Raw genomic sequence first — 113840 nt, 5'->3', positions numbered from 1 at the left:
GGACCAGTGCCGCGAGGGTGCCGGCGGCGGCAAGCACACGATGACGCACCGCAAGCACAAGAAGTAAGCATCTGGGGGCGGGCGCATGCGCTCGCCCCTTCCACCGTCAGACCGGGACGATACGCGTGCCGATGCGTTCGGCTTCGCCTGCGTCGTGAGTCACCATCAGGATCGGCAGCCGCGTGACATCGCGGATATGCTCGATCGCGACGAGGATCTCCTCGCGGCGACCCCGATCGAGCGACGACAGCGGCTCGTCCAGCAGCAGAAACGCCGGATCGCTCAGCAACGCTCGGCCGATCGCGACACGCCGCGCTTCTCCGCCCGACAAGGTACGCGGCCAGCGATCGAGCAGATCGTCGAGGCCGAGAAAGCCGATCGCATCGAGAGCAAGTCCGCCGCCAGACGCGCCGTACCGCAGATTATCGCGCACACGCAGATGCGGAAACAGGCGCGGCTCTTGGAACACATAGCCGACCCGCCGCCGTTCGGGCGGAACATCGACCCCCGTCGCGGAATCGAACAGCGCTGCGCCGCAGACCCGGACATGCCCCGCATCGGGCCGCAACAGCCCTGCGATCATGTTGAGCACGCTCGTCTTGCCCGCGCCCGAAGGCCCGAACAGCACGGTCGCGCCCGTTTCTGCGGCGAGCGTGAAGTCGATCCGCGTCTCGCCGAGGCGCTTCACGACATGAACGTCAAACGCCACCCTGCCCCCTTCCCGTACGGCGCACGAGCAGTTCGGACGCCACCAGCGCCGCCAGCGACAGCGCTACCGACATCGCCGACAGCCGCCAAACCAGAGCATCGCCGTCCGGCTGCTGGAGCGCGCTGTAGATGGCAAGCGGCAGGGTCTGCGTCTCGCCCGGCACGTTCGACACGAACGTAATCGTCGCGCCGAACTCGCCGAGCCCGCGCGCGAAACCAAGCACCAGCGCAGCGAGCACGCCAGGCAGGCTGAGCGGCAGGGTTATGGTCCGGAACACCCGCCAGCGCCCTGCGCCGAGCGTACGCGCGGCATTTTCGAGCCTGTTGTCGATCGCCTCGATCGACAGCCGCATCGCGCGCACCATCAGCGGCAGCGCCATCACGCCTGCCGCAATCGCCGCGCCGGTCCAGCGGAACAGCACGGTCACGCCGAACCAGCGCATCAGCGACACGCCGAGCGGTCCGGCGGGCGCGAACAGGATCAGCAGCACCCAGCCCGTCACCACCGGCGGCACCACCAACGGCAGGTGGATGATGGCATCGACCAGCACCTTGCCCGGAAACGTCACGCGCGCGAGCAGCCATGCGAGCGCGAAGGCGAGCGGCAACGTCACCGCAATGGCGACAAGACCGACGCGAAGCGAAAGCGCGACGATCTGCCATTCGGTCACGGTCAGCATTCTGCGGCCGCCCTATTCCGGCGGTTCGTGCTGAGCGAAGTCGAAGTGCATGCCGACAGCACCGAAGCCGCCGCATGTCGTTCGACTCCGCCCAGGACGAACCGATGAGGGCGCGCTCGCCCCGGCGCGCTCACTTGGCCGAAAAGCCGTAACGCACGAAGATCGCCTTGCCCACGCCGCTCAGCAGGAAGCGGCGGAAACCCTCACCCTCGGCGTTGCCCGACGCAGCCAATCGCGCGAGCGGATAGGTGATCGGCGGGTGCGTGTTCTCCGGGAACACGCCGGCGACGCGCACCTTCGCCGAAGCCCGCGCGTCGGTCGCATAGACGATGCCGAACGGTGCGGCGCCACGTTCGACCAGCGCGAGCGTCGCACGCACGTTCTCGGCCGAAACGATATGCGGCCGCACCACCGCCAGCACGCCAAGCCTCGTCAGAGCCTCGCGCCCGTACTTGCCCGCCGGCACCGACGGATCGGCCATCGCCAGCGGCCCGGCGGAGAGGAACCGCGCCAGCCGCACGCCGCCCGCTGGCGCGCGCACCGTGCTGCCGGCGGCGGCGACGATCACCAGCCGGTTGCCGAGAAAGGTCGAGCGCGTTGCGGGCGCGATAAGGTGTTTCGCGGCAACCTCATCCATCCAGTCCTCGTCCGCCGACACGAACAGGTCGGCACGCGCGCCCGCTTCGATCTGCCGGGCCAGTGCGGAGGAGCCCGCGAAGGAAATCACCGGTCGGGGATGCCCCTTTGCCGCCCAGGCATCGGCGGCGGCGTTCATCGATTCCTGCAAGCTCGCCGCCGCAAGCACCAGCGGCGGCGCGGGCGGCGCAGCGATGGCGGCGCTCGCGGTGAGCAGCAGCAGGGCGGCGAGGAGACGGTTCAGCATATCCGCCGATATACAGCCTCAGTACCGCAAGGCTACATATTGACGCGCCCCGTCCGCGCCAGCTTGCCCCAGCCGACCTTCGGCCCGCGCAACGCCTGGGTGATCGCCTTCAACACGACGTAATACATCACCTGTCGGTAGCCGATCCGCTGCGGGATCAGCAGCCACAGCAACTTCCAGTTCTCGCGCCGCTCGAGCGCGAAGGCGATCGTCGCGGCCAGCACGTCGATCGCGGTGAACACCAGCCAGTAGATCAGCATCGTATAAACGTCGTGCTGGGTCTGCGCCCAGCCGTGCGCGCGCACCGCGATATAGGTCATCACGAAGCTGACGATCAGCGCGAGATCGATGATCGGCGAGATCGCCGCCAGCACGATCTGGAACAGGATCGCCTGCGGCAACCCCACGCGCGCGAGGCCCGCCGGCTTGCCGCGCGCGATGATGATGCCATGCTTCCACAGGCATTGCAGCGTGCCGTACGCCCAGCGGAAGCGCTGCTTGGCGAGGCCCTTGAAGCTTTCGGGGCTCTCGGTCCAGGCGACGGCGTACTGGTCATAATGCACTTTCCAGCCGGCGCGCTGGATCGCGATGGTGAGATCCTGATCCTCGGCAAGCGTGTCGTCCGGATAGCCGCCGACGCTGCGGATCGCCTCCAGCCGCCACGCACCGACCGCGCCGGGCACCACCGTCATCGCCTCAAGCCGCGCGAGCGCGCGCCGTTCGAGATTCTGCGCAGTGATATATTCGAGCGCCTGCCAGCGCGTGATGAGGTTCACCCGGTTGCCGACCTTGGCGTTGCCTGCCACCGCGCCAAGTGCGGGATCGACGAACCAGCGCGCCAGCCGCGCGATCGTGGTCGGCTCGAACTGGGTATCGGCGTCGAGCGCGATGACGATCTCGCCGGTCGCGAGCGCGAGGCCCTGGTTGAGCGCGCGCGCCTTGCCGCCGTTCTCCAGCGTGAGCAGCCGGACGCGCGGTTCGTCGGCGAAGACAGTGCGGACGATCTCGCTGGTGCGGTCGCTCGATCCGTCGTCGATGACGATCACCTCGAGCCGCACGTCGATGCTGGCGAGCACGGTGCGCACGGAGCGCTCGATCACTGCCTCCTCGTTGAAGGCCGGGATCATCACCGTCACGAACCGCGCGGGGTCGATCGCGGGGAACACCGTCCGCCCCTCGCGTCGCGCCTGGATCAGCGCGAGTGCGGAGAGCGTCAGCGCGCGCGCGATGCCGATCGTGATCGCGAAGAAGAACAGCCAGCCGAGCGCGACGACGATCGAGCCGAGCGCGGTGAACACGAACAGATCGGCCGACGACGCGAGCCGGTCGCTCGCCGAGATCGGAGGCATTGCGACGTTGCGCGGGATACCCGCGAGCGTCGACACCGGCACGAAGCGGATGCCCTTGGCGCGGAGCTGCTGGATGATGATCGGCAGCGCCTCCACTGTCTGTTGGCGATTGCCGCCGCCGTCGTGGAGCAAAATGACGTTGTGGCTGCACGACGCATCCGATTGCGCGTTACAGGCGGGCGGCGGGTACACCTCGCTCACCACCTTGTCGATGATCGGCTGCACGCCCGGCCGCTTCCAGTCGTCGGGATCGACATGCAGTCCAACCGAGATATAGCCGCGGTTCTGCGCCTGGAGCGCCGGCTCGATTTCGTCGGCGGTGGTCGGCTCGGCGTCCCCGAAATAGGGCGCGCGGAACAACCGCAGCGATCGCCCGGTGAACGCCTGGAACAGCCGCTGCGTGGTGTTGAGCTGGAACGCCGTCTCAGTGTCGGTCGACCCCGCCATATTGGGATGCGTGTAGCTGTGGCTGCCGACCTCATGGCCTTCGCGCACCATCCGTTCGAGGAGGCTACGCTGGGTCAGCGCATTCTCGCCGATCACGAAGAACGTGGCAGGGACGTGATTGGCCTTGAGGATGTCGAGGATCTTGGGCGTCCACGTCGGATCGGGCCCGTCGTCGAAGGTCAGCGCGACCTCGCCCGGTTTGTAGCCGGTGCGCTGCACCACATAAGGCGACGGCAGTCGTGTGAAATCGACTCGATCGATCAGCCCGTTGGCGGGGTTGAGCGTCGCATTGCGTTGCCCGGTGACAGGCACGCCGGCGATCTTGAGGATTTCGCCGTTGCCGTCGATATCGACATCGGTGCCGACCGGAATGGCGTTCATCGCCTGTGGCCCGGGCAGCACACGATGCGACCGCCCGAAGACCGACCACAGCCCCGGGTCTTCCGAACCCAGCCGCCACAGTGCGACCGCGCCGAGCTTCGCGCGATTGAGGAAGCGGATCTGGTTATAGGCCGAGGGCGCGTCGAGCAGCCACAGGACGTGGCGGACATTGCCTTCCTGATAGGCGAAACCGGTATTGCCGCTCGCCTTGTCGAACACGGGCGTCGCGCCCGATTCACGCGCAGCCTCCCACGCTTCGTCGATCGCCACCGGATCGCCACCGGCCGCGCTGTCGCTGTGCCAGTCGTAGCCGTAATTGCCGATCGCAACGACGATCTTGCCGCGCGGCACGCCGTTCGCGGCCTGCGCGACCGCACGCTCGAACCAGCTTTGCGAGGCGATCGGACCGGGCGGGCTGCTCAGTTCGTGTTCGTCATACGCCATCAGGAAGACGCGATCGACGACGCTCGCGAACGCCTTCACGTCCCAACTGTCCTCGCCGACCGGCACCGCGATCGCCACCACCCAGCCGCGCTTGGCGAAGCGCGCCTTGGCTTCGCGCAGGAACGCACGGTAATCGGGCAATGCCTTGCGCGGGAGTTCCTCGAAATCGAAGAACGCGCCGCCGGCCTGGTTCGCCACGAGCCACGGCTCCAGTTTGTCGAGCAGAGCGCGCCGCTGCACGGGATCGTGCAGCAGCGCGGCCATGCCCGTGCCATCCCATTCGCCCTGCTGCGCGTTCTGGATCATCGGCAGCAGCAGCGGGCGACGCTGCGCGCGATTGAGGATTTCCTTGCCGGCGGTGTCGCGAAACACGGTGATATGGTGGTTGGCGCCCGTGACGCTTACCCAGCCGGGGATCAGCCAGTCGAGATCGTTGATATGCCGACGCAGCGACGAGGCGCTCGACGGATCCCACGGCACATGGAAGGCGATCGCGAGCGGCGCGTCATCGCCCGGCTGCACGCCGCGCGCGGGCGCACCAGTCAACAGGCGCGCATAATCGAGCAATTGGCGGCGGGTGCGTTTGAGCAACGGCTCATGCGGCGGCGGCAGGCGCACCAGCGCGGGGTGCTCGGCATCGACCGGCAGCAGCGGCGCAGGCGGCACCACGCCGATCGACAGACCGAGCGCGACCAGCGAGAGGATGACGAGCACGATGAAGGCACCGATCGCAAAGGCGAACCGCCGCCGCCGGCGCCCCGACGCATCGAAGAAGATCGGCGCGTTGGACATAGACCCTGAAATTCTCCCGTTACGGTCCCACCCTTATCAGCGCGATTGCCGCCCCGGAAGCCGCCACCGCGATGACAAAGCGTTCATCCGGGATCGTGCGTAGCCGCCGCCCCCGGGCGCCTTGTGCCGTGAACCGGCTCCTCGATTTTCCGCGATTTAGCGCTTGATCGAGTCAGGTCATCCCGCTAGAGGCGCCCTCCTGCAATGTGTCGGGGCGTGGCGCAGTCTGGTAGCGCACTGGTCTCGGGGTCCAGGGGTCGTAGGTTCGAATCCTATCGCCCCGACCATTGCAGCATCTTTCCCCGAAACGCCTCGAACATCTTCGGACGCTATCGCGCTGGCCGTGCCGCTTCGGCATGAGTGTGTCGCGCGGACAAGGCACGGCGTCGACGCCCGCCGGACCGGCGAGCGCGAGACGGATGCCCGGACCGGTCAGCCCTTCTTGGCGGCGAGCGCCTTCACCGCCGCCATCGTGCCGGAAACATGACCCTCGGGGCTCGGCTCCGACAAGACGTAGGCGATGGTGCCGTCCTTCGCGATCACGAACGAGGTGCGGTTCGACCAGCCGGTCTTCTGCGGCAGCGTCACGTCATAACCGGCGATCGTGGCAGGCGTCGCCACGCCGACCGGGAACTTGTTGCGGCACTCCTGTACCGAAAATTCCTTGATGCGATCGACGTTGCCCGCGGTCAGCCCGATCAGCGTCGCGCCCTGCTTCTTATATTCGTCAGCAGCCTCGGCGAACTCATGCGCCTCGATCGTGCAGCCCGAAGTGAAGGCGGCGGGGAAGAAGTACAGCACGACCGGCCCCTTCTTCAGCGCGCTTTGCAACGTGAAGGTGAAGTTCTTGCCGCCGACCGCGGCCTGCGTGGTGAACAGCGGCGCCTTGGCGCCGACCGCGAGTGCGGCATGTGCGGGCGCCGCGAGCGCGAGCGAACCGGCGGCGAAGGCAGCGAGGAACTTCAGCATGGATCGTCTCCTAATCGAACATGCGGTCTCTACGCCTTCGGTCGTTCCGCCGCCAGCACGATCGGGGCCGGCGGCGGTGACACATGCTTACTGCGTCGGACCGAGCTTGGTGTTGAGTACCCAGCCGACATTGTCGTTCTCGTCGGCGACTTCCCACCACAGCCCGTTCTTGTTGCCGGTCGGATAGACGATCGAGCCGGGCGGGAGCGTGCGGATCGTCTTGCCGCTAGCCGCGGCGGTGGCGTGCATCGCGACCGGCGCGAGCGCACTAAACGTCTTGGCCGGAGTCGCCTGCGCGGTGCCTGCGTCGCCGGGATTGACGAGGCCGAGGCCATTCACCAGCTTCGCATACGCCTGGATGAACGCCAGCGTGACGATGCGGCCGATATCGGTGTTGTCATAGCCGCCGCCGACCGCGCCGACGCCGCCGCCGAAGAAGCCGACCCCGCCGCCCGCGCCAAAGCTCAGGCTGTTCTTTGCGGCATAGCCGTCCTCGGTGGCGATCGTCTCGGTCGTGCGCACGTTGGTGATGGAGAGAACGGTGTTCGCCTCCATCTTCTTGCTGCCGATGCCGCCGACCAGCGCGCCGAAGCGACCGCCAACCAGACCGCCGAGGCCGGCACCGATGCCGCTGCCGCCCGAATTGCTGTTCGCCGCCTGCACTTCGGCCTGAAGCACATAGTCAGCCGCCTTGATCTGGCCGACGCCGACGTTGGCGCCGCGCTGATGGCCGAGATCGCCACCGATGTCGCGCTCGCGCTGCGCGGCCTGGAGCCCGCTGCCACGATCGACCAGGTTGAAACAGCCCGAACGCTGCACCAGCACCTTGAGCAGCTTCTGCGGCGGCGCCAGACTATATTGCGTCCAGCCGCGCGGATCATCGCCATCGACGATCGAAATGGTGCCGAGCTTCTTATAGCAGTGCGGCACGTCGTTCATCGTCGCGTCCTGCGTCTTCTGGGTGCCCGAAGGCCGAGCCAGACGCTGCGCGGATGCGGTGGCAGGCGCCAGCGCCAACCCGACCATCATCGCCGCCGAAATCACATTCCGCATGAAAACCCCCGTCTTGTGCGATCCACGCCGATGCTTCGGCTGCGGATGCCGTAAAGATAACTGCGACCCCGACGATGACGCGCGTATCATTTTGCACTCACGCTTGCGAGTCTGTTGATCGCCACGCTTTGGCTTATCGGCCAAGCAATGCTATCGGCGCTCCCTAAACCCGCTTCACAGAATGGCCGACGTGACCACTCCACTCGAAAAGATCCGCAATTTCAGCATCATAGCCCATATCGATCATGGGAAGTCGACGCTTGCCGACCGGTTGATCCAACAGACCGGGGGCCTCAGCGATCGCGAGATGTCCGAGCAGGTGCTCGACAATATGGATATCGAGAAGGAGCGCGGCATCACCATCAAGGCGCAGACGGTGCGCCTCGCCTACAAGGCGCAGGACGGCGAGACCTATACGCTCAACCTGATGGACACGCCGGGCCATGTCGACTTCGCCTATGAGGTGAGCCGCAGCCTCGCCGCGTGCGAGGGCGCGCTGCTGGTGGTGGATGCGGCGCAGGGGGTGGAGGCGCAGACGCTCGCCAACGTGTACCAGTCGATCGAGCATGACCATGAGATCGTGCCCGTCATCAACAAGATCGACCTGCCCGCCGCCGATGCCGAGAAGGTGAAGGCCGAGATCGAGGAGGTGATCGGCCTCGACGCCTCCCAAGCGGTGCTCACCTCGGCCAAATCGGGCATCGGCATTGCAGACGTGCTGGAAGCGGTGGTCACGCGCATTCCGCCGCCAAAGGGGGACGCCTCCGCGCCCTTGAAGGCGATGCTGGTCGATAGCTGGTACGACCCGTATCTCGGCGTCGTCATCCTGATCCGCGTGATCGACGGGGTTCTGAAAAAAGGCCAGAACGTCAAGTTCATGCAGGCCGGCACCGAGCATCTCGTCGACCGGGTCGGCTGCTTCCGCCCCAAGATCGAGCAATTGCAGGACCTCGGGCCGGGCGAGATCGGCTTCATCACCGCGCAGATCAAGGACGTTGCGCAGGCGCGCGTCGGCGATACGCTGACCGATGTGAAGCGCCCTGCCCTCGAACCGCTGGCGGGCTTCAAGGAAGTGCAGCCGGTGGTGTTCTGCGGACTGTTCCCGGTCGATGCCGCCGATTTCGAGAAACTGCGCGAATCGATCTCCAAGCTGCGGCTGAACGATGCGAGCTTCTCGTTCGAGATGGAAACCTCGGCAGCGCTGGGCTTCGGCTTCCGCTGCGGGTTCCTTGGGCTGCTGCACCTGGAAATTATCCAGGAGCGGCTGACGCGCGAATACGACCTCGACCTCATCACCACCGCGCCTTCCGTGGTGTACGAGATCGAGCTGACCCATGGTGGCGGGCAGATCGAACTGCACAACCCCGCCGACATGCCCGACCCCAACAAGATCGAGAGCATTTCCGAGCCGTGGATCCTCGCGACGATCTACGTGCCCGACGAATATCTCGGCTCGATCCTGAAACTGTGTCAGGACCGGCGCGGCATTCAGAAGGACCTCACCTATGTCGGCGGGCGCGCGCAGGCGACGTATGAACTGCCACTCAACGAAGTGGTGTTCGATTTCTACGATCGGCTGAAATCGCTGTCGAAGGGCTATGCCAGCTTCGACTACAGCCAGATCGGCTACCGCGACGGCGATCTCGTCAAGATGGGCATCCTCGTCAACGAGGAGCCGGTCGACGCGCTGAGCATGATCGTCCACCGCTCGACCGCCGAGGTGCGCGGGCGCGGCATGGTCGAGCGGCTGAAGGAATTGATCCCGCGCCACATGTTCAAGATCCCGATTCAGGCGGCGATCGGCGGCAAGGTGATCGCGCGCGAGACGATCAGCGCGATGCGCAAGGACGTGACCGCGAAATGCTATGGCGGCGACGCGACGCGCAAGCGCAAGCTGCTCGACAAGCAGAAGAAGGGCAAGGCGCGGATGCGGGAGTACGGCTCGGTTTCGATCCCGCAGGAAGCCTTCATCGCCGCCCTGAGAATGGGCGACGAGAATTAGGAAGCGCGTCAGGCTAAGCGCAGCTTAGCCTTGGATCGAAACCGAGCCCGGCCGGCGGCGCGAAAGCGCCGTCCGACGACGCGGCTTTGCCGCGGCGGCACCATTTTCCCGCGCATAACTTACCGGCGCGTTATTGAAGCTTTGAGCTAGGAAGCGACCTTGTTATGGCTGGGGCATGACAACACTTCATCCAGTTCTGCCTGATCGCTATGAGACCCTAAAGCGCAAAGCATCCGATGAACTAGAAACTATTGTCGTTCCTGTCGCCAGCGCGCTCAACATGATTGACGACATCTATGCGCGTATGCGCTCCGCCGGGCGCGGCGGTTTCTTAGTTCTTCGCGGACAATCCGGCGCAGGCAAATCGACATTCCTACACACGCTCCCGTTTTTTCGAGATGATGTGCAGGTACGCTCTGTCGCTGGTGCGCAGGATATAAAAACGTACTTTTCGGACGCGCAACTAGTGGGTGCTGGATTAAGTATATATGTACTTGAAGAACGAGAAGCTTTACGCTCTTATACTGATCGAGAGTTAGAAGATTGGCTTCATACAATTAATGGTTTCATTCGCTCAGAGAATGGCGAAGGATCTTTAGTAGTTTGGCCGTGCAACACAGATGAACTGCGCGATCGCGTTGTTGCACTTGCAGCAAGGATTGGTGGCGAATCGCTTCTTGGTATTACAGGCCAAACGCCTGAGTTCTTAGGCCCAGAAAAAAGTCAATACATCGAGATCGCAGAGCGAACTCTTTCGACGTTGAACCAAGGTTCCGGTCTAGCGGATTTAGGTCTGACAAGTGATGACGTGTCGGAGTTCGCGTCTTTGTCGTCGACAATAGGCGGATTTATGACCCGTCTTAGCTCTACGATCACTGAGCGCAGCAAAAATGTCCAAAAACTGGTAGGAAAGGAACAGTGCAGGCTTTGGATTGTAGTCGCTGCTGGCAATGATCCCGAAGGCGAGGTCAGCGGTCTAACAAGAGGAAAATCTGCGTCGATTGACACGGAGCGCCTTATGACTTCAACGGGCGCCAACATCGTAGCTGAGTTAAAAAAATATCCGGACAAAATTGGCTGCTTGGCAGTGTTCTTGATGCACGTATTCTACATCTTCCGGTCTTGGCTGCTTCCGAGATTATGCGCTCGTTTGGTAGCGCTCATTTGAAAGCTCGGATGAGAAATCTAGGTCTTGTAACAAATGGCGATGAAGCGAAAGCTATCAATCGTTTGAAGGGGACCGAGCTGGGCTCTATTTTTCAGGACAAATCGCAAGGAACATTAACGCGAGGCAAAAAATTAGGCTCCTCCAGTGTTGAGACATTTAAGAAAATCGCAGAAATTGCTTCTGTTAACGATGTTCTACTTAATGAAGCAGTTGCTAAAGCGATGTTGGCTGCAGGCTTAATCGATTCTTTCGAGCTTGAGAAAGATTTTGGCATCGGCCTTACTCGCAGAACGGATATCCTGGCAACAAAGGGTAGTAACTTAATACGTATTGAGGTGATGTGGCGGGCTAAGACTGGCCGCGCCGATATCGCTAATTATACCCTCACTAAGCTTTCAAATTACGGAAAGGCCATCGGCTATCTTTCGTGAGTGCGAGACACATCTGAATGGCTTAAAGTTACCCACACCACCCCCGCCACCCCTCCTCCGTCGCCGCCGCCTCCCACATCGCCTGCGCCTCCGCCATCTTACGGCGTGCTTCATCCTGCGCCGCGTAGCGCTCGCGCATCGTCGGCCCGCCCGGCACCGCCACACCTCGCGCACCCAGCGCATCGACCGACGGCCGCAGCAACGCCCCCTCCCGCGCCCACGCCGCGTCGCGCGCCTCGGCGATCAGGCGGGCGAGTTCACCAACGTGCGGCTCTGCGGTCTCGACCGGCTCGAACGCCTGATCCCACAGCGCCAGCACCCGCTCGCCGGCACCGCCAGCGCAAAGCATAAGTTCGATGCAGGTCATCTGGCGCAGCGTGAAGTCGGCGGCGATCACTTCTCCCGCAAGCCGCGCGCGGCGTTCGGCGGCGGCCTTGTTCCGGTAGGTGTCGAGCAGCAGGGCGAGCGCGGTAAGCCGCGCGGTCTTGTCGGCTTCCGCGATCGCCTCGGCATCCTCGGCAGCCTCGCGCGCGGCCTTGCAGACCGGGCAGTTCTCCGCCGCCTCGCGCTCGATCGTCTCGCGGCTGCGCGTGCCGTGGGCGAGGCCGGGGCCGCCGTAGCGATCGGCGAGGTGGTGGCGCAGGATGAACATCAGCAGCCGGTCGTTGTATTTGCGCTTCTCGCCGACCTGCTCGCCGCGCCAGAACACGGGATCGGCGACGCCTTCGGTCGCGCGGTCGATGGCGATATCGGTGAGGCGCTGCACGCCGTGGTCGAGCGCGGCGTTCCAGGCGGCGCGGAAGCTGTCCGCGCCGGGCTGGCGGCGCAGGTAATAGGCGCCCTCCTGGCTCATGTTGACGCGCTTGCAGGCAGCTTTCACCGATCCGAGTTCGGCGAGCGCTTCGATGAAGGCGCGCTGGCGCTCGGGCGTCCAGCCGTCATAGCGGGGTTTGCGGGGGACAGGCTCGAAGTCGAGCACGGGGCGCTGCGTGGGGACGAGGTTCTGCATGGGCGCGCCACGTAACCTATATGGTTCGTGTAGGACAGCCCGATAGTCGACCGCCAAGGTGCGCGGGCGCGGCATGGTCGAGCGGCTGGAGGAACCGATCCCGCGCCACTCGGGCTGAGCGCCCAACGCAGCTTAGCCGAGGACCAGCGCCGGCCCGCGCGGCGACGCACCAGCACTGTCCGAAGACGCGGCGTGGCCGCGGCGTGGATGCCTCAGCCGATCATCCCGTCGTTCGCGCCCTTGGCGAGCATCCGCCCGATCGCATCGAACAGCGAATCCATCGCGACCGGCTTGAACAGCACCTCGTCCGCACCCGCCGCGAGGCAGCGCTCCCGCAGGTCGATCGCGGTATCGGCGGTGAGCACGATCACCGGCAGGTCGGCCTTGGCATCCTTGCGCGCGCGGATATGTTCGAGCGCGGTCAGCCCGTCCATTCCGGGCATGCGCAGATCGAGCAGGACGATGTTGAAGTCATGTTCGTCGATCAGGGCGAGGCCGATCTCGCCGCTTTCCGCCCCGGTCATCGTCGCACCCGCCACGTCGAGCATATCGTTGACGACCCGCCGGTTCATCGGATCGTCTTCGATAAACAGGATCTTCATGGCCGGGTGCCGGCTTGAAGGTTCGAGTGGGGTCGATCAGCCGTCATGCTACTCACTATCGGATCATGCCGCCTGCGTTACAAGCGCGGGTTCGTGCCCGTTACGCCGGATTTCACCGTACATCAAATCGGCCAGCCGCGCACCGGCAATCGGCTTTGCGACGACCCGGTCAAGCCCGGCTTCCTCCGCCTGCCTATAGACACCCGCGTCGGGGGCAGACCATAACAAAGTGCTCGCCGCGCCCGCCGTCGACGCCGCACGGCCGATCTCGACGAGCGCCGCTGCCGGATCTTCAGCGGCCTTGATCGTGGCATCGTCGATCAGCACATGCGCCACCCCGCCCTCGGCGAGCCGCAGGGCGGCTTCGGCCGCAGTGGCCGCGAAGCCGACCTCGCCCGCGCGCGGGGCGAGTACGGTGCGCAGCATCGCCCGCGTGATCGGGTTGCGGTCGACGATCAGCAGCCCACTGGCGAGCGGGCGCGCCGCCTCCTCCGCCGGTGCCTCGGCACGGATCAGCGGCAGCTCGATCGTGAAGGTCGAGCCCGCGCCGGCAACGCTCGACACGACGACATCGCCGCCCATCGCGCGGGCGAGGTTGCGGCAGATCGACAGCCCCAGTCCGGTGCCCCCAAAGCGCCGCGTCGTGCCGGCATCGACCTGACGGAACGATTCGAAGATCAGCTCGAACTTGTCGGCGGGAATACCGATGCCGCTGTCGCGGATTGCGATCCGTACGCGCTCGCTACCGCCGTCGCGCACGGTCGCCACCGCGAGCCCGATCGTGCCGCGTTCGGTGAACTTGATCGCGTTCGACAGCAGGTTGAACACGATCTGGCGCAGCCGCGTCGCATCGCCCTCGATGCCGCGCGGCGCGTCGGCCAGATCGAGCGCGAACGTCAGGCCCTTGGCCCGCGCCTGCTCCTGCCACATACGGCACACATCGCGCAGCATCTCGGTGAGGTCGAACGGCGCCTGTTCGATCGAGAGGTTGCCCGTCTCCATCTTCGCGACATCGAGGATGTCGTCGACCAGCGCCCGCATCGTCACGCCCGCGCTGTGGACGATGCCGATCCGGTCGCGCAGCGTCTCGCCCAGCTTCGCGTCCGCCAGCATCACCTGCGTCATGCCGAGGATGCCGTTGAGCGGGGTGCGGATCTCGTGGCTGGTGGTGGCGAGGAACTCGGTCTTGGCGGCGAGCGCCTTGGCGAGCGCGTCGTTGGTCGCGGCGAGATCGACGTTGGCGGCGCGCACGTCGTTGCGGCTGCGGCGGATCACGATCAGGCTGGTGGCGAGCAAGGCGACGATGACGAGCGTGACGATCGCCACGCCTGCGAAGATCAGCCGCTGCGTCGCCGCGCGTGCGTGCTCGAAGGCGTTGGTGCGTGCCAGTTCCTCGTTGCGCAGCTTGGCGATACGCAGTTCCTGATTGGCAAAGTCGAACCGCGCCGCGGCGAGCGCGGTGTTGGTCGATGCGGCCAGCGTCGAAGCCTTGTCGTCCAGGCGCTTGAGCGCTTCGAGGTGGGCGAGCGCATTCTTCTCGTCGCCGACGCGCTTGAAGGCGAGGTAGGCGGTCTCGTGCGCCTCGCGATCCGAGAGGGTCGGGTGCGAAGGGTCGACTTCGGCGAACGCGCGCGTGATGAGCGACGCGGCACGCGGCGCATCGCCGTGCTGAAGCGCGGCCTGTGCGGCGAGCGCCCAGAACTGGCCCACCGCCGCGGCGGCTGCGGGCTGGCTGCGATAGCCGAAGCCCTGCGCGATCGAGCGATCGGCGGCGTCCAGCTTGCCGGCGCGTAGCTGACTGCGCGCGATGTTGCTGAGCACGCGCGCCTCGAGTTCGGGGCTATGCAGCGTCTTGGCAAGCGTCAACGCTTCCCGGAATTGCTGCTCGGCCTCACGAAACCGGCCGAGTTCCTTCAAGGCGTTACCGCGATTGTCGAAAATCGTCAGCAGCAACTGCGGATCGGCACGGTACACATCGCGCGCCTGATCGTTATAGCGCAGCGCGTTCCGGTAATCTCCTGCCTCCAGATACAGCAACGCGATGCTGAGCAAGGCGATCGCACGGCTGCGCGTCTCGCCGATATCGCGGAACAGATTGTGCGCCTGCTGATAATCGGCGAGCGCTGCGGCCACCTGCGCAGTCGCGGCATGCAGCCCGCCGCGCGACAGCAGGATATCGCCGGTCAGCTTGGTAGCAGGCCCGGCCGCACGCGCGGACGCGAACGCCTCGTCGATCAGCGGCCTGGCTTTCTGGACGTTCCCCAGCCGAAGATAGGCTTCACCTTGCAGCCATTGCGCGGTCGCCGTGCCGATCGCGCGGCGATTGCCGGACAAACTGCCGGCGGCTCGCTCCGCGATCTGCGCCTTTTCGATTGCCTGCACCGCGTTGACCAGCATCGCCGCCTTGGCGTCCGCCACGCGCGCATCGAACTGATCGGCCGCGTCGGTGGCGTGCGCCGCCGCGCCGAGCAGCAGCCCGAACGTCAGCAACAGCCCGCACAGAAGCCGCCGACCGGTAGCGTGGAGAGTGACGATGCTCATCGTCCGCGATGTGCCACACGCATCGTTAACGCGCGGCTAAACCGATCACGTCAGCCGCCGCGCCAGAAGCTCGCCGGGCGCTTGAACATGGATTCGCGCCCGTCACCACCAAGCTTGAGGTTGTCGTCGGTCAGGAACTGGCGGAACGCGTCGATCGAGATCGGGCGGCTGAGCAGATAGCCCTGCACCATGTCGCACCCCATCACCGTCAGCAAAGCAAGCGCGGCCTGCGTCTCGACGCCCTCGGCGGTGACTTCCATGTCCAGCGCATGCGCCAGGTCGATCGTCGAGCGCACGATCAGCGGATCGCGGTTGCTGCTGGTGAGCTGGAGGATGAACATCTTGTCGATCTTCAACTCACGCGCGGGCAATTGCTTGAGATAGGCGAGCGAGGACAGGCCAGCGCCGTAATCGTCGATCGCGATCGTGATGCCGACCTCGTCGAACTTGCGCAGATTGGCGATCGCGCTCTGCGGATCGCGGATCACCGCCGTTTCGGTGATCTCGAAGCCGATCTGGCTGCCGCCCTCGCGCACCTTGCGGCAGGCGGTGGCGACGAAATCCGCATCGCCGAGCAATTGCCCGGAGATGTTGATGAAGATCGTCAGATCGCGCCCCTCGTCGCGCAGCGTGTGTTGATCGGCGATGACCTGATCGAGCGTCCACAAGGTCAGCGCGCCGATCTGGCGCGCTTCCTCGGCGACGGTGATGAAGTCGCCGGGCAGGATCAGGCCGCGTCGCGGATGCTGCCAGCGCACCAGCGCCTCGGCGCTCGAAATCTCCTGGCGGCGGACATGGACCTTGGGCTGATATTGCAGGAACATCTCGCCATTGGCGATCGCTGCGGGCAATTCACGGATCAGCGAGAGCCGGTCGAATGCCGGGGTGCCGGCGGAGAGATCGCGCAGCACTAGCCGGAACTCGGCACGGGCCTGTTCGAGCGCACCCTCCGCTTCCTCAACCAGTCGCACGTCTTCGGTGCTGCCGACCGGCGCGGCGGCGGCCGCGAGCGTGATCTCCATGCGGTGCCGTTCGCCATCGAGATCGAACGGCGCTTCGAACGCTGAACGGAGCGTCTCGATCGCCGCAGCCGCGCTGGCGAGATCAGCCGCGCCAAGCTCCAGCTCGGCGATCGAGCGGCCTGCCGGTGAGCCGCTCAGGCCCGGTACGCAGCCGACCGCGCGATCGATCATGTCGATCACGAGGCGATCCGCGCACAGCCGCCCAAGATGGCGGCGAAGCCCGGCGAAGTTCGCGATCTCGGCGAACGCAACCACGCGCCAGCCATTTACGACATGGCGCAGATCACGATCATCTTTACCGCTGCGTTGATGCTCCTGTCCCAAAACGGAACGGGCGGGAAGCCCCAGGAACGGCACCTCCGCACGCACGCGGGCGAACGAGTCTCGCCGCCCGCCTGAGAAATCCTGGGTTTGGAGAGCGCGAGCCATGCTTGCCGGCATAGGCGCGAGCTTTGAACGAAGCGTTAAACCAAGCCTCCGAATCCGCGCAAAACCCTGAAATCCGATTGCAAAATGGTTAAACCTGCATTAAGAAACTCGTGCACACACAGAGGTGCATAGGGAGAAAGCAATGCTTCGTTTCATTCTTTCGCTGATCTACAGCGACAACATCCGTCCTTGGTAACAGCTTAGCCCAGTCCGGTGCGACGTCGCATAAAAGCGCCTCTTTCGAGGCACTTGGCGAAGCACCGGGCTGGATCTTGACGTCACGGCGCAGCGCGCGAGACCAGATGTCCGCCCCGCCGGTCTTCTTGCCGATCCTGAAGACTGAAGCTGCGAGCGCCTGAACAGTCGGCAGCGCGCTGCATCGGCAAATCCGCAAATTACGTAATCGTACGGAGTTCGTCCGACACGCCGCATCCGTCTGGCCCGCCCCGCATCGCCGGCCACACTATCCTTATATCACCGCAACGCGTCGGCGAGCCGCGCCATGAATGCGGCACCACGTTCGAACTGCGCGACCTCGAGATATTCGTTGGGCTGGTGCGCCTGTTCGATCGAACCCGGTCCGCAGATGATCGTCGAGAACCCCGCCTCCTGGAACTGCCCCGCCTCCGCTGCGTAGGAAACCACGCGCGGTGCGCCGTTGTCGCCCGCCAGCCGCCGCGCCAGCGCCTCGGCCGGGCTGTCGGGCTGGAGCGCAAACGACGGCGTCAGCGAGCGCCGCACGATCTCCACCCCCGCATCGGCGAAGCCGGCGCGGATCGCCGCGTCCTCCGCCGCGCACAACGCCTCGAACGGCGCGATGATCGCCTGCGGGTCGAGCCCGGCCGGGGTGCGCAGATCGAACACGAACACACATTCGCGCGCGAGGATATTGACGGCGGTGCCGCCGTTGATGAGCCCGATCGTCAACGTCGCATGCGGCGGATGATAGGGGGAATGCGGATCGGCGCTGCACTCCAGTTGCGCGGCGATCTCGGCGAGCGCGCTCATCAATTTCACCGCGACCATGTTGGCCGAGACGCCAAGGTGCGTCAGGCTCGAATGCGCCTCATGCCCGCGCACGGTGACGACCCAGCTGGCGATGCCCTTGTGGCCACCCACCACCTCCATGTTGGTCGGTTCACCGACGATCACCGCGAGCGGCGACGGGAGGTCGCGCACCAGTTCGCGGATCATCGACGGCGCGCCGAGGCAGCCGACCTCCTCGTCGTAGGAGAAGGCGAGATGCAGCGGCAGCGCCGAATTGCCACGCGCCACCTCGGGCACGATCGCCAGCGCGAGCGCGAGGAAGCCCTTCATGTCGCAGGTGCCGCGCCCGAACATACGGTCGCCGCGCCGGGTGAGCGCGAACGGATCGGTCGCCCAGGCCTGCCCGTCGACCGGCACGACATCGGTATGCCCCGACAGCACGACGCCCCCGGCCACCGCCGGGCCGATCGTCGCATAGAGGTTGGCCTTGCTGCCATCGTCGTTGGCGACGCGGTGCGAGGCGATGCCGTGGCCCCCGAGGAAATCCTCGACATAGCCGATCAGCGCAAGGTTCGAATCGCGCGACGTGGTGTCGAACGCGATCAGCCGTTCGAGATGCGCGAGCGCGGCGGCGGCGATGTGCGAGGAGTCCATGGCCAAGCACCTTACCGGCTGTTCGAGGCAGGTCAAAACCCCCCGCTCGCCCCCCCTTCCCGTCACGTCATGCCAGCGCAAGCCGGTATCTCCCGGTGGCGGCCACAGCGCCTCAACCGGAGAGACCCCAGCGTGCGCTGGGGTGACGGAGCGGTTTACGGCATCGCTGGCGACGTCTCGTCCCAGCCGCCGCCGATCGCCTTGAACAGCGATGCGGTATCCACCCGCAACTGCATGTCGCTGGCGGCGACCTGCTCGCGCGCCGACTGGACGTTGACCTGTGCGCCCAGCAACTCGTCCTGCGCGACGAAACCAGTGCGATACCGCGCCTCGATCGAGCGCGCGGTGCTCTCCTGATCCTTCACCGCGCGTTTCAGCGCCGCGTTGCGTCGATGCTCGGCGTCGAGCCGGGCGAGCGGATCCTCGACGTCACGCAAGGCGCCGAGCACGGTCGCCTTGTACTGCGAATAGGCTTCCTCGGCCTGTTCCTTGCGGATCGCCACGGTCGCCTTGCGGCGGCCCCAGTCGAGCAGCGGGAAGTTGACCGAGCCGCTCGCCGTCGCCTGCAAACTATCCTTGCTGAACAGATTGCCGAGCCCGGTAGACAGCAGTTCGCCCAGCCCGGTAAGCTGGATTTTCGGATACAGATCGGCGACCGCGACGCCGATATCCGCGGTCGCGGCGGCGAGGTTGCGTTCAGCCGCACGGATATCGGGTCGGCGCCGCAGCAGGTCGGCGGGCAGCCCGGCGGGCACGCCCGGCAGGCCGAGCGGTGCCGCGGGCGCGGCGGTCAGCTCCGCGTCGAGCGTCTCGGGCGCCTCGCCGACGAGGATGCCGAGCGCATGAACCCGCACCCGCACGTCCGCCTTGAGCGGTTCGAGCCGCGCCTGAAGCGCGGTCAGCGTGCCGCGCTGGCGCGTCACGTCGCTCTGCGGCACCAGCCCGGCCTTGGCGATGTGGCCCGAGATCGCCAGCGCACGTTGCTCGCGCGCGATCTCGTCGGTGATGATGGCGATCTGGTTCTGATCGAGCCGCAGCGAGAAATACGCCTGCGCGACTTCGGCGGCGAGCGTCACCGCCGCGTCACGCTGGTTCCACACCGCCGCGCTGGTGCGCGCGACCGCGCCCTCGACCTGCCGACGACCACCGCCGAAGATGTCGATTTCCCAGCTCGCGTCGAAGCCGAGCGCATAGGTGGTGATGCCGCTGCCCGGCAGCGCGATCCCCCCGCTCGACCCGCTGCTACCGCCCGACGATCCGCCCGAGAACAATTGCGTGATCTGCGAGATGCCGCTGTTCTTGCTGAGTTCGATATGGGTGGCATTGCCCATCGCGTCGACAGTCGGCTTGCCCACGCCGCGTGCCGCCACTTCGGACAGCCGCGCCTGTCGCACGCGCGAAGCGGCGATCGCCATGTCCGGGCTGCCCTTCAGCGCGCGCTCGACCAGCCCGTCGAGCTGCGGATCGCCGAACGCGGTCCACCATTTCGCCGGGTCGATGTTGGCGCCGGGCATCTGCGCCTGCGGTTCGCCGAAGGTGGCGGGCACCGGCAAATCGCGCGCGTGATAATTGGGGCCGACCGTGCAGGCGCTCGCCAGCAGCATTGCCGCCAGCGCGCCGAAAATCCGAGTCCGGGTCAATGCGCCATCCCTCCGCCGCCGCCGCCCGACTTGCTGGGCTTCATCAGAAACACCGCCGGCGAGACGATCAGCACGATCACCATCAGCGCGCGGAACACGTCGAGGAACGCCAGCATCGACGCCTGCCGCTGCACCTGACTGTAGAGCAAGGCGAGCGGCGTGGTCGTATCGCCGACGCTGCCGACCGCGCCCTGCGCCTTGGCGAGCCATTCCGAATAGTTGAAGTTCAACGGGTTGAGCCCCTGCACCAGTTCCGTCTGATGACGCTGCATCGCGTTCGAAAGCATCGACTGCGAACTCGAGATGCCGATCGTGCCGCCAAGATTGCGCGCGACGTTGAGCAGGCTCGACGCCTGCGCGGTCTTGTTCTGCGGCAGGCCCGCATAGGCGACCGCGCTCAGCGGCACGAACAGGAACGGCAGGAACATCGACTGATACAGCCGCGCCAGCGCCGCATCGAAGAAGCTGATGTCGGCGTTGAGATGCGACATGTTCCACAGCGCGAAGGCCTGCCCGAGAATGGCGGGGAACAGCAGCATCCGCACATCCACGACACCGCTCAGCCGCCCCGCGATCGGCACCATCACCAGCGTCATGAAGCCGCCCGCGGTCAGCGCCAGCCCGGCATCGAACGAGGTATAGCCGATCACCTGCTGCAGCATCTGCGGGATGAGCTGCGTGGTGCTGAACAGGATCATGCCGGTCAGCCCCATCACCAGCAAAGTCGCCGCGAAGTTGCGGTTCTTGAGCAGCTTGAGGTCGACCACCGGCTCGTCGGTGTGGGTTTCCCACAGCACCAGCCCGATCAGCGATACGCCCGCCAAGACGGCCGTGGTGACGATGAAGCTACTCGAGAACCAGTCCTCACGCTCACCGCGATCGAGCGTTACCTCCAGGAAGCCGAGCCCGAGCGCGACCAGCAGCACGCCGATATAGTCGATGCGGATACCGCGCTTGATGAGCTTCTCGCGGTCCTGCTTGATCGTGTCCGGCTCATCGACGAACAGGTTGACGAGGAACAGGGAGGCGATGCCGATCGGCACGTTGATGAGGAACACCCAGTGCCACGACCACGTCTCGGTGATGTAGCCGCCGATCGTCGGCCCGAGCACCGGCCCCACCACCACCACGATCGCGAAAGCGGCGAACGCCATGCCGCGCTGCGCGGGCGGAAACGTATCGGCGAGCATCGACTGTTCGACCGGAGCGAGCCCGCCGCCGCCGATGCCCTGAAACACGCGCGCGATCACCAGTGTCGAGAGGTTCGGCGACAGCCCGCACATCAGCGAGGAAATGGTGAACAGCGCGATCGAGATGAGGAAATAGCGCTTGCGGCCGATCACGTCGGACAGCCAGCCGCTGATCGGGATGACGATCGCGTTGGCGACGAGGTAGCTGGTCAGCACCCAGGTCGCCTGATCGCTCGAGATCGACAGGCCGCCGGCGATGTGATCGAGCGACACGTTGGCGATCGACGTATCGAGCACCTCCATGAAGGTCGGGATGCTGATGAGCGCCACGATCATCCACGGGTTGTACGATCCCGCCGCCGATCGGGTGGGATCCCACCCGTCGGCGCGTTTCGCGGGGGCGTCGGCCACGTTCAGCGCACCTTGACGGTGGGGACGACCGACATGCCGGGACCGATCGGATATTTGCGCGGGTTGGGCGCATCCTTGCCGTTCTGGTCGAACTCGATGCGGACCGGCACGCGCTGCACCACCTTGACGTAATTGCCGGTCGCATTCTGCGGCGGCAACAGCGCGAACGCCTGCCCCGCCCCGCGCTGGACCGAGTCGACATGGCCGTGGAACTTGATGTCGGGATAGGCATCGACCTTGATCTCGACCGGCTGGCCGATCTTCATGTCGCGAAGCTGCGTTTCCTTGAAGTTCGCCGTGATCCAAACGTGATCGGGCACGATCGCCATCAACTGCGTACCCGGCCCCACGTAGGAGCCGAGGTTGACCTGACGGTTGACCACCTGCCCCGCCACCGGCGCGGTAAGGCGCAGATAACCGATCGTGACGTTCGCCTGTTTCACCTGCGCCTGCCGCGCGGCGATCACCGCTTGCGAAGCGGCGACCTGACGCCGCGCAACCTCGACCTGCGCCTGCGCGCTGGTGATCTCGCGGCGCGCGGCGGCGGCGTTGGCGGCGGCGGAACGCGCGGTCGCACGCGCCTGATCGAGCTGCTGCCCAGCGACCGCCTGCGGGTCGATACGCTGGAGCTGTTCGTAACGGGCGAGATCCTGCGCCGCCTTCTGCGCATCGGCGAGCGGCCCGCGCGCCTGTTCCTCGGCCTTCGCGGCAGCAGCCTGTGCGGCGACGACCTGCGCGCGCGATTGCTCCGCCTGCGCCTGCGCCTGGCTGACGTTCGCCTGTGCTTCCGCGAGCGACGCCTCGGGGCCGTTGGGCTGGATCACCGCGAGCAGGCGACCGGGCTCGACATGGCGATTGTCGAGATCGGCGACCTGGATCAGCGTGCCCGCGACGTTGGGGGCGATGCGGACGATATGCGCATCGACGAACGCGTCGTCGGTCGATTCATACTGCCGCGCATCGAGGAAGTAGAACACGCCGACGATCGCGATGACGGCGACGACTGCGATGACGATGAACCAGAACAGCGGCCGCTGAACGAGCGAGGGCTTCTTCGGCGCGTCATCGCCGTCGTCCTGCGCATCCTTGTCGTCGCGCTTGCCTGAGGATTTCGCGTCGCCCCCCTGCTGGTCGCGACGATCGTCCTTGCGGTCCTCGTGGTCGTCCGATCCGCCGGTGTCCGGGGCCTGATCTTCGGTCATGCGGTCTCCTGGCGGTCGGCACTCAGCCGGTCGAGCAAAGCGTCCGTGCTGAGGGAAATGAGATGCGTCAGCTCCTCGGCGAAGGAGCCGTCGATGGTGGGCTCGCCCGCGATCCGCAGCAACGTGCCGCGGGAGGAGCGGAGCGAGAAAACCTGCGCGGCCATCAGGAAGGTCGCGATCCGCGCGCGTTCGCCGACAGGTACGCCGGTCGCGACGGACACCAGCGCGGCGAGATCTTCGAGCACCTGTCCCATCACCGTATCGTACAATCGGTCGAACGCCGCGCCGGGCCGGAGATGTTCGCGCATGATGAACATGGAGACGGCGGCCGATTTCTCGCCCATCATCCGCCCGGCGATCGCGGCAAGGATGCGATGGATCTTCGCACGCGCCGCCACCGGATCGCCGAGCGCGGCGGTGTCGTCACGGTCTAGCAGGGGCAGCATCTCGCGCGCCATCTGGTCGGCGACGTGATCGGCAACCGCGAGGTACAGCCCCTCCTTGCTGCCGTAATGATAGGTGATCGACGACATCGCCGTGCCTGCCGCACTGGCGATGCCGCGCGTGCTCGCGCCGTCGAGACCCTTCTCGCCGAATTCGCGAATCGCACTGTCGAGGAGACGTTCCTGAACCACCGCGCCGGCTCTAGTTCGTTCGAACGAACCGAGCAACGTCTTTGTGCAGTGCGGGAGCGTTTTGCTAAACGAGACCCGAACCAAACGGTTCCTTATCTCGTAAACTAATCTTCACGCGGCTCCGGGTTGGAAAACAGCATGTCCGTGGCGACCCGCCCGAACCGGAGCGCAACCATGTCGGCAAGGTAGTTCTGCCGCACGCGCCATGGCCGACGATTGCCCTGCTTCGGGAATTTGGCCGCCGCACGTGTGACGTAACCGGAGGTGAAATCCACGAACGGCAGCGGCGTGAGCGGCGTTTCACCCGGCTGCGGCGTGACCTGACGCATGCCGCGCCGCCGCATGGCGTTGAGTAGGCGGCAGACATAGCCGCTGACGAGATCGGCCTTCAGCGTCCAGGAGGCGTTGGTATAGCCGAACACCAGCGCGAGGTTCGGCACGCCGCTGAACATGAGCCCCCTGTAGCTGTAGCGCGTCGCCAGATCGACCGCCGCGCCATCCACGCTGAGCTCCATGCCGCCGAGCAGCAGGATTTCCAGCCCGGTTGCGGTGACGATGATGTCCGCGGGCAGTTCGGCACCGGACGCGAGCGCCACCCCGTGCGGCGTGAAGGCGGCGACCTCGTCGGTAACGACATCGGCCTTGCCCGCGCGGATCGCCGCGAACAGATCGCCGTCGGGGACGAGACACATGCGCTGGTCCCACGGGGCGTAGCGCGGCGTGAAATGCGTCGCGACGTCATAATCCGCACCCAGTCGGTGCTGCGCCATTGCAGCGATCCGCTCGCGCGTCTTGACGGGCTGCCACCGCGCCAGATTGTAGAACGCCATCTGCACCAGAATGCTGCGCGCGCGGATGATCCCGTGCGCGAGCCTGCCCGGCAGCAGCGCGCGCACCCGCCGCGCGAACGTGTCCTCTGCGGGCAGCGACACGACATAGCTCGGCGAACGCTGGAGCATGGTGACGTGCGCGCCTCTTTCTGCAAGCGCGGGCACCAATGTCACCGCGGTCGCGCCGCTGCCGATCACGATCACGCGTTTGCCGGCGACGTCGAGATTCTCGGGCCAGAATTGCGGGTGGACGACGCGTCCGGCGAATGCCTCCGCATTCGCGAACGCGGGGGCGTGACCGCGTGCATAGTTATAATAGCCGCTGCACAGGAACAGGAAGCCGCAGGTGAACCGCACCGGCCCCTCCGGTCCGTCGACCGAAACCGTCCAGCACGCCTCGGCGCTCGACCAGGCGGCGCTGCGCACGCGGTGGCCGAAGCGGATGTGCCGGTCGATCCCGAACGCCTGCGCGGTATCGCGGATATAGTCGCGGATCGATGCGCCATCGGCGATCGCTTTCGCTCCGGGCCAGGGCCGGAAGCCGTAGCCGAGCGTGAACATATCCGAATCGGATCGCACGCCGGGATAGCGGAACAGATCCCAGGTGCCGCCGATCGTGTTGCGGCCTTCGAGGATCAGGTAGCTGCGGTCGGGGCAGCGGGTCTGGAGATGATAGCCGGCGCCGATGCCCGACAGCCCGGCGCCCACCACCACTACATCGAAATGCTCTACGGTCACGCCGCCCCCATAGGGGCATGCGGCGCGATCAGTAATCCTTCTTGTAACGCACGCTGAGGTTCGATCCGCCGAACGTGCCCGCCTGCGACAGGGCGCTCAGCCCCTTCGCCAGCGCTACCTCGAGCTGGGTCGCGGTGTAGCCCTTCGCGTCGGTGATGATCTCCACATAGATGTTCTTGGTGATGTACTTGCCCGCCGCGAGGCTGGTGCCCTGCCCGGTGGTCTTGTCGCCGCCGACGATGCGCAGCCGGTCGAACCCGGTCGCCGAGCGCAGCTTGCCGAGCGGGTTGAGACCGCCGCCACCGCTGCCGCGCAGCGAGTTGAGCGCCGCCGCAAGCTGGATCGCCTCGGTCGCCGACAAATCGGTGACGGACGTGCCGAACAGCAGCCGGCTGAGCACCTCGTCCTGCGGTAACGTCGGCGTCGAGGTGAAGGTGATCTGCGGATGCTGGCCCGTGCCGCCGATCGCGATGATCGCCGAGACCGAGTCCACCGTCGTGGTCGCGCTGATGTCGAGCGTCGGGTCCGCGAGCGGGCCACCGTTGAAGGTGACGATGCCGTGGTCGATATCGAAGCGCTTGCCCGAGAAGGTGTAGGTGCCGCGCACGATCTGGAGCTTGCCGGCGATCTTGGGATCGGCCGAGCTGCCGCTCACCCGCATATCCGCCGACCATTCGGACTCCAGCCCCATGCCGCTCACGTACAGCTGCTCGGGCGCGCGGATGTGGATGTCGAGCGCGAACAGCCCCGGTGGCCCTGCGGCAGGCTTGGTCGCGCCCGCGGCGGCGGCCTTCACCAGATCGCTCTTGCGGCGCACGCCGGTCAGTTCGAGCACGTCGGCCTGACCTTGCGTCACGATCTCGTAGCGGGCGTTGGGGATGCGCAGGTCGCCCTTGATCTGGCCGCCGGCCGCCTTGCTGTTGGTGATGGCGAGCGTGCCGCTCACCGTTGCGCCGAGCGCGTCGCTCTTGGCAAGCTGCGCATTGTTGAGCGTCGCCTGGATATTGATCGGGAAGCCCGAATCCGCCGCGAACCCGACCGACCCCTGCGCCTGCACCGTGCCGTTGCCCGCCTTGGCGTTGACCTGCGTGATCTCGAGCCGGTCGTTGGTGAACCGCCCCGCGATCCGGATGTTGGTCAGCCGCGTCCCATAGACGTCATTGTCGTAGGTGAGGTTGTCCGCGCGGATCAGGCCATTCAGTTGCGGCGCCGAGACGCGGCCGGAGAAATCGGCCGCGATCGCGATCGGGCCGCTCAGTTGCTGCTGCGCCATGCCCGCGAGCGAGAACAGCACCGCCGAAGGGCCGTTGTAGCGGATGCCGCCAGCGAGCGGCGCGGCCATCAACCGGCTCGACCAGCTCCCCGAACTCGACGGCAGCGGCCTGAGCGTCGCCACCATGCGACCGACGGTGGTGCCGGCGCGCGTGACGAGCGCGCGCGCATCGCCGCCATCCTGCAACAGCTTGCCCGAGAAGACTATATCGACCGGCTCGGACACCGAAGCGAGGCTGGCACGCGTGAAGTTCGCGATCCGCAGCTGCGCATTGGCGGTCGGGAAGCTTGCGCCCGACGGCTGCCTGAAGTCGACGCCGCCGCTCGCGGTGCCGCCAAGGCCGAGGTTCGGCACCAGCGCATTGACCATCGACAGGTCCATCCGGTCGAGCCGCGCCTGCACGTTCATGCCCTTGCCGTAGCTGCCGGCGAGCCGCGCCGATCCGCCCGAGCCGGCGCTGCCGAAATCGAGCCGGGTCGGCTGGAGCGTGTAGGTGCTGCCGGCGATCGCGATGCGCGCGGGGCTTGCCGTCTTGAAGTCGATGCCGTTGGCCTGCCCCTGCAACGCCGCCAGCCACAAGGTCGGGCTGAGCCTGGCGTTGGCGGCAAGCCGGAACGGCACCCCGCTCGACCCGTTGGCGAGCAGTTGCGCGGTGCCCGAGCCGCCCGCGTAGTTCACCTTCGCACGCGCCGCGGTGATGACCGCCGCGCCGTAGCGGAAGTTGCCGATCTGCGCGTCCGCGATGATTTGCGGCGCCTTGGGATAGAGGATCGCCTGCGCCTTGATGATCGCGCGGCCGATCGTGAACTCGGTCGCGCCGGGGATCTTGGCGTTGGACGCGGTCGCGGCGACGTCGGCGCGCTGCACCGAACCCTGCCCGCCCAGCACCGCCGCACCGTTGATGCCGGAGCCGGCGAACTGGACGCGGCCGGCGAACGGCCCCGCCTTCAGTTGCTGGACCTTGCCGCTGGCGACGACACCGGCGAACTGGACGCGGTGGATATCCACCGTCAGCGTCGGCGCGGTCGCGGCGAGCACATCGGCGGTGAACGGCCCGTAATTCGTTCCGCCTTTCGCGACGATCGCATAGGCCGAGCCGGTGCCGCGCACCTGCGCTTCGAGGTTGACGAGCCCGACGCCGACGCCCGGACGGGGTGCGCGCAACAGCACGACCGGCTTCGCCACGGTGCCGGTCACGCGCGCGGTAAGCGGGCCATATTGTTTGGAGAACGCGTCGGCATTGACCAGCAACGGTCCCGCCGGATCGTAGCGCCCCTCGCCGCGCGTCACCTGGAAATCGGGCGCCGCGAGCTTCAGGTTGCGGAAGGTGATGATCCCGTCGGGCGCATAGCCGACGTCCGCCTTCACGATGGCATTGCCGCCAAGGAAGTTGCGTGCGCCTTCGTTGAAGATCTGCGACGTGCTCGCGACGACATGCCCGGTGATGCCGAAGCCGCCCTTGGGCGCGGTCACCAGTTTGGCGTTGGTCGCGACGCTGACGATACCGAACCCTTCGACCCGGTAGTTGTTGACCTTGCCGTTGAGCGCGCCGCGATACATGCCGGTCGCGAGATCGGCGACGACCAGCGCGGCCGCGTCGATCTTGGACGAGCGGATCCGCAGATTGTCGGACAGCACCTTGCCGCCGGATATGGCGAAGTTGCCGTTGATCGCGACGTTCTGGAGCAGCCCGCCCGCCATCGCGTTCAGCCCGACCACGCGTGCGGCACGCGCGTTGACCGGGATCAGGATGTGGTTGGCATCGACCGTCGCCAGCCCCGAGGCATAGACATTGTCGACCCGGATCGCGCCGAAGCCGATCTGCGCGCCCTGCACCACATAATTGACGGTCGGGGTGGCAAACGGCCCGTCGAGCACGACGTTCGCCGCCACATCGCGGCCGTTGAGGTTGGGCGCGATCACGCCGGGCCGCAGCAGCTTGGCGGACACCTTCATCTGCCCGAACTTGCTGGCGGCAAGGTCGATCCGCCCCTGCCCCGCCACCGCGAGCGCATCAGATTTGAGCGTCAGCATCGTATCGACGACGCGCTTGTTCATCGTCGCATCGAGTGCGATGTCGAGCTGCGGCGCGGTCAGCGCGGCGACCGGGTTGACGGGCGTCGCCTTGTCCTTCGGGGCACCGCCCGGGTACAGGCCGGGATGCGCGTTGCCGCGCAGCTTGAACGTGCCGTTGTTGGCGGTCAGCGTCAGATCGGCGAGCGAGGAGCCGCCGAGCGTGCCGGACACCTTGCCGCTCCACGCCTTCCAACTGCCCTTGCCGCCGATCGTCATGTCGAGCGGCGCGCCCAGCTTGGCGAGCGTCGCAACCACGCCGCCGGCGGGCGCGTTCAGCTTCGCGTCGATGTCGAGCTTGTCGTCGTCGGGCACCGCATCGAGCTTGAGCGCGAGCCGGTCGCCACCGGCGACGCCCTGCGCCGCCACCGCCGCGACGTTCGCCGTCACCTGCGCGCGCCGGTCGGCGATGTGCGCCACGCCGTCGATGCCGATGATGTGGGTCTGGCCCGTCACCGGTTTTTGCACGACGAACCGGTCGATCTTCAGCCGGCCGACGTCAATGTCCATGCTCGGCAGCGTGGGCGCATTGGGATCGCTCGGCGTCGCCTTCAGCACGGGCGCGCGCGCAAGCGTGATGAGCGCGGCCGAGGCGCTGCGCACGTCGGCATGGTTGTTGACGAACGCGAACGGGCGCCAGTCGACCGCGATCGCCGGCGACGTCAGGAACACGCCCTTGGTGTCGCTCACCCGCACGTCGCGCAGCACCATTGCGCCGTAGATCGAGCCGTCGATGCGCCCGACCTTCACGTTGAGCCCCGACGCGAGCGTGTAGCCGTTCAGGTAATTGGTGATGAACCGCCGGCCCGGCTGCGTGTTGATGCCGAACACCAGCGCCACCGCCGCCAGTACCAGCACCGCCAGCGCGATGCCGACCCACTTCACGATACGCTGCCAGAGCGGCGGCTTGACCACGATCACCTGCTCGGAGGGGGCTTCGCTCGCCATCAGAACGCCTGCCCGATCGAGATGTAGAGTGCGATCAAACCGTCGCCCTTGCGTTTGTTGAGCGGCGTCGCGACGTCGAAGCGCAGCGGGCCGAAATTGGTGTAGAACCGGCCGCCGATGCCGGCGCCGTAGCGCAGGTCGTTCCCCTTGGGGATGCTGCCTTCATAGCTGTTGCCGCCATCGAAGAACGGTACGATGCCGAAATTGCCGAAGCGATACCGCGCCTCCAGCGAGAACTCGTTGAGCGAGCGCCCCCCGACCGGGTTGCCGTTCGGGTCGAACGGCCCGAGCCGCTGATAGCCGTAGCCGCGCACCGACCCGCCGCCGCCGCCGTAATAGCGCCGCGATGGCGCGAGATCGTCGCGCGAGATGCCGTCGATCGACGCGGCGCGCACGCGACCCGCGAGCACGATGCTGTCGGTGATCGGGTAATAGCCGCTCACCTCGGTCAGCGCGCGGATGTACGGGCTCGCCTTGCCCTGGATCGAGGTCTCCGGGCTGAGGCTCAGCTTTACGCGGTAGCCCCTGGTCGGGTTGAGCAGGCTGTCGGTGGTGTCCCACTGCGCCTGCCCCGGCAACGCCGCGATGAAATAGGTGCGCCGCACGTTGCCGGGCTTGCTGAAGTCGTACACGCTTTCGTTGGTGCCGGTCAGTTCGACGCCAAGTGCCCAGGTGAACTTCTTCTGCCAGATCGGCGTGGAATCGTACGAGATGCGCGCGAACACGGTGCCGGTGAAGGCGTTGTACGCATCGTAGTTGGAATGGTCCGCCGTCACGCCGAAGCTGAACGTGCGATCGCGCTTGCCGGCGTTCGAGCGCTTGAAGGTCGCGCCCGCGCCCTGCTCCTGCGAACCACCCGTCAGGTCGAGGATCAGCGCGCCTTCAGGCGGGAACAGATTGCGGTGTGTCCAGCTTCCGACCAGCTTGAAGCCTTCGCCCGTGCTGTACCCGCCGCTTACGGCGAGCGAACGCGGCGGGCCGGCCTGTTGGCGCACCAGCAGATCGACCACCTGAGTGCCCTCGGGTCCGGGCTTGTCGGTCTTGACCGGCTCGACCGAGGCGGTCGAGAACAGCCCGGTCGCGATCAGCGCCTGACGCAGATCGTCCACCTTGCGGCTGTCGTAGATTTCGCCGGGCTTGAAGCGCGCGAGCACACCGACATGGTGCGCGTCGAACGCGAGCTTGCCGGTGGTGGTGTAGCCGCCGAACGACGAGCGGGCGCCGGTATCGACCGGCAGCGTATAGGCGCCGGTGGTGGTCAGCTCATCGAGCAAGATATCGCGCTGCCCGACCTTGGCGAAGGGATAGCCGTTCTGCGGCAGCACCAGCGCGACGTTGGCTTCGGAGCCCTGCACGCGGCCCGCTTCGATCGGATCGCCCGGCTTGAGCGCGAGCGCCTTCTCGATCAGATCGGGCGGGACCGTGGGATCGGACACGACCTTCACCGAATCGAGATGATATTGCTTGCCCGGCGTCGCGTTGATGATCGCGCGGACGCGACCCTTGTCGTTCGGGATCGTCTCGATCGTCGAGACGGCCGTTCCATCATAATAGCCCATCGAGCGCATCACGCGCCCGGCCAGTTCCTCATCCTCGTGCGCGCGCGCCGAAACGACAGCGGCATTGGCGGCCTTGCTGCTTTTCTTGAGCGCCGAATGCGCCTTGAAGTCGTCGGCAAGCCCGACCTTGTCGAGCCCGTTGACCACGGTGTCGTAGCGGATTTCGGGGTTCTTCTCCTCCTTGTCCGCCACGGTGACGAACGGCGTTGAATCGAACGTGGCGAGCGGCGGAAGCGGCTGCGCGAGTTCCGTCGACGTCGCCTGAGCCGTAGCGGGCGCGGCAGTCGTCGTGGCAATCCCGGCCGGGGCAACCTGCGCGGCGACAGGCGGAGTGGTGGCCGGCGGCGTCGCAGCCGGTGCGGGCGGCTGGCTGCCGACCGGCTCCAGCGACATCGGCTCAAGCGGCGCGTTGATGTCGCTGCTGAGCGGCGGCAGCGCCTTGTTGAAATCGCTGTCCGGGACGATCGGCTGCTCGGCAGCGGGATCGACCGGTTGCTGGACCGCCGGCGTCTGTGCGGGCTGTACCTGTTGCGGCGCGACGCCCATCACGGCAATCGCTAACCAACTCGTCGAGAAACCCGGCGAAATCAAACGGCTCTACCCCCTTGCGAAAGCGAACCGTTACAGTTTCGCCCTTCATCCACTCGCAAACGCGCCGTGCGCGATTTGGTTTCACGATCAAGTGGGCAATCCGTTGCGGTGCGGCGAAGTGGCCGCACCGCGCGGCAGATCAGTTCTTTCCGGTCGCGCCTTTCGCCGCGGCGACGCCGGCGGTGGTGATGGCCTTGATCAGCCCCTCGATCAGCTTGCCGGCGGTTTCGCGGGCTGCGTTCGGGCTGAGCCCGAGACCATCGAGTTCGGCGAGCCCCGCCACCTTGGCGGCATCGGTCGCCCCGCGTGCGGCATCGGTCAGGCGGCGACCGACCGGCTTGAGCAGCCGCGTCTCGCTCTCGCCGCGCGGGATGAGCGCGCCCGCCAGCACGCCGAGCGCGACGCCGCCGACGAGCACCGACAGCGGATTCGCCTCGATCCCCTCGGCGGTCTTGCGCGCGGTTTCCTGTGCGGTGTCGCCCGCCGTCGCCAACGCCTTGCTCGCCGAATCCTTTACCGTCTCCAGCGTGGTCTCGATGGTATCGCGCACGCCGTGCTTGCCGGCGTCCGTGCGCGCGGCGTCATGGGTGTGATCGGTCATTGCGGGTTTCCTTTCGCTCCCTTGCGGGTGGTATGAGTATCCGATTTCGTCTTGCCGCGACGGAACAGCGCCATCACCGGCCGGCGGATCAGCAGCAGCCCGGCCGCGGCCGCAGCACCTGCAGCGATGCCGGGATTGCGCCGCGCCACTGCGACCGCCGCCTCGCCCTGTTCGCGCAGACCGTCGGTGGCATGCCGCGCCAGCGTGCGCGGATCGACCCGCTCGCGCAGCTCGGCGATCGAATGGTCGAGTTGCGCCTTCGCCGCATCCGCCCGCGCGCGCGCCAGCGCGACATTGTCCTCCGCGCCGCTCATCGCACCTTGCCCTTCGCGCCTGCCGCGCGGATCATCGACAACGCGACCCACACGAGCAATCCGGCGATGGCGAACGTGCCGCCGATCGTGATGACGGTCGCCCAGATCGGCCCGAGCGTCTGCGCGATGCTCATGATGATGCCGACCAGCAGCGCGATGATCGCCGCATGTGCGAGGATCACCGCGACCACGCACAGGATCACCGCCGTCTGGTAGTCCGCGACGATCTTCAGCGCCTGCGCGCGGTACAGGTCGACCTGAGCGCGCGCGAACGTCTTGGCGTCCTCTACGAGCCTCGAGACCAGAGTCCCGATGCTCTCCTCATCGCCGATATTGTCAGGCATGGATCCCCCCGGCCGCCGAACGATCAGACCTGCTCGACCGGCGACGTCGCCGCGTCCGGCTCAAGTCCGGACTTGACGAGGCGGGCGAGCACGAACCCGATCGCCGCAGCCGCGCCGATCGCGATCGCGGGGCTTTTTGCGACGAAGCCGCGCGCGTCCTCGATCAGTTCGTCGATCTCCTTGGCCTTGATCTGGTCCGAGATGTTGGTGATCGCGTCCGCGGCGGTGCGGGCGTACTGGCCGTATTGCGGGCCGACCTTCTCATCGACCTGCCCGGCCGCGTCCGACACCATCCGCGCCAGCTCGTCGAGTGCGCCACCGGCGCGGGCCTTGCCGTCCTCGGCATAGGCGCGCGCCTTGTCGGTCGCGTCCTTGGCGAGCTTGGCCGCGCCGTCCTTGAGCGTCTGCGTGGCGTTGGGCTGGGCGGTGTCGCCCGTCGCGCCCGTGCTTCCCGCGGACTTGGCCCCGAGCGGCTCGGCGTCGATCGGCTGATCGTTCAGAACCTCGGGTGTCGGCTGGTTCACATTGTCTTCGGCCATGGAATGCCCTTTCTTGAACTGTCTTTCGCTCAACCTGCGTGCGCAGGCGCGGTTCCATTGCGGGTGCGAATTGCAGCAGGCCGATATTGCCGATAGAGCCCGCGCGACAGCCGCCTGACGCCAACGATAGAAGGATCGTTTCGTGACCGCAATCATCGACATCCATGCCCGCCAGATCGTCGACAGCCGGGGCAACCCGACCGTCGAAGTCGATGTCATGCTGGAGGACGGCAGCTTCGGCCGTGCCGCCGTGCCCTCGGGCGCATCGACCGGCGCGCACGAGGCGGTCGAACGCCGCGACGGCGACAAGAGCCGCTGGGGCGGCAAGGGCGTGCAAGGCGCGATCGACGCGGTGAACGACGAGATCACCGAGGAAGTGATCGGCATGGATGCCGAGGATCAGGCCGATGTCGATGCCGCGATGATCGCGCTCGACGGGACCGAGAACAAGGGCCGGCTCGGCGCGAACTCCATCCTCGGCGTCAGCCTTGCGGTCGCCAAGGCGGCGGCGGATGCGCGTGGCATGCCGCTCTACAAGTACGTCGGCGGCGTCTCGGCGCACGTGCTGCCGGTGCCGATGATGAATATCATCAACGGCGGCGAACATGCTGACAATCCGATCGATTTCCAGGAATTCATGATCGTGCCGGTCGGCGCTTCGTCGATCCTCGAGGCGGTGCGCTGCGGCTCGGAGATCTTCCACACGCTCAAGAAGGGCCTGCACGACAAGGGCCTCGCCACCTCGGTCGGCGACGAAGGCGGCTTCGCGCCCAACATCGCCAGCACCACCGACGCGCTCGACTTCATCATGTCGTCGATCGAAAAGGCCGGCTACACCCCCGGCGATGACGTGATGATCGCGCTCGATTGCGCCGCGACCGAATTCTACAAGAACGGCAAGTACGACATTTCGGGCGAGGGCAAGATCCTCGACAGCCACGAGATGGCCGCATACCTCGGCGATCTGGTCGCGCGCTACCCGATCTTCTCGATCGAGGACGGCATGAGCGAGGACGATTGGGAGGGCTGGAAGGCGCTCACCGATCTGATCGGCGACAAATGCCAGTTGGTCGGTGACGATCTGTTCGTCACCAATCCCAAGCGCCTCAAGCGCGGTATCGAAGGCGGCTATGCCAACTCGCTGCTGGTCAAGGTCAACCAGATCGGCACGCTGACCGAAACGCTCGAAGCAGTGTCGATGGCGCAGCGCGCGCGCTACACCGCCGTCATGTCGCACCGTTCGGGCGAGACCGAGGACGCGACCATCGCCGATCTCGCCGTCGCCACCAATTGCGGGCAGATCAAGACCGGCAGCCTCGCGCGTTCGGACCGGCTCGCCAAGTACAACCAGCTTATCCGCATCGAGGAAGAACTGGGCGACGCGGCGTTCTACGCGGGGCGTTCGGTGCTGCGTAAGTAGTTTCCCGTTCCGTAAAGAATATCGTTAAGGCGGGCTTGATACACGAGTCGCGATGCGCGATTATGCCGCGCATGGTAAAGCGTGCATCTCCGAAACGGACGTCGTTCCGGGTGGTCCTCCGCAAGGCGGGACCGCCCGCAGCGCTGCTGACGGTGGGGGCCTTTTTTGGCGCCTATGCGATCATCGGTCCGAACGGCGCGCTCGCTTACGGCGATATCGAGAAGCATCTCGCCCGCAAGAAGACGGAGCTCGCGCTGCTTACCAAACAGCGCGAGACGCTCAAGAACCGCGTCGCGCTGCTCGACCCGAAGAACGCCGATCCCGATATGGTCGACGAACTGGTGCGCAAGGACCTGAACGTCGCGCACCCGGACGAGGTGATCGTCCCGCTCAAGTAAACCTGAGGGGCGCTGGTGAGGCGGCGTGGCCGCCCCACCCTTCACCTTACGGCACGATGGGCGCAAGTTGCGGGTGCAGGAACTGCTCGCGCTGCACCTCCTCCTCGACCGTACCGGGCACATCGACCGCCGGGCGGTGGCCGAGGAACGTCAGCAGGTCGCGCGTAAAACGATCGCTTTCGGTGATGGTGAGGCCGTGCGGCGCACCGTCATATTCCACCAGTTGCGACTGGTCGATCGCCGCTGCCGCCGCGCGGCCGGTCGCGTCGATCGGCACGGTCTTGTCGGCGGTGCCGTGGACGACCAGCGTCGGCACGCGGAACGCCGACAGGTCGGGCCGGAAATCGGTGAAGCTGAACGATTCCGCGCAGGCCAGGATTGGCTTTAGCCCCGCCATGTTCGCGGTCTGGCACGCCCATTCGATCACCTCCTCACTCACCGGCGAGGAGATGAAGCCGACCCCGAAGAACTGTTTGAAGAAGGTCGCGAAGAAGCCGTAGCGATCCTGCTTGATACCGTCCGCGATGGCGTTGAGCTGGTCGACCGGCGCACCGTGCGGATTGTCGTCCGTCTTGGGCATGAACGGCACCACCGAGGAGATCAGCCCAGCGCCGATCACGCCCTTGCCGCCGTGCCGGCTCATATAGCGCGCCACCTCGCCGCCACCCATCGAGAAGCCGACGATCGTCGCATCCTCGGCGCCGGTCGCCGCCAGCACGTCGGCGAGATCGTCGCTCAGCGTGTCGTAATCATAGCCGGTGAACGGCTGGCCCGAGCGGCCGAACCCGCGCCGGTCGTAGGAGATCGCGCGGAAACCGGCCTCGGCAAGCGCGAGCGACTGGGCGTCCCAACTGTCGGCGGAGAGCGGCCAGCCGTGGATCAGCACGACCGGGCGGCCGCTGCCCCAATCCTTCACGTAAAGATCGGTGCCGTCGCGCGTCTTGATATAAGGCATTGATCGTCTCCTGTTCGGACCGACGGGCAGAACGTACCGCAGGGCGCACCCGTTCCGCCGGGGTGGCGCACGGGGCCGCAAGCTGCCAGCATCCACGCGGACCGAATCAGGAGCGTGCATGCGTAAACTCTGGCTGGCGAGCGCCGCCGCGACCGCCCTCGCGTTGATGGGCTGCACCGCCAAGGCCCCCGCCCCCTCGGCCACCGCGACGCTCGCACCCTTGCCGGTGACGAACTGGCCGGGGTTTCGGGATGCCTTCATCGAAGGGTGGTTCAAGGTCTCGCCATCGGACGCGGTCTATCAGGGCCGGCACGATTTCGACGGCGGCCTGTCCGACTGGAGCGCCGCGGGGCTCAAGCGGCAAGGCGATTTCCTGCGCGACGCGATCGCCAAGGCCAAGGCGTTCGACCCTGCCAAGCTCGACACACAGGCCGCGTTCGAACGCGACTATCTGGTCAATGTCGCGCAAGGGAAGTTGTTCTGGCTCGAGGATGCCGACCAGCCGCACACCAACCCCGCATGGTACGTGGGCAATGGGCTCGATCCGAACGTCTATATCGCGCGCAACTACGCCGATCCCGCGACGCGGATGCGCGCGACGGTCGCGTTCCTCCACAAGATCCCGCAGGCTGCGGCGAACATCCGCGCCAACTTGAAGACGCCGCTGCCGACGAGCTATATCGATTACGGCGTGGCCGCGTTCAAAGGTTTCGCCAATTATTACAGCGGTGACGCGCGCAAGGCGTTCGCGGGCGTGAAGAGCCCCGCGCTTCAGGACGAGTTCGCCAAGACCTCCGCCGCCGCGACCAAAGCGATGGCCGACCTCGCGACCTGGCTGCAAAGCCAGCGCGCGACGCAGACGCAGGGCTTCGCGCTCGGCGCGGATCGCTTCTCGCGCATGCTGAGCATGACCGAGGGCGTCGACGTGCCGCTCGACACGCTGGAGGCGGCGGGCAAGGCCGATCTGGCGCGCAACCGCACCGCGCTGACGGCGGCATGTGCGCACTATGCGCCCGGTGCGACGGTGCCGGCCTGCGTCGCCAGGATGAACGCCGACAAGCCCGCCAACAACGATCCCGTCGCCGAAGCGCGCAAGCAGATCCCCGAACTGCGCGCCTTCGTGCTCGCCAACGATATCGTCTCGATCCCCGATGCCGAGCAGGCGCTGGTCGAGGAGAGCCCGCCCTATAACCGGCAGAACTCCGCGTATATCGACCCGCCGGGGCCGTTCGAGAAGGGCGTGCCGTCGGTCTATTACATCTCCCCGCCCGACCCGACGTGGAGCAAGCAGATGCAGGCGGACTTCATCCCCGGCAAGGCCGACCTGCTGTTCACCACCGTACACGAGGTGATGCCCGGCCACTTCCTCCAGTTCCGCCACGCCAACCATTCGCCGTCATTGTTCGGGCGGCTGTTCGTCGGCTACGCGTTCGCCGAAGGCTGGGCGCATTATGCCGAGGAGATGATGTGGGATGCCGGCCTCCACAAAGGCGATGCCGAGACGCATATCGGCCAGCTTTCCAATGCCTTGCTGCGGGATTGTCGCTTCCTGTCTGCGATCGGACTGCACGCGCGCGGCATGACTCAGGAACAGTCCCGGAAAATGTTCGTGGAGCAATGCTATCAGGACGAAGGCAATGCCCGTCAGCAATCGGCGCGCGGCACCTATGATCCGGCGTACCTCAACTACACGATGGGCAAGCTGATGATCCGCCGCCTGCGCGACGACTGGACCGCAAAGCATGGCGGCCGCGCCGGGTGGAAGGCGTTCCACGACACCTTCCTCAGCTTCGGCGGCCCACCGATCCCGCTGGTGCGCAAGGCGATGCTGGGCGGCGACGGCAAGGCGGTGTTCTGATCCCGCCTGCTGGGCGTGCATCTGAGACCGCAAGGGCGGCGACGATCACTCGCACGCACCGTGCCGGACGCGCATGACGTGCTGCGACGCAGCAGGTTGGATTCCTGCGCGTGCGCTTCTAAGAAGGGTTATCGTCTCCCCACGAAAGATTGGTCATGAGCAAACTCCACCTCGTCTTCGGCGGCCGCGTCAGCGATCCGCAGACGCTCGATTTCAACGACACCGCTTCGCTCGACATCGTCGGCATCTACCCTGATTATGCCAGTGCCGAGAAGGCCTGGCGCGCCGCAGCGCAGCGCACCGTCGACGATGCCGAGATGAAGTATGTGATCGTCCACATGCATCGGCTGCTCGAGCCCGATCTGCTCGCACCGGGCGCGTAAAGCCGAGGCGCAGACGTCGCCACGCCGACGCCGGTGCGCGGCTGAAGCCGCGTAGCGCCTCGGCCGGACGGCGGGTCGCGCCAGCGAGCCCTACCGACGGCGGCTTTGCCAAGGCGCAGGCGTCGCCACGCCGACGCCGGTACGCGGCTCAAGCCGCGTAGCGCCTCGGCCGGACGGCGGGTCGCGCCAGCGAGCCCTACCGACGGCGGCTTTGCCGCCGGCGCGCTTGACGCGAGATCGTCGCCCCGGCGCAGGCCGGGGCCGCTGTGTGATATACGGGCCGGGTGCCCGAAACGCAGCGGCCCCGGCCTGCGTCGGGGCGACGTACTTTGCGCGGACGTATTTCACCCAACAGCCCGACGCGGGAGTAAATCCCGCGTCGTCGGACGGCGCTGGAGCGCCGCCGGCCGGGCGCGGCTAATGCGCTCGGGATCAGCTTCGCTGATCCCGTCGCCGCCGCTTAGATAAACTCAATCTTCTCCACGACGTAATACCGGTCGCCAGACGGCACCGTCACCTCGACCTCGTCCTCGACCTTGCGGCCGATCAGCGCACGGCCGAGCGGCGAGTTGTACGAGATACGGCCACCCTTGGCATCCGCCTCGGTCTGGCCGACGATCTGGTACTTCACCGGCTTGTCGTCCTCGTCCATCAGCGTGACGGTCGCGCCGAACACGACCTTGTCACCCGACAGATCGCGCGGATCGATCACCTGCGCACGGCTCAGCTTGTCCTCGATGTCGGAGATCGACGCTTCGATCTGGCCCTGGCGTTCCTTGGCGGCGTGATATTCCGCGTTTTCCGAAAGATCGCCGTGCGCGCGCGCTTCCTCGATGGCGTCGACGATGAGCGGGCGCTCCGCCTTCAGCTGTTTCAAATGCGCGGTGAGGGTGTCGTACCCCTCCTGCAACATCGGCATCTTGTCGACGGTCGCCATCCCTTAGTCCTTCGTCCCGAAATCTGTCCCCAAGCCGACCCTTTCGGGCCGACCCGCACCGTCATTCAACTGTCGGGGAGTAATCGTGCGATCAGGAATAATAGGATTGCAAGGGCCGCACTTCAAGGTTTTGCGTCGCCAGCGCCACGATCGCCCGTGCCGCCTCCACTCCGGCAGAGGCCGTGGTGAAATAGGGAATGCGCTGCGACAGCGCCGCCGCCCGGATCGGTTGCGAGTCCTTCAGGCTCTGCCAGCCTTCGGTGGTGTTGAAGATCAGATCGATCCCGCCGTCCTTGATGCGATCCACGATGTGCGGACGCCCCTGTGCGACCTTGTTGACCCGCTCTACGCGCACGCCGTTGCGATCGAGGAAATCGGCCGTTCCGCCGGTCGCGACGATCGTGAAATCCCGTTCGGCGAGCAACCGCATCGCCGGCAGGATCACCGCCTTGTCGCTGTCCTTGACGCTCACGAACAAGGTGCCCGACTTGGGTAGCACGGTCCCCGCCCCAAGCTGCGCCTTGGCGAAGGCAATCGCGAAATCGGGGTCGATCCCCATTACCTCTCCGGTCGACTTCATCTCGGGCGACAGCACCGGATCGACACCGGGGAAGCGCGCGAACGGGAACACCGCCTCCTTGACCGCATAATAGGGAATGTCGCGGTCGATCGCGGGAAGATCGGCAAGCTTCTCGCCCGCCATCACACGCGCGGCGATCTTGGCGATCGGCGAGCCGATCGCCTTGGCGACGAATGGCACGGTGCGGCTGGCGCGCGGGTTGACCTCGATGAGATACACCAGCCCGTCCTTCACCGCGAACTGGATGTTCATCAGCCCGACCACCGACAGCGCGTGCGCAAGCTCGCGCGTCTGGCGCTCGATCTCGGCGATGATCTCGCCCGACAAGCTGTACGGCGGGATCGAACAGGCGCTGTCGCCCGAGTGGACGCCCGCCTCCTCGATATGCTGGAGCACGCCCGCGACCACCACATCGGTGCCGTCCGAGATCGCATCGACATCGACCTCGATCGCGTCGCGCAGATACTGGTCGATCAGCACCGGCGACGTGCCTGACACCTGCACCGCCGTCTGGATATAGTCGTCGAGCTGCACCAGCGAATCGACGATCTCCATCGCGCGGCCACCCAGCACATAGCTCGGGCGCATCAGCACCGGATAGCCGATCCGCTCCGCCACCGCGACCGCCTCGTCGCGGCTGCGCGCGATGCCGTTGGCGGGCTGGCGTAAGCCCAGCTTGTTGACCATCGCCGCGAACCGCTCGCGGTCCTCCGCCAGGTCGATCGCGTCGGGCGAGGTGCCGAGGATCGGGATGCCGGCATCCTGTAACGCCTGCGCGAGGTTGAGCGGGGTCTGCCCGCCGAACTGCACGATCACGCCGGCGAGCGTGCCGTTCTGCTGCTCGACATGGAGGATCTCCAGCACGTCCTCGGCCGTGAGCGGCTCGAAGTAGAGCCGGTCCGACGTGTCATAGTCGGTCGACACCGTCTCCGGGTTGCAGTTGACCATGATCGTCTCATAGCCCGCATCCGCCAGCGCGAAGCAGGCGTGGCAGCAGCAATAATCGAACTCGATCCCCTGCCCGATCCGGTTCGGTCCGCCGCCGAGGATGACCACCTTCTTGCGGTCGGACGGATAGGCCTCGTTCTCGGGCTCGCCGAAGCTGGGCGCCTCGTAGGTCGAATACATGTACGGCGTCTTGGCGTCGAACTCGGCCGCGCAGGTGTCGATGCGCTTGAACACCGGGCGGACGCCGAGCTTGTGGCGCGCCGCGCGCACTTCCGCCTCGGTGACGCCGCCGGTCATCGCCTTGACCGCCTCGTGGATCAGCCCAGAGCCGTGCGCGATGCCGCGCTCGTTACCGCGCAGGTTCGCCGACTTGAGCGCCAGATAGGCGAGCCGCTTGTCGGAGAAGCCCATCGCCTTCAGCTTGCGCATCCCCACCGCATCGCGCGGCAGGCCGTTGTGGCAGACTTCTTCTTCGGCGCGGACGATCTCAGCGATCCGCTCCAGGAACCACGGATCGTACTTGGCGATCGCATGGACCTCGGCGACGGTGAAGCCCTCGCGCAGCGCCTGTGCTGCGACCAGCAGCCGGTCCGGCGTGGCGGTGGCGAGCGCCGCCTCGATTTCGGCACGCGGCGCTCCCGAAAGGCGCTCGACCATGTTGAAGCCGCTGAGGCCGGTCTCCAGCCCGCGCAGCGCCTTCTGCATTGATTCGTGGATGTTGCGACCGATCGCCATCACCTCGCCGACCGACTTCATCGCGGTCGACAGCACGGCTTCCGCGCCCTTGAACTTCTCGAACGCGAAGCGCGGTATCTTGGTGACGACATAGTCGATCGTCGGCTCGAACGATGCGGGCGTCGCGCCGGTGATGTCGTTGGTGATCTCGTCAAGCGTGTAGCCGACCGCGAGCTTGGCCGCGACCTTGGCGATCGGGAAGCCGGTCGCCTTCGATGCCAGCGCCGACGAACGCGACACGCGCGGGTTCATCTCGATGACGACGAGGCGGCCATCCTTCGGATTGACTGCGAACTGGACGTTGGAACCGCCTGTTTCCACACCGATTTCCCGCAACACCGCGATCGATGCGTTGCGCATGATCTGGTATTCCTTGTCGGTCAGCGTCAGCGCGGGCGCGACGGTGATCGAATCGCCGGTATGCACGCCCATCGGATCGACGTTCTCGATCGAGCAGATGATGATGCAGTTATCGTGGCGGTCGCGCACGACCTCCATCTCATATTCTTTCCAACCGAGCAGCGATTCCTCGATCAGCACCTCGGTGGTCGGCGAGGCGTCGAGCCCCGAACGCACGATTGCGATGAACTCCTCGCGGTTGTACGCGACACCGCCGCCGGTGCCGCCCAGCGTGAAGCTTGGCCGGATAATCGACGGCAAGCCGGTCTTCTCGAGCCCGGCGAGCGCCTCCTCGACGGTATGCGCGATCGCCGAGCGGGCGGATTCGAGCCCGATCTTGTCCATCGCGTCGCGGAACTTGAGGCGGTCCTCGGCCTTGTCGATCGCGGCGGCATCGGCGCCGATCATCTGCACGCCGAACTTCTCGAGCGTGCCGTCATTGTAGAGCGTGAGCGCGGTGTTGAGCGCGGTCTGCCCGCCCATCGTCGGCAGGACGGCGTCGGGCCGCTCCTTCTCGATGATCTTGGCGACGATCGCGGGGGTGATCGGCTCGACATAGGTCGCGTCGGCCAGTTCGGGATCGGTCATGATCGTCGCCGGGTTCGAATTGACCAGCACGATGCGGTAGCCTTCCTCGCGCAGCGCCTTGATCGCCTGCACGCCCGAATAATCGAACTCGCAGGCCTGGCCGATCACGATCGGCCCCGCGCCGATGACGAGGATGGAGGAGATGTCGGTGCGTTTTGGCATGTCAGTTCTTCGTTCCGGTCTCGGCGGTGCAACCCCAGCCGTCATATTCAACGTCGTAGGCGAGCTCGATCTGGAGGCATTTCACCGTCAGCGCGCGGATCGCGTCCGCTTCGGCGGTCTGCTCGCTGCCGAGGAAGGTGGCGAGTTCGCCGTCCTCGGTCTCCTCACGCTCGATGAAGGTGAAGCCGAGGCTCTCAGCATCGTCCTCGAGCCGGTCGAGCGCGGCTTCGTCGCCGCGAAAGCTCACGTCGACGAGGCGGACGATCTCGGCACAATCGCCGTTTTCGGCGAGGCTGGCGAGCACTTCCTTGTCAGCGGCCCATTCGGCCTCGACGCGGGCGGGATCGACGTCGGGGAGCGTCACTTGAGCATCTCCACGAACTTCTCGAACAGATACAGGCTGTCCTGCGGCCCCGGGCTCGCCTCGGGGTGATATTGCACCGAGAAGGCGGGACGGTCGGTCAGTTCCAGCCCGGCGTTCGAGCCGTCGAACAGCGAGACGTGTGTCGCCTGTGCGTTGGCTGGCAGCGTCTCGCTCAGCACCGCGAAGCCGTGGTTCATCGAGGTGATCTCGACCACGCCGTCGCTCAGCCGCTGGACCGGGTGGTTGGCGCCGCGGTGCCCCTGGAACATCTTGCTCGTCTCCGCCCCAACCGCGAGCGCGAGGAGCTGGTGGCCGAGGCAGATGCCGAACAGCGGCTTGCCGGTGTCGAGCAACTGACGGATCACCGGCACGGCATAGACCCCGGTCGCAGCGGGATCGCCGGGGCCGTTCGACAGGAAGATGCCGTCGGGGGCGAGCGCCATCACATCCTCGAAGGTGGCGGTGGCGGGCACGACCGACACTTTCGCGCCGGCGGCGACGAGGTTGCGGAAGATGTTGCGCTTCGAACCGTAGTCGATCGCGACGACGTGCGGGCGCGTGCCCTCACCGGCATTATCGTCATAGCCGAAGCCGAGCCGCCACAGCCCGCCTTCCCAGCCGCCATGCGTCTCGCGCGTCACGTCGATGGCGAGGTCCATGCCCTCCAGCCCCGGCCAGCCCTGCGCCTGCGCGAGCAAGGCAGGGATATCGAACGCGCCTGACGCATTGTGCGCGATCACGCCGTTGGGCGCGCCTCCGCTGCGGATACGCTTGGTCAGCGCGCGCGTGTCGATGCCCGACAGGCCGATACGGTTGTGGCGGCGCATCCAGTCGTCGAGCCGCTCGACGCTGCGGAAGTTGGAGGGTTCGGTCACGTCCTCGCGCACGATCATGCCGAGCGCGTGGGGATCGTCCGCCTCGATATCCTCGGGGTTCGCGCCGACGTTGCCGATGTGCGGGAAGGTGAAAGTAATGATCTGCCCGGCGAAGGACGGATCGGTCATGATCTCCTGATAGCCGGTCATCGCGGTGTGGAAACACACCTCGCCGACCGCCGCGCCCTCGACCCCGAACCCCCGTCCCCACAACACATCACCGGATGCGAGAACCAAGACGCCGGTGGCGCCTTCGGGCGCAGAAATGGGATTGGCGTCGGCCATGATCGGCGGGCACTCCTTCGTTGGGCTGGCGATGTCGCTAAGTCGCGGCAGCTAGGCCCGCCGAGCGGAAGCGTCAATCTGTTATCGGCGCGCGGTTCCGGCTAAGCGGCGCGATTACGAAGAGGACCACGACATGATTCGCGACGACATCAAGGCCGCGCTCGTCACCGCCATGAAGGCTGGCGAGAAGGCCGACACCGCAACGCTCCGCCTCGTGCAGTCGGCGATCAAGAACCGCGATATCGAGGCGCGCACCGGCAAGGCCCCCGAGGACGACGACACGCTGGTGGTCGAGGTGTTGCAGAAGATGGTCAAGCAGCGCCGCGAATCGATCGAGATGTACGTGAAGGGCGGCCGCCAGGAACTCGCCGACGCCGAGGCGGCCGAGATCGCCGTGATCGAACGCTTCCTGCCGCAGCAGATGAGCGAGGCCGAGACGACGGCCGCTATCGAGGCGATCAAGGCCGAATTGGGCGCGTCGGGCATGAAGGACATGGGCCGCGTGATGGCGGAACTGAAGGCGCGTCATGCGCAGACGCTCGACATGAGCAAGGCAAGCGGGCTGGTGAAGGCGGCGCTGAGCTGAGCGCGGTTCGCCGAAGCGATAGCGCGTCGGACACGGGCTTCGACAGGCTCAGCCCGAACGGCGGCGGGAAATGCCGACAAGCCCTCTCCGTTCGTCCTGAGCTTGTCGAAGGACGTGTCACAAATGACGCCCTCTCGACTGTGTCACCGCAGTCAGGCACCATCCTCGAATGGTGTTCTGGACCTACCTCCTCCGCTGCGGCGACGGCAGCTTCTACGCGGGCCACACGGATGATCTTGAGCAACGCGTCGGCGCGCACCACGCCGGGCGCGGTAGCGACTACACCGCCCGTCGCCAGCCGGTGACGCTCGCGTGGAGCCAAGACTTTCCGAACCGCTTGGAAGCCTTGGAAGCGGAACGCCAGATCAAGGGCTGGTCGCGCGCCAAGAAGGAAGCGCTCATCGTAGGCGATTGGGCGCGCATCTCGCAGCTGGCGGCAGTGCATGGGGCAGGTGCTTCGACAAGCTCAGCACGAACGGTGGAGGAGGAAGGCCTTGCTCACCCACCCCGTTCGTCCTGAGCTTGTCGAAGGACCTGCCCACGGCGCACCGCCACCCCACGCGCAAACCCTTGCAAAACCACCGCACCTTGGGGCATTAGAATCGCGCGGTGAGTCTTTCCCCCGCCTTCCTCGAGGAACTGCGCGCGCGCACGACGCTGTCGACGCTGATCGGGCGGACGACCAAGCTCCAGAAGGCCGGTCGCGAGTATCGCGCGTGCTGCCCGTTCCATAACGAGAAGAGCCCCAGCTTCTACGTCAACGACGAGAAGGGCTTCTACCATTGCTTCGGCTGCTCGGCGCATGGCGATGCGATCCGCTGGCTGACCGATCAGCGCGGGCTGCCGTTCATGGATGCGGTGAAGGAACTCGCGCAGGGCGCCGGCATGGAGCTGCCTGCGATGGATGCGCGCGCCGCCGAGCGTGCGGAGGTCGCAAAGGGCCTGCACGAAGCGTGCGCGGATGCGGCGACGTGGTTTACCGAGCAGCTCCACGGGCTCGGCGGGGCGGAGGCGCGTGGCGTCCTGGAGAAGCGCGGCATCCGCGCGGAGACGGCGCGCGACTTCGGCCTCGGCTTCGCGCCCGATTCGCGGGGGAAGCTCAAGACCGCGCTGAAGGACTATGGCGACCCGATGCTGGTCGAGGCCGGGCTGCTCATCTCTGTCGAGAACAAGGAACCCTACGACCGGTTCCGTGGCCGGCTGATGATCCCGATCCGCGATCAGCGCGGGCGCACGATCGCGTTCGGCGGCCGCATCATCGGTGATGGCGAGCCCAAGTATCTCAATTCGCCCGAGACGCCTTTGTTCGACAAGGGCCGCACGCTCTACAATCTCGACAAGGCGGCCCCCGCCGCGCGCAAGGCCAATCGCGTGCTGGTGGTCGAGGGCTATATGGACGTGATCGCGCTCGCGCAGGCGGGGTTCGGCGAGGCGGTCGCGCCGCTCGGCACCGCGCTGACCGAGGCGCAACTGGAACGGCTGTGGCGGATGAGCGACGTGCCGATCCTGTGTTTCGACGGCGATTTGGCCGGGCAGAAGGCCGCGATCCGCGCCGCCCACCGCGCGCTGCCGATGCTGACCCCCGGTCGCAGCCTCGCTTTCGTGACGCTGCCGCAGGGACAGGATCCGGACGATCTGGTGCGTGCCAAGGGACCGGGCGCGTTCGAGGCGCTGCTGCGCGACACGCAGCCGCTGGTCGATCGGCTCTGGGCGCACGAAGTCGCCGCCGAGCCGACCGCCACGCCCGAGCAGAAGGCGGGCCTCAAGGCGCGCTTCACCGAACTTGCCAACAGCATTGCGGATAACGACGTAAAGCACGAATATCTCGCCGATTTCCGCCGCCGGTTCGATGAGATGTTCCGCCCGCAGCGTAGCGCCTTCGTGCCGCGCGCGCCGGGCGGGGGTGGCGGCGGTCGCCGCGCGGGCCAGCCGTGGAAGCCGCCGATCGCGCCGGTGCGCGCGGAAACCAAGGCCGCGCACTCGCTCGGAGTTGATTCCAGTCACATCCGGTTGATCCTGATCGGGCTGATCCGGCATCCGGTCGAAATCGCCCGGCATATGGACGTTCTAGGAATGCTCCGGCCTGCCGACGGGCCGTTGCGGCGATTATTCGACACGGTGGTCGATCTGGCGATCGGCGACCGTACGCTTGATAGCGAGCGCCTGCTCACCATATTAGCGTCGTCTGGCTTCGATCAAACCGTCAGCGAATTGTTTAGGGCAGACCAGTTGCGTTGCTCGTTCACCGAGAAAGATGCTGACCCGGTTCGGGCGCGCGCCGATCTCGACGAGACGATCGCCATCCTGGTCGCGCGTCCCGAGGTCGTATCGGCTTTGAACGAGGCGACCGCGGCGATGATGACCCACTTTTCCGACGAAGCGTTCGAACGGCAGAGATCGCTGGTTACTGAAAGTCTTGTTTTGGAGTCGCGGCTTGCAAATCTCGTGCAGGCGACCGAAGACGCCAGAGCGTTAAAATCCGAGGGCAATTGATGGCGAAGACCGATATGGCGGACGTTTCGGACACCAACGAGGGTGGCGACGCTCCGCTGATTGACCTCAACGATGCGAACATCAAGAAGGTGATCGCCCGTGCGCGCAAGCGTGGTTACATTACCTACGATCAGCTCAACGAGGCGTTGCCGCAAGGCGAGATGTCGTCGGACACGATCGAGGACATCACCTCGGCGTTGAGCGAGATGGGCATCAACATCGTCGAGAACGACGAGCAGGGCGAGGACAGCGAGCCCGACGAGCAGCCCGAGGACGAGGCCGAACCCGCCGATTCGTCGGAGGAAAGCGCGCCCAATATCGACGTCAAGAAGAAGGAAGTCGTCGACCGCACCGACGATCCGGTGCGCATGTACCTGCGCGAAATGGGTGCGGTCGAACTGCTCAGCCGCGAGGGCGAGATCGCCATCGCCAAGCGGATCGAGGCGGGTCGCGACACGATGATCCTTGGGCTGTGCGAAAGCCCGATCACCTTCAACGCGATCATCGACTGGTCGACCGCGCTCAATGAGGGCACGATGCAGTTGCGCGAGATCCTCGATCTCGACGCGATGCTGTCGAAGGATCCCGCGCCCGAAAGCCTGTCGGATGACGATGAGGGCGGCGACGGTGAGATCAGCGAGAAGACCGCCGGTCCGTCGTTCAAGGAAGAAGACGAGCCCGAGGAGGCGTCGGCCGACGAGGACGAGGATTCGATGACCGAGCGGCGCGCCCCGCGCCCGTCGGACGACGAGGAGGAGGACAACACCCTCAGCCTCGCGCAGATGGAGGAGCAGCTCAAGCCGATAGCGCTAGAGCGGTTCGCCAACATCACGGCGATCTACAAGAAATTTTCCAAGATGCAGCAGCAGCGTCTCGACCAGATGAGCGCTGGCGGCGAGCTGTCGGCGGCGGACGAGCGCAAGTATCAGAAGCTGCGCGAAGACCTCACCGCCGAGGTGGAGAGCGTTCAGTTCCACAACGCCAAGATCGAGTATCTCGTCGATCAGCTCTACGCGTTCAACCGGCGCCTGACCGCGCTGGGCGGGCAGATGCTGCGTCTGGCCGAGCGTCACAAGGTCAGCCGCAAGGACTTCCTCGACCGCTACATCGGCCATGAGCTGGATGAGGCGTTCCCGTCGAGCGCTGCCAAGGTCGACAAGAAGTGGGCGGCGTTCGTCGCCAACGAAAGCGACGCGGCCGACCGCATCCGCACCGAGATCGCCGAGATTTCGCAGCAGACCGGCATGGCGCTCGGCGAGTTCCGCCGTATCGTCAACATGGTCCAGAAGGGTGAGCGCGAGGCGCGCATCGCCAAGAAGGAGATGGTCGAGGCCAATCTCCGCCTCGTGATCTCGATCGCCAAGAAATACACCAACCGCGGGCTTCAGTTCCTGGATCTGATCCAGGAGGGCAACATCGGGCTGATGAAGGCGGTCGACAAGTTCGAGTACCGGCGCGGCTACAAGTTCTCGACCTATGCGACCTGGTGGATCCGGCAGGCGATCACCCGCTCGATCGCGGATCAGGCGCGCACGATCCGTATCCCGGTCCACATGATCGAGACGATCAACAAGCTGGTCCGCACCAGCCGCCAGTTCCTCCACGAGCAGGGTCGCGAGCCCACGCCTGAGGAAATGGCCGAGCGCCTCTCCATGCCCTTGGAGAAGGTCCGCAAGGTGATGAAGATCGCCAAGGAGCCGATCTCCCTCGAAACGCCGATCGGCGACGAGGAGGATTCGCATCTGGGCGACTTCATCGAGGACAAGAACGCGATCATCCCAGTCGATGCCGCAATTCAGGCGAACCTCAAGGAGACCGTCACGCGCGTTCTCGCCAGCCTGACCCCGCGTGAGGAGCGTGTGCTGCGCATGCGCTTCGGCATCGGCATGAACACCGATCACACGCTGGAAGAAGTCGGCCAGCAATTCTCGGTGACGCGCGAGCGTATCCGCCAGATCGAGGCGAAGGCGCTGAGGAAGCTCAAGCACCCGAGCCGCAGCCGCAAGATGCGGTCGTTCCTCGACCAGTAAGGCACGACGACCACCGGTCGTGAAATTGCGGAGGCGTGTGGCGGGTACGTACCCGGCACACGCCTCTCGTGCTTTCAAAGAGCATTGCGGCGCAACTTCCTCCGTTCCGGCGCTGAGATGTCGTAAATCGCAGGCGAGCGACTAAACCGGGGCAATGCTCGACCCGGCCGCACCTTCGCGTCAAATCGTGACCTCGTCCGATCTCGTCCGCCATTTCGGCTATTGGCAGGATCGCGCCGCCCGCAACCCCGTGTACATCCTTCATCGCGGACGGCCCCGGCTCGTCCTTACCTCGGTCGAGATCATGGATGCGCTCTGCGCGCCGCATTTCGCCGGGCCCGGCTGCGGCCCCGATCTCGCTGCGGTGCTGGAGCGGATCGAGGATCGCGTGCTGATCGCCGACGAGCGGCAGCGGATCGTCGCCGCCAGCGCCAGCGCGCGCCATCAGTTCGGGACGGCGGCGGAAGTCGGGCGCGCGCTCGGACGCATCGTCTCCGAGGATGCGCAGGTGCCGCTCGCCGCCGCGGCCGAGCGGGTGACGCGGACGGGTATCGCGGTGACGCTCGATGTACCCGCGCACGGTCTGGCCGGCCGCGCGCTGACCTTGCGGGTCGATCGTTGGTCGGGCGGACTGGTACTGGTCGTGCGCGATCCCGCCGCTGAACGCGACATCGCCGAGCGGACCGCTCTCGACGAGGCGATCGCCGCGACCGCAGTGTTTGCTCCGGCGCGGATCGATCTCCACGGCCGGCTGGAAACCGCACCGCCCGCGCTTGCCGCGCTGTGCGGTCGGCGCGTCGAGACGCTGCCCGGAACGCCCTTCGCCGGCCTGTTCGACACCGACTCGCAAGGCGCGGTGGACGATGCCGCCGAACGCGTGGTGCGGCGTGGACACGCCTTGCAGATCAACGCCTTGCTCCCGGTCACACGGGGCAAGCGGCGCGCGGTGCAGGTCGGTCTGGCGCCGCGCCGCAGCGGCACCGGGATCGCCGGCGTTGCCGCCGTGCTGGTCGCCCGCGCTGGTTGAAACACGCTTAAAGCCATCTAAACCAGGTCTTTACGCGCTTCGTATAAACCCGGCCGGCAAACCACTCGGCAGGGCAGCCTTCGTGGCTGATGAGGGGCAAGGATTTTCATGGCGTTCGAGGCACTTTCGACACAACGGCCCGAGGGCGTCTGGCAGGTGCTCGCCGCACTTGCCGCCGCCGACGGCAGCGCGGCGCATCCGATGGTGACGGCGCTGACCGCACCGGCTGCGGCCAAGCGCGATATCGCCGACGCGGTACATGCCGTCTGCGCGATCCACGGCCGCTATCTGTTCGAAGACATCGCGCTGCCCGACGGCGACGCGACCGCCGCATGGTTCGCCGACGTCACGCAGGCGTTCACGGCCGAGCGCACCTATCTCACCCATCTCACCGCCGCCGCCGGCCCCCTGCCCTCCACGCCCGGTCAGGCCGAGGCGGACGCCGCCTTCGCCAACCAGCGCCACGCCTTCGACATGCTCGCCCGCTCCGACCGCAAGGGCTGCGCGATCGGCGCGGCGCTCGCGCTCGTGATCGACTGGCATGCGATCCGCAGCGTGCTCGATGCCGCCGGCGAACGCTTCGGGTTGGCCGTGCCGGTCTCCACTTTGCCCGACCGGGTCGATATCGCGCGGTTCGCCGCGACGATCGGCGATACGCCCGCCACGCAGCGCGCCATCGCCTTCGGGGCGCAACAGGTGTTCGCGCAGCATCGCGGGCTCTGGAGCCTGCTCGAAGCGCGGGCGAGCGCGCGCAACCACCACGGCTGATCCGCTTGCGCGGTGGCGCGCCCTGCCCCTATCCCGAACGCGAACGCGAGAAGGATGGCGGCGATGAAGCGATTCGAAGGCACGCAAAGCTATGTCGCGACCGACGATCTCAAGGTCGCGGTCAATGCGGCCGTCACGCTACGGCGCCCGTTGCTCATCAAGGGCGAGCCCGGCACCGGCAAGACCGTGCTCGCCTATGAAATCGCGGAGGCGATGGACGCCGAGCTGATCGACTGGAACGTCAAGTCCACCACCAAGGCGCAGCACGGCCTGTACGAATATGACGCGGTGGCGCGTCTGCGCGACGGCCAGCTTGGCGACCCGCGCGTCCATGACATCGCCAACTATATCCGCAAGGGCAAGATGTGGGAGGCGTTCACCCGCCCCAAGCCGCCGGTGCTGCTGATCGACGAGATCGACAAGGCCGATATCGAATTCCCCAACGATCTGTTGCAGGAACTCGACCGGATGGAGTTCCACGTCCACGAGACCGGCGAGACGGTGCGCGCGGTCGAGCGGCCGATCGTCATCATCACCTCGAACAACGAGAAGGAACTGCCCGACGCGTTTCTGCGCCGGTGCTTCTTCCACTATATCCGCTTCCCCGATCGCGAGACGATGCAGCGGATCGTCGATGTGCACTTCCCCGGCATCCAGAAACTGCTGGTCGGCCGCGCGATGGAGATCTTCTATGCGCTGCGCGAGGTGCCCGGCCTCAAGAAGAAGCCGAGCACGAGCGAGTTGATCGACTGGCTCAAGCTGCTGCTGCATGAGGACATGCCGCTCGACGTGCTCCAGAACCGCGATCCGACCAAGGCGATACCGCCGCTGCACGGCGCGCTGCTGAAGAACGAGCAGGACGTGATGATGTTCGAGCGGCTGGCCTTCCTTGCCCGCCGCACCGCAGGGGCTCAGTAATGGCGGGCGCGACCGGCGGCTGCCTGTGCCGTGCGGTGCGCTATGCGATTTCCAGCGAACCGATCGCGGCGCGCGCGTGCTGGTGCCGGCTATGCCAGTATCTCGGCGCGGGCAGCGGCACCGTGAATGTCGCCTTCGCGAGCGCTGGCGCGACCATCACCGGGGCGCCGCGCTGGCGCAGCGATACCGCCGACAGCGGCAACGTCCTGCAACGTGGTTTCTGCGCGGAATGCGGCACCCCGCTGTTCAGCAAGACCGACGCGCGTCCGCACCTGATCTTCGTGCGCGCAGGTTCGCTGGACGATCCCGACCGAATCGCACCCGCCGCGACGATCTGGACCAGCGAAGCACCCGCATGGGCGCATTTCGATCCGGCGTTGCCGCGATTCGAGCGGCAATCGCCGCCGGTCGCATGAAGGTGCGAGCGCTGGCCTAATCGGTGCTGCACCGCGCAAGAAAGAGATGGTAACCTCGTCTTAAACCAGTCTCGCTTACCTCGCGGTCGGGGGGCGCCTTGTATGGTGCCTGTATGCGATGTGTATTTCGCCTGTTGGCTTTTCCCGCCGCCTTGCTCGCGGCAGCTCCGTCTTATGCGGGGTCGCTTCTCAACTATGTTGGGGAGTGCGTGCCGTTCGCGCGTGCGGCGTCCGGCATCCAGATCTATGGCGACGCCTGGACCTGGTGGTCGAAGGCGGCCGGCCATTACCAGCGTGGCGACAGCCCGCGCGTGGGCGCGGTGATCGTCTTCGCCAAGACCTCGCGATTGCCGCTCGGCCATGTCGCCGTCATCAGCCGGATCGTTGATCCGCGCGTAGTGATGGTCACGCACGCCAACTGGTCGCGCCAGAACGGCGCACGCGGCCATGCCGAGCAGGACGTGACGCTGACCGACGTGTCGCCCAACAACGACTGGCGTGAAGTGAAGGTGTGGTATCGCGACATGGAGGGGCTTGGCGGCACCACCTACCCGGTGTCAGGCTTCATCTACGGCAGCGCGATCGACGGCGCGCCGCGCCCGCATGCCGCCCCCGAACTGACCGGACGCAATCCGGACTATGTCGGCGCGCTGATCGACGCCTATCGTTAACGCGCGGGCGGCTGCGTTAACCACCGCTCAAGACCGCCACGCTACAGCCGCGGGAATGGTTGACCGGCGTTATCCGTGGCTGCTCGGCGGCATAATCCTACTCGGCCTCGCGCTGCGCATCGCATCCGCGCAGGGCGGCTTGTGGCTCGACGAGGCGTGGTCGGCCGAACTGGCACGGCAGGCGGGCACGCCGCTCGGCGTGTTCCTCAACATCAACCACGACAACAACCACCATCTCAATTCGCTGTGGATGCAGTTGGTCGGCTTCGATGCGCCGCCGATGCTGCAACGCGCGCTGTCGATCGTGGCGGGGACGCTTACCATCCCGGTGGTAGCAGCGATCTTCCGCGATCGGGGACGCGTCGTCGGAATCGTCGCGGCGCTGCTGTTCGCGGTGTCGCCGATGGTGGTGACGATGGGATCGGAAGCACGCGGCTACGCATCGATGTCGCTGGCGTTCCTGTGCGCGGTCCTTCTGGTCACGCGCTGGCTGGCGGACGAGGCTGCGGACGGCGTTCGGCGCCGGCTCGTCTGGTGCTTCGCGCTCGGCGCGCTGTCGCAGATGACGATGGTATTCGGTGTTGTCGCGCTGGTCGGCTGGGTGTTCTTCGCCTTGTGCACGCGGATGGCGCCGCTCGCGGCGGCGCGGCGTACGCTCTGGCTGTTCGCCCCTGCCCTCGTCGCGCTGGCACTGGTGCTCGGCGGGATCGCGGCGGCGGCGCTTGCCAGCCCAACCGGGTTCCAGTTCGGTGATTACAAGCCGTTCGAGATCCTGCTGTTCCTCCACGCCATTGTCGAGATGCTCGGCTATACGATCGGCTGGCCGGTCGTATCGCTGTGGCTGATGCCGGGCGCGCTGATCCTCGTCGTGCTGGCGCGGCATGCCGGCGTGACGAAGCGTGCGCTGTACAGCCTGGCGATCGTCGCGTTTCCGGTCACGTTGGCGGTGCTGCACGCGGGCAATCCGGGGCATCCGCGCTATTACCTCATCGCCGCGCTCGCGCTGCTGCTGATGCTGGCCGAGATGATCGGCACGATGCTCTTGCGTGGCGGATGGCAGCGCCTGGTCGCCGGGTTGGGGCTTGCCGCGCTGCTCGGCGGCGGGGCGTGGCAGGATGCCGATCTGATCCACAACCAGCGCGGCGACCCCGATCCCGCGATCGCGGCCATGATCGCACGCGCGCCGCATGGCGCGGCCGCGTTGCTGGACCGGCCGACCGGCATGGCGATGCTGGCCTCGGCGGCGGCGCACCGTCACTACCCGCTGACGATCGCGCGGACCCGCTGCGCGCCGGCGCGCTTCCTGTTCATGGACCGTTTCAAGGGCGAGCATTTCCCCGCCGCAGTCCAGCGCTGCGGCGCAACGTGGCGGCCGATCGCCGCCGCGCGCGCGCATGGGTTGTCGGGAACGCACTGGACATTGTACGAGCGCCAGCCCTAGCGTCGGGCATGTTCCTCGCCTTCCTCGACGCGCTTCGCGCTGCCGGCATCAAGGCGAGCCTCACGGAGCATCTGCTGCTGCTAGAGGCGCTCGACGCCGAGGTGATCGAGCGCACGCCCGAGGCGTTCTATCACCTCAGCCGCGCGGTGTTCGTGAAGGACGAGGGGCTGCTCGACCGTTTCGATCAGGTGTTCGCCAGGGTGTTCCACGGCGTCACCGCCAGCGTCGGCCCATCGCCGGCCGAGCTACCCGAGGCGTGGCTGCGCGCGGTCGCCGAGAAATACCTCTCGCCCGAGGAGATGGCGAAGGTCGCCGCGCTCGGTTCGTGGGACGAAATCATGGCGACGCTCCGCCAGCGGCTGGAGGAGCAGACCGAACGCCACGCCGGCGGCAGCAAGTGGATCGGCACCGGCGGCACCTCGCCGTTCGGCAACGGTGGCTACAACCCGGAAGGGGTCCGCATCGGCGGCGAGTCGCAGCACAGCCGCGCGATGAAGGTGTGGGAGCAGCGCGAGTTCCGCAATCTCGACACCAGCCGCGAACTCGGCACGCGCAACATCAAGATCGCGCTGCGCCGGCTGCGCATGTTCGCGCGCGACGGCGCCGCCGAGGAGCTTGACCTGGATGCAACGATCGACGGCACCGCCCGGCAGGGCTGGCTCGACGTGCGGATGCGCGCGGAGCGACGTAATGCCGCCAAGCTGCTGCTGTTCCTCGACGTCGGCGGATCGATGGACCCGTTCGTGCGGGTTTGCGAGGAGCTGTTCTCCGCTGCCGCCGCCGAGTTCAAGATGCTGGAATTCTTCTACTTCCACAATTGCCCATACGAAGGCGTATGGAAGGACAATCGCCGCCGCTTCGCCGAGCGGACGCCGATGTGGGACGTGCTCCACACCTATGGCCACGATTACAAGCTGGTCTTCGTCGGCGATGCGGCGATGAGCCCGTACGAGATCACCCACCCGGGCGGTTCGGTCGAGCATATGAACCCCGAGCCAGGCGCGGTCTGGCTTCAACGGCTGACCACGACCTACCCGGCGGCGGTGTGGCTCAACCCGTCACCCGCCAAACACTGGCACCATGTGCAATCGACCCGCATCATCCGCGATCTGATGCGAGACCGCATGTACCCGCTGACGCTCGACGGGCTCGACGCGGCGATGCGCGAGCTGACGCGGAAGCGATGATCCGCCCGCGCCCGCTCGCGGAATAACGCTTAGCCCTGGCTCGCCACCAGCTTCGCCTCGAACATCTGCGCGAGTTCGAGTCGGCGCTTGCGCGCTTCCTCGGTCACCGCCGTGCGCGCGGCGACATGTTCCTGCATGGCGCGCCGTGCATAATAATGTACGTTCGACTCCATAAATGCTGACCCGCCCTCGCGACCGTTTTGTGGATGCCCCCGGTACTGCGCCCATTATGGCTGTGATCATAAGCTTTTGTGACAAAATGGCGCTGCGCTGCGGCAGGCGGCGAAATTAACCTGGATAAAGGTAAAAAGCGCGGCTTTCCGCGGCCCACGCGGCCTCATCCGGGCGGGTAAGCGCATCGAGATCGCCCGGCGTCGCACCCGAGTCGTCGACCCATTCGCGTAACTCCGGACCACCGTTGATGACGTCGATGGCGAGCTTGCCGAATTCATATTCGTACGGGAAGTCGCGCCACAGCGGGTAATCCGGCATCAGCCACCGGATCGCCTTGAACGCGAGCGCCTGAAGCCGCCAGGGCTGGAACGCGGCATGGTCGTAGAACCCGCCCTCGGCATGGATGTGCACGCCGTTGCAAAGCTGCCCGACATGCTTGTGGAAGGTCGGCTGGAACCAGATGTCACGCAAGGCGCAGCCCGTCAGCCACTCGGGCGCGAGCCGGTGCATCTCGGCGATCACCGCCTTGGCGTCGAGATCGGGCGCGCCGAACAGTTCGAGCGGGCGCGTCGTACCGCGTCCCTCCGACAGGGTGGTGCCCTCCAGCATCACCGTGCCGGGATAGACCCGCGCCATGTTGAGGTTCGGGGCATTGGGGCTCGGGTTGATCCACAGCCGATCCTCCGGCCAGCCGAAGCCGGGCGCGGCATCGGGTGCCCAGCCGGTCATCTCGATCACGCGATACTCGACGTCCAGACCAAGCGTGCGAACGAACCAATGGCCAAGCTCGCCCATCGTCAGCCCGTGCCGCATCGCCATTGCCCCCGCGCCGACGAAGCTCTCCCAGCCGGGACGCAGCGTCAGCCCCTCGACCGGTCGGCCGGCGGGGTTGGGCCGGTCGAGCACCCACACCGCCTTGCCATGCTCAGCCGCCGCCTCCAGCACGTAGCGCAACGTGGTGATGAACGTGTAGATGCGCGTACCGAGATCCTGAAGATCGACCAGCATCACGTCGAACGTCTGCATCGATTCAGGCGTCGGCCGCCGCACCTCACCGTACAGGCTGAACACCGGCATGCCGTAGGTCGGATCGGTGAAGTCGGGCGACTCCATCATATTGTCCTGGAGGTCGCCGCGCACGCCGTGTTGCGGCCCGAACACCGCCGACACGTTCACCCCGGCGGCGACGAGCGCGTCGAGGCTGTGGGTCAGCTCCGCCGTGACCGAGGCGGGGTGCGCGAGCAGCGCGACGCGTCTGCCTTCGAGCGGTTTGCGTAAGCCGGGGTCGGCGAGGAGGCGGTCGATTCCGAAGTTCATGGTGTCGAGGTGCCGTCAGAAGCGCGCCCGCGCAACCCCGCTTCGTGACCGGCGGAGCGAAACGCGCGCTGGCGGGTTCAGCCGAGGACATCTGCAAAAGGACGAAACCATGCTGCGATCCATTCTGATGGGGCTGGTGGCCGGATCGCGATCGATGACGCCGCTCGCGGCGGTGGCGAACGCGGCGCGCACCGGCAAACTGCCCAAGGGCAGCGGCGCGCCCGATTCCCTCTCCAGCCCGCTCGTTTCGGCGGGCACGACTGCGCTCGCTGTGTACGAACTGGTCGGCGACAAGCAACCGAGCGCGCCCGACCGGATCATCACCCCCGCCGTGATCGTCCGCACCCTCAACGCCGCCTTTGCAGGCGCGGCGGTGGCGCCGCGTGGCCGGCGTCTGCTCGGTGCGGCACTGGCGGGCGGCACGGCGGCAGCCGCCGCTTACGGCAGTTGGTGGATGCGGACGCGTGCGATGCGGGGCAGCGGCCAGGCGATCACCGGCTTCGTCGAGGATGCGATCGTCGTTCCGCTCGCGATCGCCGCCGCCACGCGCTAGAGCGGCGCGGCAAGCGTGGCGACGAAGCTCTCGGGATCGTGGAAATCCGGCGGACCGTCGCCGTGCGCCAGCGCCCAGAAGGATTTTGTGCCGTCGGTCTCCTCGATCACCGCGCTCAGCCCGGCGAGCGTCTCGTGCGGCAACGGGGCGGGGATACGGGCGATGACGATCAACGCGTCGCCCTCGTCGCTCGTCATGATGCGCGGCGAAGGGTCGAGGGGCGCTTCGGCCATGCCGGTGCGATATTCGGAAAAGCGGTAGGCCGCCCACGCGTTCGACGGCGAGAAATTGAACTCCAGATAGCCGAGCGCGCCAGTACGAACGAACAGTTCGAGGCAGGTGGTGCGCCACAGCCCGTCGCGCCGTGCGGGCGTACTCGCGGCGGGGATGACGAGGCGGTCGGTCGGGCAACCGATGACGTAGGCGAGGTCGACGCCATATTCGCTCTGCCGCAGCGAGACGTTGACGTACCTGACGGCCCGACCCGGCGTATCGGGATGCGCGCGCAGCGTATATTCAGCCACGCGCGCAGATCGCCCCGCTGATCCCGTGTGATGTCATGTCGCTCCCCCGGCGTTTACCGCCCGGAGCTACAGGCAAAGCGAGCGCGTTCCAACCGCCACTGGCAAAAACCCCGCCGATCGCCTACATGGCGCGCTTCTCATGGCAACGATCCTCCCCTCCCCGCCGCGTGTCGGCATGGTTTCGCTTGGCTGTCCCAAGAATCTGGTCGACAGCGAGCGTATCCTCACCAAGCTGCGCAGCGACGGCTACCAGATGTCGCCCGACTATGCCGGGGCGGACGTGGTGCTGGTCAACACCTGCGGCTTTCTCGATTCCGCCAAGGAGGAATCGCTTGAGGCGATCGGCGAGGCGATCGCTGAGAACGGCCGCGTCATCGTCACCGGCTGCATGGGCAAGGAAGCCGAGGTCATCCGCGAGCGTTTCCCCAACGTCCTCGCCGTCACCGGCGCGCACCAATATGAGGAAGTGGTCGGCGCGGTCCACGATGCGGCGCCGATGCCGCCGAGCGCCTTCCTCAATCTCGTGCCCGACAGCGGGCTGAAGCTCACCCCGCGCCACTACAGCTATCTCAAGATCAGCGAGGGCTGCAACCACCGCTGCTCGTTCTGCATCATCCCGAGCCTGCGTGGCGATCTCGTCAGCCGCCGCCCCGATGCGATCCTGCGCGAGGCGGAGAAGCTGATCGCGGCGGGCACGCGCGAGCTGCTCGTCATCAGCCAGGACACCTCAGCGTATGGCGTCGATATCCGCCACCAGCCGCGCGACTGGAAGGGCCAGGAAGTCCGCGCGCACATGACCGATCTGTCGCGCGAACTCGGTAAACTCGGCGCGTGGGTGCGGCTGCACTATGTCTATCCCTACCCGCACGTCGATCAGGTCATCCCGCTGATGGCCGAAGGGCTGGTGCTGCCCTATCTCGATATTCCGTTTCAGCATGCCAGCCGCAATGTGCTCAAGCTGATGAAGCGTCCGGCCAACGAAACCAAGGTGCTCGAGCGCATCAAGCACTGGCGCACGATCGCGCCCGATATCGCGATCCGCTCGACCTTCGTGGTCGGCTTCCCCGGCGAGACCGAGGACGATTTCGCCTATCTGATGGACTGGCTGGAAGAGGCGCGACTCGACCGGGTCGGGGCGTTCCGTTTCGAGCCCGTCGAGGGTGCCGCCGCCAACGCGCTTCCCGACGCCGTGCCGGAAGAGGTCAAGGAGGAGCGCTACGCCCGCCTAATGGAGCTGACCGCACGCATCTCGGCGGAAAAGTTGCAGGCCAAGATCGGCCGCACGCTCGACGTCATCATCGACGAGGTGGGCGAGGAAGGCGCGACCGGCCGCTCGCAGGCCGACGCGCCCGAGATCGACGGCGAGGTCTTCCTCCGCGACGCCGCGCACCTCGCCCCCGGCGATATCGTCCGCGTCGAGATCGAGGATGCCGACGAGCACGATCTGTACGGGGTTCCTCTCCCCGCGTGACAACGCCCGGCGAGGCTCTGCGCGACTGGACGCCCGAGCGTTACGAGGCGGTGCGTGCGGCCGTCCGCACCGGCGATCTTGCGCTGTGTTCGGGCGATCAGGCGTTCTCGCGCGTCATCCAATGGGCGACCAGGAGCCAGTGGAGCCACCTCGCCATCATCGTCCGGCTCGACGAGATCGACCGGGTGATGGTGATGGAGGCGGTGCAGAAGATCGGCGTGCGCATCACGCCGCTCAGCCGCTGGATCACCGATTTCGAGCCGCACGACAAACCGTTCAACGGCAAGGTGGTGATCGCCCGCCACGCCGATGTCGCGCGCGCCGCGCCCGCACAGTTCCGCGAGATGAGCGCGTTCGCGACCGACCAGCTCGGGCTGCCGTTCAACTCCGCGCAGATCGCCCGGATCGGCATGCGGATCGCGCTCGCGCGGCTCGGCGTGCGGTTGCCGCGCATGATCCAGCCCAAGGGCGAATATTTCTGCGCCGAATATATCGACCAGTGCATGCAGCGGCTCGGCGTCCACATCCCTTGGGACGGTCGCGGCTTCATCGCGCCCGACGACTTCGCGGAGGCGCCGGGCGTGGAGGCGGTGGTGCGGGTTTCGCGCTTTCCCTTCCGCACCGGGCCGTTACAAGACGACGAATGAAAGCCCTGCTCGCCGCGTCGTTGCTTATCGCCACCCCTGCTGTCGCGCAGGATCTCAGCCCGGCCGAAACCGCAAGGGTCGACGCGATCGTCACGCAGAGCCTCGCGCGCACCGGCGTCCCCTCCGCCTCGATCGCGATCGTGCGCGGCGGACGGACGGTGTTCGCCAAGGCGTACGGCAAACAGTCGGAAACGATCCCGCAGGCGCGTGTCGACGCCAAGTATCAGATCGCCTCGATCTCCAAGCAGTTCACCGCCGCCGCGCTGCTGATGCTGCAACGCGAGGGCAAGCTCAGCCTCGACGATCATGTCTCGAAATACGTACCCGGCATCAGCGGCGGCGACATCATCACCATCCGCCAGTTGCTCAGCCACACCTCCGGGCTTCAGGATTACTGGCCGCAGGATTACAGCTTCGCGGCGATGCGCACCCCCGTCACGCCGCAGCAGATCCTCGATCGCTGGGCGAAGAAGCCGCTCGATTTCGCGCCGGGCACCAAGTGGCAATATTCGAACACCGGCTATGTCGTCGCAGGACTCATCGTCGAGAAGGTGGCGGGCATGCCGCTGCTCGATTTCCTAAGGCAGCGCGTGTTCGTGCCGCTCGGCATGACCCCGGTCGATCAGGACAAGGCGATCGGCGCTGGCTACCCGCAAGGCTATCAGCGGTTCGCGCTCGGCCCGGTTCGTGTCGAGCCGCCCGCCGCGTCCGGCTGGCTGTTCGCGGCCGGAGAGCTGGCGATGTCGGCGAGCGATCTCGCCAAATGGGACATCGCGCGAATGAACCGCACGGTGATGCCTGCCGCCGACTGGGTCGCGCAGGAAACGCCGGTCAAGCTCGCCGACGGCACGACCAACGGCTACGGCCTGGGTGTGTTCGCCCGCGAACAGGCCGGGCACGCGTATGTCGAACATAGCGGCGAGGCGGTCGGCTTCCTGTCCGAAAACACCGTCTTTCCCGATGACAAGGCGGCGGTGGTCGTGCTGGTCAACGCCGATTTCAGCGGCGCCTTCACCGATATCGCCGGGCAGATCGCCTCGCTGATCCTGCCGCCCTCGCAGACGCAACGCGCCGAGGTCGCCACCACCGCAAAGGCGCGTGGCGTGTACGAGATGCTGCGCACCGGCAATCTCGATCGCGGAGCGATGACGGCGGATTCGAACTATTACTTCACCCCCACCGCGCTCGCCGATTACAAGGCTACGCTCGGCCCTCTGGGTGAGCCCAAGAGCTTCGAACTGGTGCAGCCGCCGAAGTTGCGCGGCGGGTTCGTCAACCGCAACTACCGCGCGGTGTTCGCGGATCGCACGCTCAACATCGTGACTTATGCCGAGCCCGGTGATGCGGGCAAATACGAACAGTTCCTGGTGATGCCGAGCCAATGACCTACGATCCCACGCCCCTGCTCCAGCCCGATCGCGGCCAGAGCGCGCGCACCATCCACGTCGTCGCCAAGGACGCGTTCGCGGACTGGCATGCCGCGCAGCCAGCGCGGGTGCGTGCCGCGCTCGATGCGGTCCGCTGCGACGGCAAGGCGGGCGCGAGCGCGATCTTGCCGGGCGAACAGGGCGACGACTGGTCCGTGCTGCTGTGCGTCGCCAAGACGCCGCTCGGCGTATGGGATCTGGCGAAACTGGCCGAGACGTTGCCCGACGGGCTGTACCGGCTCGACGGCGCGAGCGCGGGGGCGGCGTTGCTGGGCTGGGCGCTCGGCCAGCATGCTTTCACACGCTACAAGACGGCGGATCGCGCCCCCGGCCGCGTGCTGCTCACCGCCGAGCCTGCGCGCATCGCCGAGGCGGTCGCGCTCGCCCGCGCCACCGCAAGCGTGCGCGATCTCGTCAACACCGCCGCCGCCGACCTCGGCCCGGCGGAGCTGGAGGCCGAGGCAAAGGCGCTCGCCGAGGCGCATGGCGCCACGCTGGCGGTGACGAAGGGCACGGCGCTCGCCAGCGGCTATCCGATGATCCACGCGGTCGGTCAGGCCGCCGCCGTGGGCCGCGAGCCCCGGCTGATCGAGGTCGAATGGGGCAATCCCGCGCACCCGCGCCTCGCCATCATCGGCAAGGGCGTGTGCTTCGACTCGGGGGGACTCGATATCAAGCCGTCATCGGGCATGCGGCTGATGAAGAAGGACATGGGCGGCGCGGCACATGCGCTCGCGCTCGCGCGGCTCGTCATGGACGCGCATCTGCCGGTGCGGCTGCACCTGCTGATCCCGGCGGTGGAGAACAGCATCGCCGGCAACGCCTTCCGCCCCGGCGACGTTCTCGCCACCCGCAAGGGCGTGACGGTCGAGAACACCAACACGGATGCGGAAGGCCGATTGATCCTCGGCGATGCGCTCACCCGCGCGGGCGAGAATGCGCCCGAGTTGATCCTCGATTTCGCCACGCTCACCGGCGCGGCGCGGGTCGCGCTCGGCCCGGACCTGCCCGCCACCTTCGTCAATGACGATGCGCTCGCCGAGGCGCTGCTCGCTGCGGGCGCGGCATGCGAAGACCCGCTGTGGCGCATGCCGTTGTGGGACGGCTATGACGAGATGCTCAAGTCCGACATCGCCGATCTCGTCAACGCGCCCGATGGCGGTTTCGCGGGCGCGGTGACGGCGGCCCTGTTCCTGCGCCGCTTCGTGCCGGAGGGTGCGCAATGGGCGCATCTCGACACGTTCGCCTGGCGGCCCTCCGCGAAGCCCGGACGGCCCAAGGGCGGCGAAGCGCTTGGGCTGCGGGCGGCTTGGGCCTTGCTAAAGGCGCGCTACGCCGCCACCTGACGCACGCTAGGCGAGCGCCGCACCTGCTTCGATAATCGGCACGAACTTTTCCGCGCTGAGGCTCGCACCACCGACCAGCGCGCCGTCCACATTGGCGGTGCCGAGCAGGCAGGCGGCATTGTCCGCCGTCACCGAGCCGCCGTACAGGACGCGCATCGCGCCCGCGTCGTCGCCGAGCAGCTCCGCCAACGTCGCGCGGATCGCGCCGTGCATCGTCGCGATGTCCTCGGGGGTCGGGGTGCGGCCGCTGCCGATCGCCCAGATCGGTTCGTAAGCGATCGACAGCCAGCCCGACGCCGCGCCGGAGGGCATCGACCCGCGCACCTGCCCGGTCACCACCGCCACCGCATCGCCGGCATCGCGTTGCTCCAGCGTCTCGCCGACGCACAGGATCGCGGCGAGGCCGTGGCGCAGCAGCGCCTCGGCCTTGGCCTTCACGTCCGCGCTGGTCTCGGCGCAGCCGGTACGGCGCTCGCTATGGCCGACGATCGAGAAGGTCGCGCCGGCATCACGCACCATCGGCACCGAAATGCAGCCGGTGAAGGCGCCGCAGTCGGCCGGGTGGACGTCCTCCGCGCCGATCGCGAAGCCGGGTACGCGGGCGTGCGCGGCGGCGATCAGCGTCGCGGGTACGCCGATCGCGACGTCGACCTCCGGGTGCGCAGCGGCGGCGGCGGCGATCGCCTCGATCTCGCCAAGCGCAGCGACGTTGCCGTTCATCTTCCAATTGCCCGCGATCAGCTTGCGTCGTCCCATCCCGTGTCCCCCGCTGTGTTTGTTGCACCGCGATAACGCGCTTACGCCACCACACAAGCTTGAAGCCGCCCCCTGTGCCCCCTAAAGCGACCGGTAAATCCGCCTTCAACAGATCGGCCCGCCCGCCTTATGCTCAGTTTCTTTCGCCGCCTGACCAATTCGAAAGTCGGCGTCGTCGTCACCCTCGCCGGGCTGATCGTCATCGCGATCATGTTCGGATTGACCGACATCACCGGTCTTGCGGGCGGTAGCGGCGCGGGCGGTTCGGGCGAGTCGCTGGCGACCGTCGGCGGCACCAAGATCGGCTCGAACGACATCCGCGAGCGGGTGCAGCGCGAACTGGAGGCGGTTCGCCAGCAGAACCCCGGTGTCGACATGGCGCAATATGTCGCGGGCGGCGGCGTCGATGGCGTGTTCAACCGCATGGTCGACACGGTCACGCTGGAGGTGTTCGGGCACAAGCAGGGCATGATCGTCAGCAAGCGGCTGGTCGACGGGCGGATCGCCAGCATCCCGCAGTTGCAGGGGCCGGACGGCAAGTTCAGCCAGGATGCCTATGATCGTGCGCTGAAGCAGTCGCACCAGACTGACGCCGCTTTGCGCGCCGACATGCAGCAGGGCATGCTCGCGCAGTTGATCGTCACGCCGCTGCAAGGCACCACCGCGCAGGTGCCCAAGGGCCTCGCCCAGCGTTATGCCAGCCTGCTGCTCGAGAAGCGCCATGCGCAGATCGCGGTGATCCCGAGCCAGGCACTCGCGACCGGCCCGGCGCCGACCGATGCCGAGCTTGCCGCCTTCTACAAGGCGAACGCCAGCCGCTACGTCGTGCCGGAGCGTCGCCAGATCCGCTATGCGACGGTTTCGGGCAAGGCGCTCACCGATACCGCGCCGGTCAGCGATACCGAGATCGCCGCCGCCTACAAGGCGCAGATCGCCAATTTCCGCGCGGTGCAGCGCCGCACGGTGGTGCGCGTCATCGTCGGCGATGCCGCGGCGGGCAACGCGCTTGCCGCCAAGATCAAGGCGGGCACCCCGATCGAGGAGGCCGCGCGCGCGGCCGGGCTTGAACCCGCGACGATCAAGACGGCCGAGAAAAGCGCCATCGCCGCGCAGACTTCCAATGCGTTTGCCGATGCGGTGTTCGCCGCCGCCAAGGGCGCGGTGGTCGGCCCGGTCAAGGGCACGCTCGGCTACGTCGTCGGGCGGGTCGAGAGCTTTGACGATCGCGGTGAGGTTTCGCTGGCGGCGGCCAGGCCGCAGCTCCTCGAACAGCTCACCACGCAGAAGAAGAACGACCAGCTTCGCAAGATCCACGACGCGCTCGACGATGCGATCTCCAACCGCGCGACCTTCGACCAGCTCGTCACCCGCCAGAAGCTGAGTCCGCAGATGTCGCCGCCGGTGCTGGCGAGCGGGGTCGATCCTGCGCACCCCGACGCGAAGGTGCCGCCGGCCGCCAAGGCGGTGGTCGATGCAGGGTTCGCCAACCAGCCAGGCGACGCACCGACGCTGGTGCCGATCGACGCCGACAGCTTCGCGGTCGTGTCCACCGCCAAGGTGTTCCCGGCCGCGCCGCCGCCGCTCGCCACGATCCACGATCAGCTTGCCAAGGACTTCGCGTTCCAGCGCGGCGCCAAGGCGGCGGGCGACGTCGCGCGCAAGGTGATGGCGGAGGCCAATAAGGGCACGCCGCTCGCCAAGGCGATCGCCGCGACGGGGCTGAAGCTGCCCCCGGTCCAGCCGCTCGACAAGTCGCGCGCCGAAGTGTCCGCCAACCCGCAGGGCGTGCCGCCGCCGCTTGCGCTGCTGTTCGGGATGAGCCCGCATACCGCGAAGATCATCGCTGCGCCGGGCAACAACGGCTGGTTCGTGATCTGGCTCGACAGGATCGACCGCGGCGATGCCACCAACCGGCCCGACATGGTAAGCGCCACTCAGTCGGACGTCGGCAAGGCGATCGGCGGCGAATATGTCCAGCAGTTCGTCAAGGCGGCGCGCGGCACGGCCGGCACGAAGATCAACGCGGCCGCGCTCGCCAAGTTCAAGGCGGCGCTGCTCGGCCAGGAGACGACCGATCAACCCTGATCGCGATGGCATGGCGGCAGCGCTGGCGGCGCTCGATGCCGGCCGCCCCGCGCTGCTGTGGCGCCGCCAGATTGCCGACACCGAGACACCGGTCGCCGCCGCGCTCAAGCTGATCGAGCCGGGGCGGGGCGACTTCCTGCTCGAATCGGTCGAGGGCGGCGAGACGCGCGGGCGGCACAGCCTGATCGGTCTCGCACCCGATCTCGTGTTTCGCGCGCAGGGCCAAGCGGCGGAGATTAATCCGAACTGGCTCCGCAATCGCGATGCCTTCGCGCCGACGCCCAAGCCGACGCTCGCCGCACTGCGCGATCTCGTCGCGTCCTGCCGCATGGAGGTGCCCGCCGAACTGCCGCGCGCGCTTGCCTGTCTGGTCGGCTATTTCGGCTATGAGACGGTCGGGCTGGTCGAGACCCTGCCCCGCCCCGATGTGGACCCGCTCGGCGTGCCAGACATGATCTTCGTGCGGCCGACCGTGATCCTGATCTTCGACCGGCTCGCCGACGCGTTGTTCCTCGTCGCGCCGGTCTGGCCCGACACGGCGCGCGACCCGCAAGCCATCGCCGCGGAAGCCGCAGAGCGGATCGACGCGGTCGCCGCGCGGCTCGCCACCACCGCGCTGCCAGCACCGGTGCGCGCGACCGATCTGCCGGAGATCGCGCTCACGCCGACGCTGCCCGCCGGGCGCTACGCCGCGATGGTGGAGAAAGCGCGCGACTATATCGTCGCAGGCGACATCTTTCAGGTCGTGCTGGCGCAGCGCTTCACCGCGCCCTTCCCGCTGCCGCCGTTCGAGCTGTACCGCTCGCTCCGGCGGATCAATCCGTCGCCGTTCCTCTACCATCTCGATCTGCCCGGGTTCGCGCTCAGCGGCTCGTCGCCCGAAATCCTTGTGCGGGTGCGCGACGATCAGGTGACGATCCGCCCGATCGCCGGCACCCGCCCGCGTGGGCGCACGGCAGCGGAGGACGAAGCCAACCGCACCAGCCTGCTCGCCGATCCGAAGGAACGCGCCGAGCATCTCATGCTGCTCGATCTCGGTCGCAACGACGTCGGCCGGGTAGCGACGGCGGGCAGCGTCGAGGTGACGGCGAGCTACACGACCGAGATGTACAGCCACGTCATGCACATCGTCTCCAACGTGGTCGGCACGCTCGCGCCGGACGCGGATGCGCTCGACGCGCTGTTCGCGGGCTTCCCCGCCGGCACCGTCAGCGGCGCGCCCAAGGTGCGTGCGTGCGAGATCATCGCCGAGCTGGAGGGCGTGGTACGCGGGCCCTATGCGGGTGGCGTCGGCTATTTCTCGCCCGACGGTTCGATGGATTCGTGCATCGTCCTGCGCACCGCGATCGTCAAGGATGGGGTGATGCACGTTCAGTCAGGCGCCGGCATCGTCGCGGACTCGACGCCCGAGTACGAACAACGCGAGTGCGAGGCCAAGGCCGGCGCGCTGCTCGCCGCCGCGCGCGAGGCGATCGCACGCGCGGGCGAGGCCGGGTTCGGGCAGTAACGCGCAGCATCACCGACAATGATGAAAACACATAGTTGCGGCTAAGCATAATCCGGCTATTCCTCTGCCTCCCAAAAGCGAGGACCAAGCACCGTGACTGCGCAACCCCTCTCGAGCGCAGCGGCCTTCCCGCACGGCGACAGCGAGTGTGCGCGCCTGCTGCGAGATCGTGACTGGAGCGCAACGAAACTTGGCGCGATCGAACACTGGTCGTCGATCCTGCGCAGCGTGACTGGCATGGTGCTCGCTTCCTCTACGCCGATGGCAGTGATGTGGGGGAGCCAAGGCGTCCTGTTCTATAATGATGCTTACGCCGGTATCGCCGGCAAGCGCCATCCGGGCGTGTTCGGCGAGCCGGTGCGTGAGGGCTGGCCGGAACTGGCGGACTTCAACGATCATGTGCTGACCACCGTGCTGGGAGGCGCGACGCTCGCCTACCGCGAGCAGGAGCTGGAGCTGGATCGCAACGGCACGCCCGAGCGGATGTGGGTCGATCTCGATTATTCACCGCTGATCGACGAAACCGGCGCGCCCGCCGGCGTGCTTGCGATCGTCACCGAACGTACCGGCCGCGTGCTCGCCCAGCGCCAGCTTGCCGCACAGCACGAACGGTTCCGCACGATGTTCGATCAGGCGCCCGGTTTCATCGCGATGATGGAGGGGCCGGAGCACCGCTTCTCCCTCGTCAACCAGGCGTACACCCGCATGATGCGCGGTCGCGCCGTCGTCGGCCGTACCGTCGCCGAGGCGGTGCCCGAAGCGATCGAACATGGCCTGCTGCGTGCCCTCGATGCGGCCTATGCGACGGGCAAGCCGTTCGTCGCGAACAAGTTCAAGTTCGCCATCCCCGATCGCCGCGGCCGGCTGGAGGATCACTACCTCGACTTCGTCTATCAGCCGATTCGCGACGCGGATGGCTCGATCTGCGGCATCTTCGCGCAAGGCGCGGACGTGACCGAACATGTCCTCGCCGAGGCCGCGCTCCAGCGCAGCCGGCAGGAGTACCAGCGGCTCAACGAGGCGCTCATCATGGCGAACGACATCCTGTCGGCCGTGTCCCGCCCGCAACACGACTGAGCGGGCGTGACAAGACCGGTTGCCCGGGTCAGGGCGCGGTCGGGTCGATCGACTGGCCGTTGCGCTTGGCGACGCGCTCGGCGGTCCATTGCTGCAACATCTGCGCGGTGCAGCCGGTCTGTCCGCCCGAACCGACCGGCGAACACGTATCGGGCAGCCCGGCCGCCTCGCGTCCGACCTGATCCATCATCGCGGTGCGGTTGACCCAGCTCTGGTTCTGCGCCGGGATCGGCTTGCGGTCGCGCAGCGGCTTGGGGATGCGATACGGCTCGTCGATGCGCGAGCAGACCACCACCTCGTCGGGCGTGCTCGCCTTCGGGCACGGCCCGGTGCCGGTCAGCGCGACGTTGCGGATGCGCTTCACCGGCTGCCCGGTCTCGGCCTGTTCGGCGACGCCGGCGTGGTCACGCGCCATCACGTCTTCGGCGGTGATCGTGTCGGCGGATTTGGCGGCGGGCGCCTGCGGGGCTTGCGCGACAGCGACCATCGGAATGCCGAGCGCGGCGGCGAGAATCAGGGCGCGAACCATCGTATAATCTCCTTGTGGAGCCGAACGCTCGGCCCCGACGAATTGCTCCACCGTGAATGCAGCGGCACGCCGCCGAAAACGCGGCGAAATCGGGGCGCTGTTGCGCTGCCGTTCACAATGGCTATGGCGAATGTCATGATCCTCGTCATCGACAATTACGACAGCTTCACCTGGAACCTCGTCCATTATCTGATGGAGCTGGGCGCCGAGGTGAAGGTGGTCCGCAACGATGCGCTCACCGCTGCCGAAGCGGTGGCGAGCAATGCGCAAGGGTTCCTGATCTCACCCGGCCCCAAGACGCCGAACGAAGCGGGCATCAGTCTCAATCTCGTCGCCGCCTGCGCGGATGCGGGCAAGCCGCTGATGGGCGTGTGCCTCGGCCATCAGGCGATCGGCCAGCATTTCGGCGGCAGCGTGGTGCGCGGCGGGCTGATGCACGGCAAGACCTCGCCGGTCACGCACGACGGCACCGGACTGTTCGAGGGCCTGCCCTCGCCCTTCACCGCGACGCGCTACCATTCGCTGATCGTCGAGGATCTGCCCGCCGGCCTCGTCGTAAACGCGCGCGCCGATGACGGATCGGTGATGGGCGTGCGCCATGAGACGCTGCCGATCCACGGCGTGCAGTTCCACCCGGAGAGCATCGCCACCGAACACGGCCACGCGCTGCTCGCCAATTTCGTGCGGCTCGCCGGCGTCGACGTGCGGACGCTCGCGTGACGACGATCGCGCTGCTGCCCGACCCCGCAACGCCGCTGTCGCGCGAGAGTGCGGGCGAGGCCTTCGCCGCGATCCTCGACGGCACCGCGCCCGATGCGCTCATCGCCGAGTTCCTCACGCGTCTGGCTGAGCGCGGCGAGACCAGCATCGAGATCGCCGCTGCCGCGCGGGCGATGCGCGAGCGGATGATCGCAATTCCCGCGCCGGCTGGTGCGATCGACGTCTGCGGCACCGGCGGCGATGGGCACCACACGCTCAACGTGTCGACCGCCGTCTCGATCGTCGTCGCGGCGTGCGGCGTGCCGGTAGCCAAGCACGGCAACCGCGCCGCCTCATCCAAGGCGGGCGCGGCCGACACGCTGGAGGTGCTCGGCCTCGATCTCGACCGTGCCGCGCGTGATGCGGAAGCGACGCTCGCGGAGATCGGCATCGCCTTCCTGTTCGCCGCCAACCATCATCCCGCGATGAAGCGGATCACCCCGATCCGCCGCGCGATCGGGCGGCGGACGGTGTTCAACCTGATGGGGCCGCTCGCCAATCCGGCGCGGGTGACGCGCCAGTTGATCGGCATCGCCCGGCCCGATTACGTCGGCACCTATGCCGAGGCGCTGCGCGAACTCGGCACCGAACGGGCGTTGGTGGTGGCGGGCGAGGAGTCGCTCGACGAACTGTCCTGCGCGGGGGCGAGCGTGGCGGTGGCGATCGGCATCAGCGGCATCGGCGACCATATCGCGCCGCAGGACGCCGGCCTGCCCTGCCATCCGCTCAGCGCCATTCGCGGCGGAGACGCCGCGCACAACGCCCGCGCGCTGCGGGCGCTGCTGGGTGGCGAGCGTGGGCCATATCGTGACGCCGTACTTCTCAACGCCGCCGCCGCGCTGATCGTCGCAGGCACGGCCGACACCCTGAGCGAAGGCGCGGAAATTGCTTCCGCCGCGCTCGACGATGGCAGCGCGGGCGCGCTGCTCGACAAATGGATCGCTTACCGATGACCGACGTGCTCGACCGTATCCTTGAAACCAAGCGCGCCGATGTCGCCGCGCGCAAGGCGACCACGCCGATGGCGGAGATCGACGCCCGCATCGCGGGGCGCAGCAAGCCGCGCGGCTTCCGGGCCGCGCTCGATGCGAAGGCGCTGACCGGCCATGCGCTGATCGCCGAGATCAAGAAGGCAAGCCCGTCGAAGGGGCTGATCCGCGCCGATTTCGATCCGCCGGCGCATGCACGCGCCTATCAGGCGGGTGGTGCCGCCTGTCTTTCGGTGCTGACCGACGAGCCGTGGTTCCAGGGCTGCGACGACTATCTCACCGCCGCGCGGGACGTCGTGGAGATCCCGGTGCTGCGCAAGGACTTCATGGTCGATCCGTGGCAGGCGCCCGAATCGCGCGGGCTGGGTGCGGACTGCATCCTGCTGATCGTCGCCGCGCTCGACGATGGGCTGCTCGCCGAGATCGAGGCGAGCGCGCTGGAATGCGGCATGGACGTGCTGGTCGAGGTGCACGACGCCAAGGAGATGGACCGCGCGCTGAAGCTCAAGTCGCGGCTGATCGGCGTCAACAACCGCAATCTGCGCGACTTCACCGTGGATTTCGCGCGCACCTACGAACTGGTGTCGAAAGCCCCCAAAGGCTGCACCTTTGTCGCCGAAAGCGGGCTGACCACGCGCGCCGACCTAGACGCGATGGCCGAGCATGACATCAAATGCTTTTTGATCGGCGAAGCGCTGATGCGGCAGGACGATGTGGAGGCGGCGACGCGGGCGCTGGTCGGGTGAGCGCGCTCACCCATCTCGATGCGTCCGGCGCGGCGCACATGGTCGATGTCGGCGGCAAGGCCGTCACCGCGCGGCAGGCGATCGCCACCGGGCGCATCGCCATGTCGGCACAGGCTGCGGAGGCGATCCGCAGCGGCACCGCGCTCAAAGGCGACGTGCTCGCGGTCGCGCGCATCGCCGGCATCATGGCGGCCAAGCGCACCAGCGACCTCATCCCCTTGTGCCACCCGCTGCCGCTGACCCGCGTCGCGGTCGATCTCGCGCCCGACCAGGATGGCGTCACCGTGACCGCCACCGCCGCGACCGAGGGCAAGACCGGTGTCGAGATGGAAGCGCTCACCGCTGCCAGCGTCGCGCTGCTGACGATCTACGACATGGCCAAGGCGATCGACAAGGCGATGGTGATCTCAGGGCTTCGGCTGCTGGAGAAGCGCGGCGGCAAATCGGGCGACTGGCATGCGCCGGAGGACACCGCCTAGATGCCCGCCCTGCTGCCGGTGGAAGACGCACTCGCGCGCCTGCTCGCGCTCGCCGCGCCGGTCGCACGCGAGGACGCGCCGATCCGTGCCGCCACCGGGCGCTGGGCGGCGGACGACGTGTGCGCGCTGCGGACGCAGCCTTACGCCGATCTGTCGGCGATGGACGGCTATGCGCTGCGCTTCGGCGATCTGCCCGGCCCGTTCGCCGTAATCGGCGAGAGCGCGGCGGGTTCGCCGTTCCCGCGCGCGGTCGGCGCGGGTGAGGCGGTGCGCATCTTCACCGGCGCGACGATGCCCGACGGCACCGACACGGTGCTGGTCCAGGAGGAGGCCGCGCGCGACGGCGAGCACCTGCGCCTCGTCGGCGACGGCCCCGCCCACGTCGGCCGCAACGTCCGCCGCAAAGGCCTCGATTTCAGCACCGGCGAGGTGCTGGTCGCGCGCGGCGAGCGGCTGACCGCCGCCCGCATCGCGGTCGCCGCGACCGGCGGACACGGCACGCTACCGGTGCGCCGCGTGATCCGCGTGGCCACGGTTGCGACCGGCGACGAACTGGTCGCACCCGGCGCGCCGCTGCCGCCGGGGGCGCTGCCCGAATCGAACGGCGCGATGCTCGCGGCGATGCTCGCGGACCTCCCGGTCGAGGTGGTCGATCTCGGCATCCTGCCCGACCGGCTCGATACGATCACCACGGCCTTCGCTGCCGTGGATGCCGACATTCTCGTCACCACCGGCGGCGCGTCGGTCGGCGATCACGATCTGGTGCGCCCTGCGCTTGAGGCGGCCGGCGGCAATCTCGACTTCTGGAAGATCGCGCTGCGCCCGGGCAAGCCGATGCTGGCCGGGCGGCTGAACGGCGCGGTGGTGCTGGGCCTGCCCGGCAATCCGGTATCCGCGTTCGTCACCGCGACACTGTTCCTGCGCCCGCTGATCGCGTTCATGAGCGGTGCCGCCGATCCTGCACCGCGTCGTACCGGCGCGGTTCTCGGTGAGGATCTGCCTGCCAACGATCACCGCACCGACTATCTGCGTGCGGAGACGCGTGGCGGCCGTGTCTTCGTCGCGGCCATTCAGGACAGCTCGATGCTGCGCACGTTGGCACGCGCCGACTGCCTCGTCGTCCGCGCGCCGCACGCAGCCCCGGCCAAGGCCGGCGACTCGGTGGAAATCCTGCCACTTTGGTGATGGATCGTCCTTGACGGGCCTATCATTGTTCCATATTGGTTCCGCATCTGTTCGGACGGAGGAACGCGATGCTCACCCGCAAGCAGCACGAGCTGATCTGCTTCATCAATGACCGCCTTGAGGAAACTGGGGTGTCGCCCTCGTTCGAGGAGATGAAGGAGGCGCTCGATCTGAAATCCAAGTCGGGCGTGCATCGTCTCATCAGCGCACTCGAGGAGCGGCAGTTCATCCGCCGCCTGCCCAATCGCGCGCGTGCGCTCGAAGTGCTGCGCATGCCCGAACGGACCGCGCCGCCGAAGAAAGCCGCCGCGACGGCTGAGGCGCCCGCCCCCTCCAACGTGCGCACGCTGCCGCAGCCTGCGAACGATGTTGTCGAGATCCCGCTGCACGGCCGCATCGCCGCCGGCGTGCCGATCGAGGCGTTCGAGGGTCAGTCGATGCTCGCCGTGCCCGCCGCGCTGCTTGGCGGCGGCGAACATTATGCGCTGGAGGTAGCCGGGGACTCGATGGTCGATGCTGGCATTCTCGACGGCGATTACGCGCTGATCCGCCGCACCGAAATCGCCCGCGACGGCGAGATCGTCGTCGCGCTGATCGAGGAGGCTGAGGCGACGCTCAAGTATTTCCGCCGCGAGGGCGCGATGGTTCGGCTCGATCCCGCCAACCGCGCCTATGATCCGCAGCGCTACGCCCCCGCGCAGGTGCGGATCCAGGGTAAGCTCGCCGGGTTGCTGCGTCGCTACGATTGATCCGCCACGGGTGACGGTCACCCGGTTGGTCGACGGTGGCGATGTTCGCGGTGGATAACGTGATCGCGACCCCACCGGTCTTCGCGAGCGTCGTCTGGTCGAGCTTGAGCCAGCGTGGGCTACAGGCGCGCGGCAGACGGCGCTCGCTGATGACGATGTCGACTGTCTTGCAGAGCGGCGCGAGTTGCTCGGTGGGTACGAAATAGCCGCTGCGCGTTGCCAGGATGCGCCAGCGCCGTCCGCCGCTGGTGCGCTGGACGACGCAGAGGTCGCGGCTGCACCGCGCATCGGGTTGTTCGGACAGGAGCAGCGGCACGCCGACGATGCCGCCGTTCTCCGCAAAGGTGTTGGCGGTGTAATCGCCGGTGCGGTCGCGCAGCACCGCAAGATTGCCGCCGGGCGTGCGGATCGCGGCATGGCGGCCATCGCCGGTGACGAGCAGATCGGGCACGGGCGTCAGCAGCGCCCAGACCGCGCCCGCCGCCAGCGGCACCGCGCCGAGCCGCCGCCATCGTGTCCGCCATAGCGCAATCCACAGACCGCCCGCCACCATCAGCGCGTATGCGCCAGATGGCATGGCCGGCAGCGGAGCCACTGCACCGGGCAGCGCGGCCACCGCATGCGCGATCCACAGCAGCAGGTCGAGCGAGCGCGCGGTCACCCACCAGAACGGCCAGCCCGCGCCGATCGCGTCGAACAGCAGCGCAAGCGCCTCGAACGGCATCGTCACGAAGGTGGTCAGCGGGATCGCGACGATGTTCGCGACCGATCCGTACACGCCCGCACGGTGAAAGTGGAACACCGAGATCGGGATGAGCGCCAGTTCGACGACGACGCCGGTGACCAGCAGCGATACCAGCTCGCGCAGCATCGCGCGCCAGCGTCGCTCCTCGTGCGGGCCGAACCAGCGCTTCATCGCCGGGTGCTCGTGCAGCGACACGATCGCCGCCACCGCCGCGAACGAAAGCTGGAAGCTTGGACCCGCGAGCGCCTCCGGGTACAGCAGCAACACCACGAACGCGCCCGCCGCAACCAGCCGCAAGGTGATCGCCTCGCGCCCCATCGCCAGCGCGACCAACACCAGCAGCGCGGCGACGCACGATCGCACCGTCGGCACCTCCGCACCGGTCAGCAGCGTATAGCCGATCGCGGCGAGCGCCCCCGCCCCGGCCGCGATCATCGGCACGCGCAGCCGCAGCGCGATCCACGGGCTGAGCGCGAGCAATCGCCCGACGATCAGCATCACCGCGCCCACGGCGGCGGTGATGTGCAGCCCGCTCACCGACAGCAGATGCGCGAGACCGGAGCGGCGCATCGCATCCGCGTCGCTTTCGGAGATGGCATATTGGTCGCCGGTCGCCAGCGCGGCGGCGATCGCCCCCGCCCCGCCCGGCGCGCTGTGCTGGATGTGCAGCGACAGCGCCGCCCGCCATGCGCCCAGCCCCCCGGCCGCCGCGCCCGGCGTCAGCACCGTCACCGGTGCCAGCCCGCGCCCGGTCGCGCCGATGCCGTCGAACCAGGCGACGCGCGCGAAGTCGTACGCGCCGGGCACCGCCGGGCCGGGCGGCGGCATCAACCGCGCGCCGAGCCGGATCGTCGCGCCCTCACCCAGCCCGGCCGGCACGTCCTTGGTCGCAAGGTTGACGCGCACATGCGCGGGCAGCACCGCCGCCGGATGCTTACCGTCCGGCATCACGTGCAGCGGCGCCAACCGCAGCCGGACGAGATCGCGCGCGGCGAGCGGATCGAGCCGCTCGACCCGCGCCTCGAACGTCGCCATCACCTGCCCGGCGACGGGCTTCACCCCGACGGCTTCGGCGCGCACCCACACGAGCAATATGCCGCCCGCGACCAGCAGCGCCGCCACGGCCACCGCCCGCCCGGCCCGATCGCCGCGCGCCACCGCGAGCGCTGCCAGCGAAACGCCCGTCGCCGCCAGCGCCGCCAGCCGCCAGCCCCAAGGATCGGGCAGCATCAGCCACACGGTGATGCCCGCGCCGAGCATCACCGGCAGCCACAGCACGAGCTGATCGCGCTCGGCCTCCAGCCAGCGCTCGACCCCGCCCGCAAACGCCAAAAGCCAGCCGATTTGAAGCGGCCGGGGTCGCGTGCTAGGGGCGGCATCGGCTGAACTGGCCATCGAATTTCATGTCTGGGAGACCGCGCGGTTGAGCGCAACATCTGATAGCGCGGCAGCCGCACCGGCCACGCCCGCGACCACACCCGTCGTTACCCGGTTCGCGCCCTCGCCGACCGGTTATCTGCACATCGGCGGCGCGCGCACCGCCTTGTTCAACTGGCTCTATGCCAAGCGGATGGGCGGCACGTTCCTGCTGCGAATCGAGGATACCGACCGCGCGCGCTCGACCCAGCCGGCGATCGACGCGATCCTCACCTCGATGCGCTGGCTCGGGCTCGATTGGGACGGCGACGCGGTGTTCCAGTTCGAGCGCGCCGCGCGCCATGCCGAGGTCGCACACCAGATGGTCGCGAACGGCCACGCCTATCGCTGCTACATGACGCAGGAAGAACTCGCCGCGATGCGCGCCGAGGCCGAGGCCGCCAAGCGCCCCTTGCGGGTGCGCAGCCCGTGGCGCGAACGCGACCCGGCCGAGGCCGGCGACAAGCCCTATGTCGTGCGCCTGAAGGCGCCCACGGAGGGTGCGACGACGATCGTCGACCGCGTGCAGGGCAGCATCACCGTCCAGAATTCCGAGCTGGACGACCTCATCCTGCTGCGCTCTGACGGCACGCCGACCTATATGCTCGCGGTGGTGGTGGACGATCACGACATGGGCGTGACGCATGTCATCCGCGGCGACGACCATCTCAACAACGCCTTCCGCCAGTTGCCGATCATCAAGGCGATGAAGTGGCCGGAGCCGGTCTATGCGCATGTACCGATGATCCACGGGCCGGACGGCGGCAAGCTTTCCAAGCGGCACGGCGCGGTCGGGGTCGAATATTATCGCGACGAACTCGGCATGCTGCCCGAGGCGGTCGACAATTACCTGCTCCGGCTCGGCTGGGGGCATGGCGACGACGAGATCATCAGCCGCGACCAGGCGATCGAGTGGTTCGATCTCGATGGTATCGGCAAGTCGCCGTCGCGCTTCGATCTCAAGAAGCTCGAGAATCTCAACGGCCACTACATCCGCGAGGCGGACGATGCGCGGCTGGCGGATCTCGTCGCCGCGCGTTTCGACCCGCCGCTCGCCGACGCGCAGCGGGCGCTGCTCGAACAGGCGATGCCGTCGCTCAAGCCGCGCGCGGCCAGCCTGATCGAACTGGCGGACGGTGCGCAGTTCCTGTTCCGCACCCGGCCGCTTGCGATTTCGAGCGAGGCGGCACCACTGCTCGCTGGAAACGCAGCGTTGCTCCTCGCTGCACTGCACACAGCGCTTGACGCGCTCGCAAGCTGGGATACGGAGACTCTGGAGTCTGCGGTTCGGCAGGTTGCCGAGGATGCGGGGGTCAAGCTCGGCCAGGTCGCGCAACCGCTGCGCGCCGCATTGACCGGACGCAAGACATCGCCCGGCATTTTCGACGTGCTTGTGCTGCTCGGGCGCGAGGAAAGCCTCGGCCGGATCGCCGATCAGATACAGAACTGAATAGAGGAACAGACACCGATGACCAGCACCGCCAAACTGAGTGTAGCCGGCAAGGACGTTGAGAACGCGGTGCTTTCGGGTACGGTCGGCCCGGACGTGATCGACATCCGCAAGCTGTATGCGCAGACGGGCATGTTCACCTATGATCCCGGCTTCACCTCGACCGCGAGCTGTGATTCGGCAATCACCTATATCGACGGCGACGAGGGCGTGCTGCTCCACCGCGGCTATCCGATCGGTCAGCTTGCCGAGCAATCGACCTTTATGGAGACGTGCTACCTGCTGCTGAACGGCGAACTGCCGTCGGCGGGCGAACTCGATACGTTTTCGAACACGATCACGCGCCATACCATGCTGCACGAACAGCTCGCGACCTTCTACAAGGGCTTCCGCCGCGACGCGCACCCGATGGCGGTGATGTGCGGTGTGGTCGGCGCGCTGTCGGCCTTCTATCAGGATTCGGCGGACGTGACCGATCCGATGCAGCGCATGATCGCCAGCCACCGCCTGATCGCCAAGATGCCGACGATCGCGGCGATGGCGTACAAATACTCGGTCGGCCAGCCGTTCATGCACCCGCGCAACGACCTCAGCTACACCGGCAATTTCCTCCAGATGACGTTCGGCGTCCCCGCCGAGCCGTATGAGGTCAATCCGGTTGTCGAAAAGGCGATGGACCGCATCTTCATCCTCCACGCCGATCACGAGCAGAACGCATCGACCTCGACGGTGCGTCTCGCCGGCTCGTCGGGCGCGAACCCGTTCGCGTGCATCGCGGCTGGCATCGCCTGCCTGTGGGGGCCGGCGCATGGCGGTGCGAACGAGGCGGCGCTCAACATGCTCCGCGAGATCGGCACGCCCGACAAGATCCCGGAGTATATCGCGCGCGCCAAGGACAAGAACGATCCGTTCCGCCTGATGGGCTTCGGCCACCGCGTGTACAAGAACTACGATCCGCGCGCGACGGTGATGCAGAAGACCGTGCGTGAGGTGTTCGCCTCGCTCAACGTGACCGACCCGGTGTTCGAGACGGCGCTGCGGCTGGAGGAAATCGCCCTCAGCGATCCTTACTTCATCGAGAAGAAGCTGTTCCCGAACGTCGATTTCTACTCGGGCATCATCCTGTCGGCGATCGGCTTCCCGACCACGATGTTCACCGCGCTGTTCGCGCTCGCCCGCACGGTCGGCTGGGTCGCGCAGTGGAACGAGATGATCTCGGACCCGGCACAGAAGATCGGCCGTCCGCGCCAGCTCTACACCGGCGCGACGCAGCGCGATTACGTTGCGGTCGGTGCCCGCTAAGGCGCTTCTGCGGATCGTGCTCCTCATCGCCGGCGTGGCAGCGCTGGCGATGGGGCTGCTGTGGATCGGCCAGGGGCTGGGCGTGATCCGCTGGCCCGCGTCGAGCTTCATGGTCGATGAGCGGCGCTGGGCCGGCTACGGCGCGGTGCTGGTGATCGCGGGGGCGCTGCTGATCGCGCGCAATCGTCGCGTACGATAAGATCAACGGCCGGTCGGACACCGGGCTTTCAGGTGTGCCGTACCACGGCGTGATGCTCGCTGCCCGCGTTCTAGCGGGCCGAGTTTAAGCCACCTAAAGCCACTTCAGCCGCTTGAACCGCCAGTACAGCACCCCGCACACCACGACGATGATCGCCAGCGTCAGCGGATAGCCATACTCCCACTTCAGTTCGGGCATATGCTCGAAATTCATCCCGTAGATGCCCGCGATCGCGGTCGGCACGGCGAGAATCGCGGCCCAGGCGGCAAGCTGGCGGGTGATATCGCCGGTGCGCTGCCCCTCCAGCAGGTTGCTGATCTCGAACACGGAGGTGAGCACGTCGCGCAAGCCATCGACCATCGACTGCACGCGGCGGATATGGTCGAGCACGTCGCTGAAATACGGCCGCGCCTCCACGTCGATACACGGCAGGTCGAGCCGCACGAACTTTCCCGCGACCTCCCCCATCGGCACCAGCACGCGCTGGAACCGCATCAGTTCGCGCCTGAGCGCGAAGATGCGCGCCACTTCGCCGCGGTTGAGGAACGTGTCGAGCGCGCGCCGCTCCATCGCGATCACGTCCTCCTCGATCGTCTCGACGATCGGCAGATACCCGTCGGCGATGAAGTCGAGGATCGCGTGCAGCACGTAGTCGACACCCTGGGCGAGCAGGGTCGGCGCCTTTTCGAGATTGTCGCGCAGGCTGACGTGCTTGCGCGGTGAGCCATGCCGCACGCTGATGATGTGGCTGTGCCCGACGAAGATCGAGGTTTCGCCGTAGATGATCTTGTCCCCCTCGAGATGCGCGGTGCGCGCTACGACGAACACCTGGTCGCCGTACACATCGACCTTGGGGAGCTGATCCGCCTTCAGCGCATCCTCGATCGCGAGCGGGTGGAGGTTGTACGTCTGCTGCAACCGGTGCAGTTCGGCATCGTCGGGGTCGGCGATGCCGATCCACACGAACTCCGACTTGTCGTCCGCGCAGTCGACCTTCTCCTCGATGTCGATTTCGCGCACCCGCTGGCCGTTGCGATAGAGATATGCGGCAATCACGCTCATCGGTCGGCCTTTGGCAGTCGGTCTTGCTGCCCGGTAGCAGAGCGAAAGCGCGACGTCAGCGCTTTCGCGCACATCATCGACGCGGGCGCTTCGTTGCGGCATAGGCGGGCCATGCCGCGCGAGATCACCGCTTATTCAAACCCGCTCATCAAGCGCGTCCGCGCGCTGCGCGAGAAACGCCACCGTCGCGAGGAAGGGCTGTTCCTGGCCGAGGGTCTGCGCATCCTCACCGAAGCGCGCGAGAGCGGGCGCCTCCCCACCTACCTGTTCTTCGCGCGCGACAGTGCCGCGCATCCGCTGGTCCGCGCGCTGGTCCGCGATGTTGAGGCGGCCGGCGGCGAGGCGATCGAGACGGTGCCCGACATCCTCTCCAAACTGTCGGGCAAGGACAATCCGCAGGCGGTGGTCGGCGTGTTTGAGGAGTTCGCGCAGTCGCTCGACACGCTCGACCGCGACAGCGCGCGGATTTGGCTGGTGGCGGAGCGATTGCGCGATCCGGGCAATCTCGGCACGATCCTGCGCACCGGCGATGCGGTCGGCGCGGGCGGGCTGATCCTGATCGGCGAGTGCGTCGATCCCTTCTCGGTCGAGGCGGTGCGTGCGAGCATGGGGGCGCTGTTCACCGTGCCGATCGTGCAGACCGGCTGGGACGATTTCCTCCGCTGGCTGCGCGCCGGGCCGGGGCAACTCGTCGGCCTCAGCCTCGATACCGATCAGGCGTACCGCGCCGCTACCTATACCGCGCCGACCTTCCTGCTCACCGGCAACGAAGCGCAGGGCATGCCGGAGGATTATGCGCGGGCGTGCGATCTGCTCGTCAAGATCCCGATGCTCGGCAAGGCAGACAGCCTCAACGCCGCCGTCGCCACGGCGGTGATGGCTTATGAGGTGCTTGCGCGCGGCTGACGTCGAGAACCAACCTGTACGCAAGACTACAGACGCATTCAGCAAAAGTACGAATCACCGCGCCTAGAACCATGATACCCGATTACGATGGGAAAGGATGGTTCGATGAAAGGCTTGAAAATCGCAGCGGCACTTGGCCTGATGATTGCCGGTGTCGGCGTTTCGACCGAAGCGAATGCGCAGCGTTACGATCGCGATCACCACGGCTACGATCGCCACGACGATCGCGGCCGCCACGGTGACTGGCGCGACGGCAGGCGCGGCTATTACGGGCACGATCGTGGCTATGGTTATGGTCGCGGTTACGGCGGCGGTTATGGCTATCATCGTGGCGGCTGGCGCGGCGGGCGCGACTGCCGGACGACCTGGCGCTATCATCGCCGCGTAACGGTGTGCTACCGCTAAACACAGTGCGGGGCGGCGGAGCGATCCGCCGCCCTTCGCATGTCAGTCGCCGGTGAGGATTCGGTCGACCAGTTCCTTTACGCTCGGCACGAAGCCGTTCGAATAGAACGGATCGCGCTTGAACTGATAGGCGCCGTGGCCGGCGAACATCAGGTTCTGCTCGACATCGCCGCCGTGCGCGATGTCCTGCAAGGTCTTCTGGATGCAGAAGCTGCGCGGATCGGCAAGGCGGCCGGTCGAGTTGGTCTCGCTATCCGCCCAGGACGAGAACGAGCACTGGCTGAGGCATCCCATGCAATCCGCCTGATCCTTGCGGATCACACCCTTCTCCTCAGGCGTGACGAACACCAGAGTATTGTCCGGCGTCTTCAGCGCATCGGTGAAGCCGGCGCCGAACCACTGACGCGCGCGCAGCAGATCATTGCGCGTCACCCAGAAATTCTTGCCCTTCACACCCACGTCGAGCTGGAAGACGTGGTCGCCCGCCTCCTGCGTCGAGAAGGCGATCTGCCGTTCGGAGCGCGCCTCGAGATGCTGGAGGAACGGGTTGCGCACCGCGCTCGAATAGAAACCGGTCGGCGAGAAGCGGTGGAGCAGCACCTCGCCTTCCTCGATATTGGTGAGCCGCGCTTTCCATGCCTCGGGGATCGGGCTTTCCCTGGTGAGCAGCGGGCGCGTGCCGAACTGGAACGCGATCGTGCCGAGTTCGGGATTGTCGATCCAGTCGCTCCAGTCGCGCAAGTACCAGACGCCGCCCGCCATCACGATCGGCACATCGTCGGAAATGCCGCCCTCGCGCATCGTCTCGCGCAGCGCCTTGACGCGCGGGAACGGGTCTTCGGGCTTGCGCGGATCTTCGGCGTTGGACAGGCCATTGTGCCCGCCGGCCAGCCATGGATCCTCATACACCACCGCCGACAGCCATTCGGATGCCTTCGAATACGCACGCTTCCACAGCGCCCGGAACGCGCGGCCCGAACTGACGATCGGCAGATAGCTGACGTCGTAGGACGAGGCGATTTCCGACAGCTTGTACGGCATGCCCGCACCGCAGGTCACGCCCGCGACGAGGCCGCGCGTGCGCTCCAGCACGCCGTGCAGGATGCGTTGGGCGCCGCCCATTTCCCACAGCACGTTGATGTTGATCGCGCCCTTGCCGCCGGCGATATCGAACGCGCGGCGCACCTGTTCGACCGCGCCCTCGATCGCGTATTCGATCAGCTCCTCGTGGCGCTCGCGCCGGGTGAGCGACTTATAGACCTGCGGAATGATCTTGCCGTCGGGATCGTAGCTGTCGGCATTCACCGCCGAAACGGTGCCGATGCCACCCGCCGCCGCCCAGGCGCCCGCGCTCGCGTGATTGGTCGCGGCGACGCCTTTTCCGCCCTCCACCAACGGCCAGACTTCGCGGCCGTTATAGTTGATGGGCTTCAAACCTTTGAACACCGATACCTCCCGGATACACTTTGATCGATCATATAGCGGATCAGCAACGCTTGACGAGAGATTTGCGCCTCAGCCGAGAGCGCCGGGGCGGCCGAGTGCCCCGGAATACAGCGCGGCATAGCGCGCGATCATCACCGCCTCGTCATATTCGGCGGTCGCTTTGGCGCGGTTCTGCTCGCCCAACCATTGTCGCGCAGGCGCATCGGCGCCGGCAAGAGCCTGCAACGCGTCGCGGATTCGCACCTCGTCGGTCGCATGCTCGATATATGGGACATTCGCCGGCGCGACCATATTGAGGATGTCGCCGACCGGCGGCGCGACGATCGGCAAGCCCGCCGCCATGCCTTCGAGGATCGAGATCGGGAACTGCTCGCTGCGTGAGGACAGCGCCATGATGTCGAACAAGCCGACATATTTATGCGGGTCGGGCAGGAAGCCGGGCATGACGAGCTGATCCTCCAGCCCCATCGCCTCGGCCGCATCGAGGATCGCCTGCCGCTCCGGCCCCTCGCCCACCACGACCAGCCGCGCGCGCGAGGCCATACCGCCGACCGCGCGCACCAACAGCGGAATGTTCTTGACCGCACGCAACCCCGCGAGCGTGCCGATCACGATCTCGCCCGGCTTGCGGCGGAAGCCGGGGATCGCGTCGGGCGCGGGCTTGACCGCATAGCGCGCGGTGGCGATGCCGTTGGCGATACGGTGGACGCGCGCGGGCGGCTGCTTCCACGTCTTCAGCGCGATCGTCTCCAGCGTGACCGAGGGCACCGCCAGCGCATGCGCGGCGGTGAGCGCGATGCGGCGGTAGATGTTGCGCTGCGGCTTGAGGCCGGTCGCCTCATCCTCGTTGAAGCCATCCTCATGGTGGACGACCGGGGGCCCCTTCATGCCGGCGACGCGGCGCGCCATCACGCCGTCGATCCCGCCCCAATTATAGGTCAGCACCAGATCGAACCGTCGCATGAAGCGCGCGATCTCCTCGTAACGCTTCACCGACGGGCTGCCGGTCAGTGGCGGCGGGTTCTGCGCGATCTCATAGGAAATGCCCGGCGCGATCGCCGCACGCGCGCCGTACTGGTCCGGCATCGCCGAGACGATCGTGTGCCGCGCCCGGTCGCCGAACGCGTTCATCAGCCGGACCGCGCGCGCTTCCTTGCCGCCAAGACTGAAGCTGGAGTGCAGGTGGAGGATGTGGAGCGGAGGCATCGCCAATCCCCTGCCCGCTTTCACACCGGCCTTTCAAGACTCAGGCGGAAAATACCACCCCTCGCCTCAAGCCTTGAACACGGATTTCTCGATGTGGGTGATGCGGCAGGCGAGATCGGCCTCGCCGCTCGCCACGACATAATGGTCGTCCGCATCGGCGATGCCGGTGGTGAACACCACATTGTCGAGGTACATCAGCTCGCGCATCGGCTCGGTGAGGTCGGCCGAGGGTTCGAGCAGCGCATCGTGGCTGGTGGCGACCACCTTCGACGGATCGTCGCGGTCGAGGATCGACCAATAGGTGCGATAGATGCCGACCACGCCCGAAGGTTCGACCCCGTGCCACAGCGTCAGCCAGCCGCGTGTCGTCAGCACCGGCGGCGCGCCGCCGCCCATCCGCGCGGTGGCGAGCGTGGCGGCATGCGGGCGGATGCCCGGCTTGTCGTAGGGCTTCCAGTGCAACGCATCGGGCGAGGACGCGAGATTGATCGACGGGCCCGCGCGCCACTCGCTGCCGGGTGGATAGGCGAAATAGAGATCGCCGAGCGGCCGCGTCTGCGCGAAATATTTGTCGCCGATCTGGCCTTCGAAGATCAGCATGTCCTTGTTCTGGTGATCGAGCACGATGCCTTCGAGCTGCCAGTCGAGCGCATCGTTCGACGTATAGAGCGTGGTCGAATGCCGCTCCGGGCTGACCGAGCATGTCGTCATCAGATAGCGATCGCCGACCTTGCTGATCCGCGCATCCTCGACGCCGTAGCACTGGTAGGGCGCGCGCGGCTCGATCGCACGGTCGTAATGCACCTCCACCACCTTGGTCCCGTCCGCCGACAGTTCGACCGGCAGCAGCCACGACAGCGAGGTGAGCGCCATTACCTTCCAGCCGCCGCCACGCATCATGAATTTCCGCGGATCGGCGGTGTCGACATGCTCGATCGGCCACGGATCGAGCGTGTAGCCACCCTCTTCCCAGCGGATCGCATGGATATGTTGATCGACGATCGGATGGCGCAGCGCCTCGGCGACGCGCACTATCAGCAGCAAATTGCCATTGGGCAGCCGCGTCATGCCCGGGTTGAACGCACCGAGCACATAGGTCTCGACGCCGAGCTTGCCCGCCAGCGGCGAGCGCGCGAGGTCGATGTCGCGGGGATCAAACACGATTGCGTCGAAGGCCATCTCTCTTACTCCTCGCTGATGCGCGGTGCGACCACGACCGTCTGAACCACCGCGCGGCGCGGCTGGGTGAGCGCATAGTGCACCGCTACCGCGATATCCTCTGACCGGAGCATCTTGTCTTCGCGGACCATCTGCTTCTGCGCCTCGGCATCCTTGTCGGGATAGTGCATGTCGGACTGGGTCAGCGCCGGCTCTACCAAGGTGACGCGGATGTTCTTCGGCCCCAACTCCCTGCGCAGCGCCTCGGCAAAGCCGGCGATGCCTGCCTTGATGCCGGCATAGACGGTCGATCCCGGCCCGAGCACGTGCGCCGACACCGAGCCGATCAGCACGATATCGCCGCCTGCGTCGCCGAACGCCTCCACCGCCGCATGCGCGCTGGTGAGATAGGCGGTAAAGTTGGTCGCGATCGCGTAGCGCAAGTCGCTGTCGCTCATGTCCGACAGCCCCTCCGCCGGGATCGCCGCGTTGATGACGGCCACGTCGAGCCCGCCGAGCCACTCGCTCGCGGTCTTGACGTAACGCTCGGGCGCGTCCTGTTCGGCGAGGTCGATCGTGGTGCCCGCGCCCGCGCCGACCTCGTTGATGCGCCCGACCGCATCCGCGAGATGTTCGGGCGTGCGGCCGCAGATGTGCAGCTTCGCCCCCTCGCTCGCCAGCAGCACCGCGATCGCGCGGCCGATGCCGGTGGTGCCGCCGGTGACGAGAATGCGCCTGCCCGAAAGGCTGGAAACGGCGGTGTGCGCGTCGGCGAGGTTCAGCATGTGCGGGCTCCCGTTAAGTCACGGGAAAGACGGTTCAGCCCGCCGCCGGTTCCCCGATCCGGGCCAGCAATCGGTCGATCGCCGCCGCCGCCTCGGGTTCGCCGAGCGTCGGGGCGTGGCCGACGCCCGGCACCGTCACCAGTTCCGCCTGATCGAGCGTTTCGACCATCCGCGCGGCGGTCTTGGCGGACAGCAGGTCGGAGAGCGCACCGTGGACGATCAGCGTCGGCACGCCCTGCAACCGCGCGAGCGCCGCCCACATATCCGGTCCGGCCTCGTTGCCGGGCACGCGGAACGGCTCGGCGATCTTCATGTCGTAATCGAGCACGATGCGGCCGGCACTGTTCACGCGGTACAGCCGCTTGGCCATCGCCAGCCAGTCTTCGATCTGGAAAGCGGGAAAGGCGTCCGCGTTGCTTTCGGCCAGGGCGCGGGCGGCGTGCATCCAGGTCGGCCAGGAGTTCGATTTGCCGACATAGCCGCGGATGCGCAGGATGCCCGCCGGCTCGATCTCGGGACCGACATCATTGATGAGCGCCCCCGCCAGCCGCTCGCGCGCCGCGCCCGCCAGCAACATCGTCAGGATACCGCCGAGCGAGGTGCCGAACGCGACAAAGCTCGTGACACCCAGTTCGGCGAGCAGAGCCTCAATGTCCTGCACATACGTCATCGGCACGTAGCTCATCGGATCCTTGGCGTAAGCGCTCTCGCCGCGCCCGCGCAGGTCCAGCGCGATGACGCGCCATTCGCCCGACAGGCGCGCGGCGAGATCCTCGAAATCGCGCGCGTTGCGGGTCAGGCCCGGGATGCAGACGATCGGCGGGCGATCCTCGCGGCCGGGATAGTCACGATAATGCAGCCGCAGCCCATCGTTGGACCACCAGTAACGGTTTTCATAGGCAGGCATGGTTGCATCCTCGGCTACGGCGCGCCCATATCGCGGCATGGCCGACTTCCCGCAAGCATATCGCCCCGATCCGCGCATCCTCGATCTGGGCGACGCCTTCTACGATCCTGTCGTGGCGGCGAACTTCCCCGAAACGCGGCTGCGCTTCCGCAACGACCGCGCCGCCGCCGAAGTAGGGCTCGACGGGTTGAGCGATGCCGAATGGGTTCGTCATTTCGGGCGTTTCGCTCCGCTGCCCGCCAATCTCAGCCAGCCGCTCGCGCTGCGCTATCACGGCCACCAGTTCCGCCAGTACAACCCGGATATCGGCGACGGGCGCGGCTTCCTGTTCGCGCAGATGCGTGACGCGCGCGGGCGGCTGATGGACCTCGGCACCAAGGGCAGCGGGCAGACGCCGTGGAGCCGCTTCGGCGACGGTCGCCTCACCCTCAAGGGCGGCGTGCGCGAGATCCTCGCGACCGAGATGCTCGAGGCGCTGGCTGTCGAGACCTCGCGCACCTTCTCGCTGATCGAGACCGGCGAGGCGCTGGAGCGCAATGACGAACCCTCGCCAACGCGCGGTGCGGTGATGGTGCGGTTGAGCCACGGCCATATCCGCATCGGCACCTTCCAGCGGCTCGCCTACCACCGCGACGAGGACAACATGCGCCGGCTGGTCGCGTATGTGCTGCGCAATCTCTACGGCGAGGACCCCGGCGCGGAGCCGGCCACGCGGCTGCTCGATCTCGTCGTTCAGCGCACCGCCCGGCTGGCGGCGAGTTACATGGCGGCGGGGTTCGTCCACGGCGTGCTCAATTCGGACAATATCAACGTCACGGGCGAGAGCTTCGACTACGGCCCGTGGCGCTTCCTGCCGACGTGGGACGCGAGCTTCACCGCCGCCTATTTCGATCACGCCGGGCTCTATGCCTTCGGTCGCCAGCCCGAGGCGATCCACTGGGACGCGATGCAACTGGCGGTGTCGCTGCGCGCGATCAGCCCCGCCGAGCCGCTGATCGCGGTGCTCGACACGTTCGGCGATCGCTATCAGGCGGCGGTGGGCGAGGCGATCCTGTGGCGGCTCGGCCTCGTGCCGCGCGGGCCGGAGGAGGACGGCGCCCTCGTCAACGCGGTCGAGCGCGGCTTGCGCGCCGATGCGCTGGCGGTCGACCGCTTCTTCTTCGACGCGTTCGGCGGCACGCTGCCCGACAGTGACGCCTTTGCCGAGGCACGCGCGCTCGCCGCGCCCTATGCCGCGCGCAAGGACCGTGCCCACGCCTATTGGCGCGACGACACGCCCTGTTCGATGCTGATCGGCGAGGTCGAGGCGATCTGGTCGGCCATCGCCGAGCGCGACGACTGGTCGCTGCTCGACGCCAAGGTCGCGGCGATCCGCGAAATGGGCGCGGCGCTCGCGTGAGGCGGTGGATTTGGCCGCGAAACTCGGGCAAGACCGCGCCATAATGGTCGCAACAGAACTCACTTCGATCGAACCCGCCACGGGCAAACTGCTGTGGCGCGGCCAGAGCGGCGACGTCGATGCCGAAGTCGCGATGGCGCGCGAAAGCTGGGCCAGTTGGGCGTCGCGTCCGCTCGCCTATCGCACCGAGGCGCTGCGCCGCTTCGCCAATGTCGTGCGCCGCCGCGCCGACGCCTTCGCCGATCTGATCGCGCGCGAGACCGGCAAGCCCTTGTGGGAGGCGCATACCGAAGTCGAAACGGTGATCGCCAAGGTCGATATCTCGGTCAAGGCCTATGCCGAACGCACCGCGCAACGCCGGCTCGACGCGCCGATGGGCAGCCGCATCGCGCTGCGCCACAAGCCGCACGGCGTGCTCGCCGTGCTGGGGCCGTACAATTTCCCCGCACATCTCCCGAACGGCCACATCGTTCCCGCGCTGCTCGCCGGCAATGCGGTGGTGTTCAAACCGTCCGAGAAGACACCGGCGGTCGGCGAGTTCCTCGTCTCCTGCTATCACGAGAGCGGCGTGCCCGAGGGCTGCGTGCGGCTGCTGCTCGGCGGACCGGACGAGGGCAAGGCGCTCGCCGCGCATGACGGGATCGACGGGCTGCTGTTCACCGGTTCGGCGCGCACCGGCATCGCGCTCAACCGCGCGTTCGCCAACCGGCCCGAGAAGATCCTCGCGCTTGAAATGGGCGGCAACAACCCGATCGTGGTGTGGGAATCGCCCGACATTCATTCGGCCGCGGTCATCATCGCGCAATCCGCCTTCATGAGCGCTGGCCAGCGTTGCACCGCCGGGCGCCGGCTGATCGTCGACGAGCGCGTCCACGACGCGCTGATCGACACGCTCAACAAACTCATCGGCCGCATGATCGTGGATGAGCCGCACGCCAAGCCGCAGCCGTTCATGGGCCCGGTCATCGACAACGAATCGGCCGATCTGCTGACCGAGAGTTTCCTCGAACTGATGATCCGCGGCGGCCGCCCGATCCGCCACCTCGAACGCCCGCAGGAGGGCCTGCCCTTCCTCCTCCCCGCGCTGATCGATGTGACCGACATGGCGGACCGGCCCGATATCGAGCTGTTCGGCCCGATCCTCCAGGTGATCCGCGCGAAGACGTTCGAGGATGCGATCGCCGAGGCGAACAACACGCGCTACGGCCTGTCGGCGACGCTGCTCAGCCAGAACCCGGCGCTGTACAACCAGTTCTGGGCGAATGCGCGCGCCGGCATCGTCAACTGGAACAAGCCGACCAACGGCGCCTCCTCCGGCGCGCCGTTCGGCGGTATCGGCTGGTCGGGCAATCACCGGCCGAGCGCTTATTATGCGGCGGATTATTGTGCCTATCCAGTGGTTTCCAGCGAATCGGAACAGGCGCGCGCAAGCATCGGCGTGGGCTTGCGCGACGGCTGACGAACCGTTCGTCGTAACGTAACATTGCCGTGCGACGAACCGTGGAACCTCCCGCCGGATCAGAGATTACACCGATCGTGACGACGCAAGATTCTGCCCCAATCCGCTCTCCCCGCTCCGCCAAACTGCGCCAGCAGGCGAACAACTGCCTGTCGATCGCCGTGCGCGAGAAAACGCCCGACTTCGCCGCCGATCTGATCGACGAAGCGATCCGCCTCGTCCGCCGTGCGCACGAACTGGACATGCCGAAACGGTAACGCGGCACGCGTGCGGGGGCAGCCCAAGTTCTGCTACCGCGCACGAAAGCAGGCTTCGGTTGAATCGGGGCGGCGTTTCGCGCATTCGCCGGTGCCATGGCTACTCTGCTCGATCCCACCGCGCGCGGGCGCGTCATTCTGGTCGGTGCCGGGCCGGGCGACCCCGGCCTGCTCACCGTCCGTGCCGTCGAAGCGCTCAAATCCGCCGACATCGTCGTCCATGACGGGCTGATCGATCCGCGCGTGCTCGATCTCGCGCCCGCCGCCGCGCAGCGCATCTCGGTTGCCAAACGGCGCGCGCGCCACACGCTGCCGCAGGAATCGATCAACGCGCTGATCGTCGCGCATGTGAAGACCGGCGCGATCGTGGTGCGGCTGAAGGGCGGCGATCCCTTCATCTTCGGGCGCGGTGGCGAGGAGGTCGAGGCGGTGCGCGCCGCCGGGCTGCCGGTCGAGGTGATTCCGGGCGTGTCGGCCGCACTCGGCTGCGCGGCGGAGGCGATGCTGCCGCTCACCCACCGCGAATATTCGAGCGCGGTCAGCTTCGTCGCCGGCCAGTGCAAGGGCCTTGCCGATCAGGACTGGTCGGGGCTCGCCGGCAGGGGCCGCACGCTCGTCATCTACATGGGCGTCGCCACCGCCACCGATATTTCCGACAAGCTGATGCGCGACGGGGTCGCTCCCGACATGCCCGTCGCGGTGCTGGAACGCGGTACGCTGAAAGGCGCGCGGGCGCTGCGCACCCTTCTCGCCGATCTCGGCGCGATGATGGCGCGCGAAAAGGTGGCGAGCCCGGCCATCATCGTTGTAGGCGAAGTCGTCGAGTTGTCCGATGCCGAGGATCGGCTGGGCCGCTGGGCGACTGCTGCTGAAGGGACTTTTGCGTGAAGCTGTTGACGGGGAACGATCTGGCGACGGGCGATGTGATCTGGTGGACCGGCTCGGGCTGGTCGCGCCACGTCGCGGAGTCGGCTGACGTCGGCAGCGGGGGCGAGGCGCTCGGCCGCGTCGAGGAGGCCGCGCGCCGCGTCAACGGCCCGGTCGTGATCGAGGCGACGCAGACGCCGGAAGGCCCCCGCCCCGCGCACATCAAGGACCGGATTCGCGCGCTCGGCCCGACGGTGCGAATGGACCTGACGCTCGCGCCCGAAGTTTCGCCCGAGGTGGTGCTGTGAGCCACGATCGTCGCCCCGGCGCAAGCCGGGGCCGTTGCGTGATCGCGCGCGGCGGCTGCCCCGAAAACAACCCAGCGACCCCGGCGTTCGCCTGGGCGACGAGGTAAGTCATGTACCAGTACGACCAATACGACCAGTCGATCGTTGACACCCGCGTCGAGGAGTTTCGCGATCAGGTGAAGCGCCGCCTCGCCGGCGAAATTACCGAGGATCAGTTCAAGCCGCTCAGGCTGATGAACGGCCTCTACCTTCAGCTTCATGCCTATATGCTGCGCGTCGCGGTGCCCTACGGCACGCTGTCGGGCAAGCAGATGCACATGCTCGCGCACATCGCGCGCAAGTACGATCGCGGCTACGGGCATTTCACGACGCGGCAGAACATCCAGTACAATTGGATCAAACTCGACCAAGCACCTGACATTCTTGCCGAACTGGCGGGTGTGGAGATGCACGCGATCCAGACCAGCGGCAATTGCATCCGCAACATCTCGTCGGATCAGTTCGCCGGCGCCGCCGCCGACGAAGTGACCGATCCGCGCCCCTGGGCCGAACTGCTGCGCCAGTGGAGCACCTTCCACCCCGAGTTCAGCTACCTGCCGCGCAAGTTCAAGATCGCGGTGATCGCCGCAGACGAGGACCGTGCGGCGATGCGGCTGCACGACATCGGCATTCAGTTGGTGAAGCGTGACGGCGTGCTCGGCGCGAAGATCTTCGTCGGTGGCGGCATGGGCCGCACGCCGATGATCGGCCCGGAGATCAAGAACTTCATCACCGCCGAAGACCTGATGAGCTATATGGAAGCGTGCCTGCGCGTGTACAATCGCTACGGCCGGCGCGACAATATCTACAAGGCGCGCATCAAGATCCTCATCCACGAGATCGGCGCGGCGGAGTACGCTCGCCAAGTTGAGGAGGAGTTCGCCCACGTTAAGACGCTCGGGATCGACCCGCCGCTTGCCGAGCTGGAGCGGATCAGCGCCTTCTTCGCCCCGCCCGCGTTCGACACCGCCGCGCCCGACACGCTCGACCGCAGTGATCCCGACTTCGCGGTCTGGCTCGACCAGAACGTCAAGCCGCATCGCCAGCCCGGCTATGCGATCGTCAACATCAGCCTCAAGCCGACCGAGGGCATCCCCGGCGACGCCTCGGCCGACCAGATCGACGTGATGGCCGATCTCGGCACGCGCTATTCGTTTGACGAACTGCGCGTCACCCATGCGCAGAACATCGTGCTGCCGCACGTCCGCAAGGCCGATCTTTACGCGGTGTGGCAGGCGCTCGACGCGGCGGGGCTGGCCACCGCCAATCTCGACCTGATCGGCGATATCATCGCCTGCCCCGGCCTCGATTATTGCGCGCTTGCGAATGCACGCTCGATCCCCGTCGCGCAGAAGATCGCCAATCGTTTCGCCGATCTCCAGCGCCAGCGCGACCTCGGCGAATTGAAGCTCAAGATCAGCGGCTGCATCAACGCCTGCGGGCACCACCATGCCGGCCACATCGGCATCCTCGGCGTCGACAAGAAGGGCGTCGAGAATTACCAGCTCTCGCTCGGCGGATCGGGTGCGGAGGACGCGAGCCTCGGCAAGATCACCGGCCCCGGCTTCGACGAGGACGGCATCGTCGATGCGGTCGAGACGGTGACTAACGTGTACCTGGCGCAGCGCGCGGACGGCGAGCGGTTCCTCGATACCTACCGGCGCGTCGGCATGGAGCCGTTCAAGGTCGCGCTCTATGGGTGATCCCGCCGTCGCCGCCCCTCTCCTAACGACTCTGGCGGATTGCTGAAATGACCGACTCCCCCATACGCTTCCGCGACGATGCTCCGCACGAGGAGCCCGCCGTCACGCTCGACGCTTTCCTCGGCCAGACCAACGCAACCGCCGTCCGCATCGAGCCGGGCGACGACGTGCGCGCGCTGTTGCCGCATCTCGGCCAGCTTGCGCTGATCGAGGTGGCGTTTCCCGCGTTCCGCGACGGGCGCGGCTATTCGGCGGCGCGGATTTTGCGCGAGGCAGGCTATACCGGCGAATTGCGTGCGGAGGGCGATGTGCTGGTCGATCAGCTTCCGCTGATGCGGCGCTGCGGGTTCGATAGTTTTGCTCCCCGTGCTGAAATCGATTCTGCCACGCTGCAAGCCTCGTTGTCGCGCTACGAGCACGTATATCAGGGGGCGGCCGATGGAGCCGTGCCTGTTTGGAAACTGCGTCATGGCCAGCCCCGCCCGTAAACTCGACATTATCGACACGCGCCCCGCCTTCACCCAGGCGGATGCCGATGCGCTCAACGCGCGCTTCGCCGGCGTCGATGCGCTGACGATGCTGACCGCGCTGTTCGCGGAAGGCGCGCTCGGCCACACCGCCGTGGTCTCGTCGTTCGGCACCGAAAGCGCGGTGCTGCTCGATCTCGTCGCCAAGGCCGACCCCAGCGTACCGGTGGTGTTCGTCGACACGCTCAAGATGTTTCCCGAGACGCTCGCCTACCGCGAGGCGCTGGTCGCGCGGCTCGGCCTCAGGAACAGTTGGGCGGTGGAGCCGGATGCGGGGGTACTCGCCGCCAAGGACGACACCGGCCTACGCTGGTCGTACGATCCCGACGGCTGCTGCGAGATCCGCAAGGTCGAGCCGCTCAAGCGCGCCAAACAAGGTCTCGACAGCTGGATTTCAGGGCGCAAGGCGTTCCAGTCGAGCACGCGGCAGAATATCGCGCGCTTCGAGGTCGAGGACGGCCGCCTCAAGATCAATCCGCTCGGGGATTGGGTGAAGGCCGATCTCGACGCCTATTTCTCCGCACACGATCTGCCGCGTCACCCGCTCGAGGCGGACGGCTATCTCTCCGTCGGGTGCCAGCCGTGCACGTCGAAGGTGCTGCCGGGCGAAGACCCGCGCGCCGGGCGCTGGCGCGGGTGGGAGAAGGTGGAATGCGGCATCCACGTTGCCGAAAAGCCGGGCGAAGAACCGGTTTTCTGATCCGCCAACCGCTCGATTGTAGCGCCTGACGTGACTCAGGCGGCGCGCAGCCGTTCCACGAACTGACGCAGCGCCGCCTCGAACTCGCGCGTTTCGCCCAGCACCGACGCGGCGCGTCCGCGCGTGAAGGTCGCCTGCGCAGCGACCTGGTCGAGCCCGCTGCCGAGCCGCTCGATCCCGTCCATCACCGTGCCCGCGTAATCGTCGATATGGCGCGATGCCTCGTGCACCGCGTTGGTCGCATCGCTCTGCGCGGCGACGACCTGCAAGGTCTGCGATGCCGATTGCGCGACGTTGACGAGCGAGGCGCGCACCGTGTCGCTGAGATCGGAGCTGGCCCGCGCCGATTCGACCACTTCGGCAAGTCGTTCGGCGATGATGTCGTTGAGGCGGTCGGTCTGCCCGGCGAGCGCCTTCACCTCGGTCGCGACGACCGCGAAGCCCTGCCCCGCGCTGCCGGCGCGTGCCGCCTCGATCGTCGCGTTGAGCGCCAGCATCCGCGTTTGCGCGGTGAGCGACGAGATCGCGCTTGCCGCGTCGTGAATCGCGGTCATCCGGTCGCACAGTGCGTGATTGGCATCGCGCGCATGGCTCGACTGCGCAGCGGATTGCTCGATCAGATCGCGGTTGCCGCGGGTTTCGGCGCTGACGCCGCTCAGCGCCTCGCTGACCGATTGCACGCCGCGCACGATGCGGCGCAGATTGTCGGTGGCATCTTCGGACCGCTGGCGGATCGCACGGGTCTGCGCGGTCTGCTGCTCGATCGTCGCGAGCGAGGCATTGGCGCTCTGCTCCAGTTCCGCCGCAGCGCTGCCAAGCTTGTCGCCGAATGCCTTGACGAACCCTTCGAGCTTATCGGCGATGTCGAGCGCGACGCTGCGCAAGGCGCGCTGATGCGCGCGTTCGTCCTCTGCCTTGCGCTCGGCCAGTCGCGTCGCTTCGAGCCGGTCCGCGCGCGCCTGATTCAGCGCCATCTCCGCCGCCATCTGCGCATCGCGCGCTTGCCGCGCCTGATCGAGCGCCTCCGCGCCGCTCAACCGCTGCGCCTCGCTCGCCTTAACAAGCAGGTGGATCGAAAAAGCGGCCAGTGCCACGAACAGCACCACCATGCCCGCGAACAGCGGCGCGAGCCGCCACGCCGCGTTCCACCCCGGCATCGGGCGCAACCACGTAAGCTGGCCAAGCGCCGCGCCTTCGCCGCCGGGTACGGGAGTGGCGGACCGGTCGTCGGGCACGGCGCCGTCCGGTTGCCAGTCCAGTCCCGCGACACCGAACGTGCGCGCCCAGGGCCGCAGCACCTGCCGGTCGATCTCGCGAACGTACACGAGATAGCGGAAGCTGTGGAGTTGCCCATATTGTGCCGGGTCTTCGGGCAGCAGCACCGATGCCGAGATCAGCGCCGCATGGCCGCCATAGCGGAAGATCGCCGCATAACCATGCCTGAACGCGCGCACCCCGCGCTGGTCGCGCGGCATATGCGCCAGGATCGCCGCGGTCGCAGCCGGCGCGACCGTACGCAGCAACGGTGCATCATACCCCTGCCACGCGCGGGCGAACAGCGTACGCCCCGTGTCGTCGATCACATAGGCGTGGATCTTGCGCGCATCGTGGAAGGCGATGTTGGTGATCGCCCAGCTCCGATCGAGCGTGCCGTACAAATGCGCGACACCCTCGGTCCAGCGCGAGGCGGCGAAGGTCATGTTGGACAGCGCGTCGGTTTCCGAAGACAGGACGCTCAGCACGGTCGCGCGCCGCTGATCGTCGGCATCGACGTTGAGCCGATGGATCAGCGATCCGACCAGCACCGCGAAGCCGATCAGCGTCAGCGCGAACACCGCAACCAGCCCGGTTCGCAACTGACGCGCGTTGGACGGTGCCCAGTTCAGCGATTTCGGAAAAACGGCGCGGTCCCACATCCCTCCTCTATAGCGGGAAGTGGTTAAGGCGACGTTCTGCGACGCCGCCCGCGCATGTGCCGCGCCTCAATACCCGATATAATCGCTGAAACGTGTGAACATCGGCTCGAACTTGAGGATCACCTTGCCGGTCGCGCCGTGACGCTGCTTGGCGACGATGAATTCCGCGAGACCATAGACACGCTCCATCTCCGACGCCCATTGCGCGTGATCCTCGAAGATCTTGGCGCCGTCACCCTCCACGGGACGCTTCGGTTCCTTGGCGGCGACGTAATAATCCTCGCGGAACACGAACATCACCATGTCGGCGTCCTGCTCGATTGAACCCGATTCGCGCAGATCCGACAATTGCGGGCGCTTGTCCTCGCGCTGCTCGACCGCGCGGCTGAGCTGCGACAAGGCGATCACCGGCACGTTCATGTCCTTGGCGAGCGTCTTGAGCCCGCGCGAAATCTCGGAGATTTCCTGCACGCGCCCGTCACCAGACGCCTTGGCCGAACCGCTCAGCAACTGGAGATAGTCGATCACCACCAGCCCGATCTCGTTGTTGTGACGGCGCTGGAGCCTGCGCATCCGGGTATGCAGACCGGCGATCGACAGACCGGCGGTATCGTCGATGAACAGCGGCAGGTTCTCCAGCTCGGCCGCGGCCTGCGCGAGCTGGTTGAACTCGGTCTTGCTGATCTTACCCATGCGCAGCGCCTCGCCGCTGATCCGCGCCTGCTCGGCAAGGATACGCGTGGCGAGCTGGTCGGCGGACATTTCGAGGCTGAAGAACGCGACCTTCGCGCCGACCGATTCGGCGTGGCTGATGCCATCGGCACGATCGCGCATGTAGCGCTGCGCAGCGTTGAAGGCGATGTTGGTGGCGAGCGAGGTCTTGCCCATGCCGGGACGCCCGGCAAGGATCATCAGATCCGAATGATGCATGCCGCCGATCTTGCCGTTGATCGAATCGAACCCGGTGGTGATGCCGGACAGGTTGCCGCCCGAATTGAGCGCCTTCTGCGCGACCTTGACGGCGAGCGTCGTCGCCTGCGCGAAGGTCTTGACCGCGCTTTCGCTGCCGCCGTCCGCCGCGACCTTGAACAGCTCCTCCTCGGCCGCCTCGATCTGCGCGCGCGGGTTGACCTCCTCCGACGTGTCGAGCGCGCGCTCGACCAGTCCGCGCCCCACCGTCACCAGTGTGCGCAGCATGGCGAGGTCGTAGATCTGCTTGGCGAACTGGCGCGCGCCGATCAGCCCGGCGCCGCTGCCGGTAAGCTGCGCGAGATAGCCCGGGCCGCCCAGCTCCTTCATGCCCGGATCGGCATCGAACAGCGGCCGCAGCGTGACCGGCGAGGCGAGCATGTCCGCGCCGCGCAGCTTGCGAATCGCGGTGAAGATGCGGCCGTGCAGCGGTTCGAAGAAGTGTTCGGGCTCGAGCCGGTCGATCAGATCGTCGGCGAGGCGGTTGTCGATCATCATCGCGCCGAGCATCGCCGCCTCGGCCTCGACGTTCTGCGGGAGGGCGGTGGTCTCGGGAGCGGAGGAGACGGGGGTTGCGAATGCGGTTGCCATGCGCGGCCTTCTACGCGCACCCGCCCCGCCCATAAACCCGCTTGCGATCAACGCACGACGTCAGCTGTGGATAAGCTGGTGATTGTCCCCGCCCGCCATCCCCGATAGGGCTTTCGGGATGGCGGACCCGCGCATCATCCATGTCTCGCTCGACGAGGCCACCATCCTGTGGCGCTCGGCCGATATCGAGCAGGAGCGGCGAATCGCGATCTTCGATCTGATCGAGGAAAACCACTTCGCGCCCCAGCGCGCCTATGCCGACGGCTATGCCGGGCCGTACCGGATCGAGCTGGCGGTGGAGGAAGGGCGGCTCGGCATCGCGATCCACCGCGAAGACGGGTCGCATCTCGAAACCTATGTGCTGGCGCTGGGTCGCTTCCGCCGCCCGATCAAAGACTATTTCGCGATCTGCGACAGCTATTATCAGGCGATCCGCAACGCGACGCCGCAGCAGATCGAGACGATCGACATGGCGCGGCGCGGGCTCCACGACGAAGCGGCCGGACTGCTCAAGGAACGGTTGGAAGGCAAGATCGACATCGACTTCGCGACCGCGCGACGGCTGTTCACGCTGATCTGCGTGCTGCACATCCGCAACTGACATGCTGCGACTGAACACTCCGGCGAAGCGCATCGCGGCAGGCGGTGCCGTCCTCGTGCTGCTGATCGTGGCGGGCGCGGTACTGTGGCTGCTCGCGCTGCAATGGCGGCCGAGTGGTACATACGCCGTCCAGGGCGTCGACGTATCCGATGCGCAGGGCGAGATCGAATGGTGGTCGGTCCGCACCATCGGCGCCGACTTCGCCTATCTTCGCGCGACCAGCGGATCGGCCGGGCGCGACATGCGCTTCGCCGCCAACTGGGACGCGGTGCCCAAGACCGGCATGCGGCGCGGTGCGATGCACCTCTATTCGCTGTGCAATTCCGCGGTCGATCAGGCCAACAACTTCAACACCACCGTGCCGCGCACCGCCGATGCGCTGCCGGCTGCGGTCGAGCTCGATTTTACCGACGATTGCACCGCGCGGCCGGAGGCGTCCGCGGTGCAAGGCGAGTTGCGCCGGTTCCTGACCATGGTCGAGGCGCATACCGGCAAGCCGGTGCTGCTCAAGATCAGCCGGCGCTTCGATTCGGCGTTCGACGTGACGGCGGCACTGAACCGACCGGTGTGGGCGGTCGGCAACTTCCTCAAACCCGACTATGCGGCACGGCCGTGGCGGATGTGGCAAGCGAGCGATATGCGGCGGATCGACGGTGTCGACGGGCCGGTCCATTGGGATGTGGTGAGACCATGAACGAAGAACCGACTTTCGACGATGCGACCCGCGACCGGCTGGTGACGGCGGCGCGCACGGCGGCGCTGAACGCCCATGCTCCCTATTCGCGGTTCGGTGTCGGCGCGGCGGTGCTGCTCGCGGACGGCTCGGTGGTGACGGGCGCCAATTTCGAGAACGCCAGCTACGGCCTGTCGCTCTGCGCCGAAACCGTGGCGCTGGCCACCACGAGCAGCGCGGGCAGGCTTGGCGACGTGGTCGCGATTGCGGTGATCGGCGGCGCGATGGATGCGGCGGGCGTGCCACGCGGCGTGGCGGTCGTCGGGCCGTGCGGTCGCTGCCGGCAGGTCATCAACGAAGCCGCGCAGATGGGCGGGCGCGACCTGACGGTCTGGTGCGCGGCGGCCGAGGGCGACGCGGTGGACCGTTACCGGCTGTCGGAGTTGCTCCCCCACGCGTTCGGCCCTGCGGACCTGGGCATCACGCCTGCATCCACGCGGGGGTAGCGGTGCGACCGAGCGTGCCGCTTTCGGCACGAGCCTTTGCGTTGAGGGCCGCATTGGGGCTGAAGGCAGCGGCGGGCCGCCCCGCCCCTTGCTCTCCTTCCACATTCCGGCGAAAGCGGCCGCCATTCAAGGAGCACGCGCATGTCCCTCATGTCAGACCGCTGGATTCGCGAGCAGGCGCTCGGCGCCGGCATGATCGAACCGTTCGTCGACGGGCAGACGCGCGAGGGTTGCATCTCCTATGGCCTCTCGTCCTACGGTTATGATGCGCGCGTCTCGGACGAGTTCAAGATCTTCACCAACGTCGACAGCGCGGTGGTGGACCCCAAGGACTTCGCCGCGAACAGCTTCGTCGATCGCAAGACCGACGTCTGCGTAATCCCGCCGAACAGCTTCGCGCTGGCGCGCACGGTGGAATATTTCCGCGTGCCCCGTGACGTTCTGGTGATCTGCCTCGGCAAATCGACCTATGCGCGCTGCGGCATCATCGTAAACGTCACCCCGCTCGAACCCGGCTGGGAGGGGCATGTGACGCTCGAATTCTCGAACACCACGCCACTCCCCGCCAAGATCTACGCCAACGAAGGCGCATGCCAGTTCCTGTTCCTGCAAGGCAACGAACCGTGCGAGACGAGCTATGCCGACCGCGCGGGGAAGTACATGCGCCAGCGGGGCGTCACGCTACCGCGCCTGTAAGACACGGTCGGCATTGATCCGGAACAGCGCTTCGCGAGAGCGGATTGAGCGAGTCCGCCGGTCGTGGCGCCACAGCGGAACGGCGCGTCCGGAGATTACGCGTGAGTACGATCGCGTCCGCCGCGCTCGCTTCGCTGGTGCTCAGCCGCAGCGCACGTGAGTGCTATGGCGCGATCGGCGTCAGCGCTACCCCGATAGCAGCGACCGCCGCGTCAAGTCGACGGATCCCGGATCCCGGATTCGCGTACGGCGCGGAAGCGTCCCGTCTCGCCACCCGTCCCAACCGCCATTCCAGCAGTCGCTGCGACGACGCTGTAAGGGTTATCCTGCGGCCACAGCATCGGCGGTGAGGCCGTAAAGCCGCACCCACGACCATCGCCGCTCCGACAAGCACTCAGCCGGGCGGCATATCTGGCGATCGTGCTCCGCAGCGACGCCGATCGACGGCCCCGGCGCCAGCGCGCCCGGCGTGGCGCGATCCGCAATCAACAAAAAAAGGCGGCTCCGAAGAACCGCCTGTCTCTTGCGAGGGTAAGCCGTAGCGATCAGAAATCGTTACGATATTGCTCGTTGCCGATGAAACCGAGCTTCGAAACGCCAGAGCGCTTGATGACGGCAAGGACGGTATCGACCTTCTCATACTGCGCCTGCGGATCGGGCTGGAAGTGCAGCTCCGGCTCCGGGTTCATCGTCTTGGTCTGCTCGAGATACTGCTGAAGCGTCACCAGATCGACTGGAGCGCCGTTCCACTGCACTACGCCTGCCGGATCGACGATCACCTTGTTCTTGGTGGCATCGATCGGGTTGGCAGGATGGTTGCTGTTGATCGGCAGATCGACCTTCACCGCATGCGTCTGCGGCGGGATCGTGATGATGAACATGATGAGGAGAACCAGCATGACGTCGATAAGCGGCGTCGTGTTGATGTCCATCATGGGGTCGCCTTCACCGCGACCGGAACTCATTGCCATATGGAAATTTCCCTAAAATCGCGGTCTCAAAAAGCCGCCAACTCTATCATTCGCCAGGAACGACGTTGGGCGGCGGCTGCGAGATGAAGCCGACCTTCGCGAAGCCCGCCATCTGCATCGTGTAGATCGCGCCACCGATGCACTTGTACGGAACGTCCACGTCGCCGCGGATGTGCGCCTCGGGCAGATCGTCCGGGGTCAGGTTGGCCGCACCGCCGAGCCGCTTCACTTCGGCCTGGAGCTTGTCGACCGCGCGCTTCAGCAGTTCGTCATGCGTCACTCGCGTGAGGTTCCAGTAAACCGCGCAATTGCCGCTGCCGTCCTGAATTACGGACAGGCTGACGTTTTCGGGCTTGGTCGTCGTCGGATCGTATTTCACGTCCGGCAACTTCAGCTTGATGTTCTGGACCACCACCGGAACGGTGATCAGAAAGATGATGAGGAGAACCAACATGACGTCCACGAGCGGTGTCGTGTTGATGTCCGACATCGGCGTATCGCTGTCAGTTGGTGCGCCAGTGCTCATCGCCATGGACGGCTATCCTATTCTCAACAGTCGGACTGCCGGACCAGGTCCGGCAGCGAGGGTGGGAGCCGCCGCATGACGGCCCCCATATGCTGCTTACTTGGTGACGGTGGTCGCAGGCTTGGTGACGGGAGCCGCCGCCGGAGCCTTGCGCGCGACGGTCGGGCGCACTGCGCCGTCCGAAGCGATGTAGCCGAGCACGTCGTTCGAGAACGCGCTGAGGTTCTCGGCAATCGCCTTGTTGCGGCGCTGGAGGAAGTTGAACGCGAGCACCGCGGGAACCGCGACGACCAGACCGAAAGCGGTCATGATGAGCGCCTCACCGACCGGACCCGCGACCTTGTCGATCGACGCCTGGCCGGCCTGACCGATCTTGATGAGTGCGCGGTAGATACCGAGCACCGTACCGAACAGACCGATGAACGGCGCGGTCGAACCGACCGTGGCGAGAAAGGCGAGACCGCCGCCGAGCTGCGAGTTGATCGCCGCTTCCGAGCGAGCGAGCGAACCGTGCACCCAGTCGTGCGCCTCGACCGGATCGGTCAGGCGGCCATGCTGCTCCTGAGCCTGGAGACCGTCGTCGACGATCTGCTTGTAGGCCGAGTTCTTCTCGAGCTTGGCAGCGCCTTCACGCAGGCTGTTCGCGGTCCAGAACGTGCCGCCGACGCGCTTGCCCTGGTTGATGACCTTCTGCTGCTCGAACAGCTTGGTGAACAGGATGTAGAGCGTGAAGAACAGGAAGATGGTGAGGATGATCGCGACCGTCCAGGTAACCGGACCGCCTTCGTTCAGCGAGTTCATCAGGCCGAAATTGTTCTCGGGCGGCGTCGCCCCGGCAGCGAGAATGGTGGTGATCATGCGGTAACTTCCCTCTCAAGAAACCCCCGGCGACCGATCGGCGGCGCGCCGGGGAAAAATGGTTATTCAGGCAGGACCCATTTGACCGGCAGCACGGCCGTGGAAACGATCGGCGTACCCGATGCATCCAGTGCGGGCGAATATTTCACCCGGCGCTTGGCGATGCTGCACGTGGTCGAATCAAGGTCGGAGTTTCCGCTTGACGTCGTCACTGTGCAGTCGGTCACGCGCCCGTCGGTCCCGACGGTCAGCTTGGCGACGACGCGACCCTGAGCTTCGGCACGGAGCGCCGCGGCGGGATATGCGTCGGGGCCGAAGAACTGGCCGGGGTTACCCTTCAGACCGGCAGCCTTGGATACGGCCGGCGGCGCAGGCGGCGCAGGCGGAACCGGCGGGGCGGCCTTCGGGGTCAGCTGGATCGCCGGCGGCGGCGTCTGCACCGTCTGGATCACCGGCGGCGGCGTCTGCACCTGCACGATCGGCGGCGGCGACACCACGGGCGGCGGCTGGACCTGCGGCTGGTCTGGCGGCGGCGGGGGCGGCGGTTTATCCGGCGGCGGCGGCGGCGGTGGCGCCACGTCGAACGTATTGAGCTTCTCTTGCGCCTTCTTGATATATTTGAAGGCGAGCCCGTTCACGAATGCCCAACCGAATGCCGCGACCACGATCGAAACGATCACGATCGAGACAATACGGCTGCCACTTGTATCTCGATCAGCGTAAGCCATTCAGTAACGAAACTCCTCTATGCCGGAACGACTGTTATGCCGTGCCGCAATGTCCGCTCGTAACAACCCTTGCGTGGGCTAGTGTATCCTGGACAGGCCAATTCTGTATCGTGAGGAAAACGACGACGCAAACGCTTTGTCCCCCGAAACAGCCATACTCGCGCCCCGTGGCAGAATTATTTCTGTATCGGAGGTATCCGATCCGCTAGTCAGATAGGATGGCAACAGCTCCAAGACTCGCGCTGCTTTGTGCATTTGCAGCATTATCCAGCCCGGCCCGTTCCGCCCAGCAGCCGCAGCCAATGCCCTCCGAATCGGCGATGTCGCCTTTGTCCTATACCCGATTCGCCGATCTGGTTGTGGCGGCGCCGACGATCGTGGACGCCGCGATCCATGACGTGACGCCGCTGAAAGGCCCAGCCGCGGCCGATGTGAAGCCGGGGTACGCGCGGCTCTATATAGAGGCCGATGTCGCCGCGCTGATCCGCGCTCCGGGTGCGCTGCCGCCGACGATCGGCTACATCGCCGACGTTCCGCTCGATGCGCGCGGTAAGATACCCAGATTGCGCAAGCAGCGCGTGCTGCTGTTCGCGCGCCCGGCCCGCGAACCCGGGCAGATCCAGCTTGTCGCGCTCGACGGGCAGGTCGCTTGGTCGCCCGAGGCGGACGCGCTGACCCGCCGCATCGCCACCGAACTTGTCGCGACGGGTGCACCGCCAGCGATCACCGGGGTGGGTAACGCGTTCCACACGCCGGGCACGCTGCCGGGCGAAGGCGAGACGCAAATCTTCCTCACCACCGCCGATGGCAGTCCGATCTCGCTCAACGTCGTGCGCAAACAGGGCGAGCCGCCGCGCTGGTCGCCCTCGATCGGCGATCTGGCGGACCCCAATGCGGCACCGCCCGCGCACGATACCCTTTTATGGTATCGCCTCGCGTGCGGCCTGCCCGCCGCTTTGCCGGACAACAGCACCGCCGGCATCGACCCCGCCGAGGCGAGCGTCGCACAGGAGGATTATAAAGTCGTGGTCGAGTCGCTCGGCCGCTGCGACCGCGCCGCGAACGATTAGCGGCGGTTGCGCACCAGCGTGATGCCGATCGATTCGCCGGCCTCGGAGATCGCGAGCTTGACGATCTTCACCTGCACGCGGCGCACCCGCTTGTCCTGAAGGAACAAGGTGCCGGCGATATGGTCGGCCACCGCTTCGATCAGCGTGAAGTGTACGCCGGTCGGCAAAGCGGTCGTCGCGGCGCGCTTGAGATCTAGATAGTTCTTGGACTGGCCGAGCGGATCATCCGGCGCGAAATGCGCGGGACAGTCGAGATCGACCGTCAGCGAGATGCGCAGCGGCTGCGGCAGGTGAGTCTCCTCCGAATAGATGCCGGTCAGCACCTGCACTTCGAGATCATGCACTTCCAGGCTCAGGCGATCGTCCAACGCAAGCGTCCTCAAACTTCTTCAAAGCGGCCCCATAGCAGATGCCGGCCCGAGCGAAAGGCGGCGACCGTCCGCATTCCGCTTGCGTTCAGGCGGACCGACGCTAAAGCGCGCGGCCCCGGCCCTGCTCTCGCCGGCGCTGCTGGAACCCGTGCCCGTGACGACACTCGTGCCCCTCGCCCAGATCGACCCGGTCGCCGTGGAGCGGCTGCTCGACCACGCCTTCGGGACGGATCGCCACCGCCGCACCGCGTATCTGATCCGCCGCGGCACGGCCGCCCTGCCAGCGCTCAGCTTCGCGGCTCTGGACGGCACGGCGCTGATCGGCTCGATCCAGTGCTGGCCGATTCGGCTGGCGCGCGACGATGGCGGCAGCGACGCGCTGGTGATGGTCGGCCCGATCGCGGTCGAGCCCGCGCGGCAGGGCGAAGGCATCGGCCAGCGACTCACCAGCCACGCGATCCGCGTTGCCGAGGAGACCGGCGCGCCGCCGCTGATGCTGATCGGCGATCCCGAATATTATGGCCGCTTCTTCGGCTTCGATGCACGCGCGACCGCACTGTGGCGCGCGCCCGGCCCGGTCGAGCAGCGCCGGCTGCTGGCGCGGGGCGCGGCACCGACGGGCGCCGGCATGCTCGCACCGGGGCTGCCCGCGCACGCCTGAGTTTACGCACCGCGCTTTACGCAGGCGCGGGGCTGCCCTACCGCCTGCGGCATGCCGATGGACCCGATCCCCGATTTGTCCGCGCTGTCGCTCGCTGAGATCGCGCGGCTCGCGGAGGACCAGAAACTGCCGCCGATCGAGCGCTGGAACCCCACGCATTGCGGCGACAGCGAGATGCGAATCGCGCGTGACGGCACCTGGTATCACCAGGGCACGCCGATCGGGCGCGAGACGATGGTGCGGCTGTTCTCGACCATCCTGCGGCGCGAGCCCGATGGCGGCTACGTGCTCGTCACCCCGGTGGAGAAGCTCGACATCGCGGTCGAGGATGCGCCGTTCGTCGCGGTCGAGCTGAAGGCGGAGGGCAGCGGCCCCGCGCAGGCACTGGTGTTCCGGCTCAACACCGGCGATCTCGTCACCGCCGGGCCGGACCATCCGTTGCGCTTCGCGGGCGGTGAGGATGGCCCCCGCCCCTATCTCGGCGTGCGCGGGCGGATGGAGGCGCTGGTCTCGCGGTCGGTCTATTACGAACTCGCCAACCTCGCGATCGCGGGCGGCGGCGACCCGCCGGGGCTGTGGAGCAAGGGCACGTTCTTCCCGCTGGAGCCGGCGGCGTGATGTTGGCCGAGCGGCTGCGGCAGGCACTCGTCCTCGGCCATGCGCGGCACGACGTCCCGCTGCTGACCGGCGATTTGGCGGATGCCGGTCCGGTCTATTCCGACGCGCTGGTCAAGGCGGCGGTGCTGGTGCCCGTCACCGACCGGCCGCGCCCCGGCGTGATCCTTACGCGCCGCACCGAGAAGATGAAGCGTCACGCCGGGCAGGTCGCATTCCCCGGCGGTCGCGTCGATCCCGAGGATGCCGACGCGGTTGCCGCCGCGCTGCGCGAGGCCGAGGAGGAGATCGCCTTGTCCCGCGCGCAGGTATCGGTGGTGGGCACGAGCGACCAGTATCGGACCGTCACCGGCTACCTCGTCACGCCGGTGATCGGCGTCGTGCCGGCCGATGTGGAACTGGTGCCGAGCGCCGCCGAGGTCGCCGAAGTGTTCGAGGTGCCGCTCGATTTTCTGCTCGACTCGGGCAATCACCTCGAGGCGACGGTCGAGTGGCAGGGCAGGAACCGGCATTATTACGAGATGCAGTGGGACGGCCAGCGCATCTGGGGCGCGACCGCCGCGATGATCGTCAACCTCTCGCGGCGGCTGCGATGGGCGGGCTGATCCTGCCCGATGCGGCGTGGCGTCTCCAACCCGAACTCGATCGGCTATGTGCGGTGCTGGGGACGGGCGCGGCGCGGTTCGTCGGCGGGGCGGTGCGCGATACGCTGCTCGGCATTCCCGTGGCCGACGTCGATCTCGCCACCGAACTGCCGCCCGAGGACGTGCTCGACCGGCTGCGCGCGGGCGGCATAAAGGCGGTGCCGACCGGGTTTGCGCACGGCACCATCACCGCCGTGCTGCTTGGCGGCCCGGTCGAGGTGACGACGCTGCGCCGCGACGTGACGACCGACGGCCGCCACGCGACGGTCGCCTTCACGCAGGCGTGGGAGGAGGATGCGGCGCGGCGCGATTTCACCATCAACGCGCTCTATGCCGATCCGGTCAGTGCCGAGGTGTTCGACTATTTCGGCGGGATCGACGATCTCGCCGCGCGGCGGGTGCGATTCATCGGCGATCCGCTGCGGCGCATCGCCGAGGATCATCTGCGCATCCTGCGTTTCTTCCGCTTCCACGCGCGCTTCGGCGCGGACGTGGATGCCGAGGGGCTCGCCGCCTGTGCGGCGCGCGCCAACGACCTGATGGCGCTCTCGCGCGAGCGGATCGCGGCGGAATTGCTCAAGTTGCTGCTGGCGGATCGGGCGGTGCCGACCGTCGCGTTGATGATCGAGCAGGGCATTTTCCGCCCGGTGCTGCCGGAGATCACCGATGCCGCCCGGCTCGCCACGCTGGCCGCGCGCGAGGCGGAGGGCGGCATCGCTGCCAACGCGATCCGTCGCCTCGCCGCGCTGCTGCCGTGCGACGAGGCGGTCGCGGAGGATGTCGGCGCGCGGCTCAAGCTCTCCAAGCTCGATCGTCGTCGCCTCATCAGCGCGACGCAAGCCGCCGGGGACGAGTCCGCGCGGGCGATCGCCTATACGCTCGGCATCGATCTCGCGGTCGACCGGCTGCTGCTGTCGGATCGCCCGGTCGGCGATGCGGCCGCGCTCACCGGCTGGGAAGCGCCGCGCCTGCCGCTCGGCGGCGGTGCGCTCGTCGAAGCTGGCGTGCGCAAGGGGCCGGAGGTCGCAAGGCTGCTCCGCACCGTCGAGCGCGAATGGGTGCTCGCGGGCTTTCCCGAGGGGTCCGGGCTCGACGCGATCGTCGCGGCGGCGCTCGATCAGTGGCGGCGCGATTCCAGCAACGCATAGGCGTCTTCCACCTCGAGCGGACGCGCATAGACGAAGCCCTGCCCGTAGGTGCAGCCGAGTGCCGCGAGTGTCTGCGCGAGTTCGTTGGTCTCCACTCCCTCGGCGGTGGTCTGCATGCCGAGCGCCTGTGACAGGCTGAGGATCGCCCGCACGATCGCCACCTTGTCACGGTCGGCGAGCATGCCGGTCACGAAGCTGCGGTCGATCTTGAGGATGTCGATTGGCAATTTCTGGAGATAGGCGAGGTTCGAATAGCCGGTGCCGAAATCGTCCATCGCGATCGTCGTGCCCAGCCCTTTCAGCGCGTGCATGATCCCTGCGATCCGGTCGGGATCGGTGACGAGAGCGCTCTCGGTAAGTTCGAGCGTGAAGCGCGAGCCCGGCAGGCCGTAGGTGGTGAGCGCGCTTTGCAGCAACGGCGCGATACTGTCGCGCTGGAGCTGGATCGCGGACAGATTGACCGCGAACTTGACGCCGCAATCGCCGCCGTGTCGCGTATCCCAATCCGCCAGCGTGCGCACCGCCTCCTCGAGCGCCCAGCGGCCGAGCGGCACGATCAGCCCCGATTCTTCGGCGACCGGGATGAAGGCGGAAGGCAGATGCTCGACGCCATCCTCGTCGCGCCAGCGCGCCAGCGCCTCGAACGAGACGAGCCGTCCGCTCGCGAGATCGTAGATCGGCTGGTAGTTGAGCCGTAGTTGGCCACGGTCGATCGCGCGGCGCAACGCGGTCTCCATGCCGAACTGCTCGCGCGCAATGTCGAACGCCTGCGGCTGATAGGCTTCGGCGTTGCCGCTGCCTTTCGAGCGTTTGACCGCGAATTGCGCATGGCGGATCAGTTCTTCGGGATCGTCCACCTGCGCCGCGCCGAACGCCACGCCTACCGAACAGGATACGCGGATCTCATAATCGGACAGCCGGAACGGCGTCGACAGCACGGCGCTGATCCGCTTGGTGACATGGGCGACGTCGTTGCGCCCGTCCTCCACGGCCAGGAAGATGGCGAACTCGTCGCCGCCGCTGCGCGCGAGCACGTCATGCGCGCGCAACACGCCTTTCAGTCGCCGCGCCACGGTGATGAGCAGTTCGTCGCCCGACATCGAGCCGAGACAGGCATTGACCCGGCTGAACCGATCGAGGTCGATCATCAGCACGGCATAGCGGAACCCCGGAGGTGCCTCGTCGAGCAGCCCTTCCACCCGATCGCTGAAGCCGGCGCGGTTGGGCAGGCCGGTGAGGCTGTCGGTCAGCATCTCGCGGCGCAGATTGTCTTCGGTGCGCAGTTCGGCGGTCTGGTCGACCAGGGTGATGACGCAGCGCCCCTCGGCATTGCGCGTCAATCGGGCCAGCGAGACGCGGAAGTGACGACTCTCGACATCATCGCCGAATTGCAGCGCGAAATCCTCGTTGAGCCGCTCGCTTTCGACAAAGGCGAAGATGCGGTTGCCGATGCGGTCGATCAACGATGGCTGACCGATCTTGCCGCCGAGCTCTGCCTGTTCGAAGGGCGCATTGGCGGCATCGATCGTGATCGCGCCATGCTTGGCGCGCACCACCAGCGCCGGGATCGGCAACAGCCCGATCAGGCGGCCAGGAACGTCGAACGCGGGCGTGCTGCCGAACACCCGCTCGACAAGGCCGAGCGGTGAGCGGGCGACGGACGCGGCAGATTTCCCAAATGCCATGACCAATGGCGCTACGGCAATTTGGTTAAGAGTGGCTGAAGGATGATTGGGCTAGTAGCCAGTTCGCTGAGGAAAGTTTCCGGCCCGATCAGAAGCGGTTGTCGCGCGGGAAGCCGTTGGGCGGCATCCGCCCCGCCGCACCCCGCGCCGCGCGCCAGGTGGTCAGGTCGGTTTCGCTGCGGGTGCGCCCGCTTTCGCCGCCCATCGTCCAGCTCAGCCCCTGCGCGAGCACGAAGGTGATCGCATCGGAAAGGCCGCCGCCATTGTAGCGCTGGAACTGCACCCCCTGCCCGCGCGCCATCTCGGGCAGTTCCGCCAGCGCGAACACCAGCAGCCGCCGATTCTCGCCGATCACCGCGACCTGATCGTCACCCGGATCGACCGGGCGCACGATCTTGAGCTTCGCGCCGGGGCGCGGCGTGACGACGGTTTTGCCCTTGCGCGTCTCGGCCAGCGTCTCCGCGACCGGCACGATGAAGCCGCGCCCGTCGCTCGCGACCACCAGCAGCTTTTCCGCCATGCTCGCACGCAGCAGCCCGACGATCTCGACCTGCCCGTCGAGGTCGAGCATCAGCCGCACCGGCTCACCGAAGCCGCGCCCGCCCGGCAGCTTGTCCGCGCCGAGCGTGAAGAAACGTCCGTTCTCGGCGGCGAGGAGGATCTTGTCGGTGGTATGCGCGGTGAGGTGGAACAGCGGGCCGTCGCCCTCCTTGAACTTCACCGCCTCGAGTCCGGCCGCGTCGAGATGCCCCTTCATCGCGCGCACCCAGCCGCGCTGCGACAGGATGATCGTGACGGGCTCGCGCTCGATCATCGCCTCCAGCGGAATCTCGCGCGCAGGTGCGGCCTCCTCGATCGTGGTGCGGCGCTTGCCCAGCGGCGTATCCTCGCCGTAGCGCTTCTGGAGCTTGCGGAAGGTCTTCTTCAACTCGCGGCGCTGCGCGGCCGGTTCGGCGAGCAGTTTCTCCAGCCCGCCGCGCTCGTTTTCCAGCGCGTCGCGCTCCTGGCGTATCTCCATCTCCTCCAGCTTGCGCAACCGCCTGAGCCGCATGTCGAGGATCGCCTCGGCCTGCCGGTCGGTCAGGCCGAATTCGGCGATCATCACCGGCTTGGGTTCGTCCTCGGTGCGGATGATCTCGATCACGCGGTCGAGGTTGAGGAAGGCGATCAAATAACCGTCGAGCAATTCGAGCCGGTCGGCGATCTTGGCGAGGCGGTGCTCGCTCTTGCGGCGCAGGATGACGAACTGATGGTCGACCCACGCCAGCAACGCCTCACGCAAGCTCATCACGCGCGGCGTGCGGCTCTTGTCGAGCACGTTGAGGTTGAGGCTGAAGCGCGATTCGAGATCGGAGAGGCGGAACAGGCTCTCCATCAGCATCTGCGGATCGACCTTGCCGGTGCGCGGCTCGATCACCACACGGATTTCGCTGTCCGATTCGTCGCGGATATCGGCGAGGATCGGCAGCTTCTTCTCGTTGATGATGCCCGCGATCTGCTCGATCAATTTGCCCTTCTGCACGCCGTACGGAATCTCGGTGACGACCGCGTTCCACGTGCCGCGACCCTGATCCTCGATGTGCCAGCGCGCGCGGACGCGGAAGCCGCCGCGTCCGGTGCGATAGGTCTCGGCGATGGCGGCAGGCGAATCGACCACGATGCCGCCGGTCGGGAAGTCCGGCCCGCGCACCAGCCCGCCGACCGCCGCATCCTCCGCTTCGGGCTGATCGACCAGCAGGATCGCCGCCTCGTACAGTTCGGCGACGTTGTGCGGTGGGATGCTGGTTGCCATGCCGACCGCGATGCCGGCCGCGCCGTTGGCGAGCAGATTGGGAAAGGCGCCGGGGAACAGCTCGGGCTCGTGATCCTCGCCGTTGTAGGTCGGCCGATAATCGACCGCATCCTCGTCGAGCCCTTCCATCAGGTCGATTGCGACCTGCGTCAGCTTGGCTTCGGTGTAGCGGTAGGCGGCGGCGTTATCGCCGTCGATGTTGCCGAAATTGCCCTGTCCGTCGACCAGCGGATAGCGCATCGCGAAATCCTGCGCGAGCCGCACCATTGCATCGTACACCGACTGATCGCCGTGTGGATGGTACTTACCGATCACATCGCCGACGACGCGGGCGCTTTTCTTGTAACCCTGCGCCGGATCGAGCCGCAGCAGCCGCATCGCCCACAACAGCCGGCGATGCACCGGCTTGAGCCCATCGCGCACGTCGGGCAGCGACCGGGCGGTAATCGTGGAGAGCGCATAGACCAGATACCGGTCCGACAGCGCGCTGTCGAACGGCGCGTCGAGGATGCCTATGGGCGGGTTGTCGGACGGCAGGTCGGTGTTGGCCATGTGTTCCGGTTAATCGGCTTTCGCGTGCGAGGGAAGGCTTGCGCGATTTACACCGGGCTCGGCGCGCTGCGGGCGAGTTCGGCGAGCAGCCATTCGCGGAAGCGCTTGACCTTGGGCACCATCCGCCGGGCCTCGGGATAGACCAGCCAATAGGCATGGCCGCGGGTGGAGACCTGCGCGAACGGCTGCACCAATTTGCCCTCGGCAAGATCGTTGCGCCAGAAGAACGGCGTCAGCATCGCCATGCCCTGCCCGGCGATCGCGGCATGCCCCTCATGCGCCTGCGAATCGAGCCGCACCCCCGGCGGCGGTCCGCCCTCGGGCACGTCGACGCCAGCTTCGCGCAGCCACACCGGCCACCAGATATCGTGCCGGCTGATGAGCGGCAGCCGCAGCAGGTCCGCCGCCGCGAACGGGCCGTAGCGTTTGAGGAAGCCGGGGCTGCACATCGGCGTGAAGTCGATTTCGATCACCTTGTGCTCGGCAAGCTCGGGCCACCCGCCAAGTCCGGCGCGGATCGCCACATCGACGCCATCGCTGACGAAGTCCGCGAACGTGTCGCTGGTGAGCAGTCGCACCGCCATCTCGGGATGCGCGACCTGAAAGCTGCCGAGCCGCCACGCCAGCCACGTGTTGGCGAAGGTGTTGGAGGTGGAGATCGTCAGCAGCGCATTGTCGTCGGCACGCACGGCGGCAAAGGCGGTGTCGAGAGTATCGAACGCGCCCGTCACCTGCGGCGACAGCCGGCGCCCCGCCTCGGTAAGCAGCACGCGCTTCTTCTCGCGCCGGAACAGCGGCACGCCGAGCCGCTCTTCGATCAGCTTGATCTGATAGCTGACCGCCGCTTGCGTCATGCCGAGTTCGGCGGCGGCGGCGGTGAAATTCTCGTGACGCGCCGCCGCCTCGAACACGCGGACGGCAGCGAGGGGCGGAATGCGGCGCATGAGGAGTTGATAAGCGGCGCTTGTCGATCGTGTCGAGCGCTTTGTTGGCGGCGGCGGGGCGGCGGTGGCATATGCAATCCGCGCGCACCGAACTTGGAAACGAGGAGGATAGCCATGCACGACGATTTTCATGGCCCCGAATGGGCCGCACAGCATCAGCAGGTCAGCGAAATCATCCATAAGGTTTTCAGCAAGATGGCGGCGGTGTTCGTCTGCCTCAACGCGGTGCAGTTCGACGCTCCGTGGCAGCGCGAGGCCAAGCGGCGGGATTGCCGCTGACGTTCGCTTCAGGACGCACTTGCCCCGCCGCCCCGATCGGCTAGGTTACAGTGTAACATGCTCGGGAGGGGGAACGATGCGCTTTGGTTGGCTGCTGATCGCTTGCGCCGCATTGGCGGGCTGCGACAAGGCGAATCACGCCGCGAAGATGAACACGTTCGACGTCGCCGCCCCGGCTGCGGATACCTCGGGCGCGCCCAAGATCGCGTACAGCTATTCGGTCATGTACCGCGTCGACGCGGGCCGCATCACCGAAGTGCAGGCGAAGCAGGTCGCTTTATGTACCTCGCTGGGCGGCGAGCGATGCCGGATCGTCAAGAGCGGGACCGGCACCGACAACGCCGAGGGCGGCGCGAACGGCCAGACCAGCCTGCTGGTGGCGGCGACGATCGCCAACGGCTTCAACGCCCGACTCGATGCTGTCGTCGTCGCCGCCGGCGGGGCGGTCCAGTCGCGCTCGACCAATGCCGAGGATATCACCAAGCAGACCATCGATACCGACGCGCGTGTCCGCGCCAAACAGGCTCTGGCGGATCGGCTGCTCGCGTTGATCCAGCACGGCAGCGGCAACGTCGGTGATCTCGTGGCAGCCGAGAAAGCGTATTCCGATACGCA

At 66.9% G+C, this 113840-nt stretch carries 106 protein-coding genes, 1 tRNA gene and 1 pseudogene (2 of these 108 cut by a window edge); 59 read left to right on the top strand and 49 right to left on the bottom strand.

Annotated elements, in window-relative coordinates:
* Window positions 1–67, top strand: the 3' portion of a protein-coding gene (locus tag AC3ANX_RS08260) for a hypothetical protein (RefSeq protein WP_488336514.1). 254 nt of this gene lie to the left of the window's left edge; only the last 67 of its 321 coding nucleotides appear in the window; its start codon lies off the left edge, out of view; it ends in the stop codon at window positions 65–67.
* A gap of 39 nt (window positions 68–106) precedes the next feature.
* Here AC3ANX_RS08260 and AC3ANX_RS08255 read toward each other — a convergent pair whose 3' ends face one another.
* The 4 genes from AC3ANX_RS08255 to AC3ANX_RS08240 form a co-directional block, all read right to left on the bottom strand.
* Entirely contained in the window at window positions 107–709 is a 603-nt protein-coding gene (locus tag AC3ANX_RS08255; protein ID WP_488336513.1) for an ATP-binding cassette domain-containing protein, read from the bottom strand.
* Complete coding sequence (gene modB / locus AC3ANX_RS08250; protein WP_488336512.1) at window positions 699–1388, bottom strand: molybdate ABC transporter permease subunit; 690 nt, start codon at window positions 1386–1388, stop codon at window positions 699–701. Before modB ends, AC3ANX_RS08255 begins: the two co-directional genes overlap by 11 nt.
* A gap of 130 nt (window positions 1389–1518) precedes the next feature.
* Window positions 1519–2271: a molybdate ABC transporter substrate-binding protein gene (modA, locus tag AC3ANX_RS08245; RefSeq protein WP_488336511.1), complete on the bottom strand. Its 753-nt coding sequence runs from the start codon at window positions 2269–2271 to the stop codon at window positions 1519–1521.
* A 32-nt stretch (window positions 2272–2303) separates the two neighbouring features.
* Window positions 2304–5684, bottom strand: a complete 3381-nt coding sequence (locus AC3ANX_RS08240; protein WP_488336510.1) for a polysaccharide deacetylase family protein — start codon at window positions 5682–5684, stop codon at window positions 2304–2306.
* A gap of 210 nt (window positions 5685–5894) precedes the next feature.
* Here AC3ANX_RS08240 and AC3ANX_RS08235 point away from each other — a divergent pair.
* Window positions 5895–5971: transfer RNA gene (locus AC3ANX_RS08235), tRNA-Pro, on the top strand.
* A 145-nt stretch (window positions 5972–6116) separates the two neighbouring features.
* Here the strand turns inward: AC3ANX_RS08235 and AC3ANX_RS08230 are convergent.
* Both AC3ANX_RS08230 and AC3ANX_RS08225 read right to left on the bottom strand, forming a co-directional pair.
* Entirely contained in the window at window positions 6117–6653 is a 537-nt protein-coding gene (locus AC3ANX_RS08230; RefSeq protein WP_488336509.1) for a peroxiredoxin, read from the bottom strand.
* An 87-nt stretch (window positions 6654–6740) separates the two neighbouring features.
* The gene (locus tag AC3ANX_RS08225; RefSeq protein ID WP_488336508.1) at window positions 6741–7706 is read right to left on the bottom strand and encodes a CsgG/HfaB family protein; all 966 of its coding nucleotides are present in this window, start codon (window positions 7704–7706) and stop codon (window positions 6741–6743) included.
* Between the two features lie 190 nt (window positions 7707–7896).
* On the opposite strand from AC3ANX_RS08225, the gene lepA reads away from it, so the two are divergent.
* From lepA to AC3ANX_RS08210, 3 genes are all read left to right on the top strand, one after another.
* Window positions 7897–9708, top strand: coding sequence for a translation elongation factor 4 (lepA, locus tag AC3ANX_RS08220; protein WP_488336507.1), 1812 nt, complete (start codon window positions 7897–7899; stop codon window positions 9706–9708).
* A gap of 175 nt (window positions 9709–9883) precedes the next feature.
* Window positions 9884–10876 (top strand): hypothetical protein, encoded by a 993-nt coding sequence (locus AC3ANX_RS08215; protein ID WP_488336506.1) that lies wholly within the window; start codon window positions 9884–9886, stop codon window positions 10874–10876.
* Between the two features lie 8 nt (window positions 10877–10884).
* On the top strand, window positions 10885–11307 hold the full coding sequence (locus AC3ANX_RS08210) for a hypothetical protein (RefSeq protein ID WP_488336505.1): 423 nt from the start codon (window positions 10885–10887) through the stop codon (window positions 11305–11307).
* A gap of 28 nt (window positions 11308–11335) precedes the next feature.
* On the opposite strand, the gene AC3ANX_RS08205 is transcribed toward AC3ANX_RS08210, so the two are convergent.
* From AC3ANX_RS08205 to AC3ANX_RS08190, 4 genes are all read right to left on the bottom strand, one after another.
* Complete coding sequence (locus tag AC3ANX_RS08205; RefSeq protein WP_488336504.1) at window positions 11336–12316, bottom strand: hypothetical protein; 981 nt, start codon at window positions 12314–12316, stop codon at window positions 11336–11338.
* Window positions 12317–12528: 212 nt separating this feature from the next.
* Entirely contained in the window at window positions 12529–12918 is a 390-nt protein-coding gene (locus tag AC3ANX_RS08200) for a response regulator (RefSeq protein ID WP_488336503.1), read from the bottom strand.
* Window positions 12919–12981: 63 nt separating this feature from the next.
* Entirely contained in the window at window positions 12982–15459 is a 2478-nt protein-coding gene (locus AC3ANX_RS08195; RefSeq protein WP_488336502.1) for a tetratricopeptide repeat-containing sensor histidine kinase, read from the bottom strand.
* Between the two features lie 50 nt (window positions 15460–15509).
* The gene (locus AC3ANX_RS08190) at window positions 15510–16652 is read right to left on the bottom strand and encodes an EAL domain-containing protein (RefSeq protein WP_488336910.1); all 1143 of its coding nucleotides are present in this window, start codon (window positions 16650–16652) and stop codon (window positions 15510–15512) included.
* Window positions 16653–16688: 36 nt separating this feature from the next.
* On the opposite strand from AC3ANX_RS08190, the gene AC3ANX_RS08185 reads away from it, so the two are divergent.
* Window positions 16689–16880 (top strand): hypothetical protein, encoded by a 192-nt coding sequence (locus tag AC3ANX_RS08185; protein ID WP_488336501.1) that lies wholly within the window; start codon window positions 16689–16691, stop codon window positions 16878–16880.
* Between the two features lie 504 nt (window positions 16881–17384).
* Here AC3ANX_RS08185 and argE read toward each other — a convergent pair.
* The 12 genes from argE to AC3ANX_RS08125 form a co-directional block, all read right to left on the bottom strand.
* The gene (argE, locus tag AC3ANX_RS08180; RefSeq protein ID WP_488336500.1) at window positions 17385–18551 is read right to left on the bottom strand and encodes an acetylornithine deacetylase; all 1167 of its coding nucleotides are present in this window, start codon (window positions 18549–18551) and stop codon (window positions 17385–17387) included.
* 155 nt (window positions 18552–18706) lie between these two features.
* Window positions 18707–20191, bottom strand: a complete 1485-nt coding sequence (locus AC3ANX_RS08175; RefSeq protein WP_488336499.1) for an efflux transporter outer membrane subunit — start codon at window positions 20189–20191, stop codon at window positions 18707–18709.
* Window positions 20188–21792: a DHA2 family efflux MFS transporter permease subunit gene (locus AC3ANX_RS08170; protein ID WP_488336498.1), complete on the bottom strand. Its 1605-nt coding sequence runs from the start codon at window positions 21790–21792 to the stop codon at window positions 20188–20190. Before AC3ANX_RS08170 ends, AC3ANX_RS08175 begins: the two co-directional genes overlap by 4 nt.
* 2 nt (window positions 21793–21794) lie before the next feature.
* Window positions 21795–22994, bottom strand: coding sequence for an HlyD family secretion protein (locus AC3ANX_RS08165; RefSeq protein WP_488336497.1), 1200 nt, complete (start codon window positions 22992–22994; stop codon window positions 21795–21797).
* Complete coding sequence (locus AC3ANX_RS08160) at window positions 22991–23629, bottom strand: CerR family C-terminal domain-containing protein (RefSeq protein ID WP_488336496.1); 639 nt, start codon at window positions 23627–23629, stop codon at window positions 22991–22993. The genes AC3ANX_RS08165 and AC3ANX_RS08160 overlap by 4 nt, the downstream gene beginning before the upstream one ends.
* Window positions 23630–23733: 104 nt before the next feature.
* Complete coding sequence (locus AC3ANX_RS08155; RefSeq protein ID WP_488336495.1) at window positions 23734–25197, bottom strand: flavin-containing monooxygenase; 1464 nt, start codon at window positions 25195–25197, stop codon at window positions 23734–23736.
* A gap of 28 nt (window positions 25198–25225) precedes the next feature.
* Window positions 25226–29491 (bottom strand): translocation/assembly module TamB domain-containing protein, encoded by a 4266-nt coding sequence (locus tag AC3ANX_RS08150; protein ID WP_488336494.1) that lies wholly within the window; start codon window positions 29489–29491, stop codon window positions 25226–25228.
* A complete protein-coding gene (locus AC3ANX_RS08145) occupies window positions 29491–31596 on the bottom strand; it encodes an autotransporter assembly complex protein TamA (RefSeq protein ID WP_488336493.1) in 2106 nt (701 codons plus the stop codon). The genes AC3ANX_RS08150 and AC3ANX_RS08145 overlap by 1 nt, the downstream gene beginning before the upstream one ends.
* 184 nt (window positions 31597–31780) lie before the next feature.
* On the bottom strand, window positions 31781–32242 hold the full coding sequence (locus tag AC3ANX_RS08140; RefSeq protein ID WP_488336492.1) for a hypothetical protein: 462 nt from the start codon (window positions 32240–32242) through the stop codon (window positions 31781–31783).
* Window positions 32239–32556 carry a DUF3618 domain-containing protein gene (locus AC3ANX_RS08135; protein ID WP_488336491.1) on the bottom strand — a complete coding sequence of 106 codons (318 nt, stop codon included), beginning with the start codon at window positions 32554–32556 and terminating at the stop codon, window positions 32239–32241. The genes AC3ANX_RS08140 and AC3ANX_RS08135 overlap by 4 nt, the downstream gene beginning before the upstream one ends.
* A complete protein-coding gene (locus AC3ANX_RS08130; protein ID WP_488336490.1) occupies window positions 32553–32900 on the bottom strand; it encodes a phage holin family protein in 348 nt (115 codons plus the stop codon). The genes AC3ANX_RS08135 and AC3ANX_RS08130 overlap by 4 nt, the downstream gene beginning before the upstream one ends.
* Window positions 32901–32923: 23 nt before the next feature.
* Window positions 32924–33439, bottom strand: coding sequence for a hypothetical protein (locus tag AC3ANX_RS08125; protein WP_488336489.1), 516 nt, complete (start codon window positions 33437–33439; stop codon window positions 32924–32926).
* Between the two features lie 142 nt (window positions 33440–33581).
* Between AC3ANX_RS08125 and eno the strand changes: the two genes are divergently transcribed.
* Both eno and AC3ANX_RS08115 read left to right on the top strand, forming a co-directional pair.
* Window positions 33582–34859, top strand: coding sequence for a phosphopyruvate hydratase (gene eno / locus AC3ANX_RS08120; protein ID WP_488336488.1), 1278 nt, complete (start codon window positions 33582–33584; stop codon window positions 34857–34859).
* A gap of 71 nt (window positions 34860–34930) precedes the next feature.
* Entirely contained in the window at window positions 34931–35257 is a 327-nt protein-coding gene (locus tag AC3ANX_RS08115) for an FtsB family cell division protein (protein WP_488336487.1), read from the top strand.
* Between the two features lie 46 nt (window positions 35258–35303).
* Here the strand turns inward: AC3ANX_RS08115 and AC3ANX_RS08110 are convergent, their stop codons facing one another.
* Entirely contained in the window at window positions 35304–36212 is a 909-nt protein-coding gene (locus AC3ANX_RS08110) for an alpha/beta fold hydrolase (RefSeq protein ID WP_488336486.1), read from the bottom strand.
* A gap of 118 nt (window positions 36213–36330) precedes the next feature.
* Between AC3ANX_RS08110 and AC3ANX_RS08105 the strand changes: the two genes are divergently transcribed.
* Window positions 36331–38070 carry a DUF885 domain-containing protein gene (locus AC3ANX_RS08105; protein ID WP_488336485.1) on the top strand — a complete coding sequence of 580 codons (1740 nt, stop codon included), beginning with the start codon at window positions 36331–36333 and terminating at the stop codon, window positions 38068–38070.
* A gap of 155 nt (window positions 38071–38225) precedes the next feature.
* The gene (locus tag AC3ANX_RS08100) at window positions 38226–38453 is read left to right on the top strand and encodes a DUF4170 domain-containing protein (protein ID WP_488336484.1); all 228 of its coding nucleotides are present in this window, start codon (window positions 38226–38228) and stop codon (window positions 38451–38453) included.
* 460 nt (window positions 38454–38913) lie between these two features.
* Here AC3ANX_RS08100 and greA read toward each other — a convergent pair whose 3' ends face one another.
* The 4 genes from greA to carA form a co-directional block, all read right to left on the bottom strand.
* Window positions 38914–39390 (bottom strand): transcription elongation factor GreA, encoded by a 477-nt coding sequence (gene greA / locus AC3ANX_RS08095; RefSeq protein WP_488336483.1) that lies wholly within the window; start codon window positions 39388–39390, stop codon window positions 38914–38916.
* Window positions 39391–39481: 91 nt separating this feature from the next.
* A complete protein-coding gene (gene carB / locus AC3ANX_RS08090; RefSeq protein ID WP_488336482.1) occupies window positions 39482–42802 on the bottom strand; it encodes a carbamoyl-phosphate synthase large subunit in 3321 nt (1106 codons plus the stop codon).
* 1 nt (window position 42803) lies between these two features.
* On the bottom strand, window positions 42804–43166 hold the full coding sequence (locus AC3ANX_RS08085) for a ribonuclease E inhibitor RraB (protein WP_488336481.1): 363 nt from the start codon (window positions 43164–43166) through the stop codon (window positions 42804–42806).
* Window positions 43163–44326 (bottom strand): glutamine-hydrolyzing carbamoyl-phosphate synthase small subunit, encoded by a 1164-nt coding sequence (gene carA, locus AC3ANX_RS08080; protein WP_488336480.1) that lies wholly within the window; start codon window positions 44324–44326, stop codon window positions 43163–43165. The genes AC3ANX_RS08085 and carA overlap by 4 nt, the downstream gene beginning before the upstream one ends.
* 133 nt (window positions 44327–44459) lie before the next feature.
* Here carA and AC3ANX_RS08075 point away from each other — a divergent pair, with 133 nt between their 5' ends.
* From AC3ANX_RS08075 to AC3ANX_RS08025, 11 genes are all read left to right on the top strand, one after another.
* Window positions 44460–44912 (top strand): GatB/YqeY domain-containing protein, encoded by a 453-nt coding sequence (locus AC3ANX_RS08075; protein ID WP_488336479.1) that lies wholly within the window; start codon window positions 44460–44462, stop codon window positions 44910–44912.
* Between the two features lie 169 nt (window positions 44913–45081).
* Window positions 45082–45432, top strand: a complete 351-nt coding sequence (locus AC3ANX_RS08070; protein ID WP_488336478.1) for a GIY-YIG nuclease family protein — start codon at window positions 45082–45084, stop codon at window positions 45430–45432.
* Window positions 45433–45521: 89 nt separating this feature from the next.
* Window positions 45522–47405, top strand: coding sequence for a DNA primase (gene dnaG, locus AC3ANX_RS08065; RefSeq protein WP_488336477.1), 1884 nt, complete (start codon window positions 45522–45524; stop codon window positions 47403–47405).
* Entirely contained in the window at window positions 47405–49435 is a 2031-nt protein-coding gene (gene rpoD, locus AC3ANX_RS08060) for an RNA polymerase sigma factor RpoD (RefSeq protein ID WP_488336476.1), read from the top strand. Before dnaG ends, rpoD begins: the two co-directional genes overlap by 1 nt.
* Window positions 49436–49622: 187 nt before the next feature.
* Window positions 49623–50462: a hypothetical protein gene (locus AC3ANX_RS08055; RefSeq protein WP_488336475.1), complete on the top strand. Its 840-nt coding sequence runs from the start codon at window positions 49623–49625 to the stop codon at window positions 50460–50462.
* 108 nt (window positions 50463–50570) lie between these two features.
* Complete coding sequence (locus AC3ANX_RS08050; RefSeq protein WP_488336474.1) at window positions 50571–51230, top strand: DUF6975 family protein; 660 nt, start codon at window positions 50571–50573, stop codon at window positions 51228–51230.
* Between the two features lie 63 nt (window positions 51231–51293).
* A complete protein-coding gene (locus tag AC3ANX_RS08045; protein ID WP_488336473.1) occupies window positions 51294–52148 on the top strand; it encodes an AAA family ATPase in 855 nt (284 codons plus the stop codon).
* Window positions 52148–52564: a GFA family protein gene (locus AC3ANX_RS08040; RefSeq protein WP_488336472.1), complete on the top strand. Its 417-nt coding sequence runs from the start codon at window positions 52148–52150 to the stop codon at window positions 52562–52564. The genes AC3ANX_RS08045 and AC3ANX_RS08040 overlap by 1 nt, the downstream gene beginning before the upstream one ends.
* A 113-nt stretch (window positions 52565–52677) precedes the next feature.
* The gene (locus AC3ANX_RS08035; RefSeq protein WP_488336471.1) at window positions 52678–53235 is read left to right on the top strand and encodes a CHAP domain-containing protein; all 558 of its coding nucleotides are present in this window, start codon (window positions 52678–52680) and stop codon (window positions 53233–53235) included.
* Between the two features lie 55 nt (window positions 53236–53290).
* The gene (locus AC3ANX_RS08030) at window positions 53291–54676 is read left to right on the top strand and encodes a hypothetical protein (RefSeq protein ID WP_488336470.1); all 1386 of its coding nucleotides are present in this window, start codon (window positions 53291–53293) and stop codon (window positions 54674–54676) included.
* Window positions 54677–54684: 8 nt separating this feature from the next.
* The gene (locus tag AC3ANX_RS08025) at window positions 54685–55863 is read left to right on the top strand and encodes a vWA domain-containing protein (protein ID WP_488336469.1); all 1179 of its coding nucleotides are present in this window, start codon (window positions 54685–54687) and stop codon (window positions 55861–55863) included.
* 29 nt (window positions 55864–55892) lie between these two features.
* On the opposite strand, the gene AC3ANX_RS08020 is transcribed toward AC3ANX_RS08025, so the two are convergent.
* Complete coding sequence (locus AC3ANX_RS08020; RefSeq protein WP_488336468.1) at window positions 55893–56036, bottom strand: hypothetical protein; 144 nt, start codon at window positions 56034–56036, stop codon at window positions 55893–55895.
* A gap of 115 nt (window positions 56037–56151) precedes the next feature.
* The gene (locus AC3ANX_RS08015) at window positions 56152–57354 is read right to left on the bottom strand and encodes an exo-beta-N-acetylmuramidase NamZ family protein (protein WP_488336467.1); all 1203 of its coding nucleotides are present in this window, start codon (window positions 57352–57354) and stop codon (window positions 56152–56154) included.
* A gap of 109 nt (window positions 57355–57463) precedes the next feature.
* Here AC3ANX_RS08015 and AC3ANX_RS08010 point away from each other — a divergent pair, with 109 nt between their 5' ends.
* Window positions 57464–57907, top strand: coding sequence for a DUF4126 family protein (locus tag AC3ANX_RS08010; RefSeq protein ID WP_488336466.1), 444 nt, complete (start codon window positions 57464–57466; stop codon window positions 57905–57907).
* On the opposite strand, the gene AC3ANX_RS08005 is transcribed toward AC3ANX_RS08010, so the two are convergent.
* Window positions 57904–58431, bottom strand: coding sequence for a DOMON-like domain-containing protein (locus AC3ANX_RS08005; RefSeq protein ID WP_488336465.1), 528 nt, complete (start codon window positions 58429–58431; stop codon window positions 57904–57906). The genes AC3ANX_RS08010 and AC3ANX_RS08005 overlap by 4 nt on opposite strands.
* A 139-nt stretch (window positions 58432–58570) precedes the next feature.
* On the opposite strand from AC3ANX_RS08005, the gene rimO reads away from it, so the two are divergent.
* The 4 genes from rimO to AC3ANX_RS07985 are packed head-to-tail and all read left to right on the top strand — an operon-like array spanning window position 58571 to window position 63322.
* Window positions 58571–59902 carry a 30S ribosomal protein S12 methylthiotransferase RimO gene (gene rimO, locus AC3ANX_RS08000; protein ID WP_488336464.1) on the top strand — a complete coding sequence of 444 codons (1332 nt, stop codon included), beginning with the start codon at window positions 58571–58573 and terminating at the stop codon, window positions 59900–59902.
* The gene (locus tag AC3ANX_RS07995; protein WP_488336463.1) at window positions 59899–60549 is read left to right on the top strand and encodes a YiiX/YebB-like N1pC/P60 family cysteine hydrolase; all 651 of its coding nucleotides are present in this window, start codon (window positions 59899–59901) and stop codon (window positions 60547–60549) included. The genes rimO and AC3ANX_RS07995 overlap by 4 nt, the downstream gene beginning before the upstream one ends.
* Window positions 60546–61934, top strand: a complete 1389-nt coding sequence (locus AC3ANX_RS07990) for a serine hydrolase domain-containing protein (protein WP_488336462.1) — start codon at window positions 60546–60548, stop codon at window positions 61932–61934. Before AC3ANX_RS07995 ends, AC3ANX_RS07990 begins: the two co-directional genes overlap by 4 nt.
* Window positions 61931–63322, top strand: coding sequence for a leucyl aminopeptidase family protein (locus AC3ANX_RS07985; RefSeq protein WP_488336461.1), 1392 nt, complete (start codon window positions 61931–61933; stop codon window positions 63320–63322). Before AC3ANX_RS07990 ends, AC3ANX_RS07985 begins: the two co-directional genes overlap by 4 nt.
* A 6-nt stretch (window positions 63323–63328) precedes the next feature.
* Here the strand turns inward: AC3ANX_RS07985 and tpiA are convergent, their stop codons facing one another.
* A complete protein-coding gene (gene tpiA, locus AC3ANX_RS07980; protein ID WP_488336460.1) occupies window positions 63329–64078 on the bottom strand; it encodes a triose-phosphate isomerase in 750 nt (249 codons plus the stop codon).
* Between the two features lie 129 nt (window positions 64079–64207).
* Between tpiA and AC3ANX_RS07975 the strand changes: the two genes are divergently transcribed.
* The 3 genes from AC3ANX_RS07975 to AC3ANX_RS07965 all read left to right on the top strand — a co-directional run bounded on the left by AC3ANX_RS07975 (window position 64208) and on the right by AC3ANX_RS07965 (window position 68747).
* A complete protein-coding gene (locus AC3ANX_RS07975; protein WP_488336459.1) occupies window positions 64208–66163 on the top strand; it encodes a peptidylprolyl isomerase in 1956 nt (651 codons plus the stop codon).
* 10 nt (window positions 66164–66173) lie between these two features.
* The gene (gene trpE / locus AC3ANX_RS07970) at window positions 66174–67670 is read left to right on the top strand and encodes an anthranilate synthase component I (protein ID WP_488336458.1); all 1497 of its coding nucleotides are present in this window, start codon (window positions 66174–66176) and stop codon (window positions 67668–67670) included.
* Between the two features lie 93 nt (window positions 67671–67763).
* Window positions 67764–68747, top strand: coding sequence for a PAS domain-containing protein (locus AC3ANX_RS07965; protein ID WP_488336457.1), 984 nt, complete (start codon window positions 67764–67766; stop codon window positions 68745–68747).
* A 28-nt stretch (window positions 68748–68775) separates the two neighbouring features.
* On the opposite strand, the gene AC3ANX_RS07960 is transcribed toward AC3ANX_RS07965, so the two are convergent.
* Entirely contained in the window at window positions 68776–69276 is a 501-nt protein-coding gene (locus tag AC3ANX_RS07960) for a hypothetical protein (RefSeq protein WP_488336456.1), read from the bottom strand.
* Window positions 69277–69411: 135 nt separating this feature from the next.
* Here AC3ANX_RS07960 and AC3ANX_RS07955 point away from each other — a divergent pair, with 135 nt between their 5' ends.
* From AC3ANX_RS07955 to lexA, 6 genes are all read left to right on the top strand, one after another.
* Window positions 69412–69996: an anthranilate synthase component II gene (locus tag AC3ANX_RS07955; protein WP_488336455.1), complete on the top strand. Its 585-nt coding sequence runs from the start codon at window positions 69412–69414 to the stop codon at window positions 69994–69996.
* Window positions 69993–70988, top strand: a complete 996-nt coding sequence (gene trpD, locus AC3ANX_RS07950) for an anthranilate phosphoribosyltransferase (RefSeq protein WP_488336454.1) — start codon at window positions 69993–69995, stop codon at window positions 70986–70988. Before AC3ANX_RS07955 ends, trpD begins: the two co-directional genes overlap by 4 nt.
* Window positions 70985–71770, top strand: a complete 786-nt coding sequence (trpC, locus tag AC3ANX_RS07945; RefSeq protein ID WP_488336453.1) for an indole-3-glycerol phosphate synthase TrpC — start codon at window positions 70985–70987, stop codon at window positions 71768–71770. The genes trpD and trpC overlap by 4 nt, the downstream gene beginning before the upstream one ends.
* Window positions 71767–72249 (top strand): cyclic pyranopterin monophosphate synthase MoaC, encoded by a 483-nt coding sequence (moaC, locus tag AC3ANX_RS07940; RefSeq protein ID WP_488336452.1) that lies wholly within the window; start codon window positions 71767–71769, stop codon window positions 72247–72249. Before trpC ends, moaC begins: the two co-directional genes overlap by 4 nt.
* Window positions 72250–73434: a molybdopterin molybdotransferase MoeA gene (locus tag AC3ANX_RS07935; protein ID WP_488336451.1), complete on the top strand. Its 1185-nt coding sequence runs from the start codon at window positions 72250–72252 to the stop codon at window positions 73432–73434.
* A gap of 68 nt (window positions 73435–73502) precedes the next feature.
* Window positions 73503–74183 carry a transcriptional repressor LexA gene (lexA, locus tag AC3ANX_RS07930; protein ID WP_488336450.1) on the top strand — a complete coding sequence of 227 codons (681 nt, stop codon included), beginning with the start codon at window positions 73503–73505 and terminating at the stop codon, window positions 74181–74183.
* Window positions 74184–74187: 4 nt separating this feature from the next.
* On the opposite strand, the pseudogene AC3ANX_RS07925 reads toward lexA, so the two are convergent.
* Window positions 74188–76188 (bottom strand): annotated as a pseudogene (locus AC3ANX_RS07925) (ComEC/Rec2 family competence protein); the annotation flags it as partial.
* Between the two features lie 163 nt (window positions 76189–76351).
* Between AC3ANX_RS07925 and gltX the strand changes: the two are divergent.
* Genes gltX through AC3ANX_RS07910 form a run of 3 tightly spaced genes read left to right on the top strand, consistent with a single transcriptional unit; the run spans window position 76352 to window position 79295 of the window.
* Entirely contained in the window at window positions 76352–77794 is a 1443-nt protein-coding gene (gltX, locus tag AC3ANX_RS07920) for a glutamate--tRNA ligase (protein ID WP_488336449.1), read from the top strand.
* Between the two features lie 18 nt (window positions 77795–77812).
* A complete protein-coding gene (locus tag AC3ANX_RS07915) occupies window positions 77813–79096 on the top strand; it encodes a citrate synthase (RefSeq protein WP_488336448.1) in 1284 nt (427 codons plus the stop codon).
* 16 nt (window positions 79097–79112) lie between these two features.
* Complete coding sequence (locus AC3ANX_RS07910; RefSeq protein WP_488336447.1) at window positions 79113–79295, top strand: hypothetical protein; 183 nt, start codon at window positions 79113–79115, stop codon at window positions 79293–79295.
* 93 nt (window positions 79296–79388) lie between these two features.
* Here the strand turns inward: AC3ANX_RS07910 and AC3ANX_RS07905 are convergent, their stop codons facing one another.
* On the bottom strand, window positions 79389–80357 hold the full coding sequence (locus tag AC3ANX_RS07905) for a magnesium and cobalt transport protein CorA (RefSeq protein ID WP_488336446.1): 969 nt from the start codon (window positions 80355–80357) through the stop codon (window positions 79389–79391).
* Window positions 80358–80468: 111 nt separating this feature from the next.
* On the opposite strand from AC3ANX_RS07905, the gene AC3ANX_RS07900 reads away from it, so the two are divergent.
* A complete protein-coding gene (locus AC3ANX_RS07900; protein WP_488336445.1) occupies window positions 80469–81263 on the top strand; it encodes a TrmH family RNA methyltransferase in 795 nt (264 codons plus the stop codon).
* Window positions 81264–81368: 105 nt separating this feature from the next.
* Window positions 81369–81668, top strand: coding sequence for a hypothetical protein (locus tag AC3ANX_RS07895; RefSeq protein ID WP_488336444.1), 300 nt, complete (start codon window positions 81369–81371; stop codon window positions 81666–81668).
* Window positions 81669–81710: 42 nt separating this feature from the next.
* Here the strand turns inward: AC3ANX_RS07895 and AC3ANX_RS07890 are convergent, their stop codons facing one another.
* The 5 genes from AC3ANX_RS07890 to AC3ANX_RS07870 all read right to left on the bottom strand — a co-directional run bounded on the left by AC3ANX_RS07890 (window position 81711) and on the right by AC3ANX_RS07870 (window position 87170).
* Window positions 81711–83114: an NAD(P)H-dependent flavin oxidoreductase gene (locus tag AC3ANX_RS07890; RefSeq protein WP_488336443.1), complete on the bottom strand. Its 1404-nt coding sequence runs from the start codon at window positions 83112–83114 to the stop codon at window positions 81711–81713.
* A gap of 69 nt (window positions 83115–83183) precedes the next feature.
* Window positions 83184–84320, bottom strand: a complete 1137-nt coding sequence (locus AC3ANX_RS07885) for a glycosyltransferase family 4 protein (RefSeq protein WP_488336442.1) — start codon at window positions 84318–84320, stop codon at window positions 83184–83186.
* Between the two features lie 66 nt (window positions 84321–84386).
* Complete coding sequence (locus AC3ANX_RS07880) at window positions 84387–85499, bottom strand: glycoside hydrolase family 130 protein (RefSeq protein ID WP_488336441.1); 1113 nt, start codon at window positions 85497–85499, stop codon at window positions 84387–84389.
* Window positions 85500–85504: 5 nt separating this feature from the next.
* Entirely contained in the window at window positions 85505–86263 is a 759-nt protein-coding gene (locus AC3ANX_RS07875) for an SDR family oxidoreductase (RefSeq protein WP_488336440.1), read from the bottom strand.
* A 34-nt stretch (window positions 86264–86297) separates the two neighbouring features.
* Window positions 86298–87170 carry an alpha/beta fold hydrolase gene (locus tag AC3ANX_RS07870; RefSeq protein WP_488336439.1) on the bottom strand — a complete coding sequence of 291 codons (873 nt, stop codon included), beginning with the start codon at window positions 87168–87170 and terminating at the stop codon, window positions 86298–86300.
* Window positions 87171–87207: 37 nt separating this feature from the next.
* Between AC3ANX_RS07870 and AC3ANX_RS07865 the strand changes: the two genes are divergently transcribed.
* From AC3ANX_RS07865 to AC3ANX_RS07830, 8 genes are all read left to right on the top strand, one after another.
* Entirely contained in the window at window positions 87208–88569 is a 1362-nt protein-coding gene (locus AC3ANX_RS07865; protein ID WP_488336909.1) for a protein adenylyltransferase SelO family protein, read from the top strand.
* Between the two features lie 43 nt (window positions 88570–88612).
* The gene (gene astD / locus AC3ANX_RS07860) at window positions 88613–90028 is read left to right on the top strand and encodes a succinylglutamate-semialdehyde dehydrogenase (protein WP_488336438.1); all 1416 of its coding nucleotides are present in this window, start codon (window positions 88613–88615) and stop codon (window positions 90026–90028) included.
* A gap of 77 nt (window positions 90029–90105) precedes the next feature.
* Window positions 90106–90285: a hypothetical protein gene (locus AC3ANX_RS07855; RefSeq protein ID WP_488336437.1), complete on the top strand. Its 180-nt coding sequence runs from the start codon at window positions 90106–90108 to the stop codon at window positions 90283–90285.
* 96 nt (window positions 90286–90381) lie between these two features.
* Window positions 90382–91173 carry a uroporphyrinogen-III C-methyltransferase gene (cobA, locus tag AC3ANX_RS07850; RefSeq protein WP_488336436.1) on the top strand — a complete coding sequence of 264 codons (792 nt, stop codon included), beginning with the start codon at window positions 90382–90384 and terminating at the stop codon, window positions 91171–91173.
* Window positions 91170–91460, top strand: coding sequence for a DUF2849 domain-containing protein (locus AC3ANX_RS07845; RefSeq protein ID WP_488336435.1), 291 nt, complete (start codon window positions 91170–91172; stop codon window positions 91458–91460). The genes cobA and AC3ANX_RS07845 overlap by 4 nt, the downstream gene beginning before the upstream one ends.
* A 110-nt stretch (window positions 91461–91570) precedes the next feature.
* Window positions 91571–93202, top strand: coding sequence for a nitrite/sulfite reductase (locus AC3ANX_RS07840; protein ID WP_488336434.1), 1632 nt, complete (start codon window positions 91571–91573; stop codon window positions 93200–93202).
* Between the two features lie 47 nt (window positions 93203–93249).
* Entirely contained in the window at window positions 93250–93690 is a 441-nt protein-coding gene (locus AC3ANX_RS07835) for a DUF934 domain-containing protein (RefSeq protein ID WP_488336433.1), read from the top strand.
* On the top strand, window positions 93671–94429 hold the full coding sequence (locus AC3ANX_RS07830) for a phosphoadenylyl-sulfate reductase (protein ID WP_488336432.1): 759 nt from the start codon (window positions 93671–93673) through the stop codon (window positions 94427–94429). The genes AC3ANX_RS07835 and AC3ANX_RS07830 overlap by 20 nt, the downstream gene beginning before the upstream one ends.
* Before the next feature lie 35 nt (window positions 94430–94464).
* Here the strand turns inward: AC3ANX_RS07830 and AC3ANX_RS07825 are convergent, their stop codons facing one another.
* Window positions 94465–96345 (bottom strand): methyl-accepting chemotaxis protein, encoded by a 1881-nt coding sequence (locus tag AC3ANX_RS07825; protein ID WP_488336431.1) that lies wholly within the window; start codon window positions 96343–96345, stop codon window positions 94465–94467.
* A gap of 66 nt (window positions 96346–96411) precedes the next feature.
* Window positions 96412–97905 carry a replicative DNA helicase gene (locus tag AC3ANX_RS07820; RefSeq protein ID WP_488336430.1) on the bottom strand — a complete coding sequence of 498 codons (1494 nt, stop codon included), beginning with the start codon at window positions 97903–97905 and terminating at the stop codon, window positions 96412–96414.
* A 118-nt stretch (window positions 97906–98023) separates the two neighbouring features.
* On the opposite strand from AC3ANX_RS07820, the gene AC3ANX_RS07815 reads away from it, so the two are divergent.
* The 4 genes from AC3ANX_RS07815 (at window position 98024) to dcd (ending at window position 100381) form a co-directional block, all read left to right on the top strand.
* Window positions 98024–98506, top strand: a complete 483-nt coding sequence (locus AC3ANX_RS07815; RefSeq protein ID WP_488336429.1) for a UPF0262 family protein — start codon at window positions 98024–98026, stop codon at window positions 98504–98506.
* Between the two features lies 1 nt (window position 98507).
* Window positions 98508–99200, top strand: coding sequence for a GH25 family lysozyme (locus AC3ANX_RS07810; protein WP_488336428.1), 693 nt, complete (start codon window positions 98508–98510; stop codon window positions 99198–99200).
* Window positions 99197–99685, top strand: a complete 489-nt coding sequence (locus AC3ANX_RS07805; RefSeq protein ID WP_488336427.1) for a cytidine deaminase — start codon at window positions 99197–99199, stop codon at window positions 99683–99685. The genes AC3ANX_RS07810 and AC3ANX_RS07805 overlap by 4 nt, the downstream gene beginning before the upstream one ends.
* A 141-nt stretch (window positions 99686–99826) precedes the next feature.
* Window positions 99827–100381 carry a dCTP deaminase gene (gene dcd, locus AC3ANX_RS07800; RefSeq protein WP_488336426.1) on the top strand — a complete coding sequence of 185 codons (555 nt, stop codon included), beginning with the start codon at window positions 99827–99829 and terminating at the stop codon, window positions 100379–100381.
* A 545-nt stretch (window positions 100382–100926) separates the two neighbouring features.
* Here dcd and AC3ANX_RS07795 read toward each other — a convergent pair.
* From AC3ANX_RS07795 to AC3ANX_RS07780, 4 genes are all read right to left on the bottom strand, one after another.
* Window positions 100927–101352 carry an ExbD/TolR family protein gene (locus AC3ANX_RS07795; RefSeq protein WP_488336425.1) on the bottom strand — a complete coding sequence of 142 codons (426 nt, stop codon included), beginning with the start codon at window positions 101350–101352 and terminating at the stop codon, window positions 100927–100929.
* Window positions 101353–101398: 46 nt separating this feature from the next.
* The gene (locus AC3ANX_RS07790) at window positions 101399–101884 is read right to left on the bottom strand and encodes an ExbD/TolR family protein (RefSeq protein WP_488336424.1); all 486 of its coding nucleotides are present in this window, start codon (window positions 101882–101884) and stop codon (window positions 101399–101401) included.
* Between the two features lie 90 nt (window positions 101885–101974).
* On the bottom strand, window positions 101975–102736 hold the full coding sequence (locus tag AC3ANX_RS07785) for a MotA/TolQ/ExbB proton channel family protein (RefSeq protein ID WP_488336423.1): 762 nt from the start codon (window positions 102734–102736) through the stop codon (window positions 101975–101977).
* 62 nt (window positions 102737–102798) lie between these two features.
* Window positions 102799–103464: an energy transducer TonB gene (locus tag AC3ANX_RS07780; protein ID WP_488336422.1), complete on the bottom strand. Its 666-nt coding sequence runs from the start codon at window positions 103462–103464 to the stop codon at window positions 102799–102801.
* Between the two features lie 302 nt (window positions 103465–103766).
* Here AC3ANX_RS07780 and AC3ANX_RS07775 point away from each other — a divergent pair, with 302 nt between their 5' ends.
* Entirely contained in the window at window positions 103767–104534 is a 768-nt protein-coding gene (locus AC3ANX_RS07775) for a hypothetical protein (protein ID WP_488336421.1), read from the top strand.
* Here AC3ANX_RS07775 and AC3ANX_RS07770 read toward each other — a convergent pair.
* A complete protein-coding gene (locus tag AC3ANX_RS07770) occupies window positions 104531–104902 on the bottom strand; it encodes a dihydroneopterin aldolase (protein WP_488336420.1) in 372 nt (123 codons plus the stop codon). The genes AC3ANX_RS07775 and AC3ANX_RS07770 overlap by 4 nt on opposite strands.
* A 157-nt stretch (window positions 104903–105059) precedes the next feature.
* Here AC3ANX_RS07770 and AC3ANX_RS07765 point away from each other — a divergent pair, with 157 nt between their 5' ends.
* Genes AC3ANX_RS07765 through AC3ANX_RS07750 form a run of 4 tightly spaced genes read left to right on the top strand, consistent with a single transcriptional unit; the run spans window position 105060 to window position 107973 of the window.
* Window positions 105060–105566 (top strand): GNAT family N-acetyltransferase, encoded by a 507-nt coding sequence (locus AC3ANX_RS07765; protein WP_488336419.1) that lies wholly within the window; start codon window positions 105060–105062, stop codon window positions 105564–105566.
* A 51-nt stretch (window positions 105567–105617) separates the two neighbouring features.
* Window positions 105618–106184, top strand: coding sequence for a DUF1285 domain-containing protein (locus tag AC3ANX_RS07760; RefSeq protein WP_488336418.1), 567 nt, complete (start codon window positions 105618–105620; stop codon window positions 106182–106184).
* Entirely contained in the window at window positions 106181–106786 is a 606-nt protein-coding gene (locus AC3ANX_RS07755; protein WP_488336417.1) for a CoA pyrophosphatase, read from the top strand. Before AC3ANX_RS07760 ends, AC3ANX_RS07755 begins: the two co-directional genes overlap by 4 nt.
* The gene (locus AC3ANX_RS07750) at window positions 106774–107973 is read left to right on the top strand and encodes a CCA tRNA nucleotidyltransferase (protein WP_488336416.1); all 1200 of its coding nucleotides are present in this window, start codon (window positions 106774–106776) and stop codon (window positions 107971–107973) included. Before AC3ANX_RS07755 ends, AC3ANX_RS07750 begins: the two co-directional genes overlap by 13 nt.
* On the opposite strand, the gene AC3ANX_RS07745 is transcribed toward AC3ANX_RS07750, so the two are convergent.
* From AC3ANX_RS07745 to AC3ANX_RS07735, 3 genes are all read right to left on the bottom strand, one after another.
* Window positions 107943–109658 (bottom strand): putative bifunctional diguanylate cyclase/phosphodiesterase, encoded by a 1716-nt coding sequence (locus AC3ANX_RS07745; RefSeq protein ID WP_488336415.1) that lies wholly within the window; start codon window positions 109656–109658, stop codon window positions 107943–107945. The two genes, AC3ANX_RS07750 and AC3ANX_RS07745, sit on opposite strands and share 31 nt — an antisense overlap.
* Window positions 109659–109746: 88 nt before the next feature.
* Window positions 109747–112002 carry a DNA topoisomerase IV subunit A gene (gene parC, locus AC3ANX_RS07740; protein WP_488336414.1) on the bottom strand — a complete coding sequence of 752 codons (2256 nt, stop codon included), beginning with the start codon at window positions 112000–112002 and terminating at the stop codon, window positions 109747–109749.
* A 47-nt stretch (window positions 112003–112049) separates the two neighbouring features.
* Complete coding sequence (locus AC3ANX_RS07735; protein ID WP_488336413.1) at window positions 112050–112946, bottom strand: LysR substrate-binding domain-containing protein; 897 nt, start codon at window positions 112944–112946, stop codon at window positions 112050–112052.
* A 114-nt stretch (window positions 112947–113060) separates the two neighbouring features.
* Between AC3ANX_RS07735 and AC3ANX_RS07730 the strand changes: the two genes are divergently transcribed.
* Together AC3ANX_RS07730 and AC3ANX_RS07725 are read left to right on the top strand one after the other, a co-directional pair.
* Window positions 113061–113225, top strand: a complete 165-nt coding sequence (locus AC3ANX_RS07730) for a hypothetical protein (protein WP_488336412.1) — start codon at window positions 113061–113063, stop codon at window positions 113223–113225.
* 76 nt (window positions 113226–113301) lie between these two features.
* Window positions 113302–113840, top strand: partial view of a DUF4349 domain-containing protein gene (locus AC3ANX_RS07725; protein ID WP_488336411.1) — the 5' portion only. 307 nt of this gene lie beyond the right edge of the window; only the first 539 of its 846 coding nucleotides appear in the window; the start codon lies at window positions 113302–113304; its stop codon lies beyond the right edge, outside the window.

Source organism: Sphingomonas sp. BRN-1R (genome assembly GCF_057748035.1).
This window is presented reverse-complemented; position numbering and strand designations above follow the sequence as displayed.

What these genes read in the sequence shown, in the direction of transcription:
- AC3ANX_RS07730 (WP_488336412.1), top strand. Translation starts at nt 113,061, where the DNA reads ATGCACGACGATTTTCATGGCCCCGAATGGGCCGCACAGCATCAGCAG.
- tpiA (WP_488336460.1), bottom strand. Translation starts at nt 64,078, where the DNA reads ATGGGACGACGCAAGCTGATCGCGGGCAATTGGAAGATGAACGGCAAC.
- AC3ANX_RS07775 (WP_488336421.1), top strand. Translation starts at nt 103,767, where the DNA reads ATGCCCTCCGAATCGGCGATGTCGCCTTTGTCCTATACCCGATTCGCC.
- AC3ANX_RS07865 (WP_488336909.1), top strand. Translation starts at nt 87,208, where the DNA reads ATGGCCGACTTCCCGCAAGCATATCGCCCCGATCCGCGCATCCTCGAT.
- AC3ANX_RS07735 (WP_488336413.1), bottom strand. Translation starts at nt 112,946, where the DNA reads ATGCGCCGCATTCCGCCCCTCGCTGCCGTCCGCGTGTTCGAGGCGGCG.
- AC3ANX_RS07875 (WP_488336440.1), bottom strand. Translation starts at nt 86,263, where the DNA reads ATGCTGAACCTCGCCGACGCGCACACCGCCGTTTCCAGCCTTTCGGGC.
- AC3ANX_RS08010 (WP_488336466.1), top strand. Translation starts at nt 57,464, where the DNA reads ATGCTGCGATCCATTCTGATGGGGCTGGTGGCCGGATCGCGATCGATG.
- AC3ANX_RS07820 (WP_488336430.1), bottom strand. Translation starts at nt 97,905, where the DNA reads ATGGCAACCGCATTCGCAACCCCCGTCTCCTCCGCTCCCGAGACCACC.
- AC3ANX_RS07915 (WP_488336448.1), top strand. Translation starts at nt 77,813, where the DNA reads ATGACCAGCACCGCCAAACTGAGTGTAGCCGGCAAGGACGTTGAGAAC.
- AC3ANX_RS08200 (WP_488336503.1), bottom strand. Translation starts at nt 12,918, where the DNA reads ATGAAGATCCTGTTTATCGAAGACGATCCGATGAACCGGCGGGTCGTC.
- AC3ANX_RS07895 (WP_488336444.1), top strand. Translation starts at nt 81,369, where the DNA reads ATGAAAGGCTTGAAAATCGCAGCGGCACTTGGCCTGATGATTGCCGGT.
- AC3ANX_RS07990 (WP_488336462.1), top strand. Translation starts at nt 60,546, where the DNA reads ATGAAAGCCCTGCTCGCCGCGTCGTTGCTTATCGCCACCCCTGCTGTC.
- lexA (WP_488336450.1), top strand. Translation starts at nt 73,503, where the DNA reads ATGCTCACCCGCAAGCAGCACGAGCTGATCTGCTTCATCAATGACCGC.
- AC3ANX_RS08215 (WP_488336506.1), top strand. Translation starts at nt 9,884, where the DNA reads ATGACAACACTTCATCCAGTTCTGCCTGATCGCTATGAGACCCTAAAG.
- AC3ANX_RS07955 (WP_488336455.1), top strand. Translation starts at nt 69,412, where the DNA reads ATGATCCTCGTCATCGACAATTACGACAGCTTCACCTGGAACCTCGTC.
- AC3ANX_RS07880 (WP_488336441.1), bottom strand. Translation starts at nt 85,499, where the DNA reads ATGGCCTTCGACGCAATCGTGTTTGATCCCCGCGACATCGACCTCGCG.
- AC3ANX_RS07885 (WP_488336442.1), bottom strand. Translation starts at nt 84,320, where the DNA reads ATGCCTCCGCTCCACATCCTCCACCTGCACTCCAGCTTCAGTCTTGGC.
- rpoD (WP_488336476.1), top strand. Translation starts at nt 47,405, where the DNA reads ATGGCGAAGACCGATATGGCGGACGTTTCGGACACCAACGAGGGTGGC.
- AC3ANX_RS08070 (WP_488336478.1), top strand. Translation starts at nt 45,082, where the DNA reads ATGGTGTTCTGGACCTACCTCCTCCGCTGCGGCGACGGCAGCTTCTAC.
- trpE (WP_488336458.1), top strand. Translation starts at nt 66,174, where the DNA reads ATGGCGGCAGCGCTGGCGGCGCTCGATGCCGGCCGCCCCGCGCTGCTG.
- AC3ANX_RS08035 (WP_488336471.1), top strand. Translation starts at nt 52,678, where the DNA reads ATGCGATGTGTATTTCGCCTGTTGGCTTTTCCCGCCGCCTTGCTCGCG.
- AC3ANX_RS08195 (WP_488336502.1), bottom strand. Translation starts at nt 15,459, where the DNA reads ATGAGCATCGTCACTCTCCACGCTACCGGTCGGCGGCTTCTGTGCGGG.
- argE (WP_488336500.1), bottom strand. Translation starts at nt 18,551, where the DNA reads ATGGACTCCTCGCACATCGCCGCCGCCGCGCTCGCGCATCTCGAACGG.
- AC3ANX_RS07795 (WP_488336425.1), bottom strand. Translation starts at nt 101,352, where the DNA reads ATGGCAATGAGTTCCGGTCGCGGTGAAGGCGACCCCATGATGGACATC.
- AC3ANX_RS07870 (WP_488336439.1), bottom strand. Translation starts at nt 87,170, where the DNA reads ATGCCTGCCTATGAAAACCGTTACTGGTGGTCCAACGATGGGCTGCGG.
- AC3ANX_RS08015 (WP_488336467.1), bottom strand. Translation starts at nt 57,354, where the DNA reads ATGAACTTCGGAATCGACCGCCTCCTCGCCGACCCCGGCTTACGCAAA.
- modA (WP_488336511.1), bottom strand. Translation starts at nt 2,271, where the DNA reads ATGCTGAACCGTCTCCTCGCCGCCCTGCTGCTGCTCACCGCGAGCGCC.
- AC3ANX_RS08185 (WP_488336501.1), top strand. Translation starts at nt 16,689, where the DNA reads ATGGCGGCGAAGCCCGGCGAAGTTCGCGATCTCGGCGAACGCAACCAC.
- parC (WP_488336414.1), bottom strand. Translation starts at nt 112,002, where the DNA reads ATGGCCAACACCGACCTGCCGTCCGACAACCCGCCCATAGGCATCCTC.
- astD (WP_488336438.1), top strand. Translation starts at nt 88,613, where the DNA reads ATGGTCGCAACAGAACTCACTTCGATCGAACCCGCCACGGGCAAACTG.
- AC3ANX_RS07905 (WP_488336446.1), bottom strand. Translation starts at nt 80,357, where the DNA reads ATGAGCGTGATTGCCGCATATCTCTATCGCAACGGCCAGCGGGTGCGC.
- AC3ANX_RS08115 (WP_488336487.1), top strand. Translation starts at nt 34,931, where the DNA reads ATGGTAAAGCGTGCATCTCCGAAACGGACGTCGTTCCGGGTGGTCCTC.
- AC3ANX_RS08045 (WP_488336473.1), top strand. Translation starts at nt 51,294, where the DNA reads ATGAAGCGATTCGAAGGCACGCAAAGCTATGTCGCGACCGACGATCTC.
- AC3ANX_RS07830 (WP_488336432.1), top strand. Translation starts at nt 93,671, where the DNA reads ATGGCCAGCCCCGCCCGTAAACTCGACATTATCGACACGCGCCCCGCC.
- AC3ANX_RS08105 (WP_488336485.1), top strand. Translation starts at nt 36,331, where the DNA reads ATGCGTAAACTCTGGCTGGCGAGCGCCGCCGCGACCGCCCTCGCGTTG.
- AC3ANX_RS08030 (WP_488336470.1), top strand. Translation starts at nt 53,291, where the DNA reads ATGGTTGACCGGCGTTATCCGTGGCTGCTCGGCGGCATAATCCTACTC.
- greA (WP_488336483.1), bottom strand. Translation starts at nt 39,390, where the DNA reads ATGGCGACCGTCGACAAGATGCCGATGTTGCAGGAGGGGTACGACACC.
- AC3ANX_RS08150 (WP_488336494.1), bottom strand. Translation starts at nt 29,491, where the DNA reads ATGGCGAGCGAAGCCCCCTCCGAGCAGGTGATCGTGGTCAAGCCGCCG.
- AC3ANX_RS07785 (WP_488336423.1), bottom strand. Translation starts at nt 102,736, where the DNA reads ATGATCACCACCATTCTCGCTGCCGGGGCGACGCCGCCCGAGAACAAT.
- AC3ANX_RS08110 (WP_488336486.1), bottom strand. Translation starts at nt 36,212, where the DNA reads ATGCCTTATATCAAGACGCGCGACGGCACCGATCTTTACGTGAAGGAT.
- AC3ANX_RS08075 (WP_488336479.1), top strand. Translation starts at nt 44,460, where the DNA reads ATGATTCGCGACGACATCAAGGCCGCGCTCGTCACCGCCATGAAGGCT.
- trpC (WP_488336453.1), top strand. Translation starts at nt 70,985, where the DNA reads ATGACCGACGTGCTCGACCGTATCCTTGAAACCAAGCGCGCCGATGTC.
- AC3ANX_RS07825 (WP_488336431.1), bottom strand. Translation starts at nt 96,345, where the DNA reads ATGTGGGACCGCGCCGTTTTTCCGAAATCGCTGAACTGGGCACCGTCC.
- AC3ANX_RS08050 (WP_488336474.1), top strand. Translation starts at nt 50,571, where the DNA reads ATGGCGTTCGAGGCACTTTCGACACAACGGCCCGAGGGCGTCTGGCAG.
- AC3ANX_RS07760 (WP_488336418.1), top strand. Translation starts at nt 105,618, where the DNA reads ATGCCGATGGACCCGATCCCCGATTTGTCCGCGCTGTCGCTCGCTGAG.
- AC3ANX_RS07790 (WP_488336424.1), bottom strand. Translation starts at nt 101,884, where the DNA reads ATGGCGATGAGCACTGGCGCACCAACTGACAGCGATACGCCGATGTCG.
- AC3ANX_RS08125 (WP_488336489.1), bottom strand. Translation starts at nt 33,439, where the DNA reads ATGGCCGAAGACAATGTGAACCAGCCGACACCCGAGGTTCTGAACGAT.
- cobA (WP_488336436.1), top strand. Translation starts at nt 90,382, where the DNA reads ATGGCTACTCTGCTCGATCCCACCGCGCGCGGGCGCGTCATTCTGGTC.
- AC3ANX_RS08140 (WP_488336492.1), bottom strand. Translation starts at nt 32,242, where the DNA reads ATGACCGATCACACCCATGACGCCGCGCGCACGGACGCCGGCAAGCAC.
- dcd (WP_488336426.1), top strand. Translation starts at nt 99,827, where the DNA reads ATGTCCCTCATGTCAGACCGCTGGATTCGCGAGCAGGCGCTCGGCGCC.
- AC3ANX_RS08210 (WP_488336505.1), top strand. Translation starts at nt 10,885, where the DNA reads ATGAGAAATCTAGGTCTTGTAACAAATGGCGATGAAGCGAAAGCTATC.
- AC3ANX_RS07780 (WP_488336422.1), bottom strand. Translation starts at nt 103,464, where the DNA reads ATGGCTTACGCTGATCGAGATACAAGTGGCAGCCGTATTGTCTCGATC.
- carB (WP_488336482.1), bottom strand. Translation starts at nt 42,802, where the DNA reads ATGCCAAAACGCACCGACATCTCCTCCATCCTCGTCATCGGCGCGGGG.
- AC3ANX_RS08100 (WP_488336484.1), top strand. Translation starts at nt 38,226, where the DNA reads ATGAGCAAACTCCACCTCGTCTTCGGCGGCCGCGTCAGCGATCCGCAG.
- AC3ANX_RS07810 (WP_488336428.1), top strand. Translation starts at nt 98,508, where the DNA reads ATGCTGCGACTGAACACTCCGGCGAAGCGCATCGCGGCAGGCGGTGCC.
- AC3ANX_RS07935 (WP_488336451.1), top strand. Translation starts at nt 72,250, where the DNA reads ATGCCCGCCCTGCTGCCGGTGGAAGACGCACTCGCGCGCCTGCTCGCG.
- AC3ANX_RS08020 (WP_488336468.1), bottom strand. Translation starts at nt 56,036, where the DNA reads ATGGAGTCGAACGTACATTATTATGCACGGCGCGCCATGCAGGAACAT.
- AC3ANX_RS07975 (WP_488336459.1), top strand. Translation starts at nt 64,208, where the DNA reads ATGCTCAGTTTCTTTCGCCGCCTGACCAATTCGAAAGTCGGCGTCGTC.
- AC3ANX_RS08225 (WP_488336508.1), bottom strand. Translation starts at nt 7,706, where the DNA reads ATGCGGAATGTGATTTCGGCGGCGATGATGGTCGGGTTGGCGCTGGCG.
- AC3ANX_RS08145 (WP_488336493.1), bottom strand. Translation starts at nt 31,596, where the DNA reads ATGGGCGTCGCGCCGCAACAGGTACAGCCCGCACAGACGCCGGCGGTC.
- carA (WP_488336480.1), bottom strand. Translation starts at nt 44,326, where the DNA reads ATGGCCGACGCCAATCCCATTTCTGCGCCCGAAGGCGCCACCGGCGTC.
- AC3ANX_RS07815 (WP_488336429.1), top strand. Translation starts at nt 98,024, where the DNA reads ATGGCGGACCCGCGCATCATCCATGTCTCGCTCGACGAGGCCACCATC.
- modB (WP_488336512.1), bottom strand. Translation starts at nt 1,388, where the DNA reads ATGCTGACCGTGACCGAATGGCAGATCGTCGCGCTTTCGCTTCGCGTC.
- AC3ANX_RS07745 (WP_488336415.1), bottom strand. Translation starts at nt 109,658, where the DNA reads ATGGCATTTGGGAAATCTGCCGCGTCCGTCGCCCGCTCACCGCTCGGC.
- AC3ANX_RS08240 (WP_488336510.1), bottom strand. Translation starts at nt 5,684, where the DNA reads ATGTCCAACGCGCCGATCTTCTTCGATGCGTCGGGGCGCCGGCGGCGG.
- AC3ANX_RS07900 (WP_488336445.1), top strand. Translation starts at nt 80,469, where the DNA reads ATGCCGCGCGAGATCACCGCTTATTCAAACCCGCTCATCAAGCGCGTC.
- AC3ANX_RS08135 (WP_488336491.1), bottom strand. Translation starts at nt 32,556, where the DNA reads ATGAGCGGCGCGGAGGACAATGTCGCGCTGGCGCGCGCGCGGGCGGAT.
- AC3ANX_RS08040 (WP_488336472.1), top strand. Translation starts at nt 52,148, where the DNA reads ATGGCGGGCGCGACCGGCGGCTGCCTGTGCCGTGCGGTGCGCTATGCG.
- AC3ANX_RS07750 (WP_488336416.1), top strand. Translation starts at nt 106,774, where the DNA reads ATGGGCGGGCTGATCCTGCCCGATGCGGCGTGGCGTCTCCAACCCGAA.
- rimO (WP_488336464.1), top strand. Translation starts at nt 58,571, where the DNA reads ATGGCAACGATCCTCCCCTCCCCGCCGCGTGTCGGCATGGTTTCGCTT.
- AC3ANX_RS08205 (WP_488336504.1), bottom strand. Translation starts at nt 12,316, where the DNA reads ATGCAGAACCTCGTCCCCACGCAGCGCCCCGTGCTCGACTTCGAGCCT.
- AC3ANX_RS08165 (WP_488336497.1), bottom strand. Translation starts at nt 22,994, where the DNA reads ATGACCGAAGATCAGGCCCCGGACACCGGCGGATCGGACGACCACGAG.
- AC3ANX_RS07840 (WP_488336434.1), top strand. Translation starts at nt 91,571, where the DNA reads ATGTACCAGTACGACCAATACGACCAGTCGATCGTTGACACCCGCGTC.
- AC3ANX_RS08025 (WP_488336469.1), top strand. Translation starts at nt 54,685, where the DNA reads ATGTTCCTCGCCTTCCTCGACGCGCTTCGCGCTGCCGGCATCAAGGCG.
- AC3ANX_RS07835 (WP_488336433.1), top strand. Translation starts at nt 93,250, where the DNA reads ATGACCGACTCCCCCATACGCTTCCGCGACGATGCTCCGCACGAGGAG.
- AC3ANX_RS08130 (WP_488336490.1), bottom strand. Translation starts at nt 32,900, where the DNA reads ATGCCTGACAATATCGGCGATGAGGAGAGCATCGGGACTCTGGTCTCG.
- AC3ANX_RS07960 (WP_488336456.1), bottom strand. Translation starts at nt 69,276, where the DNA reads ATGGTTCGCGCCCTGATTCTCGCCGCCGCGCTCGGCATTCCGATGGTC.
- AC3ANX_RS08230 (WP_488336509.1), bottom strand. Translation starts at nt 6,653, where the DNA reads ATGCTGAAGTTCCTCGCTGCCTTCGCCGCCGGTTCGCTCGCGCTCGCG.
- AC3ANX_RS07805 (WP_488336427.1), top strand. Translation starts at nt 99,197, where the DNA reads ATGAACGAAGAACCGACTTTCGACGATGCGACCCGCGACCGGCTGGTG.
- AC3ANX_RS07985 (WP_488336461.1), top strand. Translation starts at nt 61,931, where the DNA reads ATGACCTACGATCCCACGCCCCTGCTCCAGCCCGATCGCGGCCAGAGC.
- AC3ANX_RS08190 (WP_488336910.1), bottom strand. Translation starts at nt 16,652, where the DNA reads ATGATCGATCGCGCGGTCGGCTGCGTACCGGGCCTGAGCGGCTCACCG.